Annotated in this window: 91 protein-coding genes, 2 tRNA genes and 1 rRNA gene; 52 read left to right on the top strand and 42 right to left on the bottom strand. The window is 73.8% G+C overall.

The features are described 5' to 3' along the window. Together dxs and C2142_RS11660 are read right to left on the bottom strand one after the other, a co-directional pair. Nucleotides 1-1,616 (bottom strand): 1-deoxy-D-xylulose-5-phosphate synthase (dxs, locus tag C2142_RS11655; protein WP_148644716.1); only part of this gene is annotated, 1,616 nt, incomplete at its 3' end. Between the two features lie 210 nt (nt 1,617-1,826). Next, nucleotides 1,827-3,029 (bottom strand): ROK family transcriptional regulator, encoded by a 1,203-nt coding sequence (locus tag C2142_RS11660; protein ID WP_148642575.1) that lies wholly within the window; start codon nt 3,027-3,029, stop codon nt 1,827-1,829. A 552-nt stretch (nt 3,030-3,581) separates the two neighbouring features. Here C2142_RS11660 and C2142_RS11665 point away from each other — a divergent pair. Both C2142_RS11665 and pepN read left to right on the top strand, forming a co-directional pair. Further along, nucleotides 3,582-5,309 (top strand): PQQ-binding-like beta-propeller repeat protein, encoded by a 1,728-nt coding sequence (locus tag C2142_RS11665; RefSeq protein WP_162002457.1) that lies wholly within the window; start codon nt 3,582-3,584, stop codon nt 5,307-5,309. Between the two features lie 157 nt (nt 5,310-5,466). Then, nucleotides 5,467-8,058: an aminopeptidase N gene (gene pepN, locus C2142_RS11670; protein ID WP_148642577.1), complete on the top strand. Its 2,592-nt coding sequence runs from the start codon at nt 5,467-5,469 to the stop codon at nt 8,056-8,058. A 126-nt stretch (nt 8,059-8,184) separates the two neighbouring features. Here pepN and C2142_RS11675 read toward each other — a convergent pair whose 3' ends face one another. Next, the gene (locus C2142_RS11675; RefSeq protein ID WP_148642578.1) at nt 8,185-8,424 is read right to left on the bottom strand and encodes a hypothetical protein; all 240 of its coding nucleotides are present in this window, start codon (nt 8,422-8,424) and stop codon (nt 8,185-8,187) included. A 1-nt stretch (nt 8,425) separates the two neighbouring features. Next, the gene (gene malQ / locus C2142_RS11680) at nt 8,426-10,507 is read right to left on the bottom strand and encodes a 4-alpha-glucanotransferase (protein ID WP_241003168.1); all 2,082 of its coding nucleotides are present in this window, start codon (nt 10,505-10,507) and stop codon (nt 8,426-8,428) included. Between the two features lie 382 nt (nt 10,508-10,889). Here malQ and C2142_RS11685 point away from each other — a divergent pair, with 382 nt between their 5' ends. Next, complete coding sequence (locus tag C2142_RS11685; protein ID WP_277347251.1) at nt 10,890-14,843, top strand: beta-N-acetylglucosaminidase domain-containing protein; 3,954 nt, start codon at nt 10,890-10,892, stop codon at nt 14,841-14,843. 150 nt (nt 14,844-14,993) lie between these two features. Here C2142_RS11685 and C2142_RS11690 read toward each other — a convergent pair whose 3' ends face one another. Next, nucleotides 14,994-15,638: an HNH endonuclease gene (locus C2142_RS11690; RefSeq protein ID WP_148642581.1), complete on the bottom strand. Its 645-nt coding sequence runs from the start codon at nt 15,636-15,638 to the stop codon at nt 14,994-14,996. Nucleotides 15,639-16,279: 641 nt separating this feature from the next. Here C2142_RS11690 and C2142_RS11695 point away from each other — a divergent pair. The 10 genes from C2142_RS11695 (at nt 16,280) to C2142_RS11740 (ending at nt 26,686) form a co-directional block, all read left to right on the top strand. Beyond that, nucleotides 16,280-17,371, top strand: a complete 1,092-nt coding sequence (locus C2142_RS11695; RefSeq protein WP_241003169.1) for a mechanosensitive ion channel family protein — start codon at nt 16,280-16,282, stop codon at nt 17,369-17,371. A gap of 251 nt (nt 17,372-17,622) precedes the next feature. Continuing rightward, complete coding sequence (locus tag C2142_RS11700; RefSeq protein WP_241002522.1) at nt 17,623-18,813, top strand: ROK family transcriptional regulator; 1,191 nt, start codon at nt 17,623-17,625, stop codon at nt 18,811-18,813. 111 nt (nt 18,814-18,924) lie between these two features. Continuing rightward, nucleotides 18,925-20,280 carry an ABC transporter substrate-binding protein gene (locus tag C2142_RS11705; protein WP_148642583.1) on the top strand — a complete coding sequence of 452 codons (1,356 nt, stop codon included), beginning with the start codon at nt 18,925-18,927 and terminating at the stop codon, nt 20,278-20,280. Nucleotides 20,281-20,302: 22 nt separating this feature from the next. After that, a complete protein-coding gene (locus C2142_RS11710) occupies nt 20,303-21,298 on the top strand; it encodes a sugar ABC transporter permease (RefSeq protein ID WP_148642584.1) in 996 nt (331 codons plus the stop codon). A 21-nt stretch (nt 21,299-21,319) separates the two neighbouring features. After that, complete coding sequence (locus tag C2142_RS11715; protein ID WP_148642585.1) at nt 21,320-22,225, top strand: carbohydrate ABC transporter permease; 906 nt, start codon at nt 21,320-21,322, stop codon at nt 22,223-22,225. Next, the gene (locus C2142_RS11720; RefSeq protein ID WP_148642586.1) at nt 22,225-23,514 is read left to right on the top strand and encodes a 6-phospho-beta-glucosidase; all 1,290 of its coding nucleotides are present in this window, start codon (nt 22,225-22,227) and stop codon (nt 23,512-23,514) included. Before C2142_RS11715 ends, C2142_RS11720 begins: the two co-directional genes overlap by 1 nt. A gap of 119 nt (nt 23,515-23,633) precedes the next feature. Next, complete coding sequence (locus C2142_RS11725) at nt 23,634-24,653, top strand: BadF/BadG/BcrA/BcrD ATPase family protein (protein ID WP_148642587.1); 1,020 nt, start codon at nt 23,634-23,636, stop codon at nt 24,651-24,653. Between the two features lie 123 nt (nt 24,654-24,776). Continuing rightward, nucleotides 24,777-24,923 carry a hypothetical protein gene (locus C2142_RS11730; protein ID WP_153882774.1) on the top strand — a complete coding sequence of 49 codons (147 nt, stop codon included), beginning with the start codon at nt 24,777-24,779 and terminating at the stop codon, nt 24,921-24,923. 475 nt (nt 24,924-25,398) lie between these two features. Beyond that, on the top strand, nt 25,399-25,629 hold the full coding sequence (locus C2142_RS11735; RefSeq protein WP_148644718.1) for a DUF397 domain-containing protein: 231 nt from the start codon (nt 25,399-25,401) through the stop codon (nt 25,627-25,629). A gap of 112 nt (nt 25,630-25,741) precedes the next feature. Beyond that, complete coding sequence (locus tag C2142_RS11740) at nt 25,742-26,686, top strand: GNAT family N-acetyltransferase (protein ID WP_148642588.1); 945 nt, start codon at nt 25,742-25,744, stop codon at nt 26,684-26,686. A 12-nt stretch (nt 26,687-26,698) separates the two neighbouring features. Here the strand turns inward: C2142_RS11740 and C2142_RS11745 are convergent, their stop codons facing one another. Beyond that, nucleotides 26,699-27,262, bottom strand: a complete 564-nt coding sequence (locus tag C2142_RS11745) for a DUF4291 domain-containing protein (RefSeq protein WP_148642589.1) — start codon at nt 27,260-27,262, stop codon at nt 26,699-26,701. A gap of 198 nt (nt 27,263-27,460) precedes the next feature. Here C2142_RS11745 and C2142_RS11750 point away from each other — a divergent pair, with 198 nt between their 5' ends. Together C2142_RS11750 and C2142_RS11755 are read left to right on the top strand one after the other, a co-directional pair. After that, nucleotides 27,461-28,594, top strand: coding sequence for a helix-turn-helix domain-containing protein (locus C2142_RS11750; protein WP_148642590.1), 1,134 nt, complete (start codon nt 27,461-27,463; stop codon nt 28,592-28,594). Between the two features lie 535 nt (nt 28,595-29,129). Further along, nucleotides 29,130-29,882 (top strand): SDR family oxidoreductase, encoded by a 753-nt coding sequence (locus C2142_RS11755; protein ID WP_174315634.1) that lies wholly within the window; start codon nt 29,130-29,132, stop codon nt 29,880-29,882. A 157-nt stretch (nt 29,883-30,039) separates the two neighbouring features. On the opposite strand, the gene C2142_RS11760 is transcribed toward C2142_RS11755, so the two are convergent. Continuing rightward, nucleotides 30,040-31,647: an FAD-dependent oxidoreductase gene (locus C2142_RS11760; protein ID WP_148642593.1), complete on the bottom strand. Its 1,608-nt coding sequence runs from the start codon at nt 31,645-31,647 to the stop codon at nt 30,040-30,042. Between the two features lie 53 nt (nt 31,648-31,700). After that, a complete protein-coding gene (locus C2142_RS11765) occupies nt 31,701-32,627 on the bottom strand; it encodes a diiron oxygenase (RefSeq protein ID WP_148642594.1) in 927 nt (308 codons plus the stop codon). A 262-nt stretch (nt 32,628-32,889) separates the two neighbouring features. On the opposite strand from C2142_RS11765, the gene C2142_RS41520 reads away from it, so the two are divergent. Next, nucleotides 32,890-35,361 carry a SpoIIE family protein phosphatase gene (locus C2142_RS41520; protein WP_148642595.1) on the top strand — a complete coding sequence of 824 codons (2,472 nt, stop codon included), beginning with the start codon at nt 32,890-32,892 and terminating at the stop codon, nt 35,359-35,361. Nucleotides 35,362-35,410: 49 nt separating this feature from the next. Here C2142_RS41520 and C2142_RS11775 read toward each other — a convergent pair whose 3' ends face one another. After that, nucleotides 35,411-37,150, bottom strand: a complete 1,740-nt coding sequence (locus C2142_RS11775; protein ID WP_148642596.1) for an aldehyde dehydrogenase family protein — start codon at nt 37,148-37,150, stop codon at nt 35,411-35,413. 207 nt (nt 37,151-37,357) lie between these two features. Between C2142_RS11775 and C2142_RS11780 the strand changes: the two genes are divergently transcribed. After that, nucleotides 37,358-38,569 carry a helix-turn-helix domain-containing protein gene (locus C2142_RS11780; protein ID WP_148642597.1) on the top strand — a complete coding sequence of 404 codons (1,212 nt, stop codon included), beginning with the start codon at nt 37,358-37,360 and terminating at the stop codon, nt 38,567-38,569. A gap of 59 nt (nt 38,570-38,628) precedes the next feature. Beyond that, nucleotides 38,629-39,456, top strand: coding sequence for an alpha/beta hydrolase (locus C2142_RS11785; protein WP_148642598.1), 828 nt, complete (start codon nt 38,629-38,631; stop codon nt 39,454-39,456). Between the two features lie 115 nt (nt 39,457-39,571). On the opposite strand, the gene C2142_RS11790 is transcribed toward C2142_RS11785, so the two are convergent. Continuing rightward, nucleotides 39,572-40,273, bottom strand: coding sequence for a response regulator transcription factor (locus C2142_RS11790; protein ID WP_148642599.1), 702 nt, complete (start codon nt 40,271-40,273; stop codon nt 39,572-39,574). Further along, entirely contained in the window at nt 40,270-41,502 is a 1,233-nt protein-coding gene (locus C2142_RS11795; protein ID WP_148642600.1) for a histidine kinase, read from the bottom strand. Before C2142_RS11795 ends, C2142_RS11790 begins: the two co-directional genes overlap by 4 nt. 149 nt (nt 41,503-41,651) lie before the next feature. On the opposite strand from C2142_RS11795, the gene C2142_RS11800 reads away from it, so the two are divergent. Next, the gene (locus C2142_RS11800; RefSeq protein ID WP_148642601.1) at nt 41,652-42,818 is read left to right on the top strand and encodes a serine hydrolase domain-containing protein; all 1,167 of its coding nucleotides are present in this window, start codon (nt 41,652-41,654) and stop codon (nt 42,816-42,818) included. Nucleotides 42,819-42,914: 96 nt separating this feature from the next. Here the strand turns inward: C2142_RS11800 and C2142_RS11805 are convergent, their stop codons facing one another. The 6 genes from C2142_RS11805 to C2142_RS11825 form a co-directional block, all read right to left on the bottom strand. Then, nucleotides 42,915-43,976: a M12 family metallopeptidase gene (locus C2142_RS11805; protein WP_148642602.1), complete on the bottom strand. Its 1,062-nt coding sequence runs from the start codon at nt 43,974-43,976 to the stop codon at nt 42,915-42,917. Nucleotides 43,977-44,364: 388 nt separating this feature from the next. Beyond that, a tRNA-Leu gene (locus C2142_RS11810) sits at nt 44,365-44,448 on the bottom strand. A 92-nt stretch (nt 44,449-44,540) separates the two neighbouring features. Beyond that, nucleotides 44,541-45,869, bottom strand: coding sequence for an alpha/beta hydrolase (locus C2142_RS11815; protein WP_148642603.1), 1,329 nt, complete (start codon nt 45,867-45,869; stop codon nt 44,541-44,543). Nucleotides 45,870-46,013: 144 nt separating this feature from the next. Further along, the gene (locus C2142_RS11820) at nt 46,014-46,481 is read right to left on the bottom strand and encodes a hypothetical protein (protein ID WP_148642604.1); all 468 of its coding nucleotides are present in this window, start codon (nt 46,479-46,481) and stop codon (nt 46,014-46,016) included. Nucleotides 46,482-46,559: 78 nt separating this feature from the next. After that, a complete protein-coding gene (locus tag C2142_RS39645; protein ID WP_241002523.1) occupies nt 46,560-46,691 on the bottom strand; it encodes a DUF397 domain-containing protein in 132 nt (43 codons plus the stop codon). Next, nucleotides 46,654-47,754 (bottom strand): helix-turn-helix transcriptional regulator, encoded by a 1,101-nt coding sequence (locus tag C2142_RS11825; protein WP_241002524.1) that lies wholly within the window; start codon nt 47,752-47,754, stop codon nt 46,654-46,656. Before C2142_RS11825 ends, C2142_RS39645 begins: the two co-directional genes overlap by 38 nt. Nucleotides 47,755-47,773: 19 nt before the next feature. Between C2142_RS11825 and C2142_RS11830 the strand changes: the two genes are divergently transcribed. Next, on the top strand, nt 47,774-48,244 hold the full coding sequence (locus tag C2142_RS11830; protein ID WP_148642606.1) for an ATP-binding protein: 471 nt from the start codon (nt 47,774-47,776) through the stop codon (nt 48,242-48,244). 252 nt (nt 48,245-48,496) lie between these two features. After that, nucleotides 48,497-50,287: an amidohydrolase gene (locus tag C2142_RS11835; RefSeq protein ID WP_148642607.1), complete on the top strand. Its 1,791-nt coding sequence runs from the start codon at nt 48,497-48,499 to the stop codon at nt 50,285-50,287. A gap of 66 nt (nt 50,288-50,353) precedes the next feature. Here the strand turns inward: C2142_RS11835 and C2142_RS11840 are convergent, their stop codons facing one another. Next, nucleotides 50,354-50,812: an Lrp/AsnC family transcriptional regulator gene (locus C2142_RS11840; protein ID WP_148642608.1), complete on the bottom strand. Its 459-nt coding sequence runs from the start codon at nt 50,810-50,812 to the stop codon at nt 50,354-50,356. 63 nt (nt 50,813-50,875) lie between these two features. Between C2142_RS11840 and C2142_RS11845 the strand changes: the two genes are divergently transcribed. Both C2142_RS11845 and C2142_RS11850 read left to right on the top strand, forming a co-directional pair. Next, a complete protein-coding gene (locus C2142_RS11845) occupies nt 50,876-51,679 on the top strand; it encodes an AzlC family ABC transporter permease (protein ID WP_148642609.1) in 804 nt (267 codons plus the stop codon). After that, entirely contained in the window at nt 51,672-52,007 is a 336-nt protein-coding gene (locus C2142_RS11850; protein ID WP_148642610.1) for an AzlD domain-containing protein, read from the top strand. The genes C2142_RS11845 and C2142_RS11850 overlap by 8 nt, the downstream gene beginning before the upstream one ends. Before the next feature lie 120 nt (nt 52,008-52,127). On the opposite strand, the gene C2142_RS11855 is transcribed toward C2142_RS11850, so the two are convergent. The 4 genes from C2142_RS11855 to C2142_RS11870 all read right to left on the bottom strand — a co-directional run bounded on the left by C2142_RS11855 (nt 52,128) and on the right by C2142_RS11870 (nt 54,832). Then, the gene (locus C2142_RS11855; RefSeq protein ID WP_148642611.1) at nt 52,128-52,622 is read right to left on the bottom strand and encodes a cupin domain-containing protein; all 495 of its coding nucleotides are present in this window, start codon (nt 52,620-52,622) and stop codon (nt 52,128-52,130) included. Between the two features lie 113 nt (nt 52,623-52,735). Further along, entirely contained in the window at nt 52,736-53,371 is a 636-nt protein-coding gene (locus tag C2142_RS11860) for a GNAT family protein (RefSeq protein WP_148642612.1), read from the bottom strand. Nucleotides 53,372-53,520: 149 nt separating this feature from the next. Further along, entirely contained in the window at nt 53,521-53,673 is a 153-nt protein-coding gene (locus C2142_RS11865; RefSeq protein ID WP_153882775.1) for a hypothetical protein, read from the bottom strand. Between the two features lie 46 nt (nt 53,674-53,719). Continuing rightward, nucleotides 53,720-54,832, bottom strand: a complete 1,113-nt coding sequence (locus tag C2142_RS11870; protein ID WP_148642613.1) for an FAD-dependent monooxygenase — start codon at nt 54,830-54,832, stop codon at nt 53,720-53,722. A 206-nt stretch (nt 54,833-55,038) separates the two neighbouring features. Between C2142_RS11870 and C2142_RS11875 the strand changes: the two genes are divergently transcribed. Beyond that, nucleotides 55,039-56,052, top strand: a complete 1,014-nt coding sequence (locus tag C2142_RS11875) for a TetR/AcrR family transcriptional regulator C-terminal domain-containing protein (RefSeq protein ID WP_148642614.1) — start codon at nt 55,039-55,041, stop codon at nt 56,050-56,052. Here the strand turns inward: C2142_RS11875 and C2142_RS11880 are convergent. Continuing rightward, entirely contained in the window at nt 56,049-57,005 is a 957-nt protein-coding gene (locus tag C2142_RS11880) for a helix-turn-helix domain-containing protein (RefSeq protein ID WP_148642615.1), read from the bottom strand. The genes C2142_RS11875 and C2142_RS11880 overlap by 4 nt on opposite strands. Nucleotides 57,006-57,076: 71 nt before the next feature. Between C2142_RS11880 and C2142_RS11885 the strand changes: the two genes are divergently transcribed. Then, nucleotides 57,077-57,685, top strand: a complete 609-nt coding sequence (locus tag C2142_RS11885) for a cysteine hydrolase family protein (RefSeq protein ID WP_148642616.1) — start codon at nt 57,077-57,079, stop codon at nt 57,683-57,685. 34 nt (nt 57,686-57,719) lie between these two features. Here the strand turns inward: C2142_RS11885 and C2142_RS11890 are convergent, their stop codons facing one another. Both C2142_RS11890 and C2142_RS11895 read right to left on the bottom strand, forming a co-directional pair. Continuing rightward, nucleotides 57,720-58,250, bottom strand: a complete 531-nt coding sequence (locus C2142_RS11890; RefSeq protein WP_148642617.1) for a hypothetical protein — start codon at nt 58,248-58,250, stop codon at nt 57,720-57,722. Nucleotides 58,251-58,341: 91 nt separating this feature from the next. Continuing rightward, nucleotides 58,342-59,106 (bottom strand): NAD(P)H-binding protein, encoded by a 765-nt coding sequence (locus C2142_RS11895; RefSeq protein WP_148642618.1) that lies wholly within the window; start codon nt 59,104-59,106, stop codon nt 58,342-58,344. Nucleotides 59,107-59,240: 134 nt separating this feature from the next. Here C2142_RS11895 and C2142_RS11900 point away from each other — a divergent pair, with 134 nt between their 5' ends. Further along, nucleotides 59,241-60,149 carry a sigma-70 family RNA polymerase sigma factor gene (locus tag C2142_RS11900; RefSeq protein WP_241003172.1) on the top strand — a complete coding sequence of 303 codons (909 nt, stop codon included), beginning with the start codon at nt 59,241-59,243 and terminating at the stop codon, nt 60,147-60,149. A 193-nt stretch (nt 60,150-60,342) separates the two neighbouring features. Further along, a complete protein-coding gene (locus C2142_RS41525) occupies nt 60,343-61,740 on the top strand; it encodes a hypothetical protein (protein WP_148642619.1) in 1,398 nt (465 codons plus the stop codon). A gap of 189 nt (nt 61,741-61,929) precedes the next feature. On the opposite strand, the gene C2142_RS11910 is transcribed toward C2142_RS41525, so the two are convergent. Both C2142_RS11910 and C2142_RS11915 read right to left on the bottom strand, forming a co-directional pair. Beyond that, nucleotides 61,930-62,445 (bottom strand): DinB family protein, encoded by a 516-nt coding sequence (locus tag C2142_RS11910; RefSeq protein WP_241002526.1) that lies wholly within the window; start codon nt 62,443-62,445, stop codon nt 61,930-61,932. Between the two features lie 38 nt (nt 62,446-62,483). After that, nucleotides 62,484-63,059 (bottom strand): nucleosidase, encoded by a 576-nt coding sequence (locus C2142_RS11915; RefSeq protein ID WP_148642620.1) that lies wholly within the window; start codon nt 63,057-63,059, stop codon nt 62,484-62,486. A 407-nt stretch (nt 63,060-63,466) separates the two neighbouring features. Between C2142_RS11915 and C2142_RS11920 the strand changes: the two genes are divergently transcribed. The 10 genes from C2142_RS11920 (at nt 63,467) to C2142_RS11965 (ending at nt 76,808) form a co-directional block, all read left to right on the top strand. Then, nucleotides 63,467-64,768 carry a hypothetical protein gene (locus tag C2142_RS11920; RefSeq protein WP_241002527.1) on the top strand — a complete coding sequence of 434 codons (1,302 nt, stop codon included), beginning with the start codon at nt 63,467-63,469 and terminating at the stop codon, nt 64,766-64,768. Between the two features lie 16 nt (nt 64,769-64,784). Then, the gene (locus tag C2142_RS11925; protein ID WP_148642621.1) at nt 64,785-65,732 is read left to right on the top strand and encodes a glutamate ABC transporter substrate-binding protein; all 948 of its coding nucleotides are present in this window, start codon (nt 64,785-64,787) and stop codon (nt 65,730-65,732) included. A 207-nt stretch (nt 65,733-65,939) separates the two neighbouring features. Then, on the top strand, nt 65,940-67,304 hold the full coding sequence (locus C2142_RS11930) for a hypothetical protein (protein WP_241002528.1): 1,365 nt from the start codon (nt 65,940-65,942) through the stop codon (nt 67,302-67,304). A gap of 5 nt (nt 67,305-67,309) precedes the next feature. After that, nucleotides 67,310-69,925, top strand: a complete 2,616-nt coding sequence (locus C2142_RS11935) for a serine/threonine-protein kinase (protein ID WP_148642622.1) — start codon at nt 67,310-67,312, stop codon at nt 69,923-69,925. Nucleotides 69,926-69,928: 3 nt separating this feature from the next. Continuing rightward, the gene (locus C2142_RS11940; RefSeq protein ID WP_148642623.1) at nt 69,929-71,245 is read left to right on the top strand and encodes a PP2C family serine/threonine-protein phosphatase; all 1,317 of its coding nucleotides are present in this window, start codon (nt 69,929-69,931) and stop codon (nt 71,243-71,245) included. A gap of 62 nt (nt 71,246-71,307) precedes the next feature. Next, the gene (locus C2142_RS11945; RefSeq protein ID WP_148642624.1) at nt 71,308-72,663 is read left to right on the top strand and encodes a VWA domain-containing protein; all 1,356 of its coding nucleotides are present in this window, start codon (nt 71,308-71,310) and stop codon (nt 72,661-72,663) included. A 73-nt stretch (nt 72,664-72,736) separates the two neighbouring features. After that, nucleotides 72,737-74,017 carry an FHA domain-containing protein gene (locus tag C2142_RS11950; RefSeq protein ID WP_148642625.1) on the top strand — a complete coding sequence of 427 codons (1,281 nt, stop codon included), beginning with the start codon at nt 72,737-72,739 and terminating at the stop codon, nt 74,015-74,017. Between the two features lie 138 nt (nt 74,018-74,155). After that, nucleotides 74,156-75,076: an ABC transporter ATP-binding protein gene (locus C2142_RS11955; protein WP_148642626.1), complete on the top strand. Its 921-nt coding sequence runs from the start codon at nt 74,156-74,158 to the stop codon at nt 75,074-75,076. Continuing rightward, the gene (locus C2142_RS11960; RefSeq protein ID WP_241002529.1) at nt 75,073-76,308 is read left to right on the top strand and encodes an ABC transporter permease; all 1,236 of its coding nucleotides are present in this window, start codon (nt 75,073-75,075) and stop codon (nt 76,306-76,308) included. The genes C2142_RS11955 and C2142_RS11960 overlap by 4 nt, the downstream gene beginning before the upstream one ends. Nucleotides 76,309-76,403: 95 nt before the next feature. Beyond that, the gene (locus C2142_RS11965) at nt 76,404-76,808 is read left to right on the top strand and encodes a globin (RefSeq protein ID WP_148642627.1); all 405 of its coding nucleotides are present in this window, start codon (nt 76,404-76,406) and stop codon (nt 76,806-76,808) included. Nucleotide 76,809: 1 nt separating this feature from the next. On the opposite strand, the gene C2142_RS11970 is transcribed toward C2142_RS11965, so the two are convergent. The 5 genes from C2142_RS11970 to ssb all read right to left on the bottom strand — a co-directional run bounded on the left by C2142_RS11970 (nt 76,810) and on the right by ssb (nt 82,528). Next, the gene (locus tag C2142_RS11970) at nt 76,810-77,502 is read right to left on the bottom strand and encodes a hypothetical protein (protein WP_148642628.1); all 693 of its coding nucleotides are present in this window, start codon (nt 77,500-77,502) and stop codon (nt 76,810-76,812) included. 83 nt (nt 77,503-77,585) lie between these two features. After that, nucleotides 77,586-78,074: a thioesterase family protein gene (locus C2142_RS11975; protein ID WP_148642629.1), complete on the bottom strand. Its 489-nt coding sequence runs from the start codon at nt 78,072-78,074 to the stop codon at nt 77,586-77,588. Nucleotides 78,075-78,184: 110 nt separating this feature from the next. Then, nucleotides 78,185-79,849: an energy-dependent translational throttle protein EttA gene (ettA, locus tag C2142_RS11980; RefSeq protein ID WP_148642630.1), complete on the bottom strand. Its 1,665-nt coding sequence runs from the start codon at nt 79,847-79,849 to the stop codon at nt 78,185-78,187. Between the two features lie 295 nt (nt 79,850-80,144). After that, nucleotides 80,145-81,602, bottom strand: coding sequence for a Cys-Gln thioester bond-forming surface protein (locus tag C2142_RS11985; RefSeq protein ID WP_148642631.1), 1,458 nt, complete (start codon nt 81,600-81,602; stop codon nt 80,145-80,147). A gap of 347 nt (nt 81,603-81,949) precedes the next feature. Then, nucleotides 81,950-82,528, bottom strand: a complete 579-nt coding sequence (gene ssb, locus C2142_RS11990) for a single-stranded DNA-binding protein (RefSeq protein WP_162002458.1) — start codon at nt 82,526-82,528, stop codon at nt 81,950-81,952. A gap of 631 nt (nt 82,529-83,159) precedes the next feature. Here ssb and C2142_RS11995 point away from each other — a divergent pair. Further along, nucleotides 83,160-83,232 (top strand) — tRNA-Arg (locus C2142_RS11995). Between the two features lie 243 nt (nt 83,233-83,475). Here C2142_RS11995 and C2142_RS12000 read toward each other — a convergent pair. Next, on the bottom strand, nt 83,476-84,096 hold the full coding sequence (locus C2142_RS12000) for a TetR/AcrR family transcriptional regulator (RefSeq protein WP_148642633.1): 621 nt from the start codon (nt 84,094-84,096) through the stop codon (nt 83,476-83,478). Nucleotides 84,097-84,171: 75 nt separating this feature from the next. Here C2142_RS12000 and C2142_RS12005 point away from each other — a divergent pair, with 75 nt between their 5' ends. After that, nucleotides 84,172-84,720 (top strand): GNAT family protein, encoded by a 549-nt coding sequence (locus C2142_RS12005; protein ID WP_148642634.1) that lies wholly within the window; start codon nt 84,172-84,174, stop codon nt 84,718-84,720. A 158-nt stretch (nt 84,721-84,878) separates the two neighbouring features. On the opposite strand, the gene C2142_RS12010 is transcribed toward C2142_RS12005, so the two are convergent. Continuing rightward, nucleotides 84,879-86,381: an MFS transporter gene (locus C2142_RS12010; protein ID WP_241002530.1), complete on the bottom strand. Its 1,503-nt coding sequence runs from the start codon at nt 86,379-86,381 to the stop codon at nt 84,879-84,881. A 192-nt stretch (nt 86,382-86,573) separates the two neighbouring features. Here C2142_RS12010 and C2142_RS12015 point away from each other — a divergent pair, with 192 nt between their 5' ends. From C2142_RS12015 to C2142_RS12025, 3 genes are all read left to right on the top strand, one after another. After that, nucleotides 86,574-87,248 carry a TetR/AcrR family transcriptional regulator gene (locus C2142_RS12015; RefSeq protein WP_148642635.1) on the top strand — a complete coding sequence of 225 codons (675 nt, stop codon included), beginning with the start codon at nt 86,574-86,576 and terminating at the stop codon, nt 87,246-87,248. A gap of 157 nt (nt 87,249-87,405) precedes the next feature. Beyond that, the gene (locus tag C2142_RS12020) at nt 87,406-88,215 is read left to right on the top strand and encodes an enoyl-CoA hydratase/isomerase family protein (protein WP_148642636.1); all 810 of its coding nucleotides are present in this window, start codon (nt 87,406-87,408) and stop codon (nt 88,213-88,215) included. Between the two features lie 68 nt (nt 88,216-88,283). Next, a complete protein-coding gene (locus C2142_RS12025; RefSeq protein WP_148642637.1) occupies nt 88,284-88,946 on the top strand; it encodes a hypothetical protein in 663 nt (220 codons plus the stop codon). Nucleotides 88,947-89,075: 129 nt separating this feature from the next. On the opposite strand, the gene C2142_RS12030 is transcribed toward C2142_RS12025, so the two are convergent. Continuing rightward, complete coding sequence (locus tag C2142_RS12030) at nt 89,076-90,296, bottom strand: acyl-CoA dehydrogenase family protein (protein WP_148642638.1); 1,221 nt, start codon at nt 90,294-90,296, stop codon at nt 89,076-89,078. 151 nt (nt 90,297-90,447) lie between these two features. Between C2142_RS12030 and C2142_RS12035 the strand changes: the two genes are divergently transcribed. After that, on the top strand, nt 90,448-91,074 hold the full coding sequence (locus C2142_RS12035) for a TetR family transcriptional regulator (protein ID WP_148642639.1): 627 nt from the start codon (nt 90,448-90,450) through the stop codon (nt 91,072-91,074). Nucleotides 91,075-91,196: 122 nt separating this feature from the next. After that, entirely contained in the window at nt 91,197-92,663 is a 1,467-nt protein-coding gene (locus C2142_RS12040; RefSeq protein ID WP_148642640.1) for a cellulase family glycosylhydrolase, read from the top strand. 44 nt (nt 92,664-92,707) lie between these two features. Here the strand turns inward: C2142_RS12040 and C2142_RS12045 are convergent, their stop codons facing one another. Then, entirely contained in the window at nt 92,708-94,732 is a 2,025-nt protein-coding gene (locus tag C2142_RS12045; RefSeq protein ID WP_148642641.1) for a M3 family metallopeptidase, read from the bottom strand. A gap of 221 nt (nt 94,733-94,953) precedes the next feature. Between C2142_RS12045 and C2142_RS12050 the strand changes: the two genes are divergently transcribed. Then, entirely contained in the window at nt 94,954-96,669 is a 1,716-nt protein-coding gene (locus C2142_RS12050; protein ID WP_148642642.1) for a bifunctional 3'-5' exonuclease/DNA polymerase, read from the top strand. A 102-nt stretch (nt 96,670-96,771) separates the two neighbouring features. On the opposite strand, the gene dhaM is transcribed toward C2142_RS12050, so the two are convergent. Beyond that, nucleotides 96,772-97,164 (bottom strand): dihydroxyacetone kinase phosphoryl donor subunit DhaM, encoded by a 393-nt coding sequence (dhaM, locus tag C2142_RS12055; protein ID WP_148642643.1) that lies wholly within the window; start codon nt 97,162-97,164, stop codon nt 96,772-96,774. 148 nt (nt 97,165-97,312) lie between these two features. Here dhaM and dhaK point away from each other — a divergent pair, with 148 nt between their 5' ends. Next, nucleotides 97,313-98,308, top strand: coding sequence for a dihydroxyacetone kinase subunit DhaK (gene dhaK, locus C2142_RS12060; RefSeq protein ID WP_148642644.1), 996 nt, complete (start codon nt 97,313-97,315; stop codon nt 98,306-98,308). A 16-nt stretch (nt 98,309-98,324) separates the two neighbouring features. Continuing rightward, entirely contained in the window at nt 98,325-98,957 is a 633-nt protein-coding gene (gene dhaL / locus C2142_RS12065; protein WP_148642645.1) for a dihydroxyacetone kinase subunit DhaL, read from the top strand. On the opposite strand, the gene C2142_RS12070 is transcribed toward dhaL, so the two are convergent. Beyond that, on the bottom strand, nt 98,948-100,123 hold the full coding sequence (locus tag C2142_RS12070; protein ID WP_241002531.1) for a PP2C family protein-serine/threonine phosphatase: 1,176 nt from the start codon (nt 100,121-100,123) through the stop codon (nt 98,948-98,950). The genes dhaL and C2142_RS12070 overlap by 10 nt on opposite strands. Nucleotides 100,124-100,271: 148 nt before the next feature. Here C2142_RS12070 and C2142_RS12075 point away from each other — a divergent pair, with 148 nt between their 5' ends. The 3 genes from C2142_RS12075 to C2142_RS12085 all read left to right on the top strand — a co-directional run bounded on the left by C2142_RS12075 (nt 100,272) and on the right by C2142_RS12085 (nt 104,032). Continuing rightward, nucleotides 100,272-101,210, top strand: coding sequence for a PrsW family glutamic-type intramembrane protease (locus C2142_RS12075; protein ID WP_241002532.1), 939 nt, complete (start codon nt 100,272-100,274; stop codon nt 101,208-101,210). A gap of 238 nt (nt 101,211-101,448) precedes the next feature. Further along, nucleotides 101,449-101,667 carry a heavy-metal-associated domain-containing protein gene (locus tag C2142_RS12080; RefSeq protein ID WP_148642648.1) on the top strand — a complete coding sequence of 73 codons (219 nt, stop codon included), beginning with the start codon at nt 101,449-101,451 and terminating at the stop codon, nt 101,665-101,667. A gap of 70 nt (nt 101,668-101,737) precedes the next feature. Continuing rightward, on the top strand, nt 101,738-104,032 hold the full coding sequence (locus C2142_RS12085; protein WP_148642649.1) for a heavy metal translocating P-type ATPase: 2,295 nt from the start codon (nt 101,738-101,740) through the stop codon (nt 104,030-104,032). Nucleotides 104,033-104,111: 79 nt separating this feature from the next. Here the strand turns inward: C2142_RS12085 and C2142_RS12090 are convergent, their stop codons facing one another. The 3 genes from C2142_RS12090 to C2142_RS12100 all read right to left on the bottom strand — a co-directional run bounded on the left by C2142_RS12090 (nt 104,112) and on the right by C2142_RS12100 (nt 109,097). Further along, the gene (locus C2142_RS12090) at nt 104,112-104,831 is read right to left on the bottom strand and encodes an SDR family oxidoreductase (RefSeq protein WP_148642650.1); all 720 of its coding nucleotides are present in this window, start codon (nt 104,829-104,831) and stop codon (nt 104,112-104,114) included. Between the two features lie 514 nt (nt 104,832-105,345). Next, nucleotides 105,346-106,635 (bottom strand): citrate synthase, encoded by a 1,290-nt coding sequence (locus tag C2142_RS12095; protein WP_148642651.1) that lies wholly within the window; start codon nt 106,633-106,635, stop codon nt 105,346-105,348. Nucleotides 106,636-106,859: 224 nt separating this feature from the next. After that, the gene (locus C2142_RS12100) at nt 106,860-109,097 is read right to left on the bottom strand and encodes an ATP-dependent RecD-like DNA helicase (RefSeq protein ID WP_148642652.1); all 2,238 of its coding nucleotides are present in this window, start codon (nt 109,095-109,097) and stop codon (nt 106,860-106,862) included. 165 nt (nt 109,098-109,262) lie between these two features. On the opposite strand from C2142_RS12100, the gene C2142_RS12105 reads away from it, so the two are divergent. Together C2142_RS12105 and C2142_RS12110 are read left to right on the top strand one after the other, a co-directional pair. Continuing rightward, nucleotides 109,263-110,051 (top strand): VOC family protein, encoded by a 789-nt coding sequence (locus tag C2142_RS12105; RefSeq protein WP_148642653.1) that lies wholly within the window; start codon nt 109,263-109,265, stop codon nt 110,049-110,051. A gap of 154 nt (nt 110,052-110,205) precedes the next feature. After that, complete coding sequence (locus C2142_RS12110; protein ID WP_148642654.1) at nt 110,206-110,658, top strand: GNAT family N-acetyltransferase; 453 nt, start codon at nt 110,206-110,208, stop codon at nt 110,656-110,658. A gap of 128 nt (nt 110,659-110,786) precedes the next feature. On the opposite strand, the gene rrf is transcribed toward C2142_RS12110, so the two are convergent. Continuing rightward, a 5S ribosomal RNA gene (rrf, locus tag C2142_RS12115) occupies nt 110,787-110,903 on the bottom strand. Between the last annotated feature and the right edge of the window lie 166 nt (nt 110,904-111,069).

Here is a 111,069-nt window from a genome sequence, read left to right on the forward strand (position 1 = left end):
GGTCCACCACGGGTGATGCCCTGGGCGGCCAGCAGGTCGGCCACCTCCAGGCTGGTGGGGGCCATCGCACCGACCGAGACGATCAGCACGTCGGCGCGGCGGCCGTCGGCCTGCTCCGCGGCGCGGGGGGCCTCCCGCAGCACGTCCATGCCGCCGATCCGGCCCACCGCGGCGACGGCGGGGCCGACCGTGCCCTTGGAGTAGCGGACCACCGTGGGGGCGTCCTTGACCTCGACGGCCTCGCGCAGCTGGGCGCGCACCTGGTCGGCGTCGCGCGGGGCGGCCAGTCGCAGGCCGGGGACGACCTGGAGGATCGACATGTCCCACATGCCGTTGTGCGAGGCGCCGTCGGTGCCGGTGACACCGGCCCGGTCCAGGACGAACGTGACCCCGAGCCGGTGGAGGGCGACGTCCATCAGGACCTGGTCGAAGGCGCGGTTCAGGAAGGTCGCGTAGACCGCGAAGACCGGGTGCAGCCCGTTGGTGGCCAGGCCGGCCGCGCTGGTGACGGCGTGCTGCTCGGCGATGCCGACGTCGAAGATGCGGTCGGGGAAGGCCTTCGCGAACGGGGCCAGGCCGACGGGGTGGAGCATCGCGGCGGTGATGGCGACGATGTCCTCGCGTTCGTGGCCGAGCGCGACCATCTCCTCGCCGAAGACGGACGTCCAGTCCTTGCCCGAGCTCTTGACCGGCAGGCCGGTGTCCGGGTGGATCACGCCGACCGCGTGGAAGCGGTCCTCCTCGTTGTTCTCGGCGGCGTGGTAGCCGCGGCCCTTCTCGGTCAGGCAGTGCACGATCACCGGCCCGCCGAAGCCGCGCGCCTTGGTGAACGCCGACTCCAGCGCGGTGAGGTCGTGGCCGTCGATCGGGCCGATGTACTTGAGGCCGAGGTCCTCGAACATGCCCTGCGGGGCGATGAAGTCCTTGAGGCCCTTCTTGGCGCCGTGCAGGGTCTCGAACAGCTGCTGGCCGACCACCGGGGTGCGCTGCAGCGCGTCCTTGCCCCAGGACAGGAAGCGCTCGTAGCCCTGGGTGGTGCGCAGCGTCGCGAGGTGGTTGGCCAGGCCGCCGATGGTCGGCGAGTAGGAGCGCTCGTTGTCGTTGACGACGATGACGACCGGCAGGTCCTTGGCGTCGGCGATGTTGTTGAGCGCCTCCCAGGCCATGCCGCCGGTGAGCGCGCCGTCGCCGATCACGGCCACGACCGGGTCGTTCCTGCCCTGGATCCGGTTGGCCTTGGCCAGGCCGTCCGCGTAGGAGAGCACGGTGGAGGCGTGCGAGTTCTCGATCACGTCGTGCTCGGACTCGGCCCGGGACGGGTAGCCGGAGAGGCCGCCCTTCATCTTGAGCCGGGAGAAGTCCTGGCGGCCGGTGAGCAGCTTGTGCACGTAGCTCTGGTGGCCGGTGTCGAAGAGGATGCGGTCGCGCGGCGAGTCGAACGCCCGGTGCAGCGCGACGGTCAGCTCCACGACGCCGAGGTTCGGGCCGAGGTGGCCGCCCGTCTTGGAGACCTCCGTCACCAGGAAGGTCCGGATCTCCTCGGCCAGGGTGGCCAGCTGTCCGGGCGTGAGCTTGTCGAGATCGCGCGGTCCCCGAATGCGGGTCAGCAGGGCCACCCGTTCCTCCTCGTTCAAAGTCGCGGACCGCGGGCGGTCCGACGGGCGTCGCTGCCCGGTGTGCCGGCGCGGTCCGACTGTCTCGGTCGGTGCCGACCGGTCGAGTCTAATGTCCGCCTACCGGACGCCGAGCGGGGTGTCCGCCACCATCGGCCGGTAACCGCCGGTACGGGTGCGCCGACGGCCGCGGACGCCCCTGCGGCCGGGCACTCACGGTCGGGCGACGGACGCCTGTACGGACCGGCCCAGCGCGCCGGAGTCGTCCATCTCGCTCATCACCAGCGCCAGCGCGCCCAGCACCTCGGCCCGGCCGCCCAGTGTGCCCGGCACCACCGACAGCTGGCGGGCCGCGCTCGGGATGGCGTAGCGGGCCACCGAGTCGCGGATCGGGGCCAGCACCAGCTCGCCGGCGTCGGCGAGGTCGCCGCCGAGGATCACCCGGCGGGGGTTGAGCAGGTTGCAGAGGGTGGCGACCCCGGTGCCGATCTGCCGGCCCGCGTCGGCGATGACCCGGCGGCAGCCCAGGTCGCCCTGGTGCGCCAGCTCGACCAGCCGGGGCAGCGTGAGGTCCGGGCCGAGGGTGGTGGAGAGCAGGCCCAGCAGGTAGCGGGAGCCGACGAAGGTCTCCAGGCAGCCTCTGTTGCCGCAGCGGCAGACCGGGCCCGCCTCGTCCAGGGTGATGTGCCCGATCTCACCGGCGGTGCCGCCCGGGCCGCGGTAGATCTGGCCGTTGACCACCAGGCCGGCGCCGACGCCGCTGGCCACCTTGATGTAGGCGAGGTCGCTCAGGCCGCGGCCCGCGCCCCAGACCAGCTCGCCCAGCGCGCCCAGGTTCGCGTCGTTGTCCACGTGCACCGGCATGCCGAGGCGGGCGGCCAGCTCGCGGCCGGGGGCGATGCCCGTCCAGCCGGGCAGGATCGCGGTGGAGCCGAGCGCGCCGGTCTCCACGTCGATCGGGCCGGGGACGCCCAGGCCCACCCCGATCACCTTGTCCGGGCGGAAGCCGGCCTGGGCCAGGAGCCGGTCGACCAGCGCCTCGGCACGGTCGAAGCCCTGGGCCGCGGAGACGTCCACGTCGATCGGCGCGCTCTCCTCGGCGAGCACCCGGTGCGCGAGGTTGCCGACGGCGACCCGGAGGTGGGTGTGGCCGAAATCGATGCCCACCACGATGCCGGCGTCACCGCTGAGCGAGACGCTGCGGGCGCGGCGGCCGCCGGAGGAGGTGTCGGCGACCACGACGGTGCCGCTCTCCTTGAGCTCCCGGACGATGTTGGACACGGTGGCCGCGGAGAGCCCGGTGCCGCGGGCGATCTCGGCCTGGGTCAGCGAGCCGGCCATCCGTACCGCCCGGAGCACGCGCTCCAGGTTCGCCCGGTGCAGCGAGGACTGCGAGCCCGGTGTGTCCGTCGACATGATCCACCCTCCCAAGGGCGAGGGAACCCCTCCGCCGGGCGCTCCCTCCAACTCCTGAAGCGTAGGCCCTGAAGGGGGTCGGGGGTGCGGCGACCGGCGACGCGGGTGCAACGGCGGGTGACGGGGAGGCGGCGCGGGGGCGTCGGGAGGGGTACGGTCCGCGGCGGCGCGGGGGTGGCGCGGGGGCGTCGGGAGGGGTACGGTCCGCGGCGGCGCCCGGAGGGGGCCCGGCGGCGACACGCCGGAGTGCGGGCGGAACGGGGGCGGCGGGACGCGCGGCAGCTCAGGGGCGCGGCGCGCGGGGTTCGGGGCTCCTGAAGGAGGGCCAAAACGGGCCACCCGTACGATGGTGCCCAATCTCACCCGTCCCACCGGCCTCGGACGTGACCCGGCCGGGGGACGCTTTCAGACATGACGGGGAATCAGATGGCAGGGGATCACCCTACGCCGGGGGCAGGCGACTCGCCCGGTAGCGGACACCAGGACAACCGGGGAGTCTCGCTGGGGCGCACGCCCGGCGGAGCACCGGACCCGGCCGCCGTGGCGGACCAGATGACACAGCTCGACGGGGCACCGGTCCCCGGCCAGGCCGCACCGGCCGCGCCGGCCGCGCCTCCCGGCCAGCCCCCGGCCCAGCCGCCGGCACCGGGCAGTGACTACGCCTACGCGCCCACCGCCGCCGCCTTCCCCGCGCAGGGCACGCCCCCGCCCCCGGCGGGCGCGCCGGTCGGCCCGTACGACCCGGCCCCGGGCCAGCCCCCGTTCGGCGGCGCCGGCGCCGGACAGCAGTACGGCTACACCGCCCCGCCGGCCGCCGACGGCGGCTACGCCTACCAGCAGCAGGCCGGGTACAGCCACCCGGGCGCGCCGGTGCCGACGGCGCCCAAGCAGCGCAACCCGGTGATGCTCTGGGGCGGCATCATCGGCGGCGTGCTGGCGATCGCCATCGTCGCCGGCCTGATCGTGCTGTTCACCGACAACCCCGACGACCCGCCGTCCGCCGCCGACAACGGCGGCACCAGCAGCACCGCGGGCGGGGTCACCAGCGGCACCTCCGGCGGTCCCACCACCGACCCCACCACCCAGAACGGCACCGGCGGCCCGGCCGGTGGCGGCAAGGCCGGCGCCTACAACCTCGCCTGGACCGCCCCCAAGCCGGCCAACGCGGCGAGCGGCTCGCAGATGCTCGGCATCTGGGGCGCCGACAAGACCATCGTGCGCGCCGACAGCTCCGGCATCCGCGGCCTCAACTCGGCCGACGGCAAGGAGCTGTGGACGATCGCCCCGCCGGCCGGCAGCAAGGAGTTCTGCGCCGCCTCGTACGGGGTGAACTCCAAGCACATCGCCGCGGTCGCGCTCAACACCGGTGACAGCGACTGCTCCACCGTCGGCGCGGTCGACGTCAGCACCGGCAAGCTGCTCTGGACGGCCAAGGTCAGCCAGGACCGGATGTCCTCGCCCACCCTGACCGTCACCGAGAAGGTCATCGGCATCGGCGCCAACATGGCCGGCGCGGTGAACATCAGCGACGGCTCGCCGGTCTGGCAGTTCCAGCCGCGCGAGAAGGACTGCAGCGTCTACGGCAAGGCGGCCGGCACCCAGATCGCGGTCAGCGACCGCTGCTACGGCCTCAACACCACCGTCAAGTCGCAGCTGGTGCTGGTCGACACGGACACCGGCAAGACCACCAGCTCCGCGCCGATCACCCTGACCGGCAGCATCGAGCGGGTCGACAAGGTCGTCTCGGACCAGCCGCTCGTCCTGCTGGTCACCAACGGCCCGAACGGCGACTACATCCTGCCGTTCGACAAGAGCAACAAGCCGATGAACCCGATGTCGGTCAAGGAGCCGGGCGCCGACAGCCTGCGGCTCTCCGGCCAGGCCGACGCGTTCACCCAGAGCGTGGTGAGCGGGACGACGCTGTACGTCCAGACCAACCCCACCAAGCCGGCCGTCAACGCCTACGACCTGACCAGCGGCAAGCGGCTCTGGTCGGCCACCGGCGGCGCCACCGACGGCATCCGCCTGGTCTCCGGCACCGACAAGGACGGCAAGGTCCGCGCCGTGCTGGACATGGGCTACAACAAGGACTCCAAGCTGGTGACGCTCTCGCCTGCCGACGGTTCGGTGAGCGAGCTCGGCAACCTCACCCAGAACAAGGCCGCCGACTCCGTCTACGCCAGCTCCACCGAGTACGTGGTGCAGTCCGACGGCTCGCTGTTCGGCTTCGCCCGCAGCTCCAGCTCGGAGAACCCGGTGATCAAGTACGTCAAGAAGTGACGCGTCGGCCCTGAGGGGCTGACCACCCGTCGGCACGACCGGGCGGGGCGGAGCGGGCCGACCGGCCCGCCCCGCCCCGCCCGCGGCTTTTCCCCCGGTGCGGGCACCGGGACATGGGAGGATGCGAGGCATCAAGCCTGACGAAGGAGTCCTGCGAGTGCCCGGCACCAACCTGACGCGTGAGGAGGCCCGCACCCGGGCCGACCTCCTGCGCGTGGACGCGTACGACATCGAGCTCGACCTCGGCTCGGCCCGCGAGGGAGGCACCTTCCGGTCCACCACAGTGGTCCGGTTCACCGCCCGCACCCCCGGCGCGGCCACCTTCATCGACCTGGTCGCCCCGAGCGTCGAGGAGATCACGCTCAACGGCGAGCGGATCGACAACGCCAACTTCGCCGACAGCCGGATCGCGCTGCCGAACCTGGCGGCCGAGAACGAGCTGCGGGTCGTCGCCGACTGCGCCTACACCAACACCGGCGAGGGCCTGCACCGGTTCGTCGACCCGGTCGACGGCGAGACCTACCTGTACACCCAGTTCGAGGTGCCGGACGCCCGCCGGGTCTTCGCCTCCTTCGAGCAGCCCGACCTCAAGGCCGCGTTCACCTTCACCGTGACCGCGCCCAAGGGCTGGGTCGTCGTCTCCAACTCCCCCACCCCGGCCCCGGAGGGCGAGGGCGACACCCAGGTCTGGAGGTTCGAGCCCACCGGCCGGATCTCCAGCTACATCACCGCGCTCGTCGCCGGCCCGTACGTCGGTGTCTTCGACGCCTACGAGAACGGCGACCAGAAGGTGCCGCTGGGCGTCTACTGCCGCCCCTCGCTGCGCGAGTTCCTGGACGCCGAGGCGATCTTCGAGGTCACCAAGCAGGGTTTCGACTACTTCCAGGAGAAGTTCGACTACCCGTACCCGTTCGCCAAGTACGACCAGCTCTTCGTCCCGGAGTTCAACGCCGGCGCGATGGAGAACGCGGGTGCCGTCACCCTGCGCGACCAGTACGTGTTCCGCTCCAAGGTGACCGACGCCGCGTACGAGTCGCGGGCCGCGACCATCCTGCACGAGCTGGCCCACATGTGGTTCGGCGACCTCGTCACCATGGAGTGGTGGAACGACCTCTGGCTGAACGAGTCGTTCGCCACCTTCGCCGAGGCCGTCTGCCAGGCCGAGGCGCCCGGCTCGAAGTGGCCGCACTCGTGGACCACCTTCGCCAACCAGATGAAGACCTGGGCGTACCGGCAGGACCAGCTGCCGTCCACCCACCCGATCATGGCCGAGATCAACGACCTGGAGGACGTCCAGGTCAACTTCGACGGCATCACCTACGCCAAGGGCGCCTCGGTGCTCAAGCAGCTGGTGGCGTACGTCGGCCAGGACGCCTTCTTCGAGGGCGTGCGGGCCTACTTCAAGCAGCACGCCTGGGGCAACACCCGCCTCGGCGACCTGCTCGGCGCCCTGGAGAAGTCCAGCGGACGCGACCTCAAGGCCTGGTCCAAGGCCTGGCTGGAGACGGCCGGCATCAACGTGCTGCGCCCCGCGCTCACCCTCAACACCGACGGCGAGATCGAGTCCTTCGCCGTCCTCCAGGAGGCCCCCGCGCTGCCGGCCGGCGCCAAGGGCGAGGCGGTGCTCCGCCCGCACCGCATCGCCATCGGCCTGTACGAGCTGGCCGACGGCTCGCTGGTCCGCACCGACCGGATCGAGCTGGACGTCGACGGCCCGCGCACCGAGGTGCCCGAGCTGGTCGGCCGGCACCGCCCGGCCGTCATCCTGCTCAACGACGACGACCTCTCCTACGCCAAGGTCCGCCTGGACGAGGACTCGCTGGCCGTCGTCACCGAGCACCTCGGCGGCTTCGCCGACTCGCTGCCGCGCGCCCTGTGCTGGGCCTCCGCCTGGGACATGACCCGCGACGGCGAGCTGGCCGCCCGCGACTACCTGTCGCTCGCCGTCTCCGGCCTCGGCCGGGAGTCCGACATCGGCGTCGTCCAGTCGGTGCACCGCCAGGTCAAGCTCGCCCTCGACGCCTACGCCGACCCGGCCTGGCGCGAGCAGGGCCTGGCCCGCTGGGCCGAGGCCGCCGAGGCGCAGCTGCGCGCCGCCGAGCCCGGCAGCGACCACCAGCTGGCCTGGGCCCGCGCGCTGGCCTCCGTCGCCCGCACCGAGGGTCAGCTCGGCCTGCTGGCCGGCCTGCTGGACGGTTCGGCCGAGCTGAAGGGCCTGGCCGTCGACACCGAGCTGCGCTGGGCCCTGCTCGGCCGGCTCTGCGCCACCGGCCGCGCCGACGAGGCCGCCGTCGTGGCCGAGCTGGAGCGCGACAACACCGCGGCCGGCCAGGAGCACGCCGCCACCTGCCGCGCCTCCCGGCCGACCGCCGAGGCCAAGGCGGAGGCCTGGGCCTCCGTGGTGGAGTCGGACAAGCTCACCAACTACGTCCAGGAGGCCGTGATCGTCGGCTTCCAGCAGGCCGACCAGCGTGAGCTGCTGGCGCCGTTCACCGCGAAGTACTTCGCGGCGGTCAAGGGGATCTGGGAGACCCGCAGCCACGAGATCTCGCAGCAGATCATCGTCGGCCTGTACCCGGCGCTCCAGGTCGAGCAGGCCACGCTGGACGCCACCGACGCCTGGCTGGCCTCGGCCGACCCGGCGCCGGCGCTGCGGCGGCAGGTCGTCGAGGCGCGGGCCGGGATCGAGCGTGCGCTGAAGGCCCAGGTGGCCGACCGGGCGGCGGGCGCCCGGGCGCTCGGGCACTGACGCCCTCCGGGGCCGGGGGCCTGCGGGCTCCCGGCCCCGGGACGTGCAGGAACGCCCGAGGGGGCGCCGGACGTGGTGTCCGGCGCCCCCTCGGGCGTTGTACGGGTCTGGGGTGGAAGGCCCGCGCTACTTCTTCTTGGCCTTGCTGCCCCACGGCATCCCGGCCAGGGCCGCGATGATCACGAAGGACGCGATCGGGATCAGCACGTACAGGCCGAGGATCTGGGCGACACTCAGGCCGCTACCCGGGTCGTCGCCGTCGTCCCGGGTGAGGGCCATGGCGGGCGACGACAGCAGCATCATCAGCGTGACCGTTGCGGTGACCGCGCCGGCTCGCAAAGCGTTCCTCTTGTCCACGTTCCCCAACTTACCCGCCTCTTACGTCGCGGCGCTCGGCGGGGTCGGCCTTTCGGGACCCCTCACCAGGACCCTCACCAGGGCCCCTCGCCAGGACCCCGGCGAGCGCGCGGGCCGCCCCGTCCGCGGCGATCGCGTCCAGCGTGACCGGTGTGCCGGCGCCGTCGGCGACCGGCAGCCGCCAGTTCGGGTACTGGTCCCAGGTACCGGGCAGGTTCTGCGGGCGCGGATCGCCCACCAGGTCCGGCAGCCAGACGCCGACCAGCTCCGCCGGGGTGGCCCGCAGGAACCGGTACAGCGCCCGCGCGGAGAGCGGCTCGCCCTCGGCCAGCAGGCCCAGCCGGACCAGCTCGGCCCGCCAGTCGGCCAGCTCGGCCGCCGCCTCCGCCTGCTCCTCTCCGAGCGTGCGGGCCAGCAGCCCCAGCCGGTGGCGCAGCTCGACGTGCTCGCCGGAGAGCCGGGCCGCCGTGCTCGGCAGGTCATGGGTGGTCAGGGTCGCCAGGCTGCCCGGCCGCCAGCGCTCCGGTGCGAGGACCTCGCCCTTCGACTGCCAGTCCCGCTCGAACCAGAGCACCGACGTGCCGAGGATGCCGCGCGCCGCCAGCTCCTCCCGCACGCCCGGCTCCACGGTGCCCAGGTCCTCGCCGATCACCGCCGCCCCCGCCCGGTACGCCTCCAGGGCCAGCACGCCGAGCATCGCCTCGGCGTCGTAGCGGACGTACGCGCCCTCGGTCGGCGCGTGGCCCTCCGGCACCCACCAGAGCCGGAACAGGCCCATCACATGGTCGATCCGGATCGCGCCCGCGTGCCGGGCCGCCGAGCGGAGCAGCTCCGCGAACGGCGCGTAGCCGGCCGCGGCGAGCGCGTCCGGGCGCCAGGGCGGCAGGCCCCAGTCCTGGCCGTGGGCGTTGAAGGCGTCCGGCGGGGCCCCGGTCGAGATGCCGGCGGCGAGGAAGTCCTGGAGCGCCCAGGCGTCGGCACCGTCCGGGTGGACGCCGACGGCGAGGTCGTGGATCAGGCCGACCGGCATCCCGGCGGTGCGGGCGGCCTGCTGGGCGTGGGCGAGCTGCTGGTCGACCTGCCAGGCCAGCCAGCGGTGGAACTCCGCCTCCTCCGCGTGCCCCTCGGCGGCCAGGGTGACGTGGGGGCTCTCCGGGTGGCGCAGGCCCTTCGGCCAGGCGTGCCGGTCGGCGCCGTGCACCTCGGCGAGGGCGTTCCAGAGGGCGTACCGCTCCAGCCACCCGCCCTCCCGGGCCCGGTACGCCTGGTACGCGGCCTCCCGGCCGGCGCCGCGCGGGACCTCGTGCAGCAGCTCCAGGGCGCGGCGCTTGAGCGCCCAGACCGCGTCCCGGTCGATCAGGCCGTCGTGGCCCAGCACCTCGGTGCGCAGCCTGGCGGCGCGGCGGCCCAGCTCCTCGGCCTCGGCGCGCTGCTCGCCCGTCAGGTAGGCGTACTCGGGCACCGCCTCGACCCGCAGGTGAACGGGATCGGCGAAGCGGCGGGACGAGGGGCGGTAGGGGGACGGGTCGGAGGGGGTCGGGTCGGAGGGGGTCGTGGGAAGGCCCGCGTGCAGCGGGTTGATCTGCACGAACCCGGCGCCCAGGCCTGCGGCCCACTGGGTGAGCTCGGCGAGGTCGCCGAGGTCGCCCATGCCCCAGGAACGGTCGGAGAGGACGGAGTACAGCTGGGCAAGGAAGCCCCAGCTGCGGCCCGGCAGCTGCGGCAGCCGCTCCGGCGCCACGATCAGGTGGGCGCGCTGCTCCTCCCCCGCCGTCTGCGCCCTCAGCGTGTGCCGCCCGAGCGGCAGGTCCGCCGGCAGCCAGTGCGAGTGCCCGCGCGGCAGCTCCCAGGCCCCGCCGTCCTCCAGTTCGACGCTCAGCCGCACGTCGGCCGGCACGTCCAGCGCCGTCCGCCGCCCGGCCCGCACCACCACGGTCGGCGGCAGCAACCGCGCCCGCTGCCCCGCCCGGTGACGCTCCAGCGCCTCCCGCGCCGCCTCCGGCGTCCTCGCCTCCACCCCCAACGCGGCCAGCACCGCGACCAGTGTCCGCGCCCCCACCGGCGCGCCCCCGGGGCCGTACCGGGTGTCCACCCCGTACGCCTGCGCCAACGCCACCAGCTCGGGCGGCGGAGGGGGCGCGTCCTGCGCCGGCACCTCCAGGCCGTCGGCTCCGTCACGGTCGAGATAAGCGGCCACTCGCGGCTCCTGCGATGCTCGGCAAAGCCCGGTCAGAACAGCCACAGTCCTACCCGCGTGACGACCCGGTCACCCGGCGCGACACGGTGCGGGGGCGACGTGTCGCACCGGGGAGTAGCGCCTGGCCCCGCGCCGGGGACGGAGCCGGCCCGGCCGGGCCGGGCCTACGAGATCACAAACGCCACAAACCAGGCATACCCGTCGACGGCGTTGACACCGGCTGGGTCAACTGGTGGGCTTTGGCGCGATGTGGTCGTTGCCTGGCGAGGAGGCTCCTGTGCAAGCCCGAGTGTCCGCCGCCGCGGGGCGGCGGTTGCGGCAGCAGCTGGACCAGAGCCCGGCGCTGCGCGAGGTGTTGTACCACCCGGCCGCGCTGGCGGCGCGGCGGGCCACGGCGCGGACGTGCCGTCAGCTGGCGCCCAGGACGGCGGACCGCCTGATCGCGGACCTGAAGGGGACGCCGCCGCTGCTGGCGTCGGTGCGGGCGGAGCGGGCGCTGGCCTCCCGGCCCGGGGCGCCGAGCCGGCGGACGCTGCAGGTGGCGGCGACGCTGTCGGCGGCGGCCGTGGTCGGCGGGCTGCTGGTCAGCGGGCCGGTGGCGTACGCGTACAACCCGGGGCCGGACGTGGTGAGCACGGCGGCGCAGACGCCGCTGGGGAGCGTGAGCAACCCTCAGGTGTTCCCGCGGCCGCAGGAGCAGAGCGTGGCCGGCAAGCCGGTCGTGGTGCCGGCCGCCGTCACGCTGGTGACCGCGCCGAAGGCGGACGGCGGGGCGGTGGACACCGTCCGCGAGGTGCTGGGCGTGGCCGGGGCGACGGCGGTGACGCCGCAGCCCGACGGCGGGACGCCGGCCGCCGGGTCGCTGGTGGTGTACGTCGGCGGGCCCTCCGAAGGCGCCGGCGGCGAGGCGGACCGGGTGCTGCGGGAGCTGACCGCGGCCGCGGGCGGCAAGGACGGCACCGCACCGTCCACCTCCGGGATGCCGGCCGGCGGGTACGTGCTGTCCGCGGGCCAGCTGCCGGCGCAGGGCGGCGGGACGTACGGCGCGGTGGTGCTGGCCGGGACGGACGCGGCGGGCACGTTCTACGCGGCGCAGTCGCTGCGCCAGCTGCTGGCGGCGGTGCCGGCCGGGCAGGGGCAGGCGCCGGGCGCGGCCGGTCTCGGACTGCCGGGGATCACCCTGCGCGACTGGCCGTCGGGCGCGCCGGTGCGCGGGACGGCGGAGGCGTTCTACGGCACGCCGTGGAGCCAGCAGCAGCGGCTGGACCAGCTGGACTTCCTCGGCCGGTCGAAGCAGAACTTCTACCTGTACGCGCCGGGCGACGACGCGTACCGGCTCTCCCGCTGGCGCGACGGCTACCCGCACGCGCGGGCCGAGGAGCTGAAGGCGCTGGCCTCCCGGGCCCGGCAGAACCACGTCACCCTCGGGTACGCGATCGACCCGGGGCAGTCGCTCTGCTACAGCTCGGCCAAGGACGCCGACGCGCTGGTCGCCAAGCTGGACGGGCTGCGCAAGCTCGGCTTCACCGCGTTCCAGCTCCAGTTCCTGGACGTCTCCTACGACGAGTGGCACTGCAGCGAGGACCGGTCCAAGTACGGCACCGGGCCGGCCGCCGCCGCCAAGGCGCAGGCCGAGCTGATCACCAGGGTGAACGACCGGCTGATCGCGAGGAACCCCGGGCTGGCCCCGCTCTCCGTGGTGCCGACCGAGTACCACCAGCAGGGCGCCACGCCGTACCGCAAGGCGCTGGCGGCGGCGCTGCCGCAGGGCGTGCAGGTGGCCTGGAGCGGGGTCGGGGTGATCCCGGAGAAGATCACGGGCGCTCAGGCCGCCGACACCGCAAGCCTGTACGGGCGGCCGCTGGTCACCATGGACAACTACCCGGTCAACGACGCCAACCCGGACCGGCTCTACCTCGGCGCCTACACCGGGCGGGACGCGGAGGTCGCCACCAGGTCGGCCGTCATGCTGACCGGCGCGATGCAGCAGCCGGTCGCCTCCCGGATCGCGCTGTCCACCGCGGGGGACTTCGCCTGGAACCCGGCGGCGTACAAGCCGGAGGAGTCCTGGCAGGCCGCGCTGCGTTCGCTGGCCGGCCCGACCGGCGCCGCGACCACCCCGGCCGGGGCCGCGCTGTCGGCCGTCACGGCGCTGGCCGGCAACAGCTCGTCCTCGCCGCTGTCCAAGCAGGAGTCCGGCTACCTGGCCCCGCTGCTGGACCGGTTCTGGGCGACCGCCGAGCCCAACGCCGGTGCCGCGCCGGACCTCGCCAAGCTGATAGAGGCGGCGGCCCCGCTGCGGGACGCCTTCACCGCGATGGCGGGCGCGCAGCAGACCCTGGCGGCGACCCCGGCCACCGCCCCGCTGGCCGCCGAGGCCGGCCCCTGGCTGGCCCCGCTGCGCGACTACGGGCTGGCCGGCCAGGCCGCGCTGGACATGCTGCTGGCGCAGCGCGGCGGCGACGGCGCGGCCGCCTGGAAGGCCCGGGTGGAGCTGAACAAGCTGCGCGAGCAGCTCGGCCAGAGCCCGGCGACGGTCGGCGCGGGCGTACTCGGCCCGTTCCTGGAGCGCGCCGTCCGGGCCGCCGACAACTGGGCGGGCGTGGTCGGCGGCGGGATCACCGCGACCAGCACGCTGGGCACCGCGCACGACCACCTGCCGGCCCTGATGGCCGACGGTGTGGCCGACACCTTCTACTGGAGCTCGGCGCCGCCGCAGCCGGGCGACTCGGTCGGCCTGGACCTCGGCGGCGGCCGTCCGGTCGGCAGCGTCACCGTGCTGATGGGCTCCTGGGGCAGCGGCCCCGACGGCGGGAGCGCGCTGGACGACTACATCCGCGACGGCGTGCTGGAGTACACCACCGGCGAGGGCGGCTGGAAGCAGCTGGCGCAGGTGAAGAACCAGAAGAGCATCACCGCCCAGCTGCCCGCCGGCACGGTGGTCCGCGGGGTGCGGCTGCGTGCCACCGCCGCGCAGAAGACCGCGGTGGCGGTGCGCGAGTTCACCGTGACCGCGCCGGACGAGGCCCCGGCCAGCGTCACCGGCGGTCCGGAGGCGCTGCCCGGCGCCTCGGCCGCCGCCGTGCTGGACGGCAACCCGGACACCGCCTACCGGGCGGCCACCGCGCCGACGGCCACGGACGAGCCGCTCACCGTCGAGCTGGGCGCGGCCCGGCCGCTGGACCGGCTGACCATCCTCACCGACCCGAACGTGCGGGCCTCCGCCACCGTCGCGGTGCGCCGCGCGGACGGCACCTGGGCGGAGATCGGCACCGTCCAGCCCGGCTACAACGAGCTGCCGGCCGGCGGCCTGAGCGCGGACGCGTTCCGGCTGGCCTGGAAGCCGGGCGGGGAGCCGCCCGTGGTCAACCAGGTGATCCCCTGGTACGCGGACGTCCCGGTGGCCCGGCTCAGCCTGGCCGACGCGGCGCTGGACGTGGTCACCGGCGCGCCCGCACCGGTGCAGGCGCGGGCGATGGTCGAGGCGGGCCGCCCCGAGGGGGTCTCCGGCGAGCTGCGGGCCGAGGTGCCGGCCGTCGCCAAGGGCCTGACCGTGGCCCCGGCGTCCGGGGTGAACGTGCCGCGCGGCGGCCGGGTGGGCGTGCCGCTGATGGTCAGCGCCACGCCGGAGACGCCGTCCGGGACGTACCAGGTGCCGGTGGTGTTCGTGGCCGGGACGACCACCGTCCGGCAGGTGCTCCAGGTGCACGTGGTGCCGCCGACCGGCGGCCCGGACCTGGCGACCACCGCGCAGGCGAGCTCGTCGGCCGACGAGACGTCGAACTTCCCCGCGTCGGCGGTGGCGGACGGCGACCCGAAGACCCGCTGGTCCTCGCCGGCCAAGGACGACGCCTGGGTGCAGCTGGAGCTTCCGCAGGCCGCCCACCTGGGCTCGGCGGTGCTGCACTGGCAGGCCGCGTACGCCTCCGCGTACAAGGTCCAGGCCTCGGCGGACGGCGTCAGCTGGACCACCGTGGCGACGGTGGACGACGGCAAGGGCGGCAACGAGACGGTGCGGTTCGACGCGCCGGGGGCGAAGTTCCTGCGGGTGCAGGGCGTCGCCCGGGCCACCAAGTACGGCTACTCGCTCTGGGGCGTCGAGCTGTACGGGGTCACGGCGGCGGCCCCGCCGGCCGGGCAGCCCGTCCAGCCGGCCACCCCGCCCACGCCGCCCGCCACCTCCCCGGCCACGCCGCCGGCCACCCCCGCCACGCCGCCCGCGAAGCCGTAGGGGCGCACCGGCCCCGGGCCGGAGGGCGCGCCCGCGCCGGGCGGGCGGGCGGCCGCGCAGACGGCGGGCCGCCGCGCTCCCCGGTGCGGGGTGCGCGGCGGCCCATGAGGCGTACCGAAGGTATGACGGGCAAGCCCTTGTGGAACGGGGTCAGGCGGAGAGCGGTTCCGGCTGCTCACCGCGGCGGACGGGGGCGGTGTGGGCGGCGTGCGCCCGGCCGAGCGGCACCGTGTGCCCGGCCTCACTATGGTCGTGGTGCTCGTACTCGCCCCACTGCGGGGCGCGCAGCTGGTCGCCGCCGCCGTAGGGTTCCAGGTAGGGACGCCAGCGCGGGTCCCTGATCCCGGTGCCGATGATGCGCCAGGCCAGGCCGCTCGGCGGGGCCGGCGGGCGCTTCATCCGCCAGCCGAGTTCGGTGAGGTGGCGGTCGGCCTTGGTGTGGTTGCAGCGGCGGCAGGCGGCCACCACGTTGTCCCACCGGTGCTGGCCTCCCCGGCTGCGCGGGATGACGTGGTCGACGCTGGTGGCGGCGGCCCCGCAGTAGACGCAACGGCCGTGGTCGCGGGCGAACAGCGCCCGGCGGGTGAGCGGGACGGGCCCGCAGAACGGGACCCGGACGAAGCGGGTCAGACGGACGACGGACGGCGCCGGAAGGGCGCTGGTGGCGCTGTGCAGAGTGACTCCCGAGTCCTCCAGGCTGACCGCCTTGTGGTTGAGGACCAGGATGAGTGCGCGGCGCATCGATACGACGCCGAGTGGCTCGTAGGACGCGTTGAGGACCAGGACATGCGGCACGGATGCCTCCTTGGACGCCTGCGGCGCGTGGCTCGCGCCGGGACGAGCGGTTGGACCACGCAACGGGTGCGTGATCTCCCCCAGTGTCGCCTTACGCCTTTGTACGGCGCCACCACTCCTGTGTAACGGACCCGGTATGAACTCCGGGTGTGCTTTCCGTCATACCCGGTATGCCCTGGCGACGGACGGGTTGCACCCGGGCACCCGCGCGGGGGGCGGCTCGGCCGGTCGGAGCAGCCGGGCGGCGGGCGGCGCGGGGCCGGTCGGGGGGCGGCGCAGGGGGCGGTCCGGGGGGCGGTCCGGGGGCTCGCCGGGTCGTTGACGGGGCGTCCGGTCGGTTTCCGCGCGCCCGGCGGCGGCTCCTCCCGCCGGGCCCGGCGTGTCCGGAGGGCGGTTCGACGGCCGATAGGCTAAGGCGGACGGTCCGCAGGCCAGGGGCATGCTTCCGCGGCGGCGGGCTGTGCCACGCCCCCTGCAGGAAGGTCCCGCACGTGTTCAGGTCCGGTGCCGTCGGCCTCCTCGCCGACGCGTCCACGACGCTCACGTCCACGACGACTCTCCCGGCCGCGCCGGGTTCGGCCACCTCCCCGGCCCCGGCCCCGAGCCCGACGGCCCCCGCACTGCCACAGCTCGACCTCAGAATCCCGACCAGCGCGCAGGAGGTCAGCGACACCACCAAGCAGGCGGCCGGCTGGTTCGACTCGCACTGGCAGGACTGGCTGGCCGGCGGGGTGCGGATCGTCTTCATCATCGTGCTGGCGCTGGTGCTGCGGGCCGTGGTGCGCAAGCTGATCACCCAGCTGATAACGCGGATGACCAGGCCGAACGACGACGACGACGAGCCCACCCGGCTCGGCGGACTGCTGGCCAACACCGGGGTGGTCAACCCCGAACGGCGCCAGCAGCGCTCGGAGGCGATCGGCTCGGTGCTGCGCAGCGTGGCGTCGTTCACCATCCTGGGCACGGCCGCGCTGATGGTGCTCGCGGCGCTCGGGGTGAACCTGGCGCCGCTGCTGGCGAGCGCCGGTGTGGCCGGTGTGGCGATCGGTTTCGGCGCCCGCAACCTGGTCACCGACTTCCTCTCCGGGGTCTTCATGATCATGGAGGACCAGTACGGCGTCGGCGACGAGATCGACACCGGGGTGGCCACCGGCACGGTGCTGGAGGTCGGCCTGCGGGTCACCAAGCTGCGCGGGGCAGGCGGCGAGATCTGGTACATCCGCAACGGCGAGGTGAAGCGGATCGCCAACATGAGCCAGGGCTGGTCGACCGCCTCGGTGGACGTCCAGGTCGGCTACAAGGAGGACCTGGTCCGGGTCGAGGCGCTGATCCAGGAGACGGCGGAGACGCTCGCCAAGGAGGCGCCGTTCGACGAGCTGATCTGGGCGCCGGTGTCGATCCTGGGCGTGGAGTCGGTCGCCGCGGACTCGGTGGTGCTGCGGGTCGAGGCCCGGACGGCGCCGGGCAAGTCGCTGACGGTGGCACGGGCGCTGCGGCAGCGGCTGAAGGCCGCGTTCGACCTGTCCGGGATCAAGGTCAAGGAGGAGGTCGCTCCGGCCGCCGGCGCCGCGGGCGCGGCCGCCGGAACGGCCGCGATGGTCGTGGCGACGACCGCGGCCGACGCCGCCCCGCCGTCCGCGCTGGCCGACCCGACCTCGCCGCGCTACCTGGCGACGGCGCCGATACCGGCACCGGTCAAGCCGGCCGACGACGCCGGGGCCAAGTCGCCCTGACAGCCGGGGAAGCGACCCGAAAACGGACCAAAGCCCCGTCTCCCGGACACCCGGGGGGCGGGGCTTCGCGCTGCCCGGTAACGAGTCGGCATCCACCGTCGCAGCGACCATTGACACCCTCCTGACGGGGACCGTACGGTCCTGTCTCAAGCGACTGGAAAGTTTCCTAACAGTTCGCTCCGGGGCCGCCCGGAGGTCGCCGGCACCCACCCGGAGGCCGCCACCACCTGCAGGAAGAGGAGGATCTTCGCGTGACCAAGACGACCGCCAAGGCCCCCCTCGCCGGCACCCCCAGCCTGCTGCGGGCCATCAACGACCGCGCCGCCCTCGAACTGCTCCTGGAGAACGGCCCGCTCTCCCGCACCCAGATCGGCACCCTGACCGGGCTCTCCAAGCCCACCGCCTCCCAGCTGCTGGCCCGCCTGGAGGCGGCCGGGCTGGTCCTCCCGGTCGGCACCACCGCGGGCGGGCCGGGCCCCAACGCGCAGCTGTACCAGGTGAATCCGGCGGCCGGCTACGTCGCCGGGCTGGACGTCACCAACAGCCACGTACGGGTCGCCGTCGCCGACATCACCGGCACCACGCTGGCCGAGCACGTCGCCTTGACCAAGGGCTGGCCGGCCGCCGAGACCGTCACCCGGGTGGCCGCCGCGGCCGCCGAGACCGTCCGCGCCGCCGGACTCGCCGAGGGCAGCCTGCACAGCGTGGCGATCGGCGTCGGCGGCGCGCCCGACCCGGTCACCGGAAAGCTCCGCTACGCCTCCCACCTGCCCGGCTGGCACTCACCGCGGCTGGTGCAGGAGCTGTCGGAGGCGATCGGCGCCCCGGTGTCGATCGAGAACGACGTGAACCTCGCCGCCGTCGCCGAGCAGGCCTCCGGCGCCGCACGCGGGTTCGAGGACTTCGTCCTGCTCTGGGCCGGCGAGGGCACCGGCGCCGCGATCGTGATCGCCGGCCGGCTGCACCGCGGCTTCACCGGCGGCGCCGGGGAGGTCGGCTACATGCCGGTGCCCGGCTCACCGGTCGTGCGGGACGTGCGCCGCCGCAACTCCGGCGGGTTCCAGGAACTGGTCGGCGCCCCCGCCGTCCGGGCCCTGGCCCGGGAGTTCGGGCTCGGCGCGCCCACCGCGGAGGAGTCGCTCGCGAAGGCCCTGGAGACCCCGGGCGCCGGCGACGGGTTCCTCGCCGCGCTGGCCGGACGGCTCGCCGTCGGGCTGGCCGTGATCGTCGCCGTCGTCGACCCCCAGCTCGTGGTGGTCTCCGGCGGTGTGCCGGGTGCGGGCGGCGAACGGCTGCGCGCACTCGTCGAGGAGGAGCTGGCCCGGATCTCGATCGCCCGGCCGGAAGTCCGCATCAGCGCCCTGCCCGGTTCGCCCGTCCTGACCGGCGCGCTGCAACGCGCGCTGGCCGCCGCCCGCGAGGCGGTCTTCTCCACCCACTGACGCTCCCAGCGCACCCACCCGTCGTACCGCACCTGAAACCTCTCCCCCATTCCCCGAACGCGGGACCCGAGGCAATGACGCCTGCCCGCGCACCCCCAGGAGGACCTCGAAGTGCACCCCACCACCTCGCGCAGAAGCCGCCGCAGCCTGGCCGCCGTCACCGGCAGCGCCCTCCTGGCCCTGCTCGCCACCGCCTGCACCGGCACCAACGACGCCGGCGGCAACGACGGCTCGGCCGCCGGCAAGGACGTCACCATCACCTTCTGGCACGGCTGGAGCCAGGACTCCGAGGTGAAGGCGATCAACGACAACATCGCCGCCTTCGAGAAGGCCCACCCGAACATCCACGTCAAGACCGTCGGCAACATCGCCGACGACAAGGTCAACCAGGCCCTGCGGGCCGGCGGCGACGACGCCCCGGACGTGGTCTCCTCCTTCACCACCAACAACGTCGGCATGTTCTGCTCGACCAAGGCCTTCGCCGACCTCAAGCCCTTCCTGGAGAAGGACAGGATCGACGCCGCGAAGACCTTCCCGGCCGCGATGCTCAACTACACGCAGTACCAGGGCAACCAGTGTTCCCTGCCGCTGCTCGGCGACGCCTTCGGCCTCTACTACAACAAGACCGCCTTCGCCGCCGCCGGCATCACCGCCCCGCCGAAGACCTTCAGCGAGTTCGCCGACGCCGCCGCCAAGCTGACCATCGCCGACGGCAACGGCTACAAGCAGCTCGGCTTCATGCCGCTCTACCACGGCTACGAGTCCACCACCGAGCACTTCCTCGGCCAGTACGGCCCGACCTACTTCGACAGCCCCGGCAAGTCGAACCTCGCCACCGACCCCAAGATCGCCTCCATGCTGAACTGGCAGAAGGGCCTGGTCGACAAGCTCGGCGGGTACGACAAGCTGGACAAGTACCGCGCCACCTTCGGCGAGGAGTTCAGCGCCAAGAACCCGTTCCACACCGGCCAGGTCGCGATGGCCATCGACGGCGAGTGGCGCACCGCCTCGCTCGCCGAGAACAAGCCCGACTTCGAGTGGGCCACCGCGCCGTTCCCGGTGCCGGACGACCAGGCCTCCACCTGGGGCCGCGGCTACCAGACCGGCACCATCGTCGGCATCGCCAGCAGCAGCAAGAAGCAGGCCGCCGCCTGGGAGCTGGTCAAGTACCTGACCACCGACACCGACGCCGTGGTCAGCTTCGCCAACGCGATCCACAACGTGCCGAGCACCTTCGACGCCCTCAACTCGCCGAAGCTGATCAGCGACCCGAACTTCAAGACCTTCCTTGACATCGCCAAGAACGCGAACTCCGGCACCACGCCGGCCAGTCTCAACGGCGGCGCCTACATCGTCTCGCTGCAGAACCTCGGCTACGCCTACGAGTCCGGCCAGCAGAAGGATCTCGCTGGCGGCCTCGCGGCCACCGCCAAGGAGATCGACGCCGCCATCGCCCAGGCCAAGTAGCCAGCGGCCCCACGGAGCTCCCATGTCACTCGCGCTCGGCACCCGCAAGGCCGGAGCGGCCGACCCGGCGGCGCCCTCCACGCAGCACCTGCTGCGCCGGAAGCGCCGCCGGGAGGCGGCCCGGACCCTCGCCTTCCTCTCCCCCTGGCTGATCGGCTTCAGCGTCTTCTTCCTCTACCCGCTGATCTCCACCGTCTACTTCTCCTTCATGAAGTACAACGGCTTCACCGCCCCCACCTTCAACGGCCTGAAGAACTGGGACTACGTCTTCAACGACTACCCGTCCTTCTGGCAGGGCCTGCGCAACACGCTCTGGCTCGTCGTCGTCATGGTGGCGCTGCGGGTGACGTTCGGCCTCGGCATCGGGCTGCTCATCACCAGGATCAAGACCGGCGTCGGCTTCTTCCGCACCGCGTTCTACCTGCCCTACCTGGCACCGCCGGTGGCCGCCACCGTCTCCTTCGCCTTCCTGCTCAACCCCGGCACCGGCCCGGTCAACCACTTCCTCGGCGAGATCGGCCTCCCCCAGCCCGGCTGGTTCGCCGACCCGGCCTGGTCCAAGCCCGCGCTCACCATGCTCGCCATGTGGGGCATCGGCGACCTGATGGTCATCTTCATGGCGTCCCTGCTGGACGTCCCGCAGGAGCAGTACGAGGCCGCCGAACTGGACGGCGCCGGCCCGCTCCAGCGCTTCCGGTACGTCACCCTGCCGAACATCTCGCCGATCATCATGTTCGCGGTGGTCACCGGGGTCATCCAGACCATGCAGTACTACACGCAGGCGATCGTCGCCGGGAAGGTCGCCGGCGGCATCGCGGGCAACTCCGGGCAGCAGTTCGAACCCGGCTACCCGCAGGGCTCCACCTGGACCCTGCCGCAGATGGTCTACAACCTCGGCTTCCAGCGCTTCAACACCGGCGCGGCCTGCGTCGTCGCCCTGGTGCTGTTCGCCATCTCCATGGCCGTCACCTCGATCCTGCTGCGCCGCAAGTCCGGCTTCATGGCGAGCGACGACTAGCGGACCAGTGAGGACACGATCATGACTCTCAGCACCACGCTCGCCAAGGCCCCCTCCGGCAGGTCCGGCGGGTCCGGCAGCGCCGCCGCCCGGGACGCCCGCCGGCGGGCCGCACTCCACTGGGTGGCCGTCCACTCGCTGGCCATCGCCGCCACGCTGTTCTTCCTGCTGCCGTTCGTCTTCGCCTTCCTCACCTCGGTGATGACGGACAACCAGGCGCTCACCACCGAGTACTGGCCCACCTCCTGGGAATGGGGCAACTACGCCAAGGTCTGGGACACCCCCGGGTTCCTCACCTGGTGGCGCAACACCCTGCTCTACGCCGGCCTCGGCACCGTCCTGACCGTCGTCTCCAGCCTCCCGGTGGCCTACGCGCTCGCCAAGTTCCGCTTCCGGGGCCGGAATCTGGCGCTGATGGCGGTCATCGCGATGATGATGCTGCCGCAGCAGGTCACCATCATCCCGATGTACCTGTTCTGGTCGAAGCAGATGCACCTCTCCGGCACGCTCTGGCCGCTGATCATCCCGATGGCCTTCGGCGACGCCTTCTCGATCTTCCTGCTCCGCCAGTTCCTGATGACCATCCCCAAGGAGTACATCGAGGCGGCGCGGATCGACGGCTGCGGCGACCTGCGCACCCTGCTGAAGGTCGTGCTGCCGATGGCCAGGCCGGCCATCGCCGCCGTCGCCCTCTTCCAGTTCTTCTACGCCTGGAACGACTACTTCGGCCCGCAGATCTACGCGAGCAACAACCCCGGCGCCTGGACCCTCTCCTACGGCCTGGAGTCCTTCAAGGGCGCCCACCACACCAACTGGAACCTCACCATGGCCGCCACCCTGCTGGTGATGGCGCCGGTGATCATCCTCTTCTTCTTCGCACAGAAGGCCTTCATCGAAGGCGTGACACTGACAGGGGTCAAGGGCTGATGTCCGCACTCAAGCTGGCCATCGTGGGCGGCGGTTCGACGTACACCCCGGAGCTGATCGACGGATTCGCCCGGCTGCGCGACACGCTGCCGATCGCCGAGCTCGTCCTGATCGACCCGGCCACCGACCGGCTGGAGCTGATCGGCGGGCTGGCCCGGCGGATCTTCGCCCGGCAGGGCCACCCGGCCGTCGTGTCGACCACGACCGACGTCGAGGCCGGTGTCGCCGACGCCGACGCGGTGCTGCTGCAACTGCGGGTCGGCGGACAGGCCGCCCGCAACCAGGACGAGACCTGGCCGCTGGAGTGCGGCTGCGTCGGCCAGGAGACCACCGGCGCGGGCGGCCTGGCCAAGGCGCTGCGCACCGTCCCGGTGGTGCTGGACATCGCCGAGAAGGTCCGCCGCACCAACCCCGACGCCTGGATCGTCGACTTCACCAACCCCGTCGGCATCGTCACCCGCGCCCTCCGAGCGGCCGGCCACAAGGCCGTCGGGCTCTGCAACGTCGCCATCGGCCTCCAGCGGCGGTTCGCCGGACACCTCGGCGTCGACCCGGAGCTGATCCGGCTCGACCACGTCGGCCTCAACCACCTCACCTGGGAGCGCGGCGTCACCCTGCTCGACGCGCCGGGCTCCGCCACCGGCCGGGAGGTGCTGCCGGAGCTGCTCTCCGGCTTCGGCAAGGAGATCGCCGACGACCTCCGCCTGCCGCAGCACGTCATCGAGCGGCTCGGCGTCGTCCCGTCCTACTACCTGCGGTACTTCTACCAGCACGACGTGGTCGTCGAGGAGCTGAAGGCCAAGGGCTCGCGGGCCGCCGAGGTCGCCGAGATCGAGCGGCAGCTGCTGGAGATGTACGCCGACCCCGCCCTCGACACCAAGCCCGAGCTGCTCGGCAAGCGCGGCGGCGCGTTCTACTCCGAAGCCGCGGTGCAGCTCATCGCCGCCCTGCTGGGGACGGACGGCCGCACGTCCGTGCAGGTGGTGAACACGCGCAACGACGGCGTGCTGCCCTTCCTGCCCGACGACGCGGTCATCGAGGTCCCGGCCGAGGTCGACGCCGCCGGCGTGCGCCCGCTGCCGCAGCGGCCCGTCGAACCGCTCTACGCCGGCCTGATCGCGGCCGTCACCGCGTACGAGCACCTCGCCCTGGACGCCGCCCTGCACGGCGGCCGCGACCGCGTCTTCGACGCCCTGCTCGCCCACCCGCTGGTCGGCCAGATCGAACTCGCCGACCGGCTCACGGACCGGCTGCTCGCCCACAACCGCGAGCACCTCGCCTGGGCCTGACCCGCCCCTTCCGTCCGGTCCGTCGCGCGCCCCCGGGCGCCGGCGGACCGGACCGCGAGGAGACCCACCACCCCCGGCCGGGGACAACGGCCGGGCCACGTACGAGCCGCGGGGACCTCATGACCCACCAGCCCGAACCACTCCTGCCCGGTGTACTCGCCATCGACGCCGGCAACTCCAAGACCGACGTCGCCCTCATCGGCGCCGACGGCACCGTCCACGGCACCGCCCGCGGCGGCGGCTTCGCCCCGCAGAAGGTCGGCGGCGCGGCCGCGGTCGCCGGCCTCGCCCCGCTGGTCGAGGAGGCCGCCGCGGCGGCCGGACTCTCCTTCCGCAGCGGCGTCCTGACCACCCACGTCAGCGCCTGTCTCGCCAACGCCGACCTCCCGGTCGAGGAGGAGGCCCTGCGCACCGCGCTGGAGTCCCACCCCTGGGGCGTCACCAACACCGTCGCCAACGACACCTTCGGCCTCCTCCGGGCCGGCACCGACGGCCCGCGCGGCGTCGCCGTCGTCTGCGGCGCCGGGATCAACTGCGTCGGCCTGCTCCCCGACGGCCGCACCGCCCGCTTCCCGGCCCTCGGCGAGCTCACCGGCGACTGGGGCGGCGGCAGCGGCCTCGCCATCAGCAGCATGTGGCACGCCGTCCGCGCCGAGGACGGCCGCGGCGGGCCCACCGCCCTCGCCCGGGCCATCGCCGAACACTTCGGCCTGCCGAGCACCGGCGCGGTGGCCGAGGCCATCCACCTCGGACACCTGCCGTGGGCCCGGCTGCACGAGATCGCCCGGGTGCTGTTCGCGGTCGCCGCGACGGGGGACGCCGTCGCGCTGGAGCTGGTCGACCGGCAGGCCGACGAGATCGCCCGGCTGGCGGTCGTCGCCCTCGGACGGCTGGACCTGCTGGACGAGCCGACGCCGGTGGTGCTCGGCGGCGGCGTGCTCGCCTCCCGGCAGCCGCTGCTGCTCGACAACCTGACGGCGCGGCTGGCCGCGGCCGCCCCGCTCGCGGAGCCGCGCGTCGTCGTCGCACCGCCGGTCCTGGGGGCGGCGCTGCTGGGCCTCGACCACCTGGGTGCCGGGGAGGCGGCGCAGGCCCGCGTGCGGGAGGCGTACGACCCGGCCCGGCGCGTGGCGGCGTAGCCGCCACATCCCGACCTCCCGTTCCCGCCGGGCCCGCACGCCCGGCGGGAACGGGAACCGGCGGGACCTTCGCCGCGTGTTCGCGGATGCTGCTGTCCGGCCACGCCTCGGGGGACTTGAGCCATGACCACGCCTTCCCGCCTGCTCCTCGCCGCCGCGCTGCTGTCCTGCGCCGCGCTCGCCGCCTGCGGCTGCTACGGGAACAAGTACGACCTGGTGCTCGACGCGCAAGGCCGGATCCTCCGCATCGAGGAGCTCTACCACCCCTGAGGGCCGGAGACCGGCGCCGCCCGGGTCCGCAGCTCGCCGTCCGCCTGGCAGACGCCTCCGTCGCTCGCGGCGTACGGGCGGGCGACGGCGCTGGCGGTGCTGGGCGGGCTCAGCGTGGGGGCGGCCCAGCTGGTGGCCGTCGCGGTGCGCGATCCGGCCCGGGCCGGTGGCGACGCGGTCGGCGGACGGGCCGGGAACCCCTACCGGACACCGGTGTTGTGGCGGCTGCACGGGGCCGCGACGCTGCTGGTGGTGCCGCAGTTCACGGTGTCGGTGTTCGCCCTGGTCTTCCTGGTGGACGAGCGCGGCTGGTCACCGTCGGCGGCCGGAGTGCTGGCGGTGCTAGCGGCGGGCGTGTTCAGCGGCTCCGGGGTGGCGGTGGCGTTCCCCGCTGGCCGCCACGGTGGTGGCACCGATGCACGAGAAGCCGGCCCGGCCGGCGTGACCTCCCCTTCGCAACCTCCCTTCGGACGGGATGCCGGGTTGGTCAGAGCTGAGCTACGCCGAGTGGCGAAAGAGCAAGTTCAGCGCCGAGCAGGGCAACTGCGTCGAGGTTGCCGGCGGCTTCTCCGGCGTCCTCCCCAACTGGGACTCGAAGGATCCGGATGGCCCTACGCTGGTCTTCCCGGCCGACGCCTGGTCGCGGGCGGCTGCGAGATCTCGCACCCGGTCGTCCACTGACGCCTGTCACCCCACCCTCGGGTGACGATCCGCCGCACCCGGGTGCCCCCGCTGGGCCCGGTGAAGGTCCGGTTCCCGCGTGAGCGGCCCGGGCAATCCGGTGGACGGCGCGGGCCCCGGTGGCGCAGAGTCGCGTCATGCCTCGTCCCCCTCTGCCCTCCCTCCCGGCCCGGTACCGGACGCGGCCGGCGACCGCCGCCGATGCCCCGGCGATCCATCGGCTGATCACCGCGCGGGCGCGGGAGCTGCCCGGCGGCCTCGACAGCGCGCCCGAGGGCGGCCTCGACGCCGTGGCCGCCGACCTCGAACTGCCCGGACTGGACCCGGCGCGCGACACCCTGCTGGTCGAGGACGCGGCGGGCCGGGTCGTCGGGCGCGCGTGGGTGCACGGACGCCGGAGCAAGGTGGACGTCCACCCGGCCCACCGCGGCGGGGGGTTGGGCGCCGCACTGCTCGACTGGGCCGAGGCGCGGGCCCGGGAGGCCGGCGGCGAGCGGCTCTCGCAGACCCTGCCGGACGGCGACCGGGCGGCCGCCGGGCTGCTGCGCTCGCGCGGCTACGAGCCGTTCGTCACCGAGTGGCTGCTGGAGATCGCGCTGCCCGCCGCGGGCGGGGTGCCCGCCCCGCCGGACGGCGTCACCGTGCGGCCGTTCCGGCCCGGGGACGAGCGCGCCGCGTACCAGCTGACCGAGGACGCCTTCGACGAGTGGCAGCAGCGGCGCAAACCCTACGAGGAGTGGGCGCTGCACACCGTCGAGCGGGACACCTTCGCTCCCGCGCTCTCGCCGGTGGCGTTCGCGGGCGGCGAGATGGTCGGCGCGGTGCTGTCGCTGGACCTGCCGCACACCGGCGAGGGCTACGTCGAGCGGGTCGCGGTACGGCGGGACCACCGCAACCGGGGGATCGCCCGGACGCTGCTGCACGAGGCCTTCCACGCGTTCCACCGGCGCGGGCGGCAGGCGTGCACACTGTGGACGCACTCGGAGACGGGCGCGCTGTCGCTGTACCAGCGGGTGGGGATGACGGTGCGGCGCAGCTCGTCCGTCTACGGCAAGGCCCTCGTCCGTGCCTCGGACGGGTGACCCGGACGGGCGTCAGGCGAGCCGTCGGGCCAGCTCCGCCGGCAGCGGGTAGGGCCGCTCCGGCGGGAGGAGGCGCTGGGCCTTGGCCGTCTGGCCGTTCTGCACCAGGGCGGCGATCTTCCGGACCTGCGGGGTGAGGTCGGTGATCCCGGTGATCCACTCCTCGGCGTAGGCGCGGATCAGCGAGCGGCCGACGCCGACCTGGATGCTGTAGTGGTTCAGCGCGGCGCCGCGCAGGGACCGCTCGGGGTCCCACTGCACGTGGACCTCGGCGCGGGCGACGGCGGCCGGGTCGGCGGTGGTCAGGACGGCGCGGGAGAGCGCCTCCTCCCAGCCCGCACGGGTGATCCGGACGGCGAGGACGCGCTCCTGGCCGGGCTTCTGCGCCCAGTTGCTGCGGTGCATGAGCCAGCGGAAGGACGGCTTGATCCACGTCATCCGCCCGAAGGAGAACGGCGGCACGAAGCGGCCCGCCGCCACCGTCGGACCGGCCACGGCCGGGGCGTAGGCCTGGTACACGACGATGGTGGAGGCGTCGTGGTCGGCACGGATCTCACGGAGGCTCGGCTGCTGCACGGGGTCCACCGTGCCCGCCGGCCACCGCCCGGGGCGAACGGTTTTCCGCCGCGGGTGCCGGAGCCGGCGGCGCGGCGCACGGCCGGCCGAAGGCCCGGCGCAGAGCGGGTGGCCGCCCCGTGCGGGCCGTGAGGGGTCCGGTAAAATTCGGCCCCGGAACCCGCACGGCGGGTTGTTTCGGGGGCGGAGCAGAGCGGCATGACGGCTGGAATCGATCAGGACATCTCCGGCTCACCCGACGTACCCGCCGAGCTGAGCCGGCGCTACCTCGACCTGCTCGGCGACGTCTCCCGGACCGGACGACTGCTCCGCCGCAGCGAGTTGGAGAGCCTGCGGACGCTCGGCGAGCGCGGGGCGGAGACCGGCCACGGGCTGCAGCGGATGGCGGCGCACTGCCTGGCCGCCACCCGGCAGGCCTGGCGGACGCTGCCCGGGATCACCGCCGCCGTGACCGTCGCCGACCTGCGCCGCACCGGTGACGCCGTGCTCGCCGCGACCGAGGCGGCGCTCGCCGCGCTGGGCGAGGGGCACGAGCGGGCGCAGCGGACGGCGGTGCGCCAGGAGGAGGCGGCGCGGCGGGAGTTCATCGACGACCTGCTGTACGGGCGCAGCGACCTCGGCCTGCTCGCCGAGCACGCCGAGCGGTTCGGGCTGCGGCTGGCCGGCGGGTACTCCGTCGCGGTGGCGGTCGGCGACGTGCCCTACGCGGATGTCCACCCGCTGGTGCACCGGGTGGAGCGGGAGCTGGTGGGCCGGTTCGGCGACCGGGACGTGCTACTGGCGACCAAGGACGGCCGGCTGGTCTGCATCGCGCCCGACTGCGACCGCGCGGTGCTGGAGGCCTTCGCCGACCTGGCGCTGCGTCCGGGCCAGGGCTACCGGCCGGTGCTGCGGGTGGCGACCGGCCGCCGGCACTCGGGCGCGGGCGGCGTGGTGCACAGCTACGAGGAGGCGCTGGGCGCGCTGGACTACGCGGAGCGGCTGGCGCTGCCCGCACAGCGGTTGAAGGCGGAGGAGCTGCTGGTCTTCCCGGTGCTGATGCGCGACCGGGAGGCCATGGCCGACCTGGTGCGCAATGTGCTGGGCCCGCTGACCGCGGCCAGGGGCGGCGCCCGGCCGCTGCTGGACACCATCGCGGTGCAGGCCGAGACCGGGTACGTGAACGCGGAGGCGGCCCGCCGGCTGGGCCTGAGCGTGCGGACGCTCGGCTACCGGCTGGAGCGGATCCGTGCGCTGACCGGCTACGACCCGGCGGACGCGCTGCACCGCTACACCCTGGAGACCGCCGCGATGGGCGCGCGGCTGCTGAACTGGCCCGAACAGGTGCTCTGACCGACGGCCCGCACCGGCGCCGCCGCGTGTTCCAGGGTGCCAAGACGGCGTCAAGACTGCCGGATCCTGGCAATGTGCGAACCGGCTCCGGGCTGTCACGATCACCGTGGCGCGCCGGAGGGGGCGCCACGGGAGCAGGCAGGGGGCGTGGCCCGGCGGGGGGATCGTCGAGGCCGGGCCGGGCTTCCCGGCGGCGTTCCCCTCCTTCGCACCGATGGTGGTCACCGGGTACCGGCTGCTCGTCCTGCCCGGTGGCGTCGGGGCCGACGCCCTGCACGGGGGTCACGGCGTCGGCCGCGGGGGCCGGGGTCCCGCACGGGGTCACGGCGCCGATCCCCACATCGGCGTCGCGACCGGGGGCACCCGGGGCACGACGCCGGCCACCACGGAGACGGGGCCGGCGGCGAGGCCCGCCCCCGACCTCGGCCCGCACCCGCACCCGCACCCGCACCCGCACCCGCACCCGCACCCGCACCCGCACGGGATGTTACTGCTCGGTAGCATCGCCGGAGGGAGAACTCTTCGAGGGGGCGCGATGGAACGGCAGCGGACCGCGGTGGTGTCCGGGGGTGGGACGGGGATCGGGCGGGCGATCGCCGCCGAACTCGCCGGGGAGGGCTACCGGGTGGCGATCCTCGGCCGGCGGGCCGAGGTGCTGGCGCACACGGCCGCCGCGATCGGTGCGGGCGTGGTGCCGGTCGCGGCCGACCTGACCGTGGCCGCCGAGGTGGAGCGGGCCGCCGAGGAGATCGCGGCACTGGGGCCGGTGGACGTGCTCGTCAACAACGCGGGCGCGGTGATCACCCCGCCCGCCGACGCCGGCCTGGCGGCGCTCGCCGAGGCCTGGCGGCGCGACCTGGACACCAACCTGCTGACCGCCGTCCTGCTCACCACCGCACTGGCCGGCCACCTCCGGCGCCCCGGCGGCCGGCTGATCCTGATCAGCTCCGCGGCCGCCCAGCGCGGCGGCGCCGGCCCCCACTCGGCCGGCTCGTACGCGGCCGCCAAGGCCGCCCTGCACGGCTGGGCGTTCGGCCTGGCCCGCCAGTTCGGGCCGGACGGGATCACCGTCAACGTCCTCGCGCCGGGCTACGTCGCGGACACCGAGATCTTCGGCGCCGACTGGAGCGAGGAGTTCCACGCCGGCAAGGTCGCCGCCACCCTGGTCGGCCGCGCCGGCACCCCCGAGGACGTCGCCGCCGCCGTCTCCTACCTGGCCTCGCCCCGCGCGGGCTACCTGACCGGCCAGATCATCGGCCTCAACGGTGGCGCGGTCCTGGGCCGTTGAGGCCGCGCCGGTCCGCCGGGACAACGGCCGCCCCGCCCGGCACGACCGGAGTGCACGTCACCACCCCGGCCGTGCACCGGCCCGTCGGTCCGTCGGTCCGTCGGTCCGTCGGTCCGTCGGTCCGTCGGTCCGTCGGTCCGCCGGGACGCCCGGCAGGTCAGCGGCGTGCCGCGGCCAGCAGCTCGGGCACGGTGGCGAACTTGACGCGGGGGCGGCCGGCGGCCTCGCCGAGGGTGCGTTCGGTGCGGTCGATGGCGCGGAGCTGCTTGAGCCCGAGGGAGTCCGGGCGGCGGGTGCGGACGAGGCGGGCGAAGTCCCTGGCGGTGCCGGTCGGCTCGGGGAGGGCGCCGGCGACGGCGTCGTCGAGGAAGGCGTCGACGGTCTGCTGGGCACAGGCCCGGTTGGCGCCGATGCCGCCGGAGGGGCCGCGCTTGGCCCAGCCGACGACGTAGGTGCCGGGCAGCGGCCGGCCGGTGGCCGGGTCGAGGACGCGGCCGTCACGGCTCGGGAGGGCGGCGGCGTCCCGGTCGAAGGGGAGGCCGGGCACGGGCACACCGCGGTAGCCGATGGACCGCACGACCAGGCCGGCCTCGATCACCGTGCCGCCCGCCTCGACGCCCGTCACGCGGTCGTCGCCGGCCAGCGCGGTGGGCGTGGTGAGGAAGCGCAGCACGATCCGCCGGCCGGGGCGCGGCGGCCGCGCGGTGTCGACGGTCTCCATCGGAAGTCCCGCGAGCAGCGCGGCCTTGGAGCCGGGCGCGGCGGCGTCGACGGCGGCCCGGACGTCCGGGTGGTCCTCGACGACGAGGTCGACACCGGGCAGGTGCCGCAGGGCGAGGAACTCGGGCCGCGTCCAGGCGGCGTCCTCCGGGCCGCGCCGGGCGAGCAGCACGACCTCGCGCACCCGGCTGCCGCGCAGGGCGGCGAGGGCGTGGTCGGCGATGTCGGTGGCGGCGAGCTGCCCGGGGTCGAGGAGGAGGATCCGGGCGACGTCGACGGCGACGTTGCCGTTGCCGATGACGACGACGCGTTCGGCGGTGAGGTCGACGGCGTCGGCGGGCACGGTGGGGTCGGCGTTGTACCAGCCGACGAGGGTGGTGGCGGGCAGGCTGCCGGGGAGGTCCTCGCCGGGCAGGCCGAGCCGGCGGTCGGCGGCGGCACCGACGGCGTAGACCACCGCGTGGTGGTGGGCGGCGAGTTCGGCGTGGGTGAGGTCGCGGCCGATCTCGACGTTGAGGTGGACGGTCAGGCGCGGGTGGTGGAAGACGGACGCGAAGCTCTCGGCGATCCGCTTGGTGGCCTGGTGGTCGGGGGCGACGCCGTGCCGGAGCAGTCCGCCGGCGACCGGCAGGCGGTCGATCATGGTGATCTCGGCGCCGGTGGTGCGCAGCAGCGACTGGGCGGTGTAGCCCGCGGAGGGGCCGGTGCCGACGATGGCGATGCGCGGCGTGCCGAGGCCGCCCGGCAGGCTGCGGGGGAAGGTCGGCGCTCCCCAGGCGTGGTCGCTGGGGTGGTCGCGGTAGTAGTCGCGGTTGAGGTCGCCGAAGACGGCGTCGGGCCCGGCGAGCCGGTCGACGGGGTGGACGGCGTCGACCGGGCAGGCGTCGGCGCAGGCGCCGCAGTCGATGCAGGCGGCCGGGTCGATGTACAGCATGTCGGTGCTGCCGAAGTCCGGTTCCCCGGGGGTGGGGTGGATGCAGTTGACCGGGCAGACGGAGACGCAGGACGCGTCGTTGCAGCAGGTCTGGGTGATCGCGTAGGCCATGGCCGGGAGTGGTCCTCGCTGCGTGGGGGTCGGGGGGCCGGTACGGCGGGGGGTCAGAGCATGTGGACGCGGCGGTAGACCGCCGCGGAGGCCTTGGTGAGCAGGCCGCACTCGGCGAGGAAGGCCATCAGGTGGCGCGAGCTGGTGCGCATCATCGCCTTGCGGTGCTCGTTGGCGCGCACCTCGGCGACGGCCCGCTCGCGGTCGAGCCCGGCGGCCGTGTAGACGCCGGGGTGCACCATGCTGCTGACGATGACGTAGGCCCCGGCGGCGATCCCCGTCGCGGCGGCCCGCCGGCGCGCGGGCGAGGCCCCGCGCATCCGCTCGCGGATCTGCTGGCGGGCGAACTTCATGTGCCGGGACTCCTCGACCACGTGGATCCGGGAGGTGCCGCGGACGATGTCGAGGACGTTCCCGCCGCGCATCCAGTCGCGCTGCATGACGTCGAGCACCTCCTCGGCGACCAGGATGCCGCCGTAGGCGAGTTCGCCCCGGGCGGTGGCCTTGAAGAGGCGGCCGGCCTGGGCGATCACCGGGTTCGGCCGGTACTGGGGGACGCCCATCTTCTCGCAGGCGCGGGCGAACATGATCGAGTGCCGGCACTCGTCGGCGATCTCGGTGAGGGCGAAGCGGAACTCGGCGCCGGCCGGGTTCTTGAGGTACTGGTCGCGCAGCACCATCTGCTGGAGGATCATCTCGAACCAGATGCCGGTGGTCATGATCGAGCAGACCTCGTGCCGGGTCAGGGTGACCCGCTGCTCCTCGGTCATCTCGTCCCAGAGCCGGGTGCCGTAGAGGGTGCTCCACTCGGCGTTGAGCCCGTAGTCGCCCGCGGGGAGCGGGGCGTCCCAGTCGATCTCGGTCGCCGGGTCGTAGGAGAGGGTCGCGGCCGAGTCGAGCAGCCGCTTCGAGACGTCGTCGTCGGCCTCGGTGTGGCCGTGGATTCCTGCCGCCGCGCCGGTCGCGCCGGTCCGGGTCATGACTGCCTCCAGGTGCATGCCCTGCGCGGGCTTCCCGCCGTTCCCGCTTATTAGACGGAGAGTACAATAAGAGCCCCGGAGCGAGAAGCCCCCGCGCATCCGCCGGTACGCGCCCGCCCCGCCCACGCACCCCGCACCCCGCGCGTCACGCATCCGCGCGTGCCCCTGCCCGGCCGAGTCCTGGCGGCCGAGGGATGATGGCGGAGGCGGACGTGAGCGGCCGGTCGACGGCCGACGTGGCGAGAACACATCCGAGGTGCGCATGGACAGCCGGCGGTTCCCCTTCGTCGACAGCGCGGCCGGGGCCCTGCTCGACGCGGACGGCAGGATCATCCGCTGGACGCCGGAGGCCGAGCAGCTGCTCTCCCTGCGCGCCGACCAGGCATGCGGCCGGCGCGTCCGGGAGCTGCTCGCCGATCCGGCCACCTGGCCCGCCCTGCTGGCGGAGCGGGCACCGGACGCCTGGTCCGGCCGGGCCGTGGTGCGCTCGGGGCGGGGCGAGGAGCTGGGGATCGTCTTCCAGGTGCTGCCGCTCGCGGACGGCGGGGAGGGCGCCCCCGCTCCCGCCTCCCGCTACTTCGTCCTCGCCGCCCCCGCCGGTCTGGTCGCCCAGTGGCGGCAGGACCAGGCGTTCACCCGGGAGCTGTTCCTCCAGGACCGCGTCGGCCTCGCCGTCTTCGACGAGCGGCTGCGGCTGATCAGGACCAACACCCACCTGCTCCCCTACACCGGCCTCCCGCCGAACCTGAACGGCCACCGCCTCGGCGACTTCCTCCAGCCCGACGACGCGGCGACGGTCGAACGCCACCTCCACGACGTGCTGGAGACCGGCCGGCCGCTGGTGCTGACCGAGGAGCTCGTCCGGACGATCGACAATCCGGGCACCGGCGCGGTGATGGCGGTCTCCGCGTTCCGGCTGCAGGCCCCCGACGGGCACGCGATCGGCGTCACCGCGCTCTTCACCGACGTCACCGAACTCCACCGCTCGGGCGAACGCCTGGCCGTGCTGCACCGGGCCACCGCGGCCGTCGGCGGCTCGCTCTCCGTGACCGGCACCGCCGAGGAGCTCGCCGCCGTCCTCGCGCCCGGGCTGGCCGACCTGGCGGTGGTCGAGGTCGCCGAGGCGGTGTTCACCGGCGAGGAGCCGACCCCCGACCGGGACGGCCGGCTGTGGCTGCGCCGGACCGCCGTCGCCGCGGGGCCCGGGACCGGCCCGCCCGCTGCCGGCCCCGCCGCCGACGCCGCCGACGCCGTCGGCGAGTCCGTCACGGTCCCGACCACCGAAGCCGCCACCGCCTCCCCCGCCGCCCTCTCCCCCACCGCGATGACCGCCCCGCTCCGGGCCCGCGGGGCCCTGCTCGGCCGGGTGACCGTCCGGCGGGCACCCGGCCGCCCGCCGTACGAGCCGGCCGACCTGGACCTGCTGCGCGAGATCGCCGCCCGGGCCGCCCTCGCCCTGGACAACGCGCGCCGCTACACCCGCGAGCGCCGGGCCGCCGTCGGGCTGCAACGCAGCCTGCTGCCGCCGTCGCAGGCGGAGACCGCCGCCGTCAGCGCCTCCAGCGTCTACCTGCCGACCGACACCGCCACCGGCGTCGGCGGCGACTGGTTCGACGTGATCCCGCTCTCCTCCGCCCGGGTCGCGCTGGTCACCGGGGACGTGGTCGGGCACGGGCTGGAGGCCAGCGCCACCATGGGGCGCCTGCGCACCGCCGTCCGCACCCTCGCCGACCTGGACCTGGAGCCGGACGAGCTGCTCGTCCACCTCGACGACCTGGTCTCCCGGCTGCTGGTCGAGGCCGACGAGCCCGGTGGCCAACCCGGCGACCGGGCGGACGGCCGGACGGACGGCCGCCCGGAGGACGAGGGGTGGCCCGCCCCGCGCCGCGCCGTCGCCTCCGGCGCGACCTGCGTGTACGCGGTCTACGACCCGGTGTCCCGGCGGTGCGCGATCGCCTCCGCCGGCCACCCGCCGCCGGCCGTCGCCGCCCCGGACGGCACCGTCGAGTACGTGCCCGTGCAGCCGGGCCCGCCGCTGGGCGTCGGCGGCCTGCCGTTCGAGGTGACGGAGGTCGAACTGGCCCCCGGCAGCATCCTGGCGCTCTACACCGACGGCCTGATCCACGGCCGCGGCGGCGACCTCGACGACGGCATGGCCGAGCTCCGCCGCCGGCTCGCCCTGCCCGGCGTCACCACCACGCCGCTGCCCGAGCTCGGCCGGACCCTCGTCGCCGGCCGTCCCGCGGACCTGCGCGGCGACGACGTCACCCTGCTGCTGGCCCGCACCCGCGCGGTGCCGCCGGGGGCCACCGCCGTCTGGCCGGTGGACCCCGACCCCGCCGCCGTCGCCCTCGTCCGCGAGCGCACGGCGGAGCAGCTGCGCGCCTGGGGGCTGGAGGACCTGGTCTTCACCACCGAGCTGGTGCTCAGCGAGCTGGTCACCAACGCGATCCGCTACGCGGGCGGCCCGGTCGAGGTCCGGCTGATCCTCGCCGAGCGCCTGACCTGCGAGGTCTCCGACCCCAGCGCGACCCAGCCCAGGATGCGCCGGGCCCGCCTCACCGACGAGGGCGGCCGCGGCCTCTACCTGGTCGCCCAGCTCACCGACCGCTGGGGCAGCCGCTACACCCGCCACGGCAAGACCATCTGGGCCGAACAGGAACTGCCGCAGTCCCAGCCCCAGTCCAAGGAACCGCAGTCCAAGGAACCGCAGTCCCGGGAAGCGCAGCCCTAGGAGCCCCGGACCCCGCGGCCCCGGGCTCCGCGGCCAGGGGGCCCGGTGGTCAGGCCCGGAAGGCCGCCGCGAAGACACCCGGCATCCGCGCCCACGAGGGCCGGGCCGCGAACCGGGTGAGCCGACGTCCGGTCAGCGCCGCGCTGCGGGCCGTGACGAACCACGGCGGCTTCGGGAAGAGCGCCCACTCGCCGCCCGCCACCGACCGCGGGAACGGCCGGAACGGTCCCCGGACGACCGTCCGCTCCGGCCCGTCGATCAGCAGCGCGTTGTGGACGACGCCGATCCCGCTCTGCGCGTCGTCCACCGTGTGCCCGGGGTAGGCGCCCCACGGGGCGGTCGCGGTGAGGAAGCCGAGCGCCGTCCAGGCGTTGACGGCGATCGTGCCGTACCGCAGCGCGGCGAGCGCGTCGTCGAAGGCCGGGCCGAGGCGCCTGAGCGTCGCCGGGTCGACCAGGATGTTGGCGCCGAGGGTGCCGACCAGATCGCGGTTGGCGGTCTCGACCGCCCGGTCGAGGAATTCGGCGCCCGTCCCGGGCAGGGTGAGCACGCCGAGCACCGGCGCGAAGTACTCGGTGGTCTCCAGCGTCGCCGCGTCCCGGCCGTCGCCGAGGTCGACCAGCAGACGGGAGCCCTCGGCGCCCTGCCACTCGGCGCCCGGGTGGCTCGCCGCCGCGTCGGCCAGCCGCTGGGCGCTGCCCGGGTACCAGGCGGGCCGTGCCGGGAGCCGCTCCAGCGCCGTGCGGAGCAGCCGGAGGAAGGTCTCGCGCTGCGGCCAGTCCTCGCCGAGCAGCACCAGCTGCGTGGCGATGCAGTTGTGGCCGCTGTTGTGCAGGCGCTGGGTGGCGATGTGCTCGGCCTGGTAGCGCAGGTCGGCCTCGCTCCACTCGCCGGGGACCACGATGACCGGGGAGACGCCGCCGAGTTCGCTGGTCATCGGCTTGGTGAGGAGCGGTGTCCCGGCGGCCTTGCGCGCCCTGCCCTCCTCCCCCGGCCCGAAGGCCACCACGTCGTGGGTGGCGAGGCTGCCGGTGATGTGGACGTGCGCGACGCCGGGATGGTGGGCGAGGTAGCCGCCGACGTCCCCGCCGCCGGAGACGATGCGCAGCACGCCGTACTCGATCAGCGGGGCGAGCGCGCGCCGGTAGACGGGCTCCAGGTCGCCGAGGACGGGGTTGAGCTTCAGCAGGACGACCCGGTTGTGGGCGATCAGCTCGTACAGCACGTCCAGCGGCGCGATGGAGGTGATGTTGCCGGCGCCGAGGACGAGGCCGACGCCGCCGGTCCGCTGCGGGTCGAGCGCGCCGAGGCCGGCCCGGCGGCGTACGGTCTCCGCATCCGTGCCGGGCGGCATCCACACCTCGGCGGTGAAGCCGTTCAGCAGCAGCCGGTCGTGGGCGGTGAGCGGCAGGACGGGAACGGTCACCCGCCCGCCGGGCGCCCGGCCGAACCGCGCGCCGTCCAGCGGGCTGCGGCCCGCCGCGACCGCCCGCAGCGAGCGGGCGAGCGCGTCGAGGGAGGTCAGCAGGGCGTACGGGCCGGACATCCACTCCTCACCGGTCAGCGGGGAGTCGTCCGCCAGCAGCTTGATCCGGCTCGCCGTCCGCACCCAGGCCTGTGCCTCGGCGGCGACGGCGGCGTGGACGCGGCCGAGCAGGGTGACCCGCCCGGTGAGCGGGGTCGCTGCCCACCGGCGCTCGCCGTCGGCCAACTCGGCGAGCAGCGCGTCCAGTTCGGGCCTCGCGCCGGGCTCGGCCGGGGCGCTGCCGGCGGGGGTGGCGACGGTCATGTTGGCTCCCTCGTTCGCGTCCGCCCGCGCGGGCGGGCGCCGTGCTGCCCGCCGGGCGGGCCTGGGTGCGGGCACAAGAGTCCCGTGACGGTGCCACGATGGCGCAGGCCCGGCCCGCGGCGCCATGGGCGGGCGCCCCGCGTTGTCCCGAGCCGTACTGTGCGGCCGCACAGTCGAGCCGGCACCGGCGGCGGGTACGGTGACCGCATGGGCGCCCTGCGAGACACCGCACAGCTCGACGACGTGTTCGCCGAGATCCTCGCCTCGGTCGAGGACCTCACCGACGAGACCGTCCGCAAGATCGCCGCGGACGAGGCCGGTTACGTCGAGAACCGGCTGCCCCCGGACCTGCTCCGCGCCCTCGTCCGCGCCAACATCGAGGCCGTGCTGCGCGCGGAGTCCGGCGGTCCGGACGACGGCGACGAGACCGCCCGCTGGACCGGCCGGGTCAAGGCCGAGCACGGCGTGCCGCTGCCGGCGCTGCTGCACGCCTTCCGGCTGGGCGGGCTGGAGATCTGGGAGTGGGCCATCGCCCGCGCCGGCACCGGCGCCCAGGCCACCACGCTGCTGCAGCGGTCCTCGCGCTTCTGGGCCGTGCTGGACCGCTTCTCCACCGCCGCGACCGAGGCCTACCGCCAGGTGGCCGACGACCGGGAGCGCCAGGAGGAGGCGGCCCGCCGGATCATGCTGCTCGGCGTCTTCGAGGGCACGTCGCGCGCCACCGGCCTCCCGCGCGCCCTGGGCCTGCCGGACCACGCGTCGTACCGCGTGGTCGTCGGCGAACTCGGCCCGGACGGCGCGGACCCGCTGCCCGGCATCGCCGCCCGGCTGGCGGCCCTGCACGTGCCGTCCGTGTGGACCACCGAACTGGGCGAACGGCTCGGCCTGCTCGCCCAGACCGGCGAGTCGGAGACCGCGGCCACCCTCCGCGTCCTCGGCCCGGCCGCCGCCAGGGTCGGCGTCAGCCGCCCGTTCACCTCCCCGGCCGGCGCGCCGGAGGCCCTGCGGCAGGCCCGGATCGCCCTGGAGTGCGTGCCCCGGTCCGGCACCGGCGTGCACTGCCACGGCACCGCGCCGATCGACGCCCTGCTCGCCGCGCATCCCGCGTCCGCCGCCGAACTCGGCGCCGACGTCCTCGGTCCCCTGCTCGCCGGCGAGGACGGCGGCCGCGCCCTGCTCGCCACCCTCGACGCCTGGTTCGCCGCCGACGGCTCCACCGCGGAGGCCGCCCGCCGCCTGCACTGCCACCGCAACACCGTCCTCTACCGCCTGTCGAGGATCGCCGAGCTCACCGGCCGCACCCCCACCCGCCCGGCCGACGCCGCCGAGCTCTACGCGGCGCTCCGTGCCCACCGCCTCGGCGCGGCACGGTCGTTCCCGGCCCCTTCCGCCGCCTCCACCGCGGAGCCGCGCGGGTGAGGTCCTCCCGTGCCCCGTGCGGTTGTCCGGCCGACCGCTCCGCTGACATGATCAACACCATGCCCACCTTCCCCGCGCCCGACGGCACCCTGCTCTCCTACCGTGTCCACGGGGACGGCGAGCCGCTCGTCTGCCTCCCCGGCGGCCCCACGGACTCCGCCTACCTCGGCGAGCTCGGCGGCCTCTCCGCGCACCGCCGGCTGATCGTGCTGGACCCGCGCGGCACCGGCCGTTCCGCCGTCCCGGCCGACGCCTCGTCGTACCGCTGCGACCGCATGGTCGACGACGTCGAGGCGCTGCGCGCGCACCTGGGGCTCGCACGGTTCGACCTGCTCGCCCACTGCGCGGGCGCCAACCTGGCCGTCCAGTACGTGGCCCGGCACCCGGAGCGCGTCGGCCGGCTCGCCCTGATCACGCCCAGCACCCGGGCGGTCGGCGTCGACGTCACCGGGGAGATGCGGCAGGACGCCGCCCGGCGGCGGGCGGGCGAGCCCTGGTTCCCGGCCGCCTCCGCGGCACTCGGCGCGATCGTCGCGGGCACCGGCAGCGACTGGGAGGCCATCGCCCCCTTCGCCTACGGCCGTTGGGACGCCGCCGCGCAACAGCACCATGCAACGACGCAGCCGGACAACCCGGCGGCGGCCACCGGTTTCGGGGCCGACGGCGCCTTCGACCCGGAGGCCACCCGTGCGGCGCTCGCCGGCTGGAAGGGCGCGGTGCTGGTGCTCGCCGGGGAGTTCGACCTCAACAGCCCGCCGCCGGCGATGGCCGGGGTCGCCGCGCTGTTCCCCGGCGCCGAGTACGCCGAGCAGCCGGGCGCGGGCCACAACCCCTGGGTGGACGACGCCGAACGCTTCGTCGCCACCACGGCGGCGTTCCTGGGCTGAGGGCCCCGGCCGGCCGCCCCGGCGGTGTCCCCCGCGGCGCGCCGGCGCCCGGACACGCACCGGGGCCGGCCGTCGGGCCGTCCGTCCGCCCGCCCGCTGTCCGTCTGTCCGCCCGTCAGCCGGCGAACCCCGGCACCACCAGGCCGGACTCGTACGCGATCACCACCGCGTGGGTCCGGTTCTGCGCGCCGAGCTTGGACAGCACGTTCCCGACGTGCGTCTTCACCGTCTCCAGACTCACCACGAGCGAGTCCGCGATCTCCGGGTTGGACAGGCCGGTGGCCATCAGCCGCAGCACCTCCTCCTCCCGGACGGTCAGCGCGGCCTTCGGCAGGGCCTCGGCGGAGTCCAGCGGGCGGGCGGAGACCATCCGGCGCAGCGCCGCCGGGAACAGGATCGCCTCCCCGGCCGCCGCCACCCGCACCGCCTCCGCAACCTCCCGGACCGGCCGCCGCTTGAGCACGAACCCGCTGGCCCCCGCGCTGAGCGCGGCGGTGACGTAGCCGTCGTTCTCGAAGGTGGTGATCACCACGACCTTCGGCGGTTCGGCCGTCCCGGCGAGCAGCTGCCGGGTGGCCTCGATCCCGTTGCGCCGCGGCATCCGGACATCCATCAGGACCACGTCCGGCCGCAGCCGCAGCGCCTGCTCGACCGCCTCGACACCGTCGGCGGCCTCCCCGACCACCGCGATCCCCGGCTGCGCCGCGAGCAGCAGGCGCAGACCGCTGCGGGTCACCTCGTCGTCGTCGGCGATCAGGAGCGTGACGGGGGTGCCCGCGTCCCGGCCCGTGTCAGGGCCCGTGTCAGGGCCCGTCATGCCGACAACCGCACCGGCAGCCGGACCGCCAGCCGCCACCGCTGCGGCCCGTCCGGGCCGACCTCGATCTCACCGTGCAGCAGCCGCACCCGCTCGGCCAGCCCGGGCAGACCGTGCCCGGACGTCGGGAACGCCCCCCGGCCCGCACCCGCCCCCGCACCGGTCCGGTTGACCACACCGAGTTCCAGACCGTCCGGCCCGGCCGCCACCCGGACCTCGATCGGGCCGCCCGCCCCGTGCCGCAGCGCGTTCGTCAGCCCCTCCTGAAGGATCCGGTACGCCGCCCGCGAGAGCGTCCCCTGTACCTGCGCCAACTCGCCCGACAGCTCCGGCTCCACCACCGCGCCCGCGTGCCGCAGCCGGTCCAGCAGCTCGGGCAGGTCGGCCAGGGTCCGGACCGGCGCCGTCCCCGCCTCCTCCTCGCGCAGCACGCCCAGCACGTAGTCCAGGTCCTCCAGCGCGGCCCGGGCCGACTCCTCGATGCTGCGCATGGCGGCCCGCGCCGCCGCCGGGTCGGCGGAGAGCACCTCGCCCGCCACCGCGGCCTGGATCGTGGCCGCCGTCAGCGTGTGCCCGATCGAGTCGTGCAACTCGTGAGCCAGGCGGTTGCGTTCGGCCAGCAGCAGTTCCCGCTCGGCCGCCAGCGCGAGCCGTTCGGCCGCCGACGGTCCCAGCAGCCGCGGTGCCAGCCACCGCAGGGCGTACGTCACCCCCACGCAGACCGCCGCCGCCATCAGCAGGCACCCGAGCGCCAGGGCCCAGCTCTGCCAGCCGCCCTCCACCCGCACCGACCGGCCGAACAGGCTCAGCCGCACCTCACCACGGAGCCAGCCCCCCGGGAGGCTCAGGCCCAGGGCGAACAGCAGGCCGCCCAGCAGCGCCCCCGTCCACCCCAGTGCCACGTGCAGCAGCAGCCAGAGGGGGGTCCGCCAGCGGTCGGCCCGGGCCTCCGCGGCCGCCGCCGGGGCCGGCAGCGGCACGCCCAGCAGCCGGCGGGCGGACACGACCAGCACCCGCCGCGTGGTGCGGGGCAGCCCGACCGCGGCGGTCAGTGCCGCCCAGACCAGCAGGACGAGAACGATCTGCGCCCCCTCCGGACCGGACCGCCACATCAGCGCCGGCACGAGCGCGAAGGGCAGCAGCGGAAGGCTCGCCAACGCGCCGCAGAAGGCGAACAGCACACCCGTGTACGTGGAGCCGCGCAGCAGCGGCCGGATTCCCCTGATCATGATCGCCAGTATGGCCGCGCAGGTCACGGGCGGCCTCCCCCGATCGAGGGAGCGGTTTCTCCCGCCTTTCCGCGATGTGCGTCCGGGGCCCCGGCCGTCAGGATCTCGGCCAGAGCAGTGAGTTCCCGACGATTCCCAGGAGTTGACCCATGCGTGAGCGGACTTCCCACATGTCGATCCCCCGGCGCCGGCGGGCCGGCCGGCGCCGTGCCGTGGCAGCGGCGGCCGCGGTGGCCGTCGCCGTCATGACGGCGGGCGCCCTGGCACCGCCCGCCGCGTCCGCCGCCTCCGGGCCGGACACCGTCCAGCAGGGCCTGACCGCGCTGGTGCAGGACGACGGCCTGCCCGCCGCGCTGGCGAGCGTCCGGGACCTCGATGGCCGGACCCGCACCTACACCGCGGGGGTGGGCGACCTGGCCACCGGCTCCAAGGTGCCCAGGGACGGCCAGGTGCGGATCGGCAGCAACACCAAGACGTTCACCGCGGTCGTCGTGCTGCAACTGGTCGGTGAGGGGAAGGTCGACCTCGACGCCACGGTCGACACCTACCTGCCCGGCATCGTCCGGGGAGAGGGGATGGACGGGCGGGACATCAGAGTCCGTCAGCTCCTCCAGCACACCGCCGGACTCCCCGACTACGAGAGCCTCGTCGACGAGGACATCCGTCAGCACCGGTACCTCGAACCCCGCGACCTCCTCGACATCGCGTTCCGGCAGAAGGCCGTCTTCGCCCCCGGGAAGGGTTGGGCCTACAGCAGCACGAACTACGTGGTGGCCGGCCTGATCGCCCAGAAGGTCACCGGCCGGCCGCTCGCCGAGGAGGTGGACCGGCGCATCGTCCAGCGCATCGGGCTGCGGCACACCTACTTCCCCGCCTCCGGTGACATGACCATCCGGGAAGCCCACCCCAAGGGCTACCAGAAGGACTCGGCGGACACACCACTGCGCGACTACACGGAGATCGACCCCTCCGCGGGCTGGGCGGCCGGTCAGATGATCTCCACCAACTCCGACGTCAACCGGTTCTTCAGCGCCCTCCTGGCCGGTGAGCTCCTCCCGGACGCCCAGCTCGCCCAGATGCGCACCACCGTCCCCGTCGGGGACAGCGGCGCCGGCTACGGGCTGGGCATCATGAGCAGGCCGCTGTCGTGCGGCGGCGTCTACTGGGGCCACGGCGGCGACATCCCGGGCTACGAGACCCGGGGCGGGGTCACCGACGACGGCCGCGCCGCCAACATCGCGCTGACCAGCATCCCGGACGACTACGCCGTCACCAAGCACCTGGAGAAGGTCGTGGACACGGCCCTCTGCCGCTGAACCACGCGCCGCACCAGGGCCGCCGGAGCGGACGACCGGTCCGCTCCGGCGGTGCGGCCCGCCGTCGGGCCGGCCCCGTCCCTCCCGGGCCGGACGTCACCAGTGCATCAGTGCCGCCTCGCCCGCGCCCCAGGCGGAGTAGACGCGCGCCCGTACGAGGTAGCTGCGCCCCTTGAAGAGCTTGACGCCCAGGCGGCCGTTGCGGTCCTGGCCGCTGTCGTCCTCGGCGGTGACGTACCGCAGCTCACCGTTGATCCGCTCGAACAGGGCCATCACCACATCGGCGTCCCCGAAGGTGCCGATGACGTACTTGCGGGTCTCGGTCGGTGCGATCGCGAAGTCGGCCTGAGCACCGGTCCGCGTCGGCAGCATGACGGCTTCGTGGGGTGTCAGGGCGCGGGGCCGGGCCACAAGCGCCGGGTACCAGGCCAGAACCTCCTCCTTGTCGGTCGCCGACAGCGACAGCGGCTCGCGAATGCCCTGGAGGCGGAGCTGCTTCGGCCGGCGGATCCATCCGGGCGAGATGGCGTACTCCATAACCGAGTCCTTGTCGAAGGTCGAGCCCTCAACCTCGGCTGGGTCCAGCTTGCGGATGATGTTGTCGAAGGTCGTGGCCCGGTCCCACGCATTGGGGGGTTGGGCGAGGGCCGCGTAGACCACCTCGTCGTCCCATTCGATACCGGCGTTCGGGTTCTGGTGTTCGTGCTCGAAGCCCAGGACGTGCCCGAGCTCGTGCAGCGCGGTGGCATGGCCGGAGTCGTCCGTCAGGTCCCAGCCGTAGCTGGTGGTGGGCTGGCTGCGGGGGACCTGCAGCACGTCCCGGCCCACGGCGGACTCGGACTTGTCCCCCTTGAAACTGATCCGGACCTCGGCCTCCGAGCGGTCGTCCACCTCCTGGAAGTCCAGGCCGATGCCGAGTCCCTTCCACTCGTCGACGGCGCCGCGGACGGCGTCCGGCTGACCGGCCGGGCGGTCGGCGCCGCCGCTGTCGAGGAAGCAGTAGTGCAGGACGGTGCCGTTCAGCCACTTCTTCCGAACGGTGCGTATCGCGCTGGCCCGGCCCGGGGCGAGGTCTAACCGCGGAGGGGGCGAGGCGGAGGGTTTTACCGAACAGTACTTCGGCGCCGGATAGGCCGCCGCTTTCCTGCCACCAGCCATGAGAAATCCTCCGATCTGCGAACCGCCCTACGAGCGCGGGCGGTTGAGGAGGGCTGGGGTGGCTGTCGGGCCTTGGGAATACTTCCACCATCGTCTCGCCGTCCGGGCTGTACCACAACCCTCGACCGGCGTCCAGATGGGGCGAGGAATCAGAACGCGGAGGCGGAGGGAACCGTGACGCCCCATTGGCCACTCTCCGCAGCCGGACAACTACGCGACGCCGTGTCATCGAAGCACTCCGCCGGGTAGCCGCGACCGGGTCGCCACGCGGGGCCCGACGTGCGCGCCGCCACCACGCCAAAGCGCCAATGCGTCTAAGCGCCAAAGCGCCAAAAGCAATGAGGCCGGTCCATCCGACTTTCGTCGGACCGACCGGCCTCATCAGCTGTGCGCGAGGGGGGAGTTGAACCCCCACGCCCTTTCGGGCACTGGAACCTGAATCCAGCGCGTCTGCCTATTCCGCCACCCGCGCATCTGGGTGATGAGGTAAATCGTAGCCCATCCACGGGGGTGCTCCTGACCAATATCCGGGGCACCCCCGGGGACGGGCGCGTCGCCGCCGGATCAGCGGGCGATGCGCTCGACGATCCAGTCGATCAGGACGCCGGAGATGTGGCTGTGCTCGGTGTTCTCCGTGTCGAACGCGACCTCGTCCAGGTGGCCGCGGTCGAGGTCGGCATCGGTGATGGAGAGCAGCGGGTTGACGTTCCACCGCACCGGGTCGAAGTCCAGCGCCGCCGCACTGACGGCCGGCACGAAGGTGCCGCTGCGGAACTCCTCGCTGATCTTCGCCTTCAGCGCGTCCGCGACCTTGCCGAAGGAGTCCAGGGTGCCGCCGGGCACGTTGTCCAGCGCCGGGACCTCGGTCGTGGTGCTGCGGCGCATCGCCAGACCGAGGTGCATGCCGCCGATCGGCTGCTTCTCACCCCGCTCGGGCTGGAAGCGCGCGGTCGCACTGGCGACCAGTGCCTGCCAGTCGAAGGCGACCTCGCCGGCCGGCAGCGGGAGTCCGACGCCGTCGCGCCGCCCGTTGGAGACGCCGAGCTTGAGCGGGCGCTGGGGAAAGTTCCCGACCCGGGCCAGGTCCTCCAGGAACTCCTTGCGCAGCGGGCTGGCGGTGGCCACCGGGCCCGAGTACTTGGAGTTCTCCACCCACGCCCAGAGCAGCTGCTGCGCCGCCTCGCTCCGGATCAGGTCGGCCTGCTTGGCCCCGTCCGGGCCGGCCGGGGTGTAGTCCTCGAAGAAGTAGGCCATCTGCTGGAGGATCAGCGGGATCCAGGCGCCGTTGTGCGGGGTGTCGTAGGAGAGGTAGGTGGCGGTCTCGTGGTCGGCCTGCTCGGCCTCCATCTTGGCGAGCGCGTAGCGGGTGATCATGCCGCCCATGCTCACCCCGCCGACGGTCAGCGGGATGTCGCTCTTGCGCTCCTGGATCGTCCGCCGGATCGCGGCGATCGCGACCTCGGCGTTGGCCTGGATGTGGGTGTGCCGCTCGGTGAAGCCGAGCACGATCACGTCCATGCCCTGCCTGAGCAGCTGGTCGAAGAAGCCGGGCTTGCCGTCGTAGGGCATGTTGAAGTAGGCGAACAGCCCGGGGAGGTCGCTCTCGCCGTAGCTGAACCCGTCCGCGAAGATGATCGGGCGGTTGAGGCCGAACTTCGGGTTGGCGAGGTAGACGGCCGCCTTGCCCTCCGCGGCCCGGCCCTTGTAGGGCGCGCCGACCAGATCCCAGGTGAAGTCGGGCTTGCGCCCACCCGCGCCCGCACCGGCCAGCGGGGCGGTGAACCAGACCCCGGGCTTCAGGGAGTCGGCGAGCTCGACCAGCTCGGCCGACGTGGGCTCCGCACCGCCCTCCCGGAGGGTGAGGGCAACGTCGATCCGTGGTTCCTGTGCCATGACTACTACCGCCTCTGCCGATACGAAGGGGACGTGTTCGCGCGCAGAGCGAAGGTAGCCTCTCGACTACGGACAGCGCTTGGGGCGCGACGGAGAGTGGTCGAAAATCTCCGGGGAACCCGCCCCGGGGCAGATCGGCACCGGCTAATCGTCCGAGGCGTCGGCCCGCTCCAGCGCGCCGGAGTACGCGGCCAGCAGGCGGCGGTAGGCGGCGGAGATCTCGGCGAGCGTCTCAGCGCCCGTCACATAGAGATCGATGAGCGGCAGGAGCGCCTCCGACTCGTCGTCGGGCGTGACGGCGGCCGTGAGCGCCGCCTCCGTCCGGTCGAAGTCGGCGAGCACCGCATCGAACGGTTGGAGGCTCCTTTCGAGTTCGGCGATGCCCTCGTCGATCGCCGCCCTCGGCGCGCCCGCCCGGAGCGCGTACACGGCGTCCAGCTCCGCGCGGCGGACGACGACGTCGGCCCTGGCGTCCTCCACGGCCTCACGAAGTCCCCGCGCCTCGGCGCCCGCGATGATCAGCAGCTCCTCCATCGTCACGGCACGCCGCTGCTGGGGCCGCTCGCGCCCCTGGAGCTCCCGGCGCGTCTTGCGCCTCCTCAGGCCGAACATGCAAACACCCCCCGATCAGGCCCAACGGTCGGCTGATCATGGCACCTGCTGCGCGACGTGCCAAAGGCCGGCCGCAGCCTAGAAGGGGAGTTCACCAGCCCGGACGCCGGCAACGAAGGCCTGCCAGGAGGCGGCAGGGAAGAACAGGGCGGGGCCGTCGGGGTCCTTGGAGTCACGCACTGGGACGAGGCCGGGGAATCCGGGGGCCACCTCGACGCACTCGCCGCCGTTGGATGCGCTGTAGCTGCTCTTCCGCCAGGCGGCCGCACCGAGCTCGATACTCTTCATCCCGGAAGCCTTCCATCACATCGGCGATCAACTCGCGAGACTCGCCTACCGAGAGCACATGCCCACGGAGCAGATCATAGTCACGCCGATGGTTCATGACGATTGACGGTGAGTCACTGAAGTGGCCTCGGTCAAGGCTCTCCGAGTAGACCCATTCCGAGCCGTCCGGCATGGCTAGAAGCATCATCGAGGTCGGCGGAAGCTCGGTCATGCCGCAGTCGTAAGGCGCAACTTGAATGCTGATGTTGCGCCGCTCGCCGACCGACAGCAAGTGCTCCATCTGAATCCGCATGACACGTGAGCTGCCGACGACAGAACGAATGGCACTCTCATGGAGAACTGCAAGCAGGAGCGGTCCGTCGGGCTCGAAAAAGCGATGCTGTCGGCTCAGTCGGGCCCTCGTCCGCTCCTCGATGACATCGGGGTCTCCTGCCTTTCCCGTCGCGAACATGGCGCGGGCATACTCCTCGGACTGCAACAAGCCATTGATGCGCGAGTACTGGAACACCCTCACCGCCACTGCCTCGGCCTCCAGTCCCACGTACTTCTGGAACCAGTCGGGATGCTCGACCTCCGCATGCCAATCAACCCGCTCGTACAACCGGACGAGCAGGCCTCCGGTGCCGAGCAGCTTGTCCGCGTCCTCCAGGAACTCGGCCGGGAACTTCCGCCTGCCACCCTCGGACTTGGTGATCACCGTCCGGTCGCAGTGCAGGAGTTTGCCGAGCTCCTCCTGCGTGTAGCCCGCCGCCTCCCTGGCGAACCGCAGCTCCTCACCGAACAGTTCAGCCGAACTGGCGGTCGGTCCCTTGCGGCCCTTCCGATGTGACATCCCCGTCCCCTTTCGTGGCGCGATCTCCCAGCACGCCGAATCGGCCGTCACCGTATCTCCGCACCGCGATGATTGATACCGGAACGCGATCCTTTGCTTGCGCAGCGTGATGCCGTACGCCCCCGCTGCGAGCCGCTTCCGCTCCCCCGTCACGCCCGGAGGTTGCCCCGTCATGCCCGAGACCCGCACCCACCACCGGCCGCGCGAGTTCGCGGCCCGGTTCGACTCCCGGCCCGCCTCCACGCCGCTCGCGCGGCTGGTGCTCCGCGCCTACCTGGCCGGGATGCCGCAGGGCGAACGGTACGCGGACACCGCCGAGTTGCTGCTCGGCGAGCTGTTCGCCAACGCCGTCCAGCACAGCGACGCACCGCCGGACCGCCTGGTCGAGGTCCGGTTCGCGCTGGCCTCCGACCGCCTCCGGATCGAGGTGCACGACGCGGGCACCGGCCGGCCGACGGTGCGTGCCTCCGCCGCCGACGACGAGCGCGGCCGTGGCCTCTTCCTCGTCAACGAGCTTGCCGAGCGCTGGGGTTGCTGCCCGCGCGCGGGTGGGATCGGCAAGCTCGTCTGGGCGCTGGTCGCCCCCGCTCCCGACTTCACCGACGTGGCCTTCGGCCGCACCCGGGACGCCGTGGCCGTCTGATCCCGCCCGGCGCACGCCCCCGGCCCCGCTCGCACCACGTTCCCCCCAAGGTGGGGTTTGGCTCAACAAACCACCCACCGCACGCCGATACCCCGTCCGACGCAAAGTCCCGGGCGGGGTGGCGGCGCTGAGGGCTGCCACCCCGCCCGTTGCTCCGGACCGCTCACACGGGCCGCCGTCGGGTTCAGAACCCGGTCACCCGGGGTAGTCGGGACTCCACCGACCGTATCCAGTTGCAAGGGGAGCCCGACCATGGCCGATCGCCGGCAGACCGCAGCAGAGGCACCAGCACCCTACGAGGAGGCCGACCTCATCCTCCACGGCGGCGAGATCGTGACCGTCGCCGAGCCGCCCACCGCCGAGGCGGTCGCGGTCAAGGACGGCGTCATCGTCTTCGTCGGCGACCACGCCGAGACCGTCGACCGCTGGGGCGGCCCCCGGACGAGGGTGCGCGACCTCGGAGGCCGGGCGCTGCTCCCCGGGTTCATCGACGCGCACGGCCACCTCGGCGGCATCGGCCTCCAGGCCACCATCGCCAATCTGCTGGCCGCTCCGGACGGCGACGTCACCACCATCGCCTCGCTGCAGCAGAAGCTGCGCGACTGGGCGGGCACCGACCTCGGGCAGGAGTCGGAGTGGATCGTCGGGTTCGGCTACGACGACGCGATGCTGGCGGAGAAGGAGCACCCCACCCGGAAGGACCTGGACGAGGTCTCCACCTCCCGGCCGGTGCTGGCGATCCACCAGTCCTTCCACCTGGGGGCGGTCAACAGCCTCGGGCTGGAGCTGCTCGGCTACGACTCGAACCGCAAGGACCCGGAGGGCGGGGTCATCCGCCGGTGGGAGGACGTCATCGCCGAGCCCCACGGCGAGCCGAACGGGGTGCTGGAGGAGACGGCCTTCTCGCCTGCCTCGGACGCGGCGCTGGCGGGCCTCCCCCAGGCCGCGCAGCTCGGGCTGTTCGGCAAGGGCGCGGCATCGGCGGCCGCGTTCGGCTTCACCACCGTCCAGGAGGGCGGGGCCACCCTGACGAATCTGGGCGCGCTGCGGGAGATCGCCGCCGCCGTGCCGTTCGAGATCGACGTCGTCGCCTACGCGCGCGCCGACCAGGCCACGGCCGCCCTGGAGAAGGACCCGGGCACGGACCCGGTCGGCGCGAGCCCGGAGTACGTCAACGGCGTGCGGGCGGCGGGCGTCAAGATGTTCCTCGACGGTTCGCCGCAGGGGCGCACGGCCTGGCTCAGCAAGCCGTACAAGACGCCGCCGGGGAACGAGCCGGACGACTACTGCGGCTACCCGGCCATCAAGGACGACGCCGTCGTCCTCCAGCAGGTGCTCACGGCGTACGCCAAGGGCTGGCAGGTGCTCGCGCACGTCAACGGGGACGCCTCGATCGACCAGTTCATCGGCGCGGTCAGGGCCGCCACCGCGAAGGCCGGGCCCGGCGACCGGCGCACGGTCGCGATCCACGCGCAGACCGCCCGCGAGGACCAGATCAACGAGTTCGCGCTGCTCCGGATCATCCCGTCGTTCTTCTCGATGCACACCTTCTACTGGGGCGACTGGTACCGGAAGACCGTCCTCGGCGAGGAGCGGGCCGCGAACATCTCCCCCGCGCGCTGGGCGCTCGACCGGCGGATGGCCTACACCTCGCACCACGACGCCCCGGTGGCGCTGCCCAACTCGATCGCCATCCTGTCCAGCCAGGTCACCCGCCGCACCCGCACCGACAAGGTCGTCCTCGGACCGGAGCAGTGCGTGTCCGCCCTGGACGCCGTCCGCTCGATCACCATCAACGCCGCCCACCAGTACGACGAGCAGGACCGCAAGGGCAGCATCGAGGTCGGCAAGCTCGCCGATCTGGTGATCCTCAGCGCCAACCCGGTGACGGTCGACCCGGAGGAGATCCAGCACATCGAGGTCGCCGAGACCCTCAAGGCCGGCCGGACCGTCCACCCCGCGGCCGCCCCACGCACCGTCAACCCCGCACCCGCGCCGGACCGGACTCCGCCGCTCGACCACGACTGGCACTGCAGCTGCTGACCCCTACGCCGGGGGTCGCAGCGCCGGGGGCCGCGGCGCCGAGGGCCGCGACCCCGCCCCGTGCCCTCAGTCGTCGGTCTTGATCTTCTTCATGGTCAGGTGGGAGTCGACCCGCGCCACCGCCGGCAGGCCCATGAGCTTTCCGGTCAGGAAGGTCTCGTAGGTCGCGTGGTCCGCGACCGCGACACGGACGAAGTAGTCGGGGCGGCCGAACAGCCGGCGGAACTCGACCACCTCCTCGTAGGAGGCGACCGTCGTCTCGAACTCCTCCACCGTCTGGAGGTCGTTGACGCCGATCTCGACCGCGACCACCACTTCGAAGCCGCGCCCGGCGGCCGCCGGGTCGATCCGGGCCCGGTAGCCCGCGATGACCCCCGCCTCCTCCAGCCGCTTGACCCGGCGTAGGCAGGGCGGCGGCGTCAGGCCGACCCGCCTGGCCAGCTCCACGTTGGTCAGCCGGCCGTCCTGGCGCAGATGGAACAAGATTTCACGATCGATGGCATCGAGTGTGTCTTTATTGCTCACAGGGCGACTCCAAGGCAATGATTGGAAACCATATTACGGGCAATTCGCCCTAGAATTTCCTGTATGGCTTCCGCTCCCGTCGGGACGCTCCCGCGCCTCGACTCCCCTCCCCCGCCCGCCGCCGTCGACCCCGCCCCCGTCTCCACCCCCGCCTCCACGCCCACGGCCCGGACCGACCTGTTCGCGGCGGTGCGGGACTCCAGCTCGGTGGGCCTGGGGCTCTTCCCGCTCGGCATCGCGTTCGGCGTGCTGGTGGTCCACGCGGGCCTGGACTGGTGGTGGGCCACGGCGTTCTCGGCCCTCGTCTACGCCGGGTCGCTGGAATTCCTGCTCGTGGGGCTCGTCGTCGCCGTCACCCCGCTCGCGCAGATCGCGCTGACCGCGTTCCTGGTGAACTTCCGGCACGTGTTCTACGCGCTGTCCTTCCCCCTGCACCGGGTGAACGGCCGCCTCGGCAAGGCGTACAGCACCTTCGGCATGACGGACGAGGCCTACGCGCTGACCACCGGCGCCGACGCCCGGTCCTGGAGCGGCCGGCGGATCATCTGGCTCCAGGTGCTGTGCCAGGCCTACTGGGTGGTCGGCGCCACGGCCGGCGCACTGTTCGGCGCGCTCGTTCCCGCCCGGCTGGTCGGGCTGGACTTCGCGCTCACCGCGCTGTTCGTCGTCCTGACCGTCGACGCCTACCGCGCCCGCCGGGACATCCCCACCCCGGTCCTGGCCCTGGTCTGCGCGCTCGCGGCGCGCTTCACCTTCCCCGACCAGATGCTGCTCGCCGCCACCGGGCTGTTCACCGCCGGACTGCTGGCCCGTTACGCCGTCGCGAAGCACCGCACGCCCGCCACGAAGGAGTCGGCCCGTGCCTGACACGCCCTACCTGCTCGCCGCCATCGGCGTCTCGACCGCCGTCACCTGGGGGCTGCGCGCCGTCCCCTTCGCCGCTCTCGCCCCGCTGCGGGCCAGCGCCGTGCTCCACCACCTGAGCGCCCGCATGCCGGTCGGCGTGATGGTGATCCTCACCGTCTACTCCCTGCGCGACCTCCCCCTCACCAGCCCGCCCTACGCCGCGCCCACCGTCCTCGCCCTGGCCGCCACGCTCGGCCTGCACCTGTGGCGGCGCAACGCCGTGCTGAGCATCCTCGGCGGCACCGCCGTGCACGTCGCCCTCGCGAGCACGGTCTTCGCCCACCCCTGACCGCGCTGACCGCCGCCGACCGCCCCCGGACCCGACGGCCGCTCCGCGGCCCGGCATCGTCGCAGGCCGGCCCCGGCGGCCGGTCGGCCGGGGCCCGCCTGCGGATCCCGCCGGGGCGTCCTACTTCGCCGCCTCCAGCGCCGCGCGCCAGACCGGGCTGTCCACGTAGTGGTTGTCGTACAACTCGGAGGAGTCCTTGATCTCCTGCGGGCTCGCCTCGCCGCGCATCACCCGGCCCAGCAGGCGCAGGTAGTCGAAGCGCGGCATGCCGGGGGTGAAGGTGAACAGCACGTCGGCCTCGGAGCCCGGGGCCGCCGCGAAGGCGTGCGGGGTGTGCGGCGGGACGAGCAGGAAGTCGCCCTCGTTCAGCACCTTCACCTCGTCGTCCACCAGCACCTGGAGCGAGCCGCCGATGACGAAGAACAGCTCCGAGGCCCGGGTGTGGAAGTGGGCCGGGGCCCCGACCGCGCCCTTGGCGAAGGACGAGCGGTAGCTGGTGATCGGGCTGCCGTCAGTGCCGCAGTCCGCCAGCAGGGTCATCGTGCTGCTCGGGTCACTGGTGGTCTCGGCCTCGGAGGCGCGGGTCAGGACGGGCTTCAGCGTGTTGGTGCTCATGATGGTCTCCCCTGGTCATCGGCCGTTCCGGCGTTCCCTCCCGGCCTTGTGTTCACCACTCTATGCCCGCGAAAGACCACTCATCTGGTTCATTCCTGATGAAGAATCATGGGTCAATTCGCCTGGGCCGCCGGCTGTCCGCCGAGGCGCCGCTCCAGCGCGGCGCGGCGGTCCGGCCACTCCTTGGCCGTGATCGAGAAGATCGCGGAGTCACGGAGGCGGTCGTCCTCGCCCGGGGCCCAGGAGCGGGCCCAGTTCCGCAGGACGCCCTCGAAGCGGGCCCCGGCCGCCTCGATCGCGGCGCGGGAGCGGTCGTTGCGGGCATCGGTCTTCAGGTCGACGCGGCCCACGCCCCACTCCTCGAAGGCGTGCCGGAACAGCAGGTACTTGGCCTCGCGGTTGATCCCGGTGCGCTGCGCCGAGGCGGCGAGCCAGGTGTAGCCGATCTCGACCGCGAACAGCCGGCCGTCGTCCGGGAGACGGCGCGGATCCAGGTAGGCGGTGGCGCCCACGACCCGGCCCGACGCCCGGTCCACCTGCGCGTACGGGGCGACCTCCCCTGCCGCGGCGCGGGCCAGCTGGGCGTCGATGTAGCCACGGATCTCCCCGGCCCTCGGCACCCAGGTGAAGCCGTAGGAGCCGCGCTCCTCCTCGGCCGCGGCGGCCAGGCCGGCCTCGTGCCGGTGCTCCAGCGGTTCCAGGCGCACCGACGCGCCCTCCAGCACCGGTCCTTCGAGCTTCCCGCCCACCGTGCACCACTCCTTGCCCACGCGTCACTCGGCCACCAGCCCGGTAGCGTCCCAGAACCCGCGCCGGGCTGTCGCGCGGTTTTGCCGCGCCGGCCCGCCCCGTCGTCCCGTGCGCCCGCCACGGCCCCCGGCCGGTACGGCGGTCGCCGTCAGCCGAGGCCGGCGAGGAACTCGCGGACGGCCTTCCCGAAGCCGGCCGGGTCGCCGTCGTGGGCGAAGTGGTCGGTGTCGAGGACCACGAGCCGGGTGTGGGGGCGGCGTTCCGTCATCGCCTCGGCCAGGCCGGCGTCCAGGCAGGGCATGCGGTTGCCGGCCGTATCAGGAGTGGCGGAGCCTGGCGGCTCCGGTTCAGCGGTCCAGCTCGACGGCGTTCTTGGCCCGCTCGACGGACTCCTCCGCCGCCGGGCCGCCGGGGTTCTCGGTGGCGAGTGCCTGGTTGAGGGCGACGAAGGGGCGCATCCGCTCCTCGTAGCGCTCGTACGCCGCGCGGTGGCCCTCCCCCGCGGCCCGGGCACGGCCGAGTTCGTCGGCCAGCAGGTAGGCGCCGACCAGGGCGAGGCTGGTGCCCTGGCCGGAGAGCGGCGAGGCGCAGTAGCCGGCGTCGCCGAGCAGGACGGTGCGGCCGGCGGACCAGCGGTCGAGGTGGATCTGGGCCATCGCGTCGGCGTAGAAGTCGGGGGCGCCGTGCAGCGCGGCCAGCATCCGGGGGGCCTCCCAGCGCAGCGCCGCCATCCGCTCGGCGACCAGCTGCCTGGTCCGCCCGGCATCCCGGACGGTGGGCTCCTCGCTCCCGTACCCGAAGGTGATCCGCAACTCGCTGTTGCCGCGCACCGGGTAGACGCCGTAGCCGGCGTCGCCGTCACGGTGCCAGACCTGCCAGTCCTCCAGGCCGAGGAAGTTGTCGGCACTGAAGATGGCGATGTGGGTGCCGAGATACCGCAGGAACTGCTCCTCCGGGCCGAAGGCCAGCTTGCGGACCCGGGAGTGCAGGCCGTCGGCGCCGACCACCAGGTCGAAGGTCCGGGGCCGTCCGTTCGCGAAGGTGACGTGGACGCCGTGCTCGTCCTCGTGCAGGGCGGTGACGGTGTCACCGTGGATGAACTCGACGTCCCCGGCGGTCTGTTCGTGCAGGATCGCGACGAGGTCCTCGCGCAGCAGCTCGACGTCGTCGCTGTCGAGCCGGCCACTGCTGAAGGTGGCCTCGGTGGAGCGGTGCACCTCGTTGCCGTCGGGGTCGAGGACGGACATGCCGCGCATCCGGGTGCGGACGGCGCGGACCCGCCCGGTCAGGCCCATCCGCTCGATCACGCCGAGGGCGGCGCCCCGGATGTCGACCGCCTGGCCGCCGCTGCGCGGGGCGGGGGCGAGCTCGACGACGGTCGGGGCGAAGCCCTGACGGTGCAGCCAGAAGGCGAGTGCGTGGCCGGCGATGCCGCCGCCGGAGATGAGGACGGTCTTCATGAGGAGCTCCCCCGTTGCTGTGTCTGTACGCTGTAAGCATGGTGAATGTACGACGTAAATTCAGACCCCCGCAAGGCCCCCACCAGTGCCAGAAGGCCTCATCTGACCTAGTACAGAAGGCTCGTGACAGGCATCCGCGCTGGTAGGGTCTGAGCTAGTACAGGGCAGACGGCGGCGAAAAAATATCTTCCGAGGAGTTCGGCAGCATGGCACCGGAGACGGACCCGCCCTTCCAGCGCATCGCCGCCGAGCTGCGACGGCGCATCACCACCAGGGAGCTGGCCCCCGGCGAGCGCGTGCCCTCGACCCGGCGGATCGCCCAGGACTGGGGCGTCGCCCTGGCCACCGCCACCAAGGCGCTCACCGTGCTGCGCCTGGAGGGCCTGGTGGAGGCCCTCCCGCGGGTCGGCACCGTCGTGGCGGGCGCCGCCCCGGCCGCGGGAACCGCCCCCGCCGGAAGCACCGCCCGGGCCACGGCCCCGGCTCCGACCCCGGCTTCCACCCGGCCGACCCGACCCGTCGCCGCCGACGGCGAGTTGAGCCAGGAGCGGATCGTCCGGGCTGCCCTGGAGCTGGCCGATGCCGAGGGGCTGGCCGCGGTCTCGATGCGCGCCGTGGCGGCCCGGCTCGGGGTCTCCGCGATGTCCCCCTACCGCTACGTCACCAGCAAGGAGGAGCTGGTCCTGCTGACGGCCGACGCGGCCTTCGGCGACGGCTCCTACCCCGACGAGCCGCCCGCCGGCTGGCGCGCCCGGCTGGAGCTCGGCGCCCGGACGCTCTGGTCGGTGTTCCGCCGCCACCCCTGGCTGGCCCAGCTCAGCCCGGTCACCCGGCCGCTGCTGCTGCCCAACCTGATGACGCACGCCGAATGGGCGCTCTCCGCACTGGACGGCCACGGCCTCTCCACGCCGGACATGCTGCACGCCCATGTGCTGCTGTACAGCTACATCGAGGGCATCGCCGTCAACCTGGAGCGCGAGGCCCAGGCCCGGGCCGCCACCGGCGTCGACGAGGACCAGTGGATGGACGGACAGCTCCCCGCCCTGGGCGCGCTCGCCGACTCGGGCCGGTTCCCGGTGTTCAGCCGGCTGATGGCGGACGTGGCGGACGGCTATGACATGGACCTGGACGCCCTCTTCGAGTTCGGCCTGGCCAACCTGCTGGACGGGCTGGCCCCGCGCTTGGAGCACACCGGTCCACCGGGCGGGACGGTCCGCTAACTCGCCGCCCGCCCCCGGAACGCGCGCCGGTACTCGCGCGGCGCCACCCCCACCCGGGAGACGAAGGCGGGCCGCAGCGACACCGCCGAGCCGAAGCCGCAGCGGACGGCGACGGTGTCCACCGGCAGATCCGTCTCCTCCAGCAGGCGTTGGGCCGCCAGCACGCGCTGCTCCAGCAGCCAGCGCAGCGGCGTCGTACCGGTCGCCTCCACGAAGCGGCGGGCGAAGGAACGTTCCGACATCAGCGCCAGCCCGGCCATCCGGCGGACCGTCCACGGGGTGTCCAGCGAGGCCAGGATCCCGGCGCGGGCGCACGCCAGCGTGTCGTCCACGGCGTCGTCCGGGACCGGGGACGGGATGAACTGCGCCTGGCCGCCGGTCCGGAAGGGCGCGGTGACCATGGTGCGGGCGATGGCGGCGGCGGCCTGCTGGCCGTGGGCGGCGCGGACCAGGTGCAGGCAGAGGTCGATGCCCGCCGCCACCCCGGCGGACGTCCAGAGGTCCCCCTCGCCGGTGAACAGCACCTCCGGGTGGACCTCCACCTCCGGGAAGCGGCGGGCCAGTTCGTCGGCGAGGGCCCAGTGCGTGGTGGCGGTGCGGCCGTCCAGCAGACCGGCCTCGGCGAGGACGAACGCGCCCGCGCAGAGCGAGGCGATGGTCACGCCCTGCTCGTGGGCGGCCCGCAGCGCGGCCAGGACGGCCGGGTCGCGCGGCTCGTTCATCTCCATCCCCGGCACGATGATCAGGTCGCACTCCAGCAGCGCGTCGAGCCCGAAGTCCGGCACCCGCTCCAGCCCGCCGCCGAGCCGCACCCGCGCCCCCTCCGCACCGCAGACCCGCAGCTCGAAGCCGGGCAGTCCGGGCCGGGTGAGCCGGTTCGACCACACCTCCCCGATCACCGCGTAGTCGAACGCCCGGACACCGTCGAAGATCAGGCAACCCACAATCCGCATGGCAGAAAACTATCGATGGGTGGCGGCAGCGCCCATCACGGAGGGTGCCCGGGCCCCGGCACGATGAACGCATGACGAACACCAGCGCATTCGACGCCCCCCTGACCATCGACTCCGACGCCGTCCTCGTGGTCATCGACGTCCAGAAGGGTTTCGAGGACCACGCGTTCTGGGGCGAGCGCGACAACCCCCGGGCCGAGCAGCGGATCGGCGAGCTGATCGACGTCTGGGAGAGCACCGGGCGGCCGATCGTGACGGTGCAGCACGCCTCCACGGCCGGCCCGCTCGTGCCGGGCACCCCGGGGTACGAGCTCAAGGACTTCGTGGCGGCGGTCGAGCCGGCCCTGCACATCACCAAGCAGGTCAACAGCGCCTTCTACGGCACGCCCGACCTGCACGCCTGGCTCCAGCAGCGGGGCGCCAAGCAGGTGGTGATCGTCGGGATCATCACCAACGTCTGCAACGAGACCACCGCGCGGATGGCCGGCAACCTCGGGTACGACGCGGTCTTCCCGGCCGACGCGATGCACGCCTTCGACATGACCGGCCCCGACGGCGTCACCGTCCCCGCCGCCGAACTCGCCCGCGCCACCAGCACGGTGCTGCACGCGATGCGGTTCGCCAAGGTGGTCACCACCGAGGCCGTGGTGACGGCGGCGCAGCCGGTCGGCGTGGCGTGACCGGCCGGCCCGGCCGTCCGGTGGACCGGGCGGCTCAGCCGAACAGCGCGTCGTAGGCGGTGCCCTCCTCCGCGTTGAGCAGCACGATGTCGCGGCCGGGCCCCGGCCCGGTGGCCACCTCCCGGAGCCGGGCCAGGGCCTCCTCCTCGGTGGGGAGTTCGATCCCGAGGGCGGCGGCCGCCGCGTCCCGTTCGTCGAGCAGGAAGGGCTCGTCCTCCAGGTAGCCCTCCGCCGCCTCCGCGCTCTCCTCGGCCGTGAAGCACCGGCAGTCCCGCCACCACGGGACGGCCAGCAGCAGCCGGACCAGCTCCGGCAGGCCGATCGCCACCAGCGCGGCGCGGCCCTCGGAGTCGGCGTAGAGGACGGGCCGCTCGTCGCCGCCCTCCCCGCAGAGGAAGTACGTACCGCCCGAGCCGTCCCCGGCGATCGGCTCCAGCGGCTCCCCCGAGGCGAGGACGACCGCCTCCACGTGCTCGGTGCGGTCGAGGTCGAAGTCCCCCGGCCAGTAGAGGTAGTTGAGGGCGGCGGCGTTCTGCCGGACGGCGGCGAGCAGCGGGTGCGTCATGCCGGCCACCTTAGGGTCCGTCACCGACACGACAGCGCCCCGCCCGGCCGCACCGGCCGCTGAAGCCCCCCGCCCGGGCGAGGCCGCCCGTTCAGGCCGCCCGCTCGGCCAGGAAGGCCTCCCAGGTCCGCCGGCCCGTCTCGGCGCCCGCGAGGGTCAGGTTGTCGCCGGCCCGGTAGGCGCGGCCGACCTTGCCGGGAACGCGGACCGGCAGCATCGGCCGGCTCTTGCCGCGCGCCTTCAGGTAGCCGCGGACCAGCTCGCCCATCGGGTAGACCGTCGGCCCGGCCAGGTCGGGGACGTGGCCGGCCGGGGCGTCGAGCGCCAGCTCCACCAGCCGGGCCGCCACCTCCCGCGCGTCGACCGGCTGCCAGCGGATCCCGCCCGGGGCCGGGACGACGGGCAGCTTGGCCATGCCCGCCGCCACCTTCAGCGCCAGGTCGTGGAACTGGGCGGCGCGCAGCGTGGTGTAGGGCACGCCCGAGTCGGCGACGGCCTGTTCGGCGCCCAGCTTGGCCCGGAAGTAGCCGATCGGCAGCCGGTCCGCCCCGATGACCGAGATGTAAACGAGGTGCTTCACCCCGGCCCGCCGGGCGGCGCGTACGAGGTTCCGGGTGGCCACGTCGTCGCCCTTGGCGCCGCCGGCGAGGTGCAGCACGGTCGTGACGCCCTCCAGCGCCTCGTCGGTCCCCTCGTCCTTGAGCAGGTCGCCGGTCACGTAGGCGACGCCGTCCCCGGCCGGGCGCGTGGTGCGGGTGAGCACCCGCACGTCCCGGCCGGCGGCGCGCAGCAGCGGGAGGACGTGGCCGCCGAGGGTTCCGGTCCCGCCGGTCACCAGGATGGGAGCGTTCGTCATGATCGTCTCCGGTTCGTCCCGGCCGGGAGTTGATCTCCCGGCCGCAGCCGTTAGTTTCGTGGTTCTGCAACTCGGTGGTTCTGCAGCCATGACCCGCGGCGACGAAGGAATGTGACACGGTGGACGAGAAAGTCTTGCCGCCCGACCTCTCGGGCGGTCCCCGGGCCGATGACCGGACCGGGCGGTTCGAGGAGCACCGGCCGCATCTGCGCGCGGTGGCGTACCGGATGCTCGGCTCGATCAGCGAGGCCGAGGACGCCGTCCAGGAGGCCTGGCTGCGGTACGACCGCACCGACACGGGCGACGTGGAGAACCTCGGCGGCTGGCTGACCACCGTGGTCGGCCGGGTCTGCCTGAACCTGCTGCGCTCGCGCGCGCAGCGGCGCGAGGACTCGCTGGAGTCCCGCATCCCGGACCCGCTGCTCGCCCGCGAGGGCGTGGTCGACCCGGAGCAGGAGGTGCTGCTGGCCGACTCGGTCGGGCTGGCGCTGATGGTGGTGATGGAGTCGCTGTCGCCGGCCGAGCGGGTGGCGTTCGTCCTGCACGACCTGTTCGCGGTGCCGTTCGAGGAGATCGCGCCGCTGATCGAGAAGACCGCGGCCGCCACCCGCCAGCTGGCCAGCCGGGCCCGCCGCAAGGTGCAGGGCCAGGCGCCGGCCCCCGACCGGGACCTCGCCCGGCAGCGGGTGGCCGTCGACGCCTTCTTCGCCGCGACCCGCACCGGCGACCTGGACGCGCTGCTCGCCGTGCTCGACCCCGAGGTGGTGCTCCGTGCGGACGGCTACGCCGGCGGGGCCTCCCGGGGCGTCGTGCTCACCGGCGCCGCGACGGTGGCGGGCCAGGCGGTCATGTTCCGCTCGCTCGCGCCGTACGCCCGCCCGGCGCTGGTCAACGGCGCCGCCGGGGTCGTGGTGATCGGCGCCGACGGCAGGCCGGTCTCGATCATGGCGTTCACCGTGGTGGACGGCACGATCGCGGCGATCGACGTGCTGACCGCCCCGGAGCGGCTGGACGCGCTCGACCTGTCGGCGTTCCGGGAGTAGCGGGAGCGGCCGGCGCCGAACGTGTACCGCCCCCGCACGACGCCCGTGCGGGGGCGGAACGACGTGTACGTCGCGTGGAAGGCCCGGACCCGGCTGCTCCAGGTGTTGACGGTTAGTGGGATGATCCCACCCGCACCACCGGCGTCACTGAGACGACGCCATGCATTTTTGTTCACAGGGGGATTGAGAACACATGTCATCGATAGACCGTTCCCGCCGGAGCAACCGCGGGACGGGCCGCACCGCCGGGACCGTCCTGGCCGCCGCCACGGCCGTCCTCGCGCTGCTCGCCACCTCGGCCTGCGGCCCGGACAACAGCCCCGAAGCCGGGGACGCCGCTGCCGCCGCCTCGGCCGGCGCGTCCCTCCTGGGGCTGCCGGCCAACCTGGACGACCTGAAGAAGTGGAAGTCCGAGGACTGGGAGAAGTGGGCGAAGCAGGACGCCATCCCCGCCGCCGCCAAGGGCTTCTGGACGATCGAGAAGCTCCTGGCCGCCAAGCCGGCGACCCCGGGCAAGGCGAACCTCCCCGACCCGGGCCCGGCGACCCAGGCCCCCGCCACGCAGGCCCCGGCCTCGCAGGCCCCCACCGCCAGCAAGGCCCCGGCCTCGCAGGCGCCGACCCAGGCCCCCGCCACCAAGGCCCCGGCGACCCAGGCACCGGCCTCACAGGCTCCGACCCAGGCCCCCGCCACCAAGGCCCCCGCGAGCCAGGCACCGGCCACCCAGGCCCCGGCCACCCAGGCCCCGGCGACGAAGGCCCCCGCCACCAAGGCCGCGAACGACAACGGCAACGACCCCGCGCCTCAGATGATCAAGGCGGAGGCCCTCCCGCACCCGTACAGCAAGTACATGTTCGAAGGGCGGCTGTTCGCCGTACACCCCGACGGCACGGGGGGCTCGTGCTCGGCCACCGTGGTCTCCGACCCGGCGCACCCGGGCAAGAGCAACCTGGTGTGGACCGCGGGCCACTGCGTGACCAGCGACGGCGCCTACGACAAGGAGATCACGTTCATCCCGGGCTACAACAGCACGGGTGCGGCGAGCGGGAAGAAGACGCCCACCAAGGAGCAGTCCGAGCCGCTCGGCGAGTTCCCGATGACCGAGGTCCTCACCACCCCGCAGTGGAAGTCGTTCAAGTCGCACCTCAGCGGCGTGGGCAGCCACTACGACTACGCCATCGTGAGGGTGGCACCCGCCGACAACGGCAAGTCCCTTGAGGAGACCGTCGGCGGTTCCGTGCCCGTCTGGTTCAATGCGCCCCGCGAGCAGCTGGCCCCCACCAGCTACGGCTACCCCGCCGCCGCGCCGTTCGACGGCCAGGAGCTGAACCGCTGCGTCGGATCCACGGCCACCCGGGTCTCCTGGGACCCGGCCCGCCCGCCGCTGATCGCCATCGGCTGCACCATGACCCCGGGGTCGAGCGGCGGCGGCTGGCTCGCCCTCCGCGACGGCAAGCCCGCCCTGGTCAGTGACAACGCGGCCTGCGACTGCGAGGAGAGCGGCGGCGCCTGGAAGACCACCTGGATGGCCGGGCCGTACCTGGACGACCAGGCCGCGGGCATGCTCGACTTCATGGCCAAGCGGAGCTGACCCCGCGCCACCGGCAACGGCCTCGCCACCGCGGGCCCGACCGGGACCACCGTGCCGCACGGCCGGGGTCCGGTCGGGCCGGGGGCGGGGCCGGCCGGTGCCCGGCCGGGGTTTCCCGACCGGGCGTCCTCGGGCGGGCGTCGGGCCCGCCCGAGGACGCCCTTTTCTTTCCGTCACCGGTCCGGCCGGCTACCGCCCGACCGCGCCGTCCAGCTGCTCGCGGATGATGTCGGCATGGCCCGCGTGCCGGCCGGTCTCCTCGATCATGTGGACCAGCAGCCAGCGCATCGACGGCGCCTCGGCGCCGGGCCGCAGCGAGCGCACGCCCGGGCGGTCCAGGTCGCCCGCGGCGGCCGTGATCACCTCGTTGGCCCGGGCGGCCGCCTCCCGGTAGGCAGCGACCGCCCCGGCCACCGTCTCGTCGCCGGGCGAGGGCGCGTCGTCGTCCCAGGGCTCGACGTCCTCGCCGCGGTAGGCCCAGAGGAACCAGTTGAGTTCGACCGCGGTGAGGTGCCGGACCAGCCAGAGCAGACTGGTGCCGGAGGCGACGCCCGGGCGGCGGGCGTCCTCGTCACAGAGGCCGTCGGTCTTGCCGATGACGGCCTCGCGCAGGTAGTCGAGGAAGGTCAGCAGGGTGGTCGGCTCGTCGGCGTTGAGGCCGGGCGGGCGGACGTCGGAGCGCTTGCGCGCGGCGTTCTCGGTCACGCCCGCCACCCTAGCCACGCACCACTACTGATCGACCGTCACCAGCCCTGGCCGTGCAGCCACTCGGCGAGGTGGCGGGCACAGTCGTCGACCGACTCCCGCCAGGTGTGCGAGGCGCCGTCACCGGCCTCGTCGCTGACGTGCTTGACCAGCCGGACGGGCACCCCGGCCCGGTGGGCGACGGTGGCGAGCGCGTAGCCCTCCATGTCGACCAGGTCGGCGTGCTCGGCCAGCCGCTCGCGGGCCTCGGTGGAGGAGACGAAGAGGTCACCGGTGGCCAGGATCGGCCCCTCGCCCTTGCCGACCACCAGCGGGGCGCCGTAGGTGCGGCCGGTCAGCTCGAACAGGGCGGGGCTGTCCATGTCGTGCTGGATCACCTGGGTGACGGTGTGGGTGCCCTCCCAGCCGGGCCGCAGGGCGCCCGCCGTGCCGAGGTTGAGCACCTCGGAGGGGTGCTCGCCCCGTGCCAGGACGGTCGCCAGCGCGGCGGCGGCGTTGACCTTCCCTATTCCGGTGAGCAGCACCGGCAGCCGCTCGCCGAGGTGGGCGGCCTCCTCCCGGACGGCGACGACGACGAGCGGGCGGTCGGCGGAGATCGTTCCCATCAGGCGCATACCGCCATGGTACGGACGGGCTCCCGTCCGGCCGCCGAGCACACACAGAACCGGACCCCTCCCCTCCGGGTGTCCGGGGAACCGCATAGGGTGCATCCCGCGTCGACCCGATCGCCACCCGCCCCGCGCCCGGGGCGGCCGGCCCCAACCGTGATCGATGACGGTGCTCGGAACCAGTGCCCGGGGACGGTTCCCGCGAACGGCACTCGGAGATGCTCAAGATCGGCGCAAGTCGGGTGTGGCCGCGGGGAGCGACGGCCATACTGCTGGCAACGGCCGGGCCCGGACGACGGGCCGGGCCACAGGGGAGGGTGAGGCGGGTGGCGACACCAGTAGGCACGGAGGGACCGGGCGCAGTGGTGCCGGTGCGGCCGGGGGGAACCGCCGCAGCCGGGGGCCGCGGCCCGGTGGCCAGGATCGGACGGGCCACCCGGACGGCACCGGGCCGGCTGCGGCTGGCCGGGGCGCTGCTGGCGGTGGTCACGCTCGCCTTCGGCACGCTCACCGCGTGGCAGGTCAACTCCCGGGCGCAGGCCGCGGAGCGGGTCGTCTCGTACAGCCAGCCGCTGAGCCAGGCCGCCGCCGACATCCACCGTTCGCTCGCCGACGCGGACACCACCGCGGCCACCGGCTTCCTGCTGGCGGGCGCCGAGCCGAAGGCCGTCCGGGAGCGCTACGAGCAGGACCTCGCCACGGCCTCCCGGCTGATCGCCGAGGCGGCGGCGCGGACCACCGCCTCCTCCCCCGCCCAGGGCTGGCTCGCCACCCTCAACCAGCAGGTGCCGGTCTACGCCGGCCTGGTGGAGAGCGCCCGGGCCGACAACCGGCAGGGCTTCCCGCTCGGCGGCGCCTACCTGCGGTACGCCTCCGACCAGATGCGCACCGTGCTGCTGCCGGCCGCCGCACAGCTGAGCGCGGCCGAGAACCAGGAGCTGGCGGACGACTACGCCGCGGCCCGGTCGGTGCCGTGGGCCGCGTACGGGCTGGGCGTGCTGGCACTGGCGACGCTGGTCTGGGTGCAGGTGGTGCTGTACCGGCGGACCAACCGGGTGTTCAACATCGGCCTGCTGGGCGCCACCGCGGCCGTGCTGTCCGCGGTGCTCTGGCTGACGGTCGCCGGGACGGGCGTGAACTCCGCCCTGCGCGACAGCGAGCGCCACGGCGCCGCCCCGCTGCGGGCGCTGAACGCCGCCCGGGTCGACGTGCTGACCGCCCGGCTGGCCGAGAACCTGCACTTCGTCGCCCGCGGCTCCTCCACCAAGTACGCGGAGCTCTGGACGAAGACCACCGAGCACCTGGCCGCCACGGACGGCGGGAGCGGGCCGGCCGGCACCCTGCCGGACGCCCTGCGGCTGGCCCCGGCGGATGCCCAAGCCGCCATCACCGACGCGCAGCAGCAGTACCAGCACTGGCGCGACCGGCACCTCGCCGCGAGCAGGCTGGAGAACGTCGACGCCGACTACCAGGGCGCGCTGGACGCCACGGTGACGGTCAAGGAGGCGGACGTGCCCGGGACGGCCGACGCCTCGTTCAACGCCACCGACCAGCGGCTGGCGCAGGCCGCCGCCGAGCTGAAGCAGTTCGAGCAGGCGGCCGAAGGCACCGACGGGGACCTGCGCACCGCCGCCGTGGCGGTCGCGGTACTGGCCCTGGCCGCAGCCGCCTCGGCGGTCCGCGGCCTCGGCCGGCGACTGGCCGAGTACCGGTAGAGGGGGGACGGACACGATGGGCAGGGGAACGGTACGGGCCCGGGCGGCGACGGCGGTGGCGCTGCTGGCGTCCTGCGCGGTGGTGCTCGGCGCGGGCGGCCCGCAGGGCGCGGTGCTGCCTGCCGCCGCGGCGCTCCCGCCGGCGCAGGCGCCGCAGCAGGAGCAGGCCGGCAACGACTGCGACGTCTACCAGAGCGTGCCGCCGAGCAGCGAGGACGGCCCGGCGGTGAAGGCCATCAAGGCCAAGCGGAGCCTGGTGATCGGCATCGACCAGAACAGCTTCCGCTGGGGCTCCCGCAACCCCAACACCGGCCAGATCGAGGGCTTCGACATCGACCTCGCCAAGGCCGTCGGCACCGCGATCATGGGTGACCCGGACAAGGTGGTGCTCAAGGCGGTGCCCACCTCGGGCCGGGTCGAGTTCATCCAGCAGGGCCGGGTCGACCTGATCGTCCGGACCATGACGATCACCTGTGACCGGCTCCAGCAGGTCGCCTTCTCCAAGCCGTACTTCAGCACCAGCCAGCGCGTCGTGGTGCCCAAGGCGTCCCCGGCGAAGACCATCGACGAGGCGGTGGACGGCAGGACCGTCTGCGCGGCGTCGAGCTCCTCGGCCGAGGAGGAGCTGAAGGCCCGTCCCAAGGTCGGGAAGATCGTCTCGGTGGAGAACCACCTCGACTGCCTGGTGCTGATGCAGCTCGGCAAGGTCGACGCGACGATGACCGACGACGGCCTCGCGGCCAGCCAGGCCGCCCAGGACCAGACCGTCCGGGTGGTGGACGGCGAGGTCCGGCCCGCGGTGATGGGCATCGCGATGCTCAAGAACAGCACCGACCTGACGGCCCGGGTGAACCAGGTGCTCGCCGACTACCACGCCAACGGCGCCTGGCGGGCGGGCTACGACCGCTGGCTCAAGCCGTACATGCTCAACGACGCCGACCACTACTGGCCGGACCGGCGTTGAGCCGCGTGAAGCGCCACGTCCCGTCCTTGACGGTCCTTTGACGACCGGACCCGGTCCGGGCGCGGGACCTCAGGCTAGGGTCGGGGCGGGCCGGGGGACGGCGAAGGCCGCAACGGCCGGGGCCGGACCGGCGCGGGCCGCAGCAGCGCGGACGTGGCCGGGGAGGACCGGGCCGGGGAAGACCAGGACAGCGAAGGAGAAACGGCGTTGGCAGCTTCGGCCGGCCCGGCACTGAGCCGGGAGGAGGTGGACCGCGCGCTGGCGCGCCTCGGCGCCGAACGCGACGCGGTCGAGTCGGCACTGCTCTCGCTCCAGGACCACGCGGGCCTGCGGCTGCTCGACGGCGCCGAGCTGGCCGGCCGCACCCGGGAGCGCTGGTCCGTCGCCGGACAGGGCCTGCCCCTGCTCTGGGCACTGTTCGACCGCTACTCGGAGGCGCTGGCCTCGGCCCGCGCGGTCCGCGCCCGCAAGGCCAAGCCCGGCTCGGCCGAACTCGCCGAGCTGAACGAGCTGCTGACCGGCGACGCGGTCACCGTGCCCGGCGGCGCCGTCCCGGACGGACCGCAACTCCTCGGCGCGCCCGCCAAGCTGGTCGAACGGGTCAGCCTGGACGAGCTGATGACCCGGATGAACTCCTGGTACGCCACGGTCCTGGAGGTGGTCAGCGCCGCCGACGCCGTCTGGTCCGCGCTGCCGGCCCGGATCGACCTGCTGCTGGCCGAGCTGAGCCGGGTGCGGACACTGGCCGGCTCGCTCGGCGTGCACGCCGGCGGCCACCCGCTCGGGGACGACCTGGCCGGGCTGGAGAGCGACCTGACGGAGCTGCGCGCCGAGGTGCGGGGCGACCCGCTGGCCCTCTGGCGGCCGGCCCGGGTGCCCGCCCAGCGCGGCACCCGCCCGGACGGCACCGCGCTGGCCACGCCGTCCGGGGTGGTCGACACCGAGCGGTTCGACCGGGCCGGGCGGGCCCTGGACGGCGTCCGGGTGGAGCTGGAGGACCTGCTGCGGCTGCGCGACGACGCCGAGGAACGGCTCCAGGGCGTCGGCGACCTGCTGCAACGGGCGGACGCCACCCTGGCCGAGGCCCGCCGGGCGCGCGGCGAGGTGCTGGCGAAGATCGCCGCCACCGAGGTGCCCGCGGTGCCCGGGCCCGCCTCGGCGCTGCGCGAACGGATCGTGCTGGCACTGGAGTTGCGCCAGGGCGGGCAGTGGCACCGGCTGGCGCCGCTGCTGGACGCCTTGGAGGACGCGGCCGCCAAGGAGCTGGCCCGGGCCCGGCAGGCACTGACCGAGGTGACCCAGCCGCTGGCCGTCCGGGCCGAGCTGCGCGGGCGGCTCGACGCGTACAAGGCGATGGCGGCCCGGCTGCGCGTCGCCGAGGACCCGGAAGTGATCGAGCGGTACGAGAAGGCGCGCTGGCTGCTCTGGAGCGCGCCGTGCGACCTGCGGGCGGCGGCCGCGGCCGTGGGCCGCTTCCAGCAGTCGCTGCGGCCGGCGGCCGGGCCGCCCGGCGGGCGGCCCGGCGGTGAGCCGGTCGACGGACAGGCACGGGAACAGGGACTGGGGGGCTGAGGACGATGGGCGAGGCGTGTGTACGGCCGGACTGCACCGGCGAGGGGACGATCGACGCGGACGGCTACTGCACCGAGTGCGGGCTCGCACCGGCGGGCACGGTGTCCGTCGCGACGGGTCCGGCGACGGGGACGGCGGCCCCCGCGGGCGCCGCGGGCCCCGGCTCGCCCTGCCCGCGTGACTGCGCCAGCACGATCGACGACGACGGCTACTGCGACGAGTGCGGCCTCACCGCCCCCGGCGGCGACACCGGGCTCACCCAGCCGTACGTCCCCTCCGCCCGGGTCTCCCCGGACTCGGCGCGCTCCACCCGGACCGGCTCGTCCCGCACGATGTCCGGCCGCTCCCGCTCGCACCGCTCCACCCGGACCGGCAGCGGCCGTTCGGTGTCGGTGCGCAGCAGCCGCGGCAGCGTCAGCGCGGGCACCCGCCACCGGCTCGGCGCCGGACTGGTGACGGTGCCGACCGTCCCGTCGGCCGACCCCGCGCAGGCGGTGCTGGCCAACCCGGAGGTGCCGGAGCGCAAGCGGTTCTGCTCCAAGTGCGACGCCCCGGTGGGCCGGGAGAAGAACGGCCAGCCGGGCCGTCCGGACGGCTTCTGCACCAAGTGCGGCACGCCGTACTCGTTCACGCCCAAGCTGCGCCGGGGGGATCTCGTCGGCGGCCAGTACGAGGTGGTGGGCTGCCTGGCGCACGGCGGGCTCGGCTGGATCTACCTGGCGGTGGACCGGCGGGTCAACGACAAGTGGGTGGTCCTGAAGGGCCTGCTGGACACCGGGGACGAGGACGCGCTCGCGGTGGCCGTCGCCGAGCGGCGGTTCCTCGCCGAGGTGGACCACCCCAGCATCGTCCGCATCATCAACTTCGCCGAGCACCCGGACCTGCGCACCGGCGCCACCGACGGCTACATCGTGATGGAGTACGTCGGCGGCAAGTCGCTCAAGGACATCGCCAACGAGCGCCGCACACCGGACGGCCGGCGCGAGCCGCTGCCGGTGGAGCAGGCGATCGCGTACGCGCTGGAGGCACTGCCCGCGCTCGGGTACCTGCACGGCCGGGGCCTGGTCTACTGCGACTTCAAGATCGACAACGTGATCCAGAGCGGCGACGCGCTCAAGATCATCGACATGGGTGCCGTCCGCCGCCTCGACGACGACGGCCCGATCTACGGCACCATCGGCTACCAGGCGCCCGAGATCGCCACCGACGGCCCCTCCCCCGCCTCCGACCTCTACACCGTCGCCCGCACCCTGGCCGTCCTCACCTTCGACTTCCAGGGCTACAGCACCACCTACCGCGACTCGCTGCCCGGCCCCGAGTCCGTCCCGGTCCTCGCCGCCTACGAGTCGTACTACCGCTTCCTGGTCCGCGCCACCGACCCGGACCCGGCCCGCCGGTTCGCCTCCGCCGAGGAGATGGCCGACCAGCTCACCGGCGTGCTGCGGGAGATCCTCGCGCTCCAGGACGGCCGGCCGCGGCCCTCGCTCTCCACCCTGTTCGGCCCGGAGCTGCGGGTGGTCGACACCGAAGTGGTGCAGCCGCCCGTACGGCCCGGGGAGCTGCGGGTCACCGCGCTGGACCCGGCCGCCGCCGCGCTCGCGCTGCCCGTCCCCCGGGTCGACCCGGCCGACCCGAACGCCGGCTTCCTCGCCACCCTGCTCGCCGCCGACCCGGAGGAGGCACTCGCCGCGCTGGCCGGTGCGCCCGCCGACTCCGTCGAACGCCGGCTGCGCGAGCTGCGCGCCCACCTCGAACTCGGCCGCCACGCCACGGCCGGGGAGGCGCTGGCCTCGCTGGAGAAGAACCACCCGGACGACTGGCGGGTCGTCTGGTACCGCGGCCTGACCGCCCTGGTCGGCGCCGCGGCCGCGGCCGGTGACGAGGCCGGTGACGAGGCGGACGCCGGCGGGGCCGAGGGCGACGAGACGGCCGGTGACGGGACGACGGGTGCCGCCGCGGCCGGTGACGGGACGACCGGTGCCGAGCGGCCAGGCGAGGCCGAGCTGCGCGCCGCCGCCGAGGCCTTCGACGCCGTCTACGACGCGTTCCCCGGCGAGAGCGCCCCGAAGCTGGCCCTGGCCATCTGCGCCGAGCTCCTCGGCGACGGCGGCGACGCGGCCGAGTTCTACCGCCTGGTGTGGAGCACCGACCACGCCTACCTGAGCGCCGCCTTCGGGCTGGCCAGGGTCCGCCTCGCCGACGGCGACCGGGCCGGCGCGGTCGACTCCCTGGAGTCCGTCCCGGCCACCTCCAGCCAGTTCACCGCCGCCCGGATCGCCGCCGTCCGGGCCCGGCTGCGCGAACGGCCCGCCACCGACCCGCTCGGCGCCGACCTCGGCGCCGGCTCCGAGCAGCTGACCGCACTGCGCCTGGACGACCGCCGCCGCGAGGAGCTCTCCGTCGAGGTGCTCGGCGCCGCCCTCGGCTGGGTCACGGCGGGCTCGGCCGGCTCCGAGGACCCCGGCCGGACCACCGTGCTGGGACGACCGGCCGCCGAACGGGAACTGCGGTTCGCACTGGAGCAGTCCTACCGGGTACTCGCCCGGTTGGCCGACCGGGCCGAGACCAGGATCGAGATGGTGGAGCGGGCCAACCGTGCCCGCCCCAGAACGTGGGTGTGACCAATGCCGCAGCAGACCGTGTGCCAGAGCTGTTCCGAGCCGCTGGACCCGGAGGACGTCTATTGCGGCTCCTGCGGGGCCGGCCGGGACGGCAAGCCGGCCCCGGGCGCGATGCCCGCCAGCTGGTCCGCCGACCGCCCGCCGACCGTGCCCGACACGCCCGCCGTCCCCGCCCAGGCCGGGCCCGGCTGCGTCCACTGCGGTCTGCCCCAGGTCTTTGCCGACGGCTACTGCGAGGCCTGCGGCGGCGCCCAGCCGCGCCCGCGCGACCACATGGAGAAGTCGCTGGCCGGTGTCGCCGGCGTCAGCGACCGCGGCGTGCGCCACCACCGCAACGAGGACTCGTTCACCGTCGCCGCCTCCTCGCTGCCCGGCGGCGAGCCGGTCGTGGTCGCCGTGGTCTGCGACGGGGTCTCCTCCTCCGACCGGCCCGACCAGGCCTCCGAGACCGCCGTCGACGCCGCCTCCGAGTCGCTGCTCACCGCGCTGGAGGCCGGCCACGAGCCCGACGCGGCGATGCGCCGGGCGGTCGCGGACGCGGCCGCCGCCGTCGCCGCCCTCGCCGGGGACGACGCCTCGCCGCACCGGCCCGACGTCAACGCGCCCGCCTGCACCTTCGTCAGCGCGATCGCCGCCGGCGGCCGGGTCACCATCGGCTGGGTCGGCGACACCCGGGCGTACTGGATCCCGGACGACCGGGTCGCCGCCGAACCCTTCCGGCTCACCCAGGACGACTCCTGGGCCGCCCGGATGGTCGAGGCCGGGCTGATGGGCGAGGCCGAGGCCTACGCCGACCCGCGCGCCCACGCCATCACCGGCTGGCTCGGCGCGGACGCCGAGGAGGTCGTCCCGCACACCCTGGACTTCACCCCACACGTCCCCGGCGTCCTGCTGGTCTGCACCGACGGCCTCTGGAACTACGCCGAGGCCGCCACCGACCTCGCCCACTACGTCCGCCCGGACGCCCGGGCCGAGCCGCTCGCGGCCGCCCAGACCCTGGTGCGGTTCGCGGTCGCGGCCGGCGGACACGACAACATCACCGTCGCCGTGCTGCCGATCGACCCGCCCACCGGGCTGGCCGGCGCCGCACGCGCGGACGCCTCGGCGGACGAGGACGCCCGCACCGCCACCGCGCTCGACCTGCCGGTGATCCGGCCGGCCGGGGGCACGCCGGGCGGAGCCGACGACGAGGACCACGACCCGACGCTGCCGGACCTGCCGGTGATCGGCTCGGCCGCCGCCCCGCTGCCGCCCGCGCCCCCGGCCCCGCCCGCCCCGCCGACCGTGCCGCCGCAGCCGCCGCACCCGCCGGTGGGCTGACGCCCGCCCGCACCCCACCGACCGTACGCACCAACCGACCACCCGACGGGAGCCACCGGCCCATGGCAACACTGGCTAAGCCGAACCTGCCCAGGTTCGACGTGGAGATCTTCCAGAACGAGTTCCTCGCCGACGGCGCCCGCGAGGTGAACGCCGTCGTCACCGTCACCGCGACCGGCGGCGGCACCTCCGGCGGCCGCCCGCTCGGGGTGTCCGACGCGGGCCCGCTGGGCGCGGACGCGCAGTCCGCCGCCGTGGTGATCATGGTGGACTGCTCCGGCTCGATGGACTACCCGTCCAGCAAGATGCGCGGCGCCCGCGAGGCGACCGCCGCCGCCATCGACACCGTCCGCGACGGCGTCGCCTTCGCGGTCGTCGCCGGCACCCACGAGGCCAAGGACGTCTACCCCGGCGACGGCACCCTCGCCGTCGCCTCGGACGCCACCCGTGCCCAGGCCAAGGAGTCGCTGCGCCGCCTCACCGCGGCCGGCGGCACCGCCATGGGCACCTGGCTCGCCAAGGCGGACAAGCTCTTCCTGACCCGCCGCGACATCGCCATCCGGCACGCCATCCTGCTCACCGACGGCAACAACGAGCACGAGAACGCGGCCGATCTGGACCGCGCCATCGAGCGGGCCTGCGGCCACTTCACCGCCGACTGCCGCGGTGTCGGCACCGACTGGCGGGTGGACGAGCTGCGGAAGATCTCCTCCGCACTGCTCGGCACCGTCGACATCGTCGCCGAACCGTCCGGCCTCGCCGACGACTTCCGCGCCATGATGGAGGGCGCGATGGGCAAGCAGGTCGCCGACGTCGCGCTGCGGATCTGGACGCCCGCCAACGCGGTGGTGAAGTTCGTCAAGCAGGTCGCCCCCGCGGTCGAGGACCTCACCGGCCGCCGCACCGAGGCCGGCCCGCGGGCCGGCGACTACCCCACCGGTTCCTGGGGCGACGAGAGCCGCGACTACCACGTCTGTGTGGAGGTCCCCGCCGCCGCCGTCGGCAACGAGATGCTGGCCGCCCGGGTCAGCCTCGTCCTGCCGCCGCAGACCGGCAGCACCCCCGAGGTGCTCTCCCAGGGCCTGGTCAAGGCGGTCTGGACCGACGACCTGGCCTCGTCCACCCGGATCAGCCCGCAGGTCGCCCACTACACCGGGCAGGCCGAGCTGGCCTCGTCCATCCAGGAGGGCCTGGAGGCGCACCGGGCCGGGGACGTCGACCGCGCGACCGCCAAGCTCGGCGCCGCCGTCCGGATCGCACACGCGACCGGCAACGACGGCACGTTCAAGCTGCTGCAGAAGGTGGTGGACGTGGTCGACCCGAAGGAGGGTACGGTTCGGTTCCGTAAGAACGTGAGCGAGGCCGACTCGATGACCCTTGAGACCCGGTCGACCAAGACCGTCCGTGTGAAGAAGTGACCGCTGAAGAACTCCGACCGGGCCGGGGCCCGGCCGGACGCTGCCCCAGCTGGCTGGAATTGAGGGGGACCTGATGCCGATCTGCCCGAGGGGGCATGAGTCGCAGGCCGAGGACTGGTGCGACTTCTGCGGCTTCCCGATGACACCGCCACCGCCGCTCCCGCCGCCGCCGGGCATGCTCCCGGGCGCACCGGGCGCGCCGGGCCACGGCCCGCACGGCGGACACCCCGGCCACCCCGGCCACCCCGGCCAGCCCGCGCACGGCGGGGCGCCGTTCGGCGGGCCGGTTCCCGGTGCGGTGCCGCCGGGCGCCGTACCGCCGCCGGGTGCACCGCCGGCCGGCCAGGGCTTCCCGGACCTCACCGAGGGCCTGGTGGTCTGCCCGATCTGCCGCAGCCCGCAGACCGGGCGGTTCTGCGAGGAGTGCGGGTACGACTACGACCTCTCCACGCCCTCGCGCAGACAGCCCCCGGCCGCCGGCACCCCGGTGCCCGGGCCCGCCCCCGCGCCCGCCCCGCTCAACATCCCGGCGGCGTACGGCGGCCCGCAGCCGGCCGAGCAGCCGTTCCCGCAGCCGCAGCAGCACGCCCAGCCGCACGCCCAGCAGGTGCAGCCGGCCCAGGCGGGCGGCGCGCCGTCCGGCTACGGCTACCCGCCCGCAGCGCCCGCCAACGGGCAGGCCCCCCACCAGGAGGCCGGGTACCCGGCCGGCCCCGCGTACCCGGAGCCCGCGTACCAGGAGCCCGCGCCGCGCGAGGACTCCGGCCCGGTCTACGCCCAGCCCGGTCCGACCGGCCGCGGCGGGGAGTTCGGCACCTCGTTCCACCTGGCCCCGCCGGTGCCCCCGCAGGCCCAGCAGCACCAGCAGGCCCAGCAGGCCCAACCGCAGGCCCAGCCCCAGCCCGGCCCGCCCGGCCACCCGGCCCAGCAGCCGGAGCCGGTCCGCACCAACTGGATCGCCGTGGTCTCGGCCGACCGCGACTACTTCACCGACATGATGGCCCGCAGCGGCCCGGAGGCGGCGGGCCTGTTCTTCCCGCCGTACTGCCCCGAGCGGCGCATCCCGCTGACCGGCCGCGGGCAGCTGCGGATCGGCCGGCGCAGCCAGCACCGCGGCACCGTGCCGGAGATCGACCTCTCCGTCCCGCCGGAGGACCCGGGTGCCTCGCACCAGCACGCGCTGCTGGCCGAACAGGCCGACGGCAGCTGGGTGCTGGTCGACCAGGACTCCACCAACGGCACCACGGTGAACGGCGGCGGCGAACCGATCACCCCGCACACCGCGATCCCGCTGAACGACGGCGACCGGATCCACGTCGGGGCGTGGACCACCATCACCCTGCACCGAGCCTGAGGGCGGCCGCAGCGACGGGCCGGGCCGGACGGGTGACTCCCCCGTCCGGCCCGGCCCGGTTCCGCCTGCCCTGAGGGACCATCAAATCGTGCTCAGATCACTCCACAAGCCCGTCCGGTACCCGTAGTGTCAGGGCCCATGACTGCAGCTATATCCGCTGACGGGATCCGTCAGCGGTACGGGGATGTACAAGCCGTCGACGGGGTCTCCCTCACCGTCGAGGCCGGCGAGTTCTACGGCATCCTGGGGCCGAACGGCGCCGGGAAGACCACCACACTGGAGATCCTGGAGGGGATCCGCAAGCCCGACGAGGGCCGGGTCGAGCTGCTGGGGCTGGCGCCCTGGCCGCGCAACCCGAAACTGCTGCCGAGGATCGGCGTGCAGTTCCAGGCCTCCGCCTTCTTCAACAAGCTGACGGCGCGCGAGACGATCCGCACCTTCGGCTCCTTCTACGGCGTCGGTCCCAAGCGGGCCGACGCGATGCTGGAGCGGGTCGGCCTGACCGAGTCGGCCGGCGTGATGACCGACAAGATGTCCGGCGGCCAGGCCCAGCGCCTCTCGATCGCCTGCGCGCTGGTCCACGAGCCGGAGCTGGTCTTCCTGGACGAGCCCACCACCGGCCTCGACCCGCAGGCCCGCCGCAACCTCTGGGACCTCCTGCGGACCATCAACGCCGAGGGCCGCACGGTCGTCCTGACCACCCACTACCTGGACGAGGCCGAGGTGCTCTGCGACCGCGTCTCGGTGATGGACCACGGGCGGATCCTGCGCACCGGTGCCCCGGCCGCGCTGGTCCGCGAGATCGACGACACCGTGCGGATCAGCGTCGAGTCCGGCCAGCTGACCGCCGAGCGCGCCCGCGAACTCCTCGCCGCCGCCGCCGGCGCCGAGGTCGAGGCCGTGGAGGACGACGGCGTCTCGCTCGCCGTCTCCACCCGCCTCCCCGGCCCGGTGCTCTCCGTGCTGGCCGAACAGAACGCCCTGCGCGGCCTCGAAGTGCGCGGCGCCACCCTGGAGGACGTCTTCCTCCAGCTCACCGGACGGGAGTACCGCGCATGACCGCCGAACACGCCCGGACGGACGGCACGCAGCCCGACGGCACGCAGCCCGACAGCGTCCGGACCGGGGACGCCCCGGCCGACGGCACCCGGACCTCCGCCGTCCCGGCCCAGCGGAAGCCCGCCACCCCCGCTGCGCCCGACGGGCAGCCGGAGCGCGAACGGGTGAGCGCCTTCGTCAGCCTCTCCCGGGTGATGCTGGTCGCCTTCTTCCGGGACAAGGCCGCCGTCTTCTTCGTGCTCCTCTTCCCGCTGATGTTCCTCATGCTGTTCGGCACCCTGCTCAAGAGCGGCGGCACCGCGCACGCCAAGGTGGTGCAGGTCGGCGCCGTCCAGTTGCTGGACGCGGTGCAGGGCGACGGCCGGGCCGAGCTGGAGAAGGTCCTCTCCATCAGCAGGAACGACGACGAGGCCGCCGCGCTGGAACAGGTCCGCAAGGGCGACCTGGACGCGCTGATCAAGCAGGGCCCGGACGGCAGGATCGTGCTGCGTTTCAGCGCCGCCGACCAGGTCCGGGCCGGCACCGTCCAGGGCATCGTCAACTCGGTGGTCCAGCAGGCCAACCAGGCCGCCTCCGGCAAGCCGCCGGCCTTCGTGCTGGACTCCGTCCGGGTCGAGGACGAGTCGCTGAAGCCGATCCAGTTCCTCACCCCCGGCCTGCTGGGCTGGGCGGTGGCGACCGGCGCGGTGTTCAGCGCCTCGCTGACCCTGGTGTCCTGGCGGCAGAAGAAGGTGCTGCGGCGGCTGCGGCTGGCCCCGGTGAGCCCCGGGGCGATCGTGGGCTCCCGGATCGCCGTCTCGGTGCTGACGGCGCTGGCCCAGACCGCCATCTTCCTGGCGATCGCCACCACGCCGTTCTTCGGGCTCAAGCTGAGCGGCAACTGGTGGCTGATCGTCCCGCTGGTGGTCTGCGCGACCATCGCCTTCATGTCGATCGGCCTGCTGGCCGGGTCGCTCGCCAAGACCGAGGAGGCGGCCAACGGCATCTCGCAGATCATCGTGCTGCCGATGTCGTTCCTGTCCGGCTCGTTCTTCCCGACCGACGACATGCCGTCCTGGCTGAAGATGATCTCCAACGCGCTGCCGCTCAAGCACCTGGTCACCGCCGCGCAGTCGGTGCTCTCCCGGGGCGGCGGCGTGATGGACGCCCTGCCGGCCATGGGCGGGCTGCTGGTGTTCGCCGCGGTCGTCACCGCGATCGCCTGGCGTTTCTTCAGCTGGGAGGACGCTTAACAAAGGTCTCCGGCCCGTGCAAGGGGTCGTACGCCGGGAGTCCTGGTCCCCAGGTCCCGGTGTACGACCCCGGTGCCGTCTGCGACCATGGTCGGGTGAAAGAGATCCGGCGTGGCACGCTCAGCGAGGAGACCTTCTTCGACCAGGTCGGCGGGGAGCCGACCTTCCGACGGCTGGTGCACCGGTTCTACCAGGGCGTCGCCGAGGACGAGTTGCTGCGGCCGATGTACCCCGAGGAGGACCTCGGCCCCGCCGAGGAGCGCCTCGTACTCTTCCTGATGCAGTACTGGGGCGGCCCGCGCACCTACAGCGAGCACCGCGGTCACCCCCGGTTGCGGATGCGGCACGTCCCGTTCAAGGTGGACCGCGCGGCGCACGACGCCTGGCTGAGGAACATGCGGGTGGCGGTGGACGAGCTGGCGCTGCCGGCCGACGCCGCGCAGCAGCTCTGGGACTACCTCACCTACGCCGCCGCCTCGATGGTCAACACCGAGGGCTGACTCACCTCAGCGGGCTGAGCCCCAGCCCCGCACCGGGCGCGGCCGCCGTACGGACGGCCACCGAGCCGGCCGGGGCGCTCAACCGCAGCCAGCCGCCGGCCCGGTGCACGGTCAGCGGCGCGTCCGGCTTCAGGAAGCCGATCACATGGGCCGCGTGCGCGGCGCGCAGCGGCAGCTCGGGCAGCACGGTCACCGGCCGGGACCAGATCTCGTCGGCCAGCGCGTCCAGCACCGCCCTGGTCCGGTGGTGCGCCGGGACGGCCTCGCTGCGCTCGCGGAACTCCCGCACGGCGGCCATCAGTTCGGGATAGACCCGGTCGGCCGGCGGCTCGCCGAGCAGCCGCCAGCCGGTGCGCGGCGGCAGCAGGCCGGCCCAGGCCGGGCCGGTCACGGCGTCGGGCAGGACGGCGGTGTCCGCCTCGTCGTCCACGCCGTCCAGCAGTCGGCCGGCCGAGACGGTGCGGTCGACCGGCTCACCGAGCGCGGTCAGCCGCGCGGTGCGGATCGCGAGGACGCCCGAACCGCCCAGCGGCAGCCGCCCGAAGACCGCCAGCACGCCCGGGCCGTCCGCCGCGGGCACCGCCTGCAACCGCACCGCCGCCGCCTTGTCGAAGCGGAGCAGCCGGACCAGGAACGCGGCCAGGTCGGCGGCCTCCCCGGCGTCGGCGAGGGCGAGGGGGGCGGTACCGGTCAACGCGAGTCAGCTCTAATCCGTGTGTGTCGGTGGGTGGTCGTGCGCCCGGGCCGGCCGGTCGGGCCGCCCGGACGGGCCGCGGCTCAGGCCGCCGCGCCGACCGGCTCCGCGTCCAGGCTGCGGTCGCCCTTGCTGTGGCCGTCCGTGCTGCCCTCGTCCGTGAAGCGGCCGAGGAACTCCCGCTCCACCGGGCTGATCCGGCGCGGCCGGCCCTCGGCAAGGTCGTAGGGGACGACCACGGTGGACGCCCGGACGTAGACCGTCTCGGTGCCGTCCTCGGCGGTGTCCTTGATCTCGTACGCCACCGTGAGCGAGGCGCCGCCGATCTTGGTCACCCAGGTCTCGATGGTGACCGGCTCGGGCCGGTGCACCAGCGGCCGCTTGTAGTCGATCTCGTGGCGCGCCACCACCGAACCGCCCGCGAACTCCCCCGCACCGGCGGCGGCGGCCTGGGTGAACATGAAGTCGATCCGGGCCTCCTCCAGGTAGCGCAGGAAGACGACGTTGTTGACGTGCCCGAACGCGTCCATGTCGGACCAGCGCAGCGGACAGGCGTAGATGTGGCGTGCCACGGGTGTTCTCCTCGACGTCCGGTGACCCGCCGCACGGAGGTGGCGGTGGGCCGCGGCCCGGCAGGCCGCCCCCGGGGGGCAGTCTGCCGGGCCGTTGTGACGGCTGGGTGTCAGCCTCGGGTCAGCTTCTTGTAGGTGGCCCGGTGCGGACGGGCGGCGTCGGCGCCCAGTCGCTCGATCTTGTTCTTCTCGTACGACTCGAAGTTGCCCTCGAACCAGAACCACTTGCTCTCGCCCTCGTAGGCGAGGATGTGGGTGGCCACCCGGTCCAGGAACCAGCGGTCGTGGGAGATGACCACGGCGCAGCCGGGGAACTCCAGCAGCGCGTTCTCCAGCGAGGAGAGGGTCTCGACGTCGAGGTCGTTGGTGGGCTCGTCGAGGAGCAGCAGGTTGCCGCCCTGCTTGAGGGTGAGCGCCAGGTTGAGGCGGTTGCGCTCACCACCGGAGAGCACGCCGGCCGGCTTCTGCTGGTCCGGGCCCTTGAAGCCGAACGCGGAGACGTAGGCACGGGACGGCATCTCGACCTGGCCGACGTTGATCCAGTCCAGGCCGTCGGAGACGACCTCCCAGAGCGTCTTCTTCGGGTCGATGTTGGAGCGGGTCTGGTCGACGTAGCTGATCTTGACCGTGTCGCCGACCTTGACCTTGCCGGAGTCCGGGGTCTCCAGGTCCTGGAGCATCTTGAACAGCGTGGTCTTGCCGGCGCCGTTCGGGCCGATGATGCCGACGATGCCGTTGCGCGGCAGGGTGAAGCTCAGGTCGTCGATCAGAACCTTCTCGCCGAAGGCCTTGTTGAGGTTCTCCACCTCGATGACGACGCTGCCCAGACGCGGGCCCGGCGGGATCTGGATCTCCTCGAAGTCCAGCTTCCGCATCTTGTCGGCCTCGGCCGCCATCTCCTCGTAGCGGGCCAGACGGGCCTTGGACTTCGCCTGGCGGCCCTTGGCGTTGGAGCGGACCCACTCCAACTCCTCCTTGAGCCGCTTGGCGCGCTTGGCGTCCTTCTGGCCCTCGACCTTGAGGCGCGACTGCTTGCTCTCCAGGTAGGTGGAGTAGTTGCCCTCGTAGCCGATCGCGCGGCCGCGGTCGAGCTCCAGGATCCAGCCGGCCACGTTGTCCAGGAAGTACCGGTCGTGGGTGACGGCGACGACGGTGCCGGCGTACTTGGCCAGGTGCTGCTCCAGCCAGTTCACCGACTCGGCGTCCAGGTGGTTGGTGGGCTCGTCGAGCAGCAGCAGGTCGGGGGCCTCCAGCAGCAGCTTGCAGAGCGCGACGCGGCGCTTCTCGCCACCGGAGAGCTTGGTGACGGCCCAGTCGCCGGGCGGGCAGCCCAGCGCGTCCATGGCCTGCTCCAGCTGGGCGTCGAGGTCCCAGGCGTTGGCGTGGTCCAGGTCCTCCTGGAGCTTGCCCATCTCGTCGAGCAGCGCGTCCGAGTAGTCGGTGGCCATCAGCTCGGCGATCTCGTTGAAGCGGTTGAGCTTCGCCTTGATCTCCTTGACGCCGTCCTCGACGTTCTCCAGGACCGTCTTGGTCTCGTCCAGCGGCGGCTCCTGGAGCAGCATGCCGACGGTGTACCCGGGCGAGAGGAAGGCGTCGCCGTTGGAGGGCTGCTCCAGGCCGGCCATCATCTTCAGCACGGTGGACTTGCCGGCGCCGTTGGGGCCGACAACGCCGATCTTCGCCCCGGGGAGGAAGCTGAGCGTCACGTCGTCAAGGATGACCTTGTCTCCGTGCGCCTTGCGCACCTTGCGCATCGTGTAGATGTATTCCGCCACGTGAGATCGCTCCGGCGTCGTCGGGAGTAATTCGGCTTTCAGCCTTCCATTGTGCCGCACCCGACCCCGAGTCCCGAACCGCCTGCCGTGCCCCACTGGGGTATCCCGCCGGTCCGCTCCCCCCGCGTCCCGCCCGTGTGCCCCCGTGCGTGCCGCCCCGCACCCCGCCGCGCCCCGCTCACGCCCCGCCCACTCCCCCGGAACGCGGTCCGGCCCGGCCCCCGCAACTGGTGCGGGGAGCCGGGCCGGGGTGCTTCAGGGCCTCAGTGCCTCAGGCCCCTGGTGCGGCGTTGCCTCAGGCGGCGCTGCCACCGTGGCGGCCGCGACGGCGCAGGACGAAGACCGCGGCGCCACCGGCCACGACCAGAGCGCCGGCGACGGCGGCGATCACCGGGGTGGCGTCGTTACCACCGGTCTGGGCCAGACCACCGGTGGCGCCGGGGGCCGGGCTGGTGGCGACCGGAGCCGGCTTGGCAGCGGTGGTGGTGGCACCGGCCGACGGGGTGCCGGTCGGGGCCGGGGTGGTCGGGGCCGCGGTGGTCGGGCCGGCCGACGGGGTGCCGGTCGGCGTGGTGCCGGTGGCGACCTTGCAGTCCAGGACGCCCTTGAACTGCTTGCTGAAGCCGTTCGGGCCGGTGACCGTGATGTCGTAGGCGGCGTCCTCCGCGACCGGGACGACGACGCTCTCGACCTTGCCCGGCTGGACGGTGACGGCCTTGCCCGGCGTCACCGTGACGTTGGCGGCCTCGTCACCGGTGTTGGCGACGGAGACGCGGACGCCGTTGGCGTCGCACTCGACCTGGGCGGCGCTCTCCACGAGCGCGCCCTTGCCCTGCTTCCAGGCGGCCTTCGCGGCGTCCTTGACGCTGAGCTTGGTGGAGCCCGCCAGGATCATGGTCTGGCTGTGCTCGGCGGCGGTGTAGCCCTTGCTGAGGAAGACGCGGCCGCTGGGCACGACGGTGTCGGCGTTGGCGGTCACGGTGGCCGCGCCGTCCGGGGTACCGGCCGGCACGTCCAGGAACACCTGGGTGTCCTTGGCGATCGGGCCGGTCAGGCCGGTGACCGGCTTGCCGTCCTTGTCGACCAGCTTCACCTTGTCCGCGGCGTCACCGGCGACCGACAGCTTCACCTCGGAGGCGCTGGAGTTGACGGTGAACGGGCCGAGCTTGTTGCCGGGCTTGCCCGCCACCGCGTCCGGGGTGAGGCTCAGCGACGGCTTGGGCTCGGCGGCGATGCCCTTGTTCTTGTCGCTGACCAGGTAGTCGCGCAGCTGCTTGGCCTGCGGGTCGGTCGGGACGGCGTTCTTGTCGTCCGAGAACTTCCAGATCGCGGCCTGGGTACCGGCGGCGGCGTCCTCCTTGGTGAGCTCGCCCTGGACGCCGGCGTCCTTGGCCAGCTTCACGAGGTCGGTCACCTGCGGGTAGGAGTTCTCCAGGATCCAACGGATCTTGGCCGCGGCCGGAGCCTTGTCCTTGCCGCCGAGCGAGCTCGACTTCCAGTCCGACTCCTGGTACTTGACGCCGGCGTTGGTGTTCACCGGGTGGCCGAAGTCGATGCAGTACGTCTGGATCTCGCCGTTCTCGGTCTTCAGGGTGAACAGACCACCCTGGACACCCTGTCCGTCGACGATGACCTCTTCGCTCACCATCTTGGGCTGGAGCACGGCCGAGACGCCCGCACCGGGTGCGTCGGCCGCGACCGCCGCACCGGCCGCGAACAGGCTTCCGCCCAGCGCCAAGCTGGTCGTGAGCATGACAGTGGTTATGCGGGGGAGACTCTGCCTCTGCCTCTGGAACATCTGGGATCCCTCCGGGCCGGGCCATGCCGATGGGCTGCCCGCCTTGCATTGCCGCGCCCCCTGTGGCGCCGCTGCACTTGTGTGAACCAGACGAATCCTATTGAGCCAGGGGGGCGCGCAAACCCCCATGCGAAATCAGGACGATTCCGTATCTGGATCGTTATCAACCCCCCCACTATCCACACAAGCTGACGATCAGCCAGAAAGCCGGGTACTTTCGGTTAACCGATCAGGGATTGCGCGTGCGGGTACAACAACCGTCTCGATCAACATATTTGTCGACAGTTGAGATGTCCCGCCGGTCAGTCCGAGGACTCCTGCCCGTCACCTCCGATCCGCATGCCGTCCACCTGCACCCCCGCCACCGGAGAGGCCCCCACGGCCGCCGGCACCGTCGCCGGCGAGGGCCCGGACGGCGTCAACGCCGAAGCCTTCCAAGCCTGCAGTGCGTCCGCGATCCACCCGGGCACCGCCTCGTCGAACGCCACTCCTCCATCGTCGCCGGACGGCTCGCCCCGGCCCCCCGGCGACCACGTGAAGGCCGTGGTACCGCGACTGAGATCATGTCCGACCGATCGGGCTTCGATCTCGACCCTGCTGCGCCTGGCCTCCCCCTCCGTCCACTCCCGCACCCGCAGCCGGCCGCTCACCACCACGGGATCCCCCTTCGTCAGCGAGTCGATCAGATGACCCGCCAGCGCCCGCCACGCCGTCACCGTCACCCACTGCGTCTCGCCGTCCACCCACCCCTCCTTCTGCCGGTCGTACCGCCGCTCCGTCGACGCCAGCCGGAAGTTCGCCACCGGCACCCCGGCGGGGGTCCGGGCATAGCTCACCTCGGTCGCGACATTGCCGATCACCGTCACCTGAGTCCCGCTCACAGGACACGCTCCGTTCTCTCCAATGCACCGTACGGAATCGACCGGTGCGAGTTGAGAGTGCGCTTCCCGGGAAATCCGCGCCAGTGCGATCGGAAATCCTGTGGACAACTCGGCCCTGTGGAAAACCGGTGTCACTCACAGGGGTGAATTTCGGCCTTCAGGCCCTACTTCCGGCCCTTCTTCTGCGAGGTCATGACAAGAAACGCCCCGCTTCCCGGCCCGCCGGGACACCCCCAAGGGTGGCCCCGCCGGCCGTCGGCCCACGTCATCCGACCGAACGAACCCGAATACGGTCCCCCACCCGCCGTGACGGCGGCGCTTTCTCCGTGCCGAATCCATAACGGGTGGGGCGGCAGCCCCGTAACGACTGCACAACGTCCGGCGCCGAAGGCTGTCAGACCGCTGCACGCACGGCCTTCACCTGCGATTATCGGACCGCTCCACCGAAGCCGACACACCCGCGACGGTGTTGTTACACCCGGCCGAGGAACTGGGCACCCTTATCCTGTCCCCGACAGGGCAAGAGCCCGCCAACCCCCACCCCCACCCTCAGGTACGGGGCCGGACAGGCCGCACGCGCCCGTCGCCCGATCCCGGCAACGGTCACGCCCGCCAGGGCGCCGCCCGTCCCGCCCCCATAGCTCAGCGGATAGAGCACCCGCCTTCTAAGCGGTAGGTCGCAGGTTCGAATCCTGCTGGGGGCACCCCACCCGAATTCCCGCAGGCCACCACCCCGGTGGGGCATATGCCGACCCGGTCGCCGGGAAAAGCACGCACACCGACCGCACATAACCCGTGACAATGCGTATCGCCCCGGCGCCGGAAACGGCCCCACGGGAAACACCGGCACCGGGCGGCTGCACCACGGCGACGGGTCGGACTCGAACGGATACCGCGGGCCAATCCGGCATGACCGAGTACCGCCAGGACTCCGCGACCCCGGGGCGCTATGCCCCGGGGGCGGCTATCCCCGCCAGGTAGGCGTCCAGCAGCTCCGCCTGCCGCGCGGCCGGGAACTCCGCGGGGGCGAACAGGGCCTGCACCACCAGCCCCAGCACGAAGGCCTGCGCCCCCGCCGCGAGCCGCGCCGCGTCCACCCCGGCGGGCAGTTCGCCGAGCCGCTGCGCGGCCGCGACGTGCCCGGTCAGCGCGTCCCGCGCCCGGGCGTACCGCGCGGCGTGCGCGGAGGCCAGCTCCGGATCGGCCAGCGCGACGTCCCAGGAGCCGACCCAGATCCGGTTCCCCGCCGTGGCCGGCCCGTCCAGCGGCAGGACGTCGAGCAGCGCCGCCCGCAGCCGGGGCAGGCCGGCCGGCGGCGGCTCGCTGCCGTCGGCCGGGGCGGTGCGGCGCGGGCGTTCGAGGGAGCGCCGGTCCAGTTCGTCGAGCGCGTAGGCCACCAGGGCCCGCTTGTTGGGGAAGTAGTGCGTCAGCAGCCCGGTCGAGGCGCCCATCTCGGCGGCCACCGCGCGCAGCGTCAGCCCCTCGAAACCGCGCGAGGAGAGCACCCGCCAGACCGCCTCGGAGACTTCCAGGCGTCGGGCGTCGTGGTCTCCGCGGGCTGGCGTCATGGGGGCTATCGTACATACCAAACGTTTGTTATGTATGTACGGACCGTCCCGCACCGCTCCTCGAAAGGCCTGCCCATGTTCACCCTCCCGCTCGCCGACAACGCCGAGCTGCGCCCCCTGGAACCGTGGCAGGCCACCGAGTTCCTCGCCCACATCGACCGGGCCCGCGCCCACACCGACCCGTGGATCGGCTGGGCCGGCTACTCCACCGACCTCGACTCCGCCCGCGCCACGCTCCAGCGCTACGCCGACCGGCAGGCCGCCGACACCGGCCGGATCTTCGGCATCTGGGCCGACGACACCCTCGTCGGCGGCGTGATGTTCCCGCAGTTCGACGTTGCCGCCGGCAACTGCGAGATCGGGGTCTGGACCGAGCCCGCCGGCGAGGGCCGCGGCCTGGTCGCCGCCGCCGTCCGCATCCTGATCGACTACGCCTTCAACACCCGGGGCATGCACCGGATCGAGTGGTACACCAGCCCGAACAACCTCCGCAGCCGGGCACTCGCCCAGCGGGTGGGCATGAAGCTGGACGGCACGCTGCGGGAGCACTACCCGCACGACGGCGGCCGGCTCGACAAGGAGGTCTGGTCGATCCTCGCCCACGAGTGGAAGCCCGCCTCCTGACGCGGCACCGGCCGGGCACCGGCCGCACCACCCGCCCCACCGCACCCCGTCCCGCGCACCCCGCACCCCGTCCCGCGGGGCGAACGCGACAGGGCCCGGCGGACCGAAGTCCACCGGGCCCTGCGCCGGCCCGCCCCGACCGGCCCCGCCGGCCGGGCTCAGGCGGCCAGCACCCGCTGCTCCGCCACCGGCTCCTCCACCGGACGCCGGGGCAGCCGCAGGGCGAGCAGCAGGACCAGCGCCATCACCCCGGCCGCCGAGAGGAAGACCACGTCCACCGCGCCGACGAAGCTCTGCACCGCGTGCTCCCGGGCCGCTCCGGTCATCCGGCCCACCGCGCCGAGCGGCGTGCCGGGCTCGTCGGCCTCGAAGGCCCGGGCCAGCACGGTGCCGAAGAGTGCCGCGCCCAGCGCACTGCCGAGCGTCTGGAAGAACCGGATGCCGGTGGTGGCGACACCCAACTGGTGGGCCGGGGCGGCGTCCTGGACGACGCTGATGAGCTGGCCGATCAGCTGGCCCAGGCCGACCCCGAGCAGCACCAGCTCGGCCCGCACCAGCCAGAGCGAGGTGGCCGGGCCGCTCAGCCCGAGCAGCAGCAGGGCGACGGTGGCGCAGGCCCCGCCGGCGGCCAGCAGCGTCCGGGTCTGGACGCCTTGCGCGGTCAGCCGGTTGACCACCATGCCGATGACCGTCATGCCGATCGCCATCGGGATCAGGTAGAGGCTGGCCGAGGTCGCGGCGACGCCGCGGGCGACCTGGAGGTAGAGCATCACGTACATGATCGCGCCCATCAGGCCCATGCCGACCAGGCCCTGCACCGCGAAGCCGATCCGGATCTCCGGGACGCGGAAGAGCGAGAGCGGCAGTACCGGCTCGGCGGCGGTGGCCTGACGCCAGACGAACAGGAGCAGCGCGGCCAGGGCCGCGGCGGCCAGCGCGAGGATCTGCGGGGAGGTCCAGGCGTAGTCCTTGCCGCCCCACTCGGTCAGCAGCAGCAGCGAGGTGGCGAACGCGGCGGCGAGCGTGGCGCCGAGGAAGTCCAGGCCGCGGCTGCCGGCCCCCTGGGGAAGCTTGAGCAGGACGGCGGCGCCGACCAGGACGAGCAGGCCGAGCGGCAGGTTGACGTAGAAGATCCAGCGCCAGTCGAGGTGATCGGCCAGCAGTGCGCCGATCAGCGGCCCGAGGGCCATGCCGGCGCCGCCGACGATGCCGCCCATACCGCCGCCGCCCTTCGCCCCCTCCTCGGGGTCCTTGAGCTGGGCCATCACCACCATCGTCACGCTCATCAGCCCGCCGCCACCGATGCCCTGGACGGCGCGGAAGGCGATCAGCTGCTCCATCGACTGCGCGGCCCCGCAGAGCGCCGAGCCGAACAGGAAGGTGCCGACGGCCGCGAGCAGCACCCGCTTGGCACCGTGGAGGTCGCAGAGCTTGCCGTAGAGCGGCAGCAGCGCGGTGGCGGCCAGGGCGAACGCGCTGACCAGCCAGGGCAGCCGGTCGACGCCGTGGACGGGGTCGAGGTCCCGGACGATCGGCACGGTGGCCGCCGACACGATGTTCATGTCGAGCACGGCCAGGATGATCGTGATCAGGCAGAGGAGCATGCCCAGCTTGCGCTGCGGCTCCGTCATCAGAGCTGCTGCCGGCGCGGTGGCGGCCATCGGAAATCCCCCCGGGGGTAACGGAATTCGGGCGATCGAACGGGAGCCGGGCCGCACCGGTGGAGCCCGGCGCGGCGGCACGGCTCCACCATGGCAGTCATTTTTGACTCGGTCAATTCTTCATCCCGACCTATCTTCGGATCCGGTACATCTTTAGCCCGGGTAGATGTTTGATCCTGGTACAGTCATGGCATGGTGAAGAGCACTGGGACCGCCACCCCCGACGGGCTGAGCCTGCGCGAGCGCAAGAAGCGCCAGACCGCCATCCGGATCTGGCGCAGTGCCATCGCCCTGTTCGCCGAGCGGAGCTTCGACGAGGTGTCGGTCGCCGAGATCGCCGCCGCCGCCGAGGTCTCGAAGATGACCGTCTTCAACTACTTCCCGTCCAAGGAAGACCTGGTCATGGCGCCGATGGAGCAGCACGTCGACGAGCCCGCCCGGGTGGTGCGCGACCGCGCCCCCGGCACCTCGGCGGTGGCCGCACTGCGCGCCCACTTCGTGGCCGCGCTGGCCGGGTTCGACCCGGCCACCGGGCTCAACGACGACCGGTTCACCATCGACGTGGTGCAGCTGATCCACCGCACTCCCGCGCTGGCCCTGCGCGCGACCACCACGTTCAGCCACACGGCGAACGAGCTGCTGGCCGCCGAGCTGCTCGCCCAGGACCCGGAGGGCGACCGGGTCCGCGCCCGGGCCGCCGCCGCCCAACTCCTCGGTGTCCGGGTGACGCTGACCACCGAGAACCAGCGCCGGATGCTGGCCGGCGAGCGGGCCGCCGACGTACTGCCGGAGGCCGTCGACAACGCCCGGCGCGCCTTCGACCTGGTCGAGCACGGCCTCGGCGACTACGGCACCCGCACCACCTGAGGCCCCGCCCCGACGCCCCCGCCCCGCCTCGACCTCCCCGCCCCGCCTGCTCCACCGGCCGGCCCACCGCCCGGGGCACCCCGTCGCGGCGGCCCGCCCGACGGCCCCGCCCGACCCGCCTGAGAGAGTGTCCGCACCACGATCTCCGGAGGTGCACATGGACCAGCCGCTGCTCACGCGGGACCGCTCCCCGCTGCCCACCCACGTCGACGGCCTCCGCGCCCACGTCGGCGAGGACGGCGTCGCGGTACTGGAGTTCAACCGGCCGCACCGGCGCAACGCCATCACCCTGGCGATGTGGCAGGCCCTGCCCAAGCTGCTGTTCCGGATAGCCGAACAGCCGAGCGTGCGCGCGCTGCTGGTCACCGGCGCGGGAGGCACGTTCAGCGCCGGAGCGGACATCGACGAGCTGTCCGAGATCTACACCGACCCCGACCGCGCCGACGCCTACCACGCCGACAACGTCGCCGCCGAGGAGGCGCTGGCGCACTTCCCGCACCCGACGATCGCGGTGGTGCACGGCGCCTGCGTCGGCGGCGGCTGCCAGCTGGCCGTCGCCTGCGACCTGCGGTGGGTCGCCGACGACGCCCGGATGGGCATCACCCCGGCCAAGCTCGGCGTGGTCTACCCGGCCGTGCCCACCCTGCGGCTCGCCCGGCTGGTGGGGCCGTCCCGGGCCAAGATGATGCTGTTCTCCGGCGAGCTGCTGACCGGCCTGCGCAACTCGGTGATCGGCCTCGCCGACCGGGTCGGACCCGGCGCCGGACTGGACGCCGACGCCCTGGAGTTCGCCCGGCTGCTCACCAGGCGCTCGCCGCAGACGATCGGAGCGGTCAAGGCGGCGCTGGCCGTCCCGCCGGAGCAGGCCGCCGAGGCGCTGCGGCCCTGGGAGCGCCGTTCCCGGGAGGCCCCGGACGTGCGCGAGGGGCTCGCCGCCTTCCTGGAGGGCCGGCCGCCCCGGTTCTGACCCCGCGCCGGACCATGACGATCATCCGATCGAACGGACAGCCGTTCCCCCCAGGAGCACCCACCGAGATGACCACGCCTACGAGCACCACACCGACGAGCACCGCGCCGACGGGCACCACACCGACGAGCACCGCGCCGACGGGCACCACACCGACGGGCACCACGCTCTGGGCCCGCCGGGTCACCGACGGCGTCGAGCCGAAGAACGTGATCATCGCGATGCTGCCGCTGCTCGGCGTCCTGCGCTACGGCTGGCACGGGCTCGGCTGGGCGCTGTTCGCCGCGCTGTTCGCCGCCGTGATCCCGACGCTGTTCATCCGGCGCGGCGTCCGCAGGGGCACGCTGGAGGACCGGCACGTCGGCCACCGGCAGCGGCGGCTCACGGTGCTCCCCTTCATCATGGGGTCGGTCCTGACCTGCTTCGCGGTGATGCTCGGGCTGGACGCCCCGGCCGACCTGACCGCGACGGTGCTGGCGATGTTCGTCTCGCTGGTGCCGATCCTGGTGATCACCGTCTGGTGGAAGGTCTCCGTCCACACCGCCGTGGCGAGCGGCGCGGTGGTCTGCCTGGCGGTCGCGCTCGGCCCGTGGTGGCTGCTGGCGGCCCCGCCGGTCGCGGTGATCGGCTGGTCCCGGGTGGTGCTGCGGGACCACACCACCGCGCAGACGGTCGCCGGCGCGGTGGTGGGCGCCCTCACGGCCGGGCTCACCTTCTGGGCGGCCCGCTGATCGACGGCCCGCCGGCAGCCGCCCCGCCACGCCGGCCCCACCCCGGCCCGAAGGCAGCCGCCCCGGCCGGCGGGCGGGCCGCCACCCGACAAGTGGTCAGGCCACCCGCGGGGCGGGCCGGCCGCCCGGTCAGCGGATCGGCATCCCGGAGATCGCCCGGGCGATCACCAGCCGCTGGATCTCGCTGGTGCCCTCGAAGATCGAGTAGATCGCGCTGTCCCGGTGCATCCGCTCCACCGGGTACTCCCGGGTGAACCCGTTGCCGCCGAGGATCTGCATCGCCTGTGCGGTGACCCACTTGGCCGTCTCACCCGCGTAGAGCTTGGACATCGAACCCTCGGCCGCGGTGAACGGCTGGTTGTTGGCCGCCATCCAGGACGCCCGCCAGACCAGCAGCCGGGCCGCGTCGATCCGGGTCTTCATGTCGGCCAGCTGGAAGGCCACGCCCTGGTTGTCGATGATCGGCCGGCCGAACTGCACCCGCGTCTTCGCGTAGTCCAGCGCCACCTCGTACGCGGCCCGGGCGATGCCGATCGCCTGCGCCCCGACGGCCGGGCGGGAGGCCTCGAAGGTGGCCATCGCCGCGTTCCTGCCCTTCCCGCTCCGGGCGCCCTCGCGGGCCCGGGCCAGCCGCTCGTCCAGCTTCTCCTTGCCGCCGAGCAGGCAGTGGCCGGGCACCCGGACGGAGTCCAGCACCACCTCGGCGGTGTGCGAGGCGCGGATGCCGTGCTTCTTGAACTTCTGGCCCTGGCTCAGCCCGGCCGTGCCCGGCGGCACCACGAAGGAGGCCTGTCCGCGCGCGCCGAGCGCCGGGTCGACGGTGGCGACCACCACGTGGACGGCGGCGATCCCGCCGTTGGTGGCCCAGGTCTTGGTGCCGTTCAGCACCCACTCGTCGGCGGCCTCGTCGTAGACGGCCCGGGTGCGCAGCGCGGAGACGTCGGAGCCGGCGTCCGGCTCGGAGGAGCAGAACGCGGCCACCTTGACGTCGTCCGGGGTGCCGAACATCTGCGGCGCCCAGGTGCCGATCTGCTCGTCGGTGCCGTTGGCGAGCACCGCGACCGCGGCCAGCGTGGTGCCGACGATGGAGAGGCCGATGCCGGCGTCGCCCCAGAACAGCTCCTCCATGGCGATCGGGATGCCGACGCCGGAGGGGTCGAAGTACTGCTGGGCGTAGAAGTCCAGGGAGTAGATGCCGAGTTTGGCGGCCTCCTGGATGACCGGCCAGGGGGTCTCCTCGCGTTCGTCCCACTCGGCCGCGGCGGGGCGCATGACGTCGGCGGCGAAGCCGTGCAGCCAGTCGCGTACGGCGAGCTGGTCCGCGCCCGGGTCCAGCGAGAACGTGCTCATGATGCATACCTCCGATGAAGGGCCGGCCGCCGGGAGGCGGCCCGCGCCGACGGCTGCCGGCGAGGCCACGCCGAGTGTTACCCCCGGTAACATCGAGGGAGTCTGCTACTGATTGGTAACTGATGTCAACGGCCCGAACGAGGAGCAGCGCATGTCTTCAGAGCCCCGCCGCGAGCAGCTGCTCAACGCCGCCGACCGGGTGATCCAGCGGGACGGCCCGGCCGCCAGCATGAACGCCATCGCCGCCGAGGCCGGGATCACCAAGCCGATCCTGTACCGCCACTTCGGCGACCGGAACGGCCTGATCAGGGCACTGACCGAGCGTCACACCAGCGGCCTGCTGGCCGCCGTCCGGGCCGCGCTCAGCGAGCCGCTGGAACGCCGCGACCGGGTCGAGCACGTGCTGGACACCTACCTGGCCGGGATCGAGGCCCGCCCGCAGGTCTACCGCCTGCTCACCCACCCCGAACCCGGCGACCCGAGCGGCGTCGGCCACGCGCTCGCCCCGGCGCTGCGGCGGATCGCCGAGGAGATCACCCGCGCCGTCGAGAGCCAGGTCGACCTCGGCGCCGACCGCGAACTCCTCGCCGAGGCCTGGGGCCGGGGCATCACCGGCATGGTGCTGGCGGCCGGCGACTGGTGGCTGGAGACCAGACCCTGCTCGCGCACCCGGATGGTCCAGGCGCTCGCCGACCTGCTCTGGGGCCGGCTCGCGGCCGCCGCCGACCTGCCCACCGCCGCCCTGCCCGCCCCCGCCGCCGAGCCGCCGCCGGCCTGATCCCGCCGCCCCCGAGCCGCCGGACCCGGACCGGACTCTTGTGCGGTACACGGCGATCCGGGCATCATCGGGCCCCACCCCCAGCCCGCGAGCCTCGGCCCGCGAGATCCTGTGAGGTCCCGATGCGCCTGCGCCGCACCGCCGTTGCCCTCCTGCTCGCCGCCACCACCGCCCTCGCCACGCCGCTCGCCGCCACCCCGGCGGCCGCGCAACCGGCGCCGCACCGGGCGGAGTTCCCCACCGGGACGGCCACCGCCCCGGACGGCCGCACCAGCCTCACCGACGCCACCGGCCGCCGGCTCCAGCTGCGCGGCTTCAACCTCGACAAGTACGCCGAGGCCACCGAGCAGGACGTCAGGTCCCTCGCGGAGCAGGGCTTCACGCTGATCCGGGTGGCCGTCTCCTGGACCAGGCTGGAGCCCGAACGCGGCCGCCTCGACCGGGCCGAGCTGGCCCGGCTGCAACGGCTGCTCGGCTGGGCCGACCGGTACGGCGTGCTGGCCCTGGTCGACTTCCACCAGGACGTCTACGGACCGAAGTTCGGCGGCGGCGACCGCGGCATCCCCGTCTGGGCCACCCGCGACGACGGCCTGCCGTTCACCCCGGACCCGGACGACTGGTTCGCCGGCTACTTCCAGCCCGCCGTCCAGGCCGCCTTCCGCCACCTCTACGACGACCCCGACCTGCGCACCTGGCAGGCCGACTTCTACACCCGGCTGGCCCGCGAACTGTGCGGCCACCGCTCCCTGCTGGGCTACGACCTGTTCAACGAGCCGTTCGGCCCGGTGGACGGCGACCCGACCGACCCGGCGGTGCTGGCCGCCGCCTCCGCCGCCCTCGAACAGGGCCGGCTCGCCGACATGTACGACCGGCTGATCCGGGCCGTGCGCGCGGCGGACACCCGCGCCTGGCTCTTCGTCGAACCGACCGTCCTGGTCGGCCAGGGCGTGCCCACCCGGCTGCCCGGCTTCACCGACCCGCGCCCCGGCGGCCCCCGGCTCGGCTACGCACCGCACTTCTACGACACCGCGGTCGAGTCCGGCGCCGACTGGGACGAGAACGGCGGCTTCGTCGAGAACTACACCGCCGCGATCACCGCCTACCCGGCCGCCCACCGGCTGCCGGTCCTGGTCGGCGAATGGGGGCCGCCCGACTCCCGCAGGCCGGGCAACACCCGGCTGGTCCGCCGGCAGGTCGCGGCCATGGACGGCTTCGCCGCCGGCTGGGCCATGTGGTACTGGTGCCGGGGCAACGGCGGCTACTGCGCGCTCGACCCGGCCGGGCGCCCCGCCCCCGGCGACGAACCCGTCTTCGGCCCCTACCCGACGGCGGTCGCGGGGACGGACGCGACCACCACCGCGACGCCGTCCGGCCACACCGTCCACTGGACCGCCGACGGCACCGGCCGCAGCACCGAACTCGCCCTGCCCGCCGCCGCGTTCCCGACCGGCGTGCGGATCGCCGTCACCCCGGCCGGCGCCCGGGTCGACGTCGACCAGCCGGCCGGCGACCGGGCCGGCACCGCCCGGATCCGCCTCCCGCACACCCGCCCGGGCACCCCGGTCACCGTCACGCTGGTCCCGCGCTGACCCCCCGGGGTGGCCTGCCCGCGGGCGGGCCACCCCGCGGCGCGCTACGCCAGGCCGCGGCGCGCCAGCAGCGGGCCGGTCTGCGGGTCACGCCCCACCACCGCCCGGAAGGAGTCCAGCGCGTCCCGGCCGTCCCCGCGCGACAGCAGCTCGCGGCGGAACACCTCGCCGCTCTCCCGCACGGTCCGGCCGTTCGTCCCGAACCACTCCACCGTCTCGGCGTCCAGCACCTCCGACCAGATGTACGCGTAGTAGCCCGCGCTGTACCCGCCGGAGAAGACGTGCGAGAAGTACGCCGTCCGGTAGCGCGGCGGGATCGCCGCCACCGCGACACCGGCCTTGGCCAGCGCCGCGGCCTCGAACTCCTCGGCGTCCGCGATCTCCTGGCCCGCCGGGACGGTGTGCCAGGCCCAGTCCAGCAGGGTCGCCGCCAGGTACTCGACGGTGCGGAAGCCCTGCCCGAAGCCCTCCGCGGCGGCCATCCGCCCGACCAGCCCGTCCGGCAGCGGCTCGCCCGTCACGTGGTGCCGGGCGTAGTTGGCCAGCACCTCCGGCCGGACCATCCACATCTCGTTGACCTGCGAGGGGAACTCGACGAAGTCGCGCGGCACCGCGGTGCCGGCGAAGTACGGGTACCGGACGTCCGAGAAGAGCCCGTGCAGCGCGTGCCCGAACTCGTGGAACAGCGTGCGGACCTCGTCCCACGAGAGCAGCACCGGCTCGCCGGCCGCCGGCTTGGCGATGTTCAGGTTGTTGAACACCACCGGCCGCTTCCCCAGCAGCCGCGACTGGGTGACCAGCTCGTCCATCCACGCCCCGCCGCGCTTGGACGCCCGGGCGTGGAAGTCCCCGAGGAAGAGGCCCAGCGAGCCGCCGTCCTCCTCGAACACCTCGAAGACCCGCACGTCCGGGTGGTACGCCACGAGGTCCGGCCGCTCGGTGAAGGTCACCCCGTACGCCAGGTTGGCGGCGAAGAAGACGCCGTCCCGCAGCACCCGCTCCAGCTCGAAGTACGGGCGCAGCGCCGCCGCGTCCACCTGGTACGAGGCCTGCCGCACCTGCTCCGAGTAGTACGCCCAGTCGTGCGCGGCGATCTCCTCGATCCCGTCGGCGGCGGCCAGCTTGGCCAGCTCCGCGGCCTCGCGGCGGGCGTTGGCCACCGCCGGCGGCACCAGCCGGGCCAGCAGCCCGTCCACCGCCCCGACGCTGCCCGCCGTCTCGTCCGCCACCACGTACGCGGCGTGCGTGTCGTAGCCGAGCAGCGCGGCCCGCTCGGCTCGCAGTGCGGCCATCCGGATCGCCAGCGGGCCGTTGGTGTCGGCCGCGCGGCCCAGCGAGGCCGCCAGGAGGCGCTCGCGCACCGAGCGGTCGGTGAGGAAGGCCAGCTCGGTCTGGTTGGAGAAGCTCTTCAGGCTGAGCACGTACTTGCCGTCGTGCCCGAGCGCCCGGCCGTTCTCGGCGGCGGCGGCGATCGCGTCCGGCGAGAGCCCGGCCAGCTCCTCGGCGGAGTCCAGCACCAGCGCGCGGGCCTTCGAGTCGGCCGTCACGTTCAGCCGGAACTCCGACGAGGCGGTGGCGAGTTCGGCGTTCAGCGCACGCAGCCGCTGCTGCTCGCCGGCGCCCAGCCGGGCGCCGGCCCGGACGAAGGCGGTGTGCCACCGCTCCAGCAACCGCAGCGACTCGGCGTCCAGCCCCAGTGCGGCCCGCCGCCCGTGCAGCGCGTCGATCCGGGCGAACAGCGCGGCGTCCAGGAGGATCGCGTCGGTGTGCGCCGCCAGCTTCGGGCTGGTCTCGGCGTCCACCTGGTCCACCAGCGGCGAGGTGTCCGCGGAGGCCTGGTTGTCGAAGACGGCCCGGACCCGTCGCAGCAGCGCCCCCGACCGCTCCAGCGGGACCAGCGTGTTGTCGAAGGTCGGCTCCGCCGGGTCGGCCGTGATCGCGGCGATCTCGGCCAGCTGATCGGCCATCCCACGCTCGAACGCGGGCAGGTAGTGCTCTTCCCGGATCGCGGCGAAGGGCGGCAGTTCGTAGACCAGGGTGCTGGGCACGAAGAAGGGGTTCTCGCTCATTCTGCCGACCCTACGCGGTGTCACCGGCGCTGCCTACGGCCCCCGGCCCGGTCCCCGGCGCTCCGCGCGGACCCCGGCGTACCGGCCGGTACGCGCGCCCGGGGCGCATTGTCGTACCCACCGGCTACCGTCGAGGTCCCGGGGACCGTCACGACGGCCCCCACCCCCCGAGCACCCGTCCAGACGGTCCCTACCCGTCCGCCCGAGAGGAGGAGCCCCCCGTGGCACCCCGGATCGTCCTCGTCCCCGACCCGCACGGCCCCGGCGGCCGGCTCCAGCCCCTCGACGAGGCCGGCGAACCGCTCGGCCCGCCCGCCGCCACCACCGACCTGGCCGCCGCCGTCGCCGACGCCGAGCGGGCGGGTGCCGTACGCTGGGTCTGGGCCGCCGCCGACAGCGCCTACGCCCCGCTGCTCCCCCGGCTGCCCGACCGGCTCGCCCGCTGCCACGACCTGCGCCTGGTCGAGGCGCTGCTGCTGGCCCACGAGGGCCGGTTCGGCGCCCCGCGCTCGCTCGGCGCCGCCTGGGCCCGGCTCCGCGGCCTGCCCGTCCCGGCCGACCTGCCCGAGCCCGGCTCCGCCGAGTCCGACGACGGGCAGGACACCCTGTTCGCCCCCGACCGGCTGCAACTGCCGCCCGGCGCCGATCCGCTGGCCGCCGTCGTCGCCGTCCACGCCGAGCAGCAGCGGCGGCTGGGCGCGATCGCCGACCCCGGCGCGCGGTCCCGGTTCCGGCTGCTGGCCGCCGCCGAGTCGGCCGGCGCGCTGGTGGCCGCCGAGATGGCGTACGACGGGCTGCCCTGGCGCGCCGACATCCACGACCGGCTGCTCACCGAGCTGCTCGGCCCCCGCCCGGCCATCCCCGGCAGCCGCCCCCGGCTGCTCGCCGAGCTGGCCGCCGAGCTCCAACAGGCCCTCGGCGGGCGCCCGTTCAACCCCGACTCGCACAGCCAGGTGCTGCGCGCCTTCGCGGAGCGGGGCATCCAGCTCGGCTCCACCCGGTCCTGGGAGCTGAAGGCGGTGGACCACCCGGCCGCGAAGCTGATGATCCGCTACAAGGAGCTCTCCCGGATCCACGCCGCGCACGGCTGGGCCTGGCAGGACGCCTGGGCCCGCGGCGGCAGGTTCCGCCCCGAGTACGTGGTCGGCGGCGTGGTCTCCGGCCGCTGGGCCAGCCGGGGCGGCGGCGCCCTGCAGATCCCGCGCATCCTGCGCCGCGCCGTGGTCGCCGACCCGGGCTGGCTGCTGGTCGTCGCCGACGCCGCCCAGCTGGAGCCGCGCGTCCTCGCCGCCCTCTCCCAGGACACCGGCCTCGCCCGCACCGCAGCCGGCGGCGACCTCTACGAGGCGCTCGCCGCCTCCGCCTTCCAGGGGGACCGCGACAAGGCCAAGCTCGGCCTGCTCGGCGCCATGTACGGGCAGACCAGCGGCGACATCGGCCCGCTGCTCGCCACCCTGCGCCGCCGCTACCCGGCCGCCATGGGCTACGTGGAGGCGGCCGCACGCACCGGCGAGGACGGCGGCGTGGTCACCTCCCGGCTCGGCCGGGCCTGCCCGCCGCCGTCCGCCGACTGGCTCGACCTCACCGAGGCCCCGGAGTCCGCCGGGGACGCCGGCGGCCGCTCGGCCCGCGCCCGGGGCCGCTTCACCCGCAACTTCGTGATCCAGGCCAGCGCCGCCGACTGGGCGCTCGCCCTGCTCGCGGCGCTGCGCCGCCGCTTGGCCGCCCTGCCGGTGGCCGACCCGGCCGACCGGCCGCACCTGGTCTTCTTCCAGCACGACGAGGTGGTGGTGCACACCCCCGCCAACCTGGCCGACGAGGTGGCCGCCGCCGTCGACGCGTCCGCCGACGAGGCCCGCCGGCTGGTCTTCGGGGACACCCCGGTCCGGTTCCCGCTCAGCACCGCCGTGGTCGACTGCTACGCCGACGCCAAGTAGCGGCCCGCGCCCGGGCCTTGCCGCCGCCCGCGCCCCGCCTCGCCTCGCCTCGCCTCGCCAGGAGCCGGCGGCGGAGCCCCGGGCCCCGCCCCGCACCGCCCCTCAGAGCTTGCGGAAGGCGCGCGCCTCCTCGGCCGCCGCCACCACCTCGGCCAGCGCCGCCCCGGTGGACGCGGTCACCGCCGCCGAGACCGCGCCCTCCACGAACGGCGCGTCCACCAGCACGACCCCGGGCCGCGGCTCGTCCTCCAGCACCGTGACGGCGGTCAGCACCGAGCTGCCGAGGTCCGGCAGCACCACCACACCGGCCCCGCCGTCCGCCTCCGCGACGGCCCGGGCGATCAGCTCGTAGCTGGTGCCGAGCCCGCCCTCCTCCGTCCCGGCGGCCGCCACCACCCGCACCGCGTCGGAGGCGAGTTCCCCCAGCAACTCCTTCAGCCCGGCGGCCAACCGCGCACTGTGCGAGACCAGGACGATGCCCACGTAGTCGCTCATACCGCCGACCCTACGGCCGCCGCGCCGCCGCGCACGAGTGGCCCGCCGCCGGCTCCGGGCACCCGCCGCCGCGTGTCGCACCCCGTGCCGGCGACCCCCGTCTGGCGTAGCGTCGGGTCAGCATCGTCTGCCGAGGGAGCGAAGCGCCGTGAAGAAGCTGATCAACACCCCGGAGAGCGTCCTGGAGGACGCGCTGGCCGGAGTCGCCGCCGCCCACCCGGAGTTGACGGTGGACCTCGCGAACCGGGTGATCACCCGTGCCGTCCGGCCGGCCGCGCCGAAGGTCGCGCTGGTCTCCGGCGGAGGGTCCGGCCACGAGCCGCTGCACGGCGGCTTCGTCGGCCGGGGCATGCTGGACGCCGCCTGTCCCGGCGAGGTCTTCACCTCCCCGGTACCGGACCAGGTGCTGGCCGCGGCGAAGGCCGTGGACTCCGGCGCGGGCGTGGTCCTCGTGGTGAAGAACTACACGGGCGACGTGATGAACTTCGAGCTGGCCGCCGAACTGGCCGCTGAGGAGGGCATCGAGGTCCGCACGGTGCTGGTCGACGACGACGTCGCGGTCGAGGACTCGACGTGGACGGCCGGGCGCCGCGGCACCGGCGCGACCGTGCTGGTGGAGAAGACGGCGGGTGCGCTGGCCGAGCGCGGCGCCACCCTGGACGAGGTGGCCGCCCTGGGCGAGCGGGTGAACGCCGCCTCCCGCTCCTTCGCGATCGCGCTGACCGCCGCGACCGTCCCCGCGGCGGGCAAGCCCGGCTTCGACCTGCCGGAGGACGAGATCGAGGTCGGTGTCGGCATCCACGGCGAGCCCGGCCGCCGCCGGGAGAAGCTCCGCCCGGCCCGCGAGCTGGCCGCCGAGGTGGTGGAGACGATCCTCACCGACCACCACCTGACCGCGGGCGACGAGGTGATCGCCCTGGTGAACGGTCTCGGCGCCACCCCGCTGCTGGAGCTGTACATCGTCTTCGGCGAGGTGGCCGCCCGGCTGGCCGGGCGCGGCATCACGGTGGCCCGCAGCCTGGTCGGCAACTACGTCACCAGCCTGGACATGGCGGGCTTCTCGCTCACCCTGACCCGGGCCGACGCCGAGCTGCTGGAGCTCTGGGACGCGCCGGCCGACACCCCCGCCCTCAAGCGGGCCTGAGCGAGGGGAAACGGACATGGACTTCGACACCCCGCTCGCCGAGGCCTGGGTGCGCGCGATCGCCGCCGCCGTGGAGAAGGAGGCGCAGCGGCTCACCGAGCTGGACTCCGCGATCGGCGACGGCGACCACGGCAGCAACCTCCGGCGCGGCTTCACCGCCGTACTGGCCGCGCTGGACGGCCTCGACCCGGCCGGCCCGGGGGCGGTGCTGACTAGGACCGGCACCACGCTGATCTCCAAGGTCGGCGGGGCCTCCGGCCCGCTGTACGGGAAGGCCTTCCGCGCCCTGGGCGCCGCCCTGCCCGGTCCGGCGGGTCCGGCCGCGTTCGGTGAGGCGCTGGCGGCCGGGCTCCAGGCGGTGCGCGGCCTCGGCAGGGCCGAGCCGGGCGACAAGACCATCGTGGACGCCTGGACCCCGGCGCTGGCCGCCTACCGGGCCGCGGTGGCGGCCGGCGCCGACCTGCCCCGGGCGGCCGGGGCGGCGGCGGACGCGGCCGGGCAGGGCGCGCTGGACACCGTCCCGCTCCAGGCCCGCAAGGGCCGGGCCTCCTACCTGGGCCCGCGCAGCGTCGGCCACCAGGACCCGGGCGCGGCCTCCACCGCCCTGGTCTTCCGCGCCCTCGCCGAGGTCACCGCGGCTCAGGCCTGATCGGTCCGGGTGATCAGGAGCAGCAGGGCGTCGTCGTTCAGCTCCCCGCCGGTGTGCTCCAGCAGGTCGGCGTAGACCCGGCCGACCGCCGCCTCCAGCTCCGCCGAGGAGCGGGCCGCGCCCCGCACCAGCGGGCCGACCCGCTCCGCCAGCGGGTAGAACCCGCCGTTCCTGCGGTGCCGGGCCTCGACCACGCCGTCGGTGCAGAGCACCAGCACGTCCTCCCCGCCGAACGGCTGGTTCCAGCTGGCCGGCTCGCCGGCGGCGAGCCGGCCGAGGCCGAGCGGGACCCACGGGTCGGGCGCGTGGAGGACGTGCACCCCGCCGTCCGGGTCCACCCGGATCGGCGGGACGTGCCCGTACTGGAGCAGCTCCATCACGCCCGGCGTGCGGAACTCGGCGAACAGGGCGGTGGTGAACTCTCCGTCCGGCGCGTGCCGCTCGACGCTGGCCTCGATCCGGGCGGCCACCCCGCGCAGCCCGGACTCGTCGTACGCGGCCTCGCGGAAGGCGCCGAGCACCACGGCGGCGGTCTGGACGGCGCCCAGCCCCTTGCCGCGGACGTCCCCGACCGCCACCCGGGTGCCGTGCGGGGTCTCCAGGACGGAGTAGAGGTCCCCGCCGATGCGCGAGGCGTCGGCGGCGGAGACGTACCGCACCGCGAGGTTCAGCGGCCCGACGACCGGGCCGGGCAGGCGCAGCAGCGCCCGCTGGGCGGCCTCGGCGACGGAGCTGACGGCCGCGAAGGCCGCGGCCCGGCGCATCCTGATGTGGGCGACCCAGGCGGAGAACACGGTGAGCAGCAGGTAGCTGACCATCGCGCCGTAGAGGAAGCGCTCGTCGTTGACGTTGTCGACCTCGTCGTAGTGGCTGAGGCCGAACACCGCGAACAGGCCGAAGGAGCAGACCAGCAGCAGTTCGAGCGGGCGCAGGGTGAGCGCGGCGATGATGGGGACGACCGTCATCAGCGGCGCGAGGTAGCGGTCCTTGCCGGAGAGCAGGTCGGCCAGGCCGACCAGCAGGGTCGCGACCACGGCCGGCGTGGCCCGGCGCCAGAACGGCACGTCCTGGAGGTCGGCGGCCAGCAGGGCGCCGCGCTTGCGGTCCGGCGGCAGCCCCGCGGCCGTCGGGGCCGTGGGTGACTGGGCTCGACGGATCGGGAACACATGTCGAACATAACGGACGATCAGCCACCCCACCCCCGCACCCGGGGACGGCCCGACCCGCCGGCCCCGCACTGGGCCAATCGGTACCAAAATGACCGATTTGTCATACAGTGCGGCTAAAGCGGCTAGGCAAGGGAGGCCATCACCGGTGTCCGAATACCGCAACACCCGCCACATCTCCGGCCCGCCGGCGCGCACGGCGGCGCGCCCCGACCAGTGGCCCAGGGTCTTCCTGACCGGCTTACTGCTCTGGGTCGCCACCGTCGCCGTCACCTTCGTCACCGGCAACAGCAACCTGGTGCCGACGATCGTGCTCCTCGGCAGCTTCCTCGTACCGGCCACGATGGTCGCCTGGGTGTACGAGCGCTACGCCGCCGACCTGGGCGCGGACCGGATCCTCGCCTGCTTCGGCGTCGGCGGCATCATCGGCGTCCTCGGCGCCTCGGCGCTGGAGACCTACCTGCTCTCCCCCTCGGTCTGGATGTACCTCGGCGTCGGCCTGATCGAGGAGGCGGTCAAGCTCGCCTCCCTGGTCCTGATCTGCCGGCACCTGCGGGTCGGCGGACTGCGCTACGGACTGGCGCTGGGCGCCACCGTCGGCGCCGGCTTCGCCGCCTTCGAGAGCGCCGGCTACGCGTTCAACGCCGTACTCAGCCTCCAGGGCCTCTCACTGAGAAACCTGGTGGAGACCGAGATCCTGCGCGGGGTGCTGGCGCCGGTCGGCCACATCCTGTGGACGGCGATCCTCGGCGGGGTGCTGTTCCGCGAGCGGCGCGGCGGCCGCTTCCGCCTCACGCTTCCGGTCGTGCTCACCTATCTCGGCGTCGCCCTGCTGCACGCACTCTGGGACTCGACGAGCGGCATCGCGGTCTGGCTGGTCGCGAGGACCACCACCAGCGACTGGCAGCGCACCCTGTTCGACCTCGGCCACATGCCGGACCCGACCAGCGGGCAGGTCCACCTCTACACGCTGTACGACACCCTGGGGCTGGTCGTGGTCGCGCTCGGAGGCCTGGTCTGGCTGCGGCTGCTGGTCCGCCGCGAGCGCGCGGCGATCCCGGCCCAGTACCCGGCGGCGCCCGCCTGAGCCGCCCCGCGCCGGCGCGGACCGCGCCCGAATCCGCCCGCCACCCGGCGCGGATTCGGGCGCGGCGTGTCCAGGCGCATACGCTCAGCTCTCGGACCGCGTGCGCGCCGCCCCGGCGGCCGGGCGCGATCCGCACCACGCCACCCCTTCCCCGGGGAATACCCCGCAGGGGTATGGTGTTATCAGCAGAGCAGCCCGGGCGCACGCCCGCGGCGATCCAGACCTCCTGGAGGCCCCGATGTCCAGCACCATCACCTACACCGTGACCGGCATGAGCTGCGGCCACTGCGAGAGCTCGGTCAGCAAGGAGCTCTCCGCCCTCACCGGTGTCACCGAGGTGGCGGCCGACGCCAAGGCCGGCACCGTGACGCTCCTCGCGACGGCCGAGCTGGACGACGAGCAGGTCCGCGCGGCCGTCGACGAGGCCGGCTACGAGCTGGTCGGCCGGTCCGTCTGAGCCCCGCGCGTACGGCGGGGGCCCGCACCCGGCGCTCCCGCCGTACCCTCCGACCGAGGAGATGATCATCATGAGCACCTCCGCCCCGGGAGTGGCCGGACTGACGGACCGCGTCGAGCTGTCCATCGGCGGGATGACCTGCGCCTCCTGCGCCGCCCGGATCGAGAAGAAGCTCAACCGGATGGACGGCGTCCAGGCCAGCGTCAACTACGCCACCGAGAAGGCCCGGGTCGACTTCGGGCCTGGGGTCGGCGTGGCCGACCTGATCGCCACCATCGAGAACACCGGCTACACCGCCGAGCTCCCCCCGCCGCCGGCCGCCCCCGAGCCCGCGACCGCCACGCCGGACACCGCGCCCGGGCAGCCCCCGGCCGACCCCCTGCTGGACCGCCTGCTGGTCAGCGCCGTGCTCAGCGTCCCGGTGGTCATGCTGTCGATGATCCCGTCGATGCAGTTCACCAACTGGCAGTGGCTGGCCTTCGCGCTCACCGGCCCGGTGGTCGTCCACGGCGGGCTGCCGTTCCACCGCGCCGCCTGGACCAACCTCAAACACGGCGCCGCGACCATGGACACCCTGGTCTCGCTCGGCACCCTGGCCGCCTTCGGCTGGTCGTTCTGGGCCCTGTTCTGGGGCGACGCCGGCATGCCCGGGATGCGGCACCCGTTCTCGCTCTCGGTCGGCGCCACCGACGCCTCGTCCACCCTGTACCTGGAGACGGCCGCCGGCGTCACCGTGCTGATCCTGCTCGGCCGCTACCTGGAGGCACGCTCCAAGCGCCGGGCCGGTGCCGCCCTGCACGCCCTGCTCGACCTCGGCGCCAAGGACGTCTCCGTCCTCCAGGAGGACACGGGCGGGGGCGGGAGCGGGCGCGAGGTCCGGCTGCCGGTGGACCGGCTGACCGTCGGGACGCGCTTCGTGGTCCGCCCGGGCGAGAAGATCGCCACCGACGGCGTGGTCGTCGAGGGGGCCTCCGCCGTGGACGCCTCGATGCTGACCGGCGAGTCCGTGCCCGCCGAGGTCGCCGTCGGCGACGCCGTCACCGGCGCCACCGTCAACGCCGGCGGCCGCCTGGTGGTCGAGGCCACCCGGGTCGGCGCCGACACCAGGCTCGCCCGGATGGCCCGGCTGGTCGAGGAGGCCCAGAACGGCAAGGCCGCCGTCCAGCGGCTGGCCGACCGGATCTCCGCCGTCTTCGTGCCGGCGGTCATCCTGATCGCGCTCGCCACCCTGGTCGGGTGGCTGCTGGCCACCGACAACCCCACCGAGGCCTTCACCGCGGCCGTCGCCGTACTGATCATCGCCTGCCCGTGCGCCCTCGGCCTGGCCACCCCGACCGCCCTGATGGTCGGCACCGGCCGCGGCGCCCAGCTCGGCATCCTGATCAAGGGCCCCGAGGTCCTGGAGTCGACCCGCCGGGTGGACACCGTCGTCCTGGACAAGACCGGCACCGTCACCACCGGCCGGATGACCCTGCTCGCCGTCCACACCGCCGAGGGCGTCACCGAGACCGAGGCCCTGCGGCTGGCCGGCGCCGTCGAGCACGCCTCCGAGCACCCGATCGCCGCCGCGATCGCCGCGGCCGCCGCCGCCCGGACGGGCGAGCCGCCCGCCGTGGAGGAGTTCGAGAACCTCCCCGGCCTCGGCGTGCAGGGCACCGTCGAGGGCCGCACCGTGGTCGCCGGGCGCGCCTCCCTGCTGGCCGGGCGCGCGCTGCCGCTCCCGCCGGAACTCGCCCGGGCCGAGGCGGACGCCGAGGCCGCCGGCCGCACGGTCGTCGCGGTCGGCTGGGACGGTGCCGCGCGCGCCGTGCTGGAGGTCGCCGACGCGGTCAAGCCCACCAGCGCCGAGGCCGTCGCCGACCTGCGCGGGCTGGGCCTGCGCCCGGTCCTGCTGACCGGCGACAACGCCGCCGTGGCCGCGGCCGTGGCCGCCGAGGTCGGCATCGGACCGGAGGACGTGATCGCCGAGGTGCTGCCGGAGGAGAAAGTCGCCACCGTGCGGCGCCTCCAGGCGGAGGGCCGGGTCGTCGCCATGGTCGGTGACGGCGTCAACGACGCGGCCGCCCTCGCCCAGGCCGACCTGGGCCTGGCCATGGGCACCGGCACCGACGCCGCCATCGAGGCCGGCGACCTCACCCTGGTCCGGGGCGACCTGCGCTCCGCCGCGGACGCCATCCGGCTCTCCCGCCGGACCCTGGCCACCATCAGGGGCAACCTCTTCTGGGCCTTCGGCTACAACGTCGCCGCGATCCCGCTCGCCGCCGCCGGGCTGCTCAACCCGATGATCGCCGGCGCCACGATGGCCTTCTCCTCGGTCTTCGTGGTGACCAACAGCCTCCGGCTGCGCCGCTTCCAGGCCGCCTGACGGTCTGACCGCCCGGAAACGGACGGACGGGCCCGGACCACACCTCGTGGTCCGGGCCCGTCCGCATCGGCGCGTCCGTTCAACGGCCCAGCAGCTCGCCGCCGTTGCAGTGCAGGATCTCCCCGGTGACGAAGCCGGCCTCCGGCGAGGCCAGGAAGTAGACCGCCGCAGCCACCTCACCGGCCTCCCCGATCCGGCCCAGCAGCGTCCTGGCCGCCCGCCGGGAGACCTCGGCCTCGTCCAGCCGCGGGCCGAAGAACTCGGTGCCCGCCACCGTGCCCGGGGCGACGATGTTGGCGGTGATGCCCGACGTCCCGAGCTGGGCGGCCAGGAAGTGGTTCCAGGCGTGCAGCGAGGCCTTGGAGGCCCCGTACGAGCCGGCCCCGCGCAGCGCGGCGATCGAGCTGACGGTGACCACCCGGCCGGTGCCCGGGGTGAGCCGGTCCCGGACGGACTCGGTGAGCAGCACCACGGTCAGCACGTTCCGCTCGAAGTCGCCGCGCCAGCGGGCCAGCAGGGCGTGCGGCCCGCCGCCGATCACGGTCTCCCGGCTGCCCGCGTTGTTCACCAGCACGTCGATCCGCTCGGGCAGTTCACCGAGCGCGGCCTCGACGGCGTCCGGGTCGGCGAGGTCGCAGACCAGCGGGGTGACGTTCGGCCCGAGGCCGGCCGCGGCCTGTTCGAGCACCGCCCGCCGGCGGCCGACGATCACGACCTGTTCGCCCGCCTCGGCGAAGCGACGGGCCACCTCGTACCCGATCCCCGTGCCACCGCCGGTGACAACCACGTTCCTGGCCATCTGCGCACTCCCTCCCCAGTTCCGCCGCCACGCTGCGAGGGTGCGGGGCGGTCCGTACCGGAATGCCACGATTACTATCACGCTCGGTTGCCGTCACTGCGGGGAGGGTGACGTAGCCGCCCGCAGAAGGTGTGATATGGGACGGACACCGCGCGCACACGGAGCGTGGCGAGAGGCAGCTCACACCCCCCGGGCGTAACTTCTCGCACGCTGATACGTCTTAGGTTGGTAGTGCGGCAGATTTTCCGGTGGGCGATGACGTGGCGAACGGCTTCACGTCTCCGCGTGGCACCACTGCCGCCGACGGGGCTCCGGCGGGCCCCGGGACGGTCGCCGACCTGTCGGCGGCCTTCGCGCACGGCGCCGGGGAGTGGCGGGTCTGGGACGCTTTGAGCGGCCGTCCCGGGCTGCGGCCGCCCCCGGAGTCGTGCGCCGTACGTTTCCACCCTCGCGGGTGACGGCGAAGGGCCCGGCCGGTGGCCGGGCCCTTCGTGGTCCTGCGTCGGCGAGCGCCTCAGCGGGCCCCGAGCTCCACGTAGTCGCGGATCGCGGTGCCGGTGTAGATCTGGCGCGGACGGCCGATCCGGCTGGTCGGGTCGTTGATCATCTCGTGCCAGTGGGCGATCCAGCCCGGCAGCCGGCCGAGGGCGAACAGCACGGTGAACATGCTGGTCGGGAAGCCCATGGCGCGGTAGATCAGGCCGGTGTAGAAGTCCACGTTCGGGTAGAGCTTGCGCGAGACGAAGAAGTCGTCCTTGAGCGCGTGCTCCTCCAGCTTGAGCGCGATGTCGAGCAGCTCGTCGGACTTGCCGAGCTGGCCGAGCACCTCGTGCGCCAGCAGCTTGACCTGCGCGGCGCGCGGGTCGAACGCCTTGTACACGCGGTGGCCGAAGCCCATCAGCTTGACGCCGTCCTCGCGGTTCTTCACCTTGCGGATGAACGCGTCGACGTCGCCGCCGTCCTTCTGGATGCTCTCCAGCATCTCCAGCACAGCCTGGTTGGCGCCGCCGTGCAGCGGGCCCCAGAGCGCCGAGATGCCGGCCGAGATCGAGGCGAACTGGTTGGCGTGGCTGGAGCCCACCAGGCGGACCGTGGAGGTCGAGCAGTTCTGCTCGTGGTCCGCGTGCAGGATCAGCAGCTTGTCCAGGGCGTTGACGACGACCGGGTTGAGCTCGTAGTCCTCGGCGGGCACCGCGAAGGTCATCCGCAGGAAGTTCTCGACGTAGCTCAGGTCGTTACGCGGGTAGACGAACGGCTGGCCGACCGACTTCTTGTACGCGTAGGCCGCGATGGTCGGCAGCTTCGCCAGGAGACGGACCGTCGACAGGTGACGCTGGGCGGCGTCGAACGGGTTGTGGCTGTCCTGGTAGAACGTGGACAGCGCGCCGACCACGGACGACAGCATCGCCATCGGGTGGGCGTCCCGCGGGAAGCCCTGGTAGAAGCGCTTGACGTCCTCGTGCAGCAGCGTGTGCTGGGTGATCTCGCGGTTGAACTCCGACAGCTGGTCGGCCGTCGGGAGCTCGCCGTTGATCAGCAGGTACGCGGTCTCGATGAAGCTGCCCTGCTCGGCGAGCTGCTCGATCGGGTAGCCGCGGTAGCGCAGGATGCCGTTGTCGCCGTCCACGAAGGTGATCGCGGACTTGTACGCGGCGGTGTTACCGAAGCCGTTGTCCAGGGTGACCAGGCCGGTCTGCGGGAGCAGCTTCGAGATGTCGAAGCCGGCGTTGCCCGCAGTGCTCTCGACGACGGGGTACTCGTACTCGCCGTCGTGGTACCGCAGTACTACCGAGTTGTCGCTCACGTCTTCCTCACCGACGAAATGAATCCTCTTCCAAGGTGCCCTGACTGTCTCTACCATCCCCCATCTGGCGGACAGCCGCGCACCCGGGGTGGCCCGAAAGGGACCGCCCCTACAAAACCTGCCGCCGCAGCCGGTACGAACCGGACAAGATCGGCACCCCACCAGGCTCTGCCGTAAATCTCTTCACGTCAAGAGAACAATAGAGGCAACCATCCGTTGGAGAATCATCCAGTGGCCAGCCGATGATCCAGCGCGGCGTGCCTCCGACCTGCGCTGACGGTCCGAACGGCCTGCCCGATCGCCTTGCGTGACCCGACCAGCACGACCAGTTTCCTTGCCCTGGTCACAGCCGTGTAGAGCAGGTTCCGCTGGAGCATCGTCCACGCGGACGTGGTGACCGGAATCACCACGACCGGGTACTCGCTCCCCTGCGACCGGTGGATCGTCACCGCGTACGCGTGCGCCAACTCGTCCAGCTCGTCGAAGTCGTACGGCACCTCCTCGTCCTCGTCGGTGAGAACGGTCAGCCGCTGGTCGTCCACGCTGAGCGAGGTCACCACCCCCACCGTGCCGTTGAAGACCCCGTTCCGCCCCTTGTCGTAGTTGTTCCGGATCTGCGTCACCTTGTCCCCCACCCGGAACGTCCGCCCGCCGAAACGCCGCTCCGCCAGCCCCTCCCGGGCCGGCGTCACCGCCGCCTGCAACAGCGTGTTCAGGTTCCCCGCACCGGCCGGCCCCCGGTGCATCGGCGCCAGCACCTGGACGTCCCGCCGCGGGTCGAACCCGAACCGCTGCGGGAGCCGCCGCGCCACCACGTCCACCGTCAGCCCGGCCGCGCGCTCGGCATCGTCCTCCACGAACAGGAAGAAGTCCGCCAGCCCCTCCGTCAACGGCGGCAGCCCCTCGTTGATCCGGTGCGCGTTCGTCACCACCCCCGACTGCTGCGCCTGCCGGAAGATCCTGGTCAGCCGCACCGACGGGACCGGCCCGCCGTCCGCCAGCAGGTCCCGCAGCACCTCGCCCGCGCCCACCGACGGCAGCTGGTCCACGTCCCCCACGAACAACAGGTGCGCCCCCGGCGCCACCGCCTTGACCAGCTTGTTCGCCAGGATCAGATCCAGCATCGACGCCTCGTCCACCACCACCAGGTCGGCGTCCAACGGCCGGTCCCGGTCGTACGCGGCGTCCCCGCCCGGCCTCAGCTCCAACAGCCGGTGCACCGTCGACGCCTCCACCCCGGTCAGCTCGGCCAGCCGCTTCGCCGCCCGGCCGGTCGGCGCCGCCAGCACCACCTTGGCCCGCTTCGCCAGCGCCAGCGTCACGATCGACTTCACCGTGAACGACTTGCCGCAGCCCGGACCGCCCGTCAGCACCGCGACCTTCTCGGTCAGCGCCAGCCGCACCGACTGCTCCTGCTCCGGTGCCAGTTCCGCCCCGGTCCGCTTCGCCAGCCACCCCAGCGCCACCGGCCAGTCCACGTCCGCGAACCACGGCATCCGGTCCGAATCCGCCCGCAGCAACCGCAACAGCTGGTTGGCCAGCGAGATCTCCGCCCGGTGGAACGGCACCAGGTACACCGCGGTGATCGGCTCGCCACCCTCCCCCGGCACCGACTCCCGCACCACCCCCTCGGCGGCCACCAGCTCCGCCAGGCAGTCGATCACCAGCCCCACGTCCACCTGGAGCAGCTTCACCCCGTCCGCGATCAGCCGCTCCTCGGGCAGGTAGCAGTGCCCCTGGTCGGTGCTCTGCGACAGCGCGTACTGCAGCCCCGCCTTCACCCGCTCCGGGCTGTCGTGCGGGATCCCCACCGCCTGCGCGATCCGGTCCGCCGTCAGGAAGCCGATGCCCCAGACGTCCGACGCCAGCCGGTACGGCTCGTTCTTCACCACCCCGATCGAGCCGTCCCCGTACTGCTTGTAGATCCGCACCGCGAGGGACGTGGAGACGCCGACCCCCTGCAGGAAGACCATCACCTCCTTGATGGACTTCTGCTCCTCCCAGGCCACCGCGATCTTCTTCGTCCGCTTCGGCCCGAGCCCCGGCACCTCGATCAGCCGGCCCGGCTCGTTCTCGATCACCTCCAGGGTCTCCACCCCGAAGCGCTCGACGATCCGCTCGGCGAACCGCGGCCCGATCCCCTTGATCAGCCCCGAGCCGAGGTAGCGCTGGATGCCCTGGATCGTCGCGGGCAGCACCGTCGTGTAGTTCTCCACCACGAACTGCTTGCCGTACTGCGGGTGCGACCCCCACCGCCCGTGCAGCCGCAGCGACTCCCCCGGCTGCGCCCCCAGCAGCGCGCCCACCACCGTCAGCAGGTCGTTGCTGCCGCGACCGGTGTCCACCCGGGCGACCGTGTAGCCGGTCTCCTCGTTGGCGTACGTGATCCGCTCCAGCACACCCTCGACCTGGGCGAGCTGGCGCGGCGGGCCCTGCTGCGTCTGCTGCGTCTGCCTGGCCACCGGGTCCCCTTCACCAATGCGGGTGCAGTTCTGCTACGCACCGTACCGCCCGGGTGCGACAGCCCGGGACCAGGTGCCAGGCTGGTAGCCCCGGAGGGGGGCCCGCCCCCTGCCCGCCCCCTGCCCGCGCCCCGTCGCGACCGGCAACGCCCGAGGAGCACCGCCATGCTCACCACCGCCTTCGCCCCCGGCTCGCCCAACTGGCTCGACCTCACCAGCCCGGACGCCCCCGCCTCCGTCGCCTTCTACTCCACCGTGTTCGGCTGGACCTTCGAACCGGCCGGCCCGGAATCCGGCGGCTACGGCTTCTTCCAGCAGGACGGCCGCACCGTCGCCGCCCTCGGCCCGGGCGGCGAGGCGGCCCGCCCCGGCTGGACGGTCTACTTCTGCACCGCCGACGCCGACCGGACCACCGAACTGGTCGAGGCCGCCGGCGGCAAGGTCCGCCTCGCCCCGTTCACCGTCTTCACCGACGGACGGGCGGCCGGCTACACCGACCCGACCGGCGCCGCCTTCGCCGTCTGGGAACCGCGCGACACCCCGGGCCTGGACGCGGTCGACGAGCCCGGCACCTTCTGCTGGGCCGAGTGCTTCAGCGTCGACGCCGAAGCGGCCAAGGCCTTCTACCGCGCCGTCTTCTCCTGGCAGGAGCAGGACGTCCCGCTCGGCGACGTGATGTACACCGTCCTCACCCCCGCCGGCGGCGGAACGGAGGACGCCCACGGCGGCATCGTGCAGCTCGGCCCCGAGCACACCGCCGCCGGCACCACCTCGCACTGGCTCCCCTACATCGAGGTCCCCAACGTGGACGCCGCCGTCGCCCTCGCCGGACAGCTCGGCGCGACCGTCCGCACCGCCCCGGCCGACGTACACGGCGTCGGCCGCCTCGCCCAGCTGACCGACCCGCACGGCGCCGCCTTCGCGGTCATCACCAGCTCCGTGGAAGGCGGGTGACGCCGGATCACCCCACCGACGGAGGCCGGACGCCGCCCCGAAAGGGCCTGGACGGCCCTGGACGGCCGCTGAGGGGCACGCGCAGGGGTGCGGGTGAGAAGCAGGGCGGACAACGGGCGGGCCGGGGCCTCACGCGCCCGTCTAGGCTGTGATCATGACCGACCTGACGATCCGCCGGGCCACCGCCGATGACCTGCCCGCGATAGTGGCCATGCTCGCCGACGACCCCCTGGGCGCCGCCCGCGAGAGTCCCGACGACCTCACCCTCTATCGCGAGGCCTTCGCCCGTATCGACACCGACCCGAACCAGCACCTGGTCGTCGCCGAGCGCGCCGGCCGGACCGTCGGCACCCTCCAGCTGACCGTCGTCCCCGGCCTCTCCCGCAAGGGCTCCACCCGGACGATCATCGAGGCGGTCCGGATCCACGCCGACGAACGTGGCAGCGGCCTCGGCACCGAACTGATCCGGTGGGCGGTCGACCGTTCCCGCGAACTCGGAGCCGACCTCGTCCAGCTCACCTCCGACGCGACCCGTACCGACGCCCACCGGTTCTACGAGCGCCTCGGATTCGTCGGTTCGCACCTCGGCTTCAAACTCGCGCTGTAACCCGGATGCATGCCGCGCCCCCGGCGCGCACCCGATTCCGCCGCGCCGCCATTCCGGGAAACGCGGAACTCCGGGAAACGCAGAGAACCCCCACCCGGGATCCGGGTGGGGGTTCTCTGTGAATGATCGTTCGGCGGCGTCCTACTCTCCCACAGGGTCCCCCCTGCAGTACCATCGGCGCTGTGAGGCTTAGCTTCCGGGTTCGGAATGTAACCGGGCGTTTCCCTCACGCTATGACCACCGAAACACTATGAAACTGTCGGCCGCACCATGACAGGCCATGTCATGGGGTCGTTGTTTCAGAACAACACAGTGGACGCGAGCAACTGAGGACAAGCCCTCGGCCTATTAGTACCGGTCAACTCCACCCCTCACGGGGCTTCCATATCCGGCCTATCAACCCAGTCGTCT

Source organism: Streptomyces sp. CB01881 (assembly GCF_002953255.1).
Lineage (GTDB): Bacteria > Actinomycetota > Actinomycetes > Streptomycetales > Streptomycetaceae > Kitasatospora.

Excerpts from the sequence above, each read along its gene's own strand:
- C2142_RS11720 (WP_148642586.1), top strand. The coding sequence starts at position 22,225 with ATGTCCGCACTCAAGCTGGCCATCGTGGGCGGCGGTTCGACGTACACC.
- C2142_RS11950 (WP_148642625.1), top strand. The coding sequence starts at position 72,737 with ATGCCGATCTGCCCGAGGGGGCATGAGTCGCAGGCCGAGGACTGGTGC.
- C2142_RS12010 (WP_241002530.1), bottom strand. The coding sequence starts at position 86,381 with ATGGCCGCCACCGCGCCGGCAGCAGCTCTGATGACGGAGCCGCAGCGC.
- C2142_RS11935 (WP_148642622.1), top strand. The coding sequence starts at position 67,310 with ATGGGCGAGGCGTGTGTACGGCCGGACTGCACCGGCGAGGGGACGATC.
- C2142_RS12080 (WP_148642648.1), top strand. The coding sequence starts at position 101,449 with ATGTCCAGCACCATCACCTACACCGTGACCGGCATGAGCTGCGGCCAC.
- C2142_RS11765 (WP_148642594.1), bottom strand. The coding sequence starts at position 32,627 with ATGACCCGGACCGGCGCGACCGGCGCGGCGGCAGGAATCCACGGCCAC.
- dhaM (WP_148642643.1), bottom strand. The coding sequence starts at position 97,164 with ATGAGCGACTACGTGGGCATCGTCCTGGTCTCGCACAGTGCGCGGTTG.
- C2142_RS11730 (WP_153882774.1), top strand. The coding sequence starts at position 24,777 with ATGACCACGCCTTCCCGCCTGCTCCTCGCCGCCGCGCTGCTGTCCTGC.
- C2142_RS11955 (WP_148642626.1), top strand. The coding sequence starts at position 74,156 with ATGACTGCAGCTATATCCGCTGACGGGATCCGTCAGCGGTACGGGGAT.
- C2142_RS11830 (WP_148642606.1), top strand. The coding sequence starts at position 47,774 with ATGCCCGAGACCCGCACCCACCACCGGCCGCGCGAGTTCGCGGCCCGG.
- dhaL (WP_148642645.1), top strand. The coding sequence starts at position 98,325 with ATGGACTTCGACACCCCGCTCGCCGAGGCCTGGGTGCGCGCGATCGCC.
- C2142_RS11725 (WP_148642587.1), top strand. The coding sequence starts at position 23,634 with ATGACCCACCAGCCCGAACCACTCCTGCCCGGTGTACTCGCCATCGAC.
- C2142_RS12035 (WP_148642639.1), top strand. The coding sequence starts at position 90,448 with ATGTCTTCAGAGCCCCGCCGCGAGCAGCTGCTCAACGCCGCCGACCGG.
- C2142_RS12020 (WP_148642636.1), top strand. The coding sequence starts at position 87,406 with ATGGACCAGCCGCTGCTCACGCGGGACCGCTCCCCGCTGCCCACCCAC.
- C2142_RS11710 (WP_148642584.1), top strand. The coding sequence starts at position 20,303 with ATGTCACTCGCGCTCGGCACCCGCAAGGCCGGAGCGGCCGACCCGGCG.
- C2142_RS11855 (WP_148642611.1), bottom strand. The coding sequence starts at position 52,622 with ATGAGCACCAACACGCTGAAGCCCGTCCTGACCCGCGCCTCCGAGGCC.
- C2142_RS11845 (WP_148642609.1), top strand. The coding sequence starts at position 50,876 with ATGGCTTCCGCTCCCGTCGGGACGCTCCCGCGCCTCGACTCCCCTCCC.
- C2142_RS41520 (WP_148642595.1), top strand. The coding sequence starts at position 32,890 with ATGGACAGCCGGCGGTTCCCCTTCGTCGACAGCGCGGCCGGGGCCCTG.
- C2142_RS11805 (WP_148642602.1), bottom strand. The coding sequence starts at position 43,976 with ATGGCTGGTGGCAGGAAAGCGGCGGCCTATCCGGCGCCGAAGTACTGT.
- C2142_RS11735 (WP_148644718.1), top strand. The coding sequence starts at position 25,399 with ATGCCGGGTTGGTCAGAGCTGAGCTACGCCGAGTGGCGAAAGAGCAAG.
- C2142_RS11660 (WP_148642575.1), bottom strand. The coding sequence starts at position 3,029 with ATGTCGACGGACACACCGGGCTCGCAGTCCTCGCTGCACCGGGCGAAC.
- C2142_RS11820 (WP_148642604.1), bottom strand. The coding sequence starts at position 46,481 with ATGTTCGGCCTGAGGAGGCGCAAGACGCGCCGGGAGCTCCAGGGGCGC.
- C2142_RS12025 (WP_148642637.1), top strand. The coding sequence starts at position 88,284 with ATGACCACGCCTACGAGCACCACACCGACGAGCACCGCGCCGACGGGC.
- C2142_RS12005 (WP_148642634.1), top strand. The coding sequence starts at position 84,172 with ATGTTCACCCTCCCGCTCGCCGACAACGCCGAGCTGCGCCCCCTGGAA.
- C2142_RS41525 (WP_148642619.1), top strand. The coding sequence starts at position 60,343 with ATGTCATCGATAGACCGTTCCCGCCGGAGCAACCGCGGGACGGGCCGC.
- C2142_RS12105 (WP_148642653.1), top strand. The coding sequence starts at position 109,263 with ATGCTCACCACCGCCTTCGCCCCCGGCTCGCCCAACTGGCTCGACCTC.
- C2142_RS11940 (WP_148642623.1), top strand. The coding sequence starts at position 69,929 with ATGCCGCAGCAGACCGTGTGCCAGAGCTGTTCCGAGCCGCTGGACCCG.
- C2142_RS12085 (WP_148642649.1), top strand. The coding sequence starts at position 101,738 with ATGAGCACCTCCGCCCCGGGAGTGGCCGGACTGACGGACCGCGTCGAG.
- C2142_RS11870 (WP_148642613.1), bottom strand. The coding sequence starts at position 54,832 with ATGAAGACCGTCCTCATCTCCGGCGGCGGCATCGCCGGCCACGCACTC.
- C2142_RS11755 (WP_174315634.1), top strand. The coding sequence starts at position 29,130 with ATGGAACGGCAGCGGACCGCGGTGGTGTCCGGGGGTGGGACGGGGATC.
- C2142_RS11760 (WP_148642593.1), bottom strand. The coding sequence starts at position 31,647 with ATGGCCTACGCGATCACCCAGACCTGCTGCAACGACGCGTCCTGCGTC.
- C2142_RS11740 (WP_148642588.1), top strand. The coding sequence starts at position 25,742 with ATGCCTCGTCCCCCTCTGCCCTCCCTCCCGGCCCGGTACCGGACGCGG.
- C2142_RS11795 (WP_148642600.1), bottom strand. The coding sequence starts at position 41,502 with ATGATCAGGGGAATCCGGCCGCTGCTGCGCGGCTCCACGTACACGGGT.
- C2142_RS11890 (WP_148642617.1), bottom strand. The coding sequence starts at position 58,250 with ATGACGCACCCGCTGCTCGCCGCCGTCCGGCAGAACGCCGCCGCCCTC.
- C2142_RS11945 (WP_148642624.1), top strand. The coding sequence starts at position 71,308 with ATGGCAACACTGGCTAAGCCGAACCTGCCCAGGTTCGACGTGGAGATC.
- C2142_RS11750 (WP_148642590.1), top strand. The coding sequence starts at position 27,461 with ATGACGGCTGGAATCGATCAGGACATCTCCGGCTCACCCGACGTACCC.
- C2142_RS11985 (WP_148642631.1), bottom strand. The coding sequence starts at position 81,602 with ATGCTCACGACCAGCTTGGCGCTGGGCGGAAGCCTGTTCGCGGCCGGT.
- C2142_RS11715 (WP_148642585.1), top strand. The coding sequence starts at position 21,320 with ATGACTCTCAGCACCACGCTCGCCAAGGCCCCCTCCGGCAGGTCCGGC.
- C2142_RS11915 (WP_148642620.1), bottom strand. The coding sequence starts at position 63,059 with ATGCGCCTGATGGGAACGATCTCCGCCGACCGCCCGCTCGTCGTCGTC.
- C2142_RS11785 (WP_148642598.1), top strand. The coding sequence starts at position 38,629 with ATGCCCACCTTCCCCGCGCCCGACGGCACCCTGCTCTCCTACCGTGTC.
- C2142_RS11815 (WP_148642603.1), bottom strand. The coding sequence starts at position 45,869 with ATGGCACAGGAACCACGGATCGACGTTGCCCTCACCCTCCGGGAGGGC.
- C2142_RS11775 (WP_148642596.1), bottom strand. The coding sequence starts at position 37,150 with ATGACCGTCGCCACCCCCGCCGGCAGCGCCCCGGCCGAGCCCGGCGCG.
- C2142_RS11875 (WP_148642614.1), top strand. The coding sequence starts at position 55,039 with ATGGCACCGGAGACGGACCCGCCCTTCCAGCGCATCGCCGCCGAGCTG.
- C2142_RS11800 (WP_148642601.1), top strand. The coding sequence starts at position 41,652 with ATGCGTGAGCGGACTTCCCACATGTCGATCCCCCGGCGCCGGCGGGCC.
- C2142_RS11835 (WP_148642607.1), top strand. The coding sequence starts at position 48,497 with ATGGCCGATCGCCGGCAGACCGCAGCAGAGGCACCAGCACCCTACGAG.
- C2142_RS12000 (WP_148642633.1), bottom strand. The coding sequence starts at position 84,096 with ATGACGCCAGCCCGCGGAGACCACGACGCCCGACGCCTGGAAGTCTCC.
- C2142_RS12090 (WP_148642650.1), bottom strand. The coding sequence starts at position 104,831 with ATGGCCAGGAACGTGGTTGTCACCGGCGGTGGCACGGGGATCGGGTAC.
- C2142_RS11885 (WP_148642616.1), top strand. The coding sequence starts at position 57,077 with ATGACGAACACCAGCGCATTCGACGCCCCCCTGACCATCGACTCCGAC.
- C2142_RS11895 (WP_148642618.1), bottom strand. The coding sequence starts at position 59,106 with ATGACGAACGCTCCCATCCTGGTGACCGGCGGGACCGGAACCCTCGGC.
- C2142_RS12040 (WP_148642640.1), top strand. The coding sequence starts at position 91,197 with ATGCGCCTGCGCCGCACCGCCGTTGCCCTCCTGCTCGCCGCCACCACC.
- C2142_RS11865 (WP_153882775.1), bottom strand. The coding sequence starts at position 53,673 with ATGCCCTGCCTGGACGCCGGCCTGGCCGAGGCGATGACGGAACGCCGC.
- C2142_RS11665 (WP_162002457.1), top strand. The coding sequence starts at position 3,582 with ATGACACAGCTCGACGGGGCACCGGTCCCCGGCCAGGCCGCACCGGCC.
- C2142_RS12030 (WP_148642638.1), bottom strand. The coding sequence starts at position 90,296 with ATGAGCACGTTCTCGCTGGACCCGGGCGCGGACCAGCTCGCCGTACGC.
- C2142_RS11780 (WP_148642597.1), top strand. The coding sequence starts at position 37,358 with ATGGGCGCCCTGCGAGACACCGCACAGCTCGACGACGTGTTCGCCGAG.
- C2142_RS11960 (WP_241002529.1), top strand. The coding sequence starts at position 75,073 with ATGACCGCCGAACACGCCCGGACGGACGGCACGCAGCCCGACGGCACG.
- C2142_RS12110 (WP_148642654.1), top strand. The coding sequence starts at position 110,206 with ATGACCGACCTGACGATCCGCCGGGCCACCGCCGATGACCTGCCCGCG.
- C2142_RS11925 (WP_148642621.1), top strand. The coding sequence starts at position 64,785 with ATGGGCAGGGGAACGGTACGGGCCCGGGCGGCGACGGCGGTGGCGCTG.
- C2142_RS11790 (WP_148642599.1), bottom strand. The coding sequence starts at position 40,273 with ATGACGGGCCCTGACACGGGCCCTGACACGGGCCGGGACGCGGGCACC.
- C2142_RS12045 (WP_148642641.1), bottom strand. The coding sequence starts at position 94,732 with ATGAGCGAGAACCCCTTCTTCGTGCCCAGCACCCTGGTCTACGAACTG.
- C2142_RS11880 (WP_148642615.1), bottom strand. The coding sequence starts at position 57,005 with ATGCGGATTGTGGGTTGCCTGATCTTCGACGGTGTCCGGGCGTTCGAC.
- C2142_RS12015 (WP_148642635.1), top strand. The coding sequence starts at position 86,574 with ATGGTGAAGAGCACTGGGACCGCCACCCCCGACGGGCTGAGCCTGCGC.